At 31.9% G+C, this 83,981-nt stretch carries 68 protein-coding genes and 1 pseudogene (1 of these 69 only partly in view); 38 read left to right on the top strand and 31 right to left on the bottom strand.

Features of this window, described 5'->3' with window-relative positions; translation table 11 throughout:
• Positions 1-673: 673 nt before the first annotated feature.
• The 7 genes from EM932_RS04555 to EM932_RS04525 form a co-directional block, all read right to left on the bottom strand.
• A complete protein-coding gene (locus EM932_RS04555; protein ID WP_135875951.1) occupies positions 674-1,783 on the bottom strand; it encodes a DNA alkylation repair protein in 1,110 nt (369 codons plus the stop codon).
• Positions 1,784-1,826: 43 nt separating this feature from the next.
• Positions 1,827-2,042, bottom strand: a complete 216-nt coding sequence (locus EM932_RS04550; RefSeq protein WP_135875949.1) for a hypothetical protein — start codon at positions 2,040-2,042, stop codon at positions 1,827-1,829.
• A gap of 195 nt (positions 2,043-2,237) precedes the next feature.
• Positions 2,238-2,888: a hypothetical protein gene (locus tag EM932_RS04545; protein ID WP_135875947.1), complete on the bottom strand. Its 651-nt coding sequence runs from the start codon at positions 2,886-2,888 to the stop codon at positions 2,238-2,240.
• A 110-nt stretch (positions 2,889-2,998) separates the two neighbouring features.
• Positions 2,999-3,376: a nuclear transport factor 2 family protein gene (locus EM932_RS04540; protein ID WP_135875945.1), complete on the bottom strand. Its 378-nt coding sequence runs from the start codon at positions 3,374-3,376 to the stop codon at positions 2,999-3,001.
• 67 nt (positions 3,377-3,443) lie between these two features.
• Positions 3,444-4,133, bottom strand: coding sequence for a helix-turn-helix transcriptional regulator (locus EM932_RS04535; RefSeq protein WP_135875943.1), 690 nt, complete (start codon positions 4,131-4,133; stop codon positions 3,444-3,446).
• A 109-nt stretch (positions 4,134-4,242) separates the two neighbouring features.
• Positions 4,243-5,463: a tRNA modification GTPase gene (locus tag EM932_RS04530; protein WP_135875942.1), complete on the bottom strand. Its 1,221-nt coding sequence runs from the start codon at positions 5,461-5,463 to the stop codon at positions 4,243-4,245.
• Positions 5,464-5,604: 141 nt separating this feature from the next.
• A complete protein-coding gene (locus EM932_RS04525; protein WP_135875940.1) occupies positions 5,605-6,453 on the bottom strand; it encodes a UDP-2,3-diacylglucosamine diphosphatase in 849 nt (282 codons plus the stop codon).
• 388 nt (positions 6,454-6,841) lie between these two features.
• On the opposite strand from EM932_RS04525, the gene aroC reads away from it, so the two are divergent.
• Positions 6,842-7,903, top strand: a complete 1,062-nt coding sequence (gene aroC, locus EM932_RS04520) for a chorismate synthase (RefSeq protein ID WP_135875938.1) — start codon at positions 6,842-6,844, stop codon at positions 7,901-7,903.
• A 56-nt stretch (positions 7,904-7,959) separates the two neighbouring features.
• On the opposite strand, the gene EM932_RS20825 is transcribed toward aroC, so the two are convergent.
• Together EM932_RS20825 and EM932_RS04510 are read right to left on the bottom strand one after the other, a co-directional pair.
• Positions 7,960-8,238: a hypothetical protein gene (locus EM932_RS20825; RefSeq protein WP_135875936.1), complete on the bottom strand. Its 279-nt coding sequence runs from the start codon at positions 8,236-8,238 to the stop codon at positions 7,960-7,962.
• A 5-nt stretch (positions 8,239-8,243) separates the two neighbouring features.
• Entirely contained in the window at positions 8,244-9,164 is a 921-nt protein-coding gene (locus EM932_RS04510; RefSeq protein WP_135875934.1) for a hypothetical protein, read from the bottom strand.
• An 850-nt stretch (positions 9,165-10,014) separates the two neighbouring features.
• Here EM932_RS04510 and EM932_RS04505 point away from each other — a divergent pair.
• The 7 genes from EM932_RS04505 (at position 10,015) to EM932_RS04475 (ending at position 17,597) form a co-directional block, all read left to right on the top strand.
• The gene (locus EM932_RS04505) at positions 10,015-11,337 is read left to right on the top strand and encodes a dicarboxylate/amino acid:cation symporter (protein WP_135875932.1); all 1,323 of its coding nucleotides are present in this window, start codon (positions 10,015-10,017) and stop codon (positions 11,335-11,337) included.
• Between the two features lie 32 nt (positions 11,338-11,369).
• A complete protein-coding gene (gene gshB / locus EM932_RS04500) occupies positions 11,370-12,410 on the top strand; it encodes a glutathione synthase (RefSeq protein WP_135875930.1) in 1,041 nt (346 codons plus the stop codon).
• A gap of 170 nt (positions 12,411-12,580) precedes the next feature.
• Positions 12,581-13,402 (top strand): sulfurtransferase, encoded by an 822-nt coding sequence (locus EM932_RS04495; protein WP_135875928.1) that lies wholly within the window; start codon positions 12,581-12,583, stop codon positions 13,400-13,402.
• Positions 13,403-13,405: 3 nt separating this feature from the next.
• On the top strand, positions 13,406-14,236 hold the full coding sequence (locus EM932_RS04490) for an N-formylglutamate amidohydrolase (RefSeq protein ID WP_135875926.1): 831 nt from the start codon (positions 13,406-13,408) through the stop codon (positions 14,234-14,236).
• A 5-nt stretch (positions 14,237-14,241) separates the two neighbouring features.
• Positions 14,242-15,402, top strand: a complete 1,161-nt coding sequence (locus EM932_RS04485) for a flavohemoglobin expression-modulating QEGLA motif protein (protein ID WP_170179722.1) — start codon at positions 14,242-14,244, stop codon at positions 15,400-15,402.
• Between the two features lie 289 nt (positions 15,403-15,691).
• A complete protein-coding gene (locus EM932_RS04480; RefSeq protein ID WP_135875923.1) occupies positions 15,692-17,200 on the top strand; it encodes a MauE/DoxX family redox-associated membrane protein in 1,509 nt (502 codons plus the stop codon).
• A 94-nt stretch (positions 17,201-17,294) separates the two neighbouring features.
• On the top strand, positions 17,295-17,597 hold the full coding sequence (locus tag EM932_RS04475) for a DUF6520 family protein (RefSeq protein WP_135875921.1): 303 nt from the start codon (positions 17,295-17,297) through the stop codon (positions 17,595-17,597).
• A gap of 288 nt (positions 17,598-17,885) precedes the next feature.
• On the opposite strand, the gene EM932_RS04470 is transcribed toward EM932_RS04475, so the two are convergent.
• Entirely contained in the window at positions 17,886-18,302 is a 417-nt protein-coding gene (locus EM932_RS04470) for a thiol-disulfide oxidoreductase DCC family protein (protein ID WP_135875919.1), read from the bottom strand.
• Between the two features lie 87 nt (positions 18,303-18,389).
• A complete protein-coding gene (locus EM932_RS04465; RefSeq protein WP_135875917.1) occupies positions 18,390-20,558 on the bottom strand; it encodes an endonuclease MutS2 in 2,169 nt (722 codons plus the stop codon).
• Between the two features lie 199 nt (positions 20,559-20,757).
• Here EM932_RS04465 and EM932_RS04460 point away from each other — a divergent pair, with 199 nt between their 5' ends.
• Entirely contained in the window at positions 20,758-21,846 is a 1,089-nt protein-coding gene (locus EM932_RS04460) for a DUF2911 domain-containing protein (RefSeq protein ID WP_135875915.1), read from the top strand.
• A 63-nt stretch (positions 21,847-21,909) separates the two neighbouring features.
• On the opposite strand, the gene miaE is transcribed toward EM932_RS04460, so the two are convergent.
• The 4 genes from miaE to EM932_RS04440 form a co-directional block, all read right to left on the bottom strand.
• Positions 21,910-22,491 carry a tRNA-(ms[2]io[6]A)-hydroxylase gene (gene miaE, locus EM932_RS04455; RefSeq protein WP_135875913.1) on the bottom strand — a complete coding sequence of 194 codons (582 nt, stop codon included), beginning with the start codon at positions 22,489-22,491 and terminating at the stop codon, positions 21,910-21,912.
• Between the two features lie 64 nt (positions 22,492-22,555).
• Entirely contained in the window at positions 22,556-22,780 is a 225-nt protein-coding gene (locus tag EM932_RS04450; RefSeq protein WP_170179720.1) for a T9SS type A sorting domain-containing protein, read from the bottom strand.
• Between the two features lie 133 nt (positions 22,781-22,913).
• A complete protein-coding gene (gene recG, locus EM932_RS04445) occupies positions 22,914-25,073 on the bottom strand; it encodes an ATP-dependent DNA helicase RecG (RefSeq protein WP_135875909.1) in 2,160 nt (719 codons plus the stop codon).
• 68 nt (positions 25,074-25,141) lie between these two features.
• Positions 25,142-27,493, bottom strand: a complete 2,352-nt coding sequence (locus EM932_RS04440; RefSeq protein WP_135875907.1) for a T9SS type B sorting domain-containing protein — start codon at positions 27,491-27,493, stop codon at positions 25,142-25,144.
• A gap of 151 nt (positions 27,494-27,644) precedes the next feature.
• Here EM932_RS04440 and EM932_RS04435 point away from each other — a divergent pair, with 151 nt between their 5' ends.
• The 5 genes from EM932_RS04435 (at position 27,645) to EM932_RS04415 (ending at position 35,892) form a co-directional block, all read left to right on the top strand.
• Positions 27,645-29,636: a M1 family metallopeptidase gene (locus tag EM932_RS04435; RefSeq protein WP_135875905.1), complete on the top strand. Its 1,992-nt coding sequence runs from the start codon at positions 27,645-27,647 to the stop codon at positions 29,634-29,636.
• Positions 29,637-29,758: 122 nt separating this feature from the next.
• Positions 29,759-30,259, top strand: a complete 501-nt coding sequence (locus tag EM932_RS04430; RefSeq protein ID WP_246040889.1) for a MarR family winged helix-turn-helix transcriptional regulator — start codon at positions 29,759-29,761, stop codon at positions 30,257-30,259.
• Positions 30,260-30,265: 6 nt separating this feature from the next.
• Positions 30,266-31,381: an efflux RND transporter periplasmic adaptor subunit gene (locus EM932_RS04425; protein WP_135875903.1), complete on the top strand. Its 1,116-nt coding sequence runs from the start codon at positions 30,266-30,268 to the stop codon at positions 31,379-31,381.
• A gap of 4 nt (positions 31,382-31,385) precedes the next feature.
• Positions 31,386-34,583 (top strand): efflux RND transporter permease subunit, encoded by a 3,198-nt coding sequence (locus tag EM932_RS04420; protein ID WP_135875901.1) that lies wholly within the window; start codon positions 31,386-31,388, stop codon positions 34,581-34,583.
• On the top strand, positions 34,573-35,892 hold the full coding sequence (locus EM932_RS04415) for a TolC family protein (protein ID WP_135875899.1): 1,320 nt from the start codon (positions 34,573-34,575) through the stop codon (positions 35,890-35,892). Before EM932_RS04420 ends, EM932_RS04415 begins: the two co-directional genes overlap by 11 nt.
• Before the next feature lie 238 nt (positions 35,893-36,130).
• On the opposite strand, the gene EM932_RS04410 is transcribed toward EM932_RS04415, so the two are convergent.
• On the bottom strand, positions 36,131-37,126 hold the full coding sequence (locus EM932_RS04410; RefSeq protein WP_135875897.1) for a PorP/SprF family type IX secretion system membrane protein: 996 nt from the start codon (positions 37,124-37,126) through the stop codon (positions 36,131-36,133).
• 18 nt (positions 37,127-37,144) lie between these two features.
• A complete protein-coding gene (locus tag EM932_RS04405) occupies positions 37,145-43,228 on the bottom strand; it encodes a PKD domain-containing protein (protein WP_135875895.1) in 6,084 nt (2,027 codons plus the stop codon).
• A 279-nt stretch (positions 43,229-43,507) separates the two neighbouring features.
• On the opposite strand from EM932_RS04405, the gene EM932_RS04400 reads away from it, so the two are divergent.
• A complete protein-coding gene (locus EM932_RS04400) occupies positions 43,508-44,437 on the top strand; it encodes a patatin-like phospholipase family protein (protein ID WP_135875893.1) in 930 nt (309 codons plus the stop codon).
• Here EM932_RS04400 and EM932_RS04395 read toward each other — a convergent pair.
• From EM932_RS04395 to EM932_RS04385, 3 genes are all read right to left on the bottom strand, one after another.
• On the bottom strand, positions 44,423-44,944 hold the full coding sequence (locus EM932_RS04395) for a DUF7935 family protein (protein WP_135875891.1): 522 nt from the start codon (positions 44,942-44,944) through the stop codon (positions 44,423-44,425). The two genes, EM932_RS04400 and EM932_RS04395, sit on opposite strands and share 15 nt — an antisense overlap.
• Before the next feature lie 178 nt (positions 44,945-45,122).
• On the bottom strand, positions 45,123-46,688 hold the full coding sequence (locus EM932_RS04390) for an FMN-binding glutamate synthase family protein (RefSeq protein WP_135875889.1): 1,566 nt from the start codon (positions 46,686-46,688) through the stop codon (positions 45,123-45,125).
• A 1-nt stretch (position 46,689) separates the two neighbouring features.
• Positions 46,690-47,961 (bottom strand): amidohydrolase, encoded by a 1,272-nt coding sequence (locus tag EM932_RS04385; protein WP_135875887.1) that lies wholly within the window; start codon positions 47,959-47,961, stop codon positions 46,690-46,692.
• 134 nt (positions 47,962-48,095) lie between these two features.
• Here EM932_RS04385 and EM932_RS04380 point away from each other — a divergent pair, with 134 nt between their 5' ends.
• Positions 48,096-50,432, top strand: a complete 2,337-nt coding sequence (locus EM932_RS04380) for an ATP-dependent helicase (protein WP_135875884.1) — start codon at positions 48,096-48,098, stop codon at positions 50,430-50,432.
• 795 nt (positions 50,433-51,227) lie between these two features.
• On the opposite strand, the gene EM932_RS04375 is transcribed toward EM932_RS04380, so the two are convergent.
• On the bottom strand, positions 51,228-52,091 hold the full coding sequence (locus EM932_RS04375; protein WP_135875882.1) for an alpha/beta hydrolase: 864 nt from the start codon (positions 52,089-52,091) through the stop codon (positions 51,228-51,230).
• A gap of 48 nt (positions 52,092-52,139) precedes the next feature.
• On the opposite strand from EM932_RS04375, the gene EM932_RS04370 reads away from it, so the two are divergent.
• Positions 52,140-52,760, top strand: coding sequence for an L-threonylcarbamoyladenylate synthase (locus EM932_RS04370; RefSeq protein ID WP_135875880.1), 621 nt, complete (start codon positions 52,140-52,142; stop codon positions 52,758-52,760).
• Between the two features lie 7 nt (positions 52,761-52,767).
• Here the strand turns inward: EM932_RS04370 and EM932_RS04365 are convergent, their stop codons facing one another.
• From EM932_RS04365 to EM932_RS04350, 4 genes are all read right to left on the bottom strand, one after another.
• A complete protein-coding gene (locus EM932_RS04365) occupies positions 52,768-54,318 on the bottom strand; it encodes a phospholipase D family protein (protein ID WP_135875878.1) in 1,551 nt (516 codons plus the stop codon).
• Positions 54,319-54,497: 179 nt separating this feature from the next.
• Positions 54,498-55,337 (bottom strand): OmpA/MotB family protein, encoded by an 840-nt coding sequence (locus EM932_RS04360; RefSeq protein ID WP_135875876.1) that lies wholly within the window; start codon positions 55,335-55,337, stop codon positions 54,498-54,500.
• A 98-nt stretch (positions 55,338-55,435) separates the two neighbouring features.
• On the bottom strand, positions 55,436-56,425 hold the full coding sequence (locus EM932_RS04355) for a glycosyltransferase family 2 protein (protein ID WP_135875874.1): 990 nt from the start codon (positions 56,423-56,425) through the stop codon (positions 55,436-55,438).
• A gap of 237 nt (positions 56,426-56,662) precedes the next feature.
• Positions 56,663-57,118, bottom strand: coding sequence for a type I restriction enzyme HsdR N-terminal domain-containing protein (locus EM932_RS04350; RefSeq protein ID WP_135875872.1), 456 nt, complete (start codon positions 57,116-57,118; stop codon positions 56,663-56,665).
• A 127-nt stretch (positions 57,119-57,245) separates the two neighbouring features.
• On the opposite strand from EM932_RS04350, the gene holA reads away from it, so the two are divergent.
• Together holA and EM932_RS04340 are read left to right on the top strand one after the other, a co-directional pair.
• Entirely contained in the window at positions 57,246-58,253 is a 1,008-nt protein-coding gene (holA, locus tag EM932_RS04345) for a DNA polymerase III subunit delta (RefSeq protein ID WP_135875870.1), read from the top strand.
• Between the two features lies 1 nt (position 58,254).
• On the top strand, positions 58,255-58,920 hold the full coding sequence (locus tag EM932_RS04340; RefSeq protein ID WP_135875868.1) for a uracil-DNA glycosylase: 666 nt from the start codon (positions 58,255-58,257) through the stop codon (positions 58,918-58,920).
• Between the two features lie 297 nt (positions 58,921-59,217).
• Here the strand turns inward: EM932_RS04340 and EM932_RS04335 are convergent, their stop codons facing one another.
• The gene (locus tag EM932_RS04335; RefSeq protein WP_135875866.1) at positions 59,218-60,330 is read right to left on the bottom strand and encodes a C1 family peptidase; all 1,113 of its coding nucleotides are present in this window, start codon (positions 60,328-60,330) and stop codon (positions 59,218-59,220) included.
• Between the two features lie 54 nt (positions 60,331-60,384).
• On the opposite strand from EM932_RS04335, the gene EM932_RS04330 reads away from it, so the two are divergent.
• The 8 genes from EM932_RS04330 (at position 60,385) to EM932_RS04295 (ending at position 69,468) form a co-directional block, all read left to right on the top strand.
• Positions 60,385-61,224 carry a 1,4-dihydroxy-2-naphthoyl-CoA synthase gene (locus EM932_RS04330; RefSeq protein ID WP_135875864.1) on the top strand — a complete coding sequence of 280 codons (840 nt, stop codon included), beginning with the start codon at positions 60,385-60,387 and terminating at the stop codon, positions 61,222-61,224.
• Positions 61,212-62,126: a 1,4-dihydroxy-2-naphthoate octaprenyltransferase gene (gene menA / locus EM932_RS04325; protein WP_135875862.1), complete on the top strand. Its 915-nt coding sequence runs from the start codon at positions 61,212-61,214 to the stop codon at positions 62,124-62,126. Before EM932_RS04330 ends, menA begins: the two co-directional genes overlap by 13 nt.
• Before the next feature lie 43 nt (positions 62,127-62,169).
• Complete coding sequence (locus EM932_RS04320) at positions 62,170-62,847, top strand: metal-dependent hydrolase (RefSeq protein WP_135875860.1); 678 nt, start codon at positions 62,170-62,172, stop codon at positions 62,845-62,847.
• Positions 62,848-63,885: an o-succinylbenzoate synthase gene (locus EM932_RS04315; protein ID WP_135875859.1), complete on the top strand. Its 1,038-nt coding sequence runs from the start codon at positions 62,848-62,850 to the stop codon at positions 63,883-63,885. It begins immediately after the preceding gene.
• Between the two features lie 3 nt (positions 63,886-63,888).
• On the top strand, positions 63,889-64,863 hold the full coding sequence (locus EM932_RS04310) for a CPBP family intramembrane glutamic endopeptidase (protein WP_135875856.1): 975 nt from the start codon (positions 63,889-63,891) through the stop codon (positions 64,861-64,863).
• Entirely contained in the window at positions 64,853-65,950 is a 1,098-nt protein-coding gene (locus EM932_RS04305) for an AMP-binding protein (RefSeq protein WP_135875855.1), read from the top strand. The genes EM932_RS04310 and EM932_RS04305 overlap by 11 nt, the downstream gene beginning before the upstream one ends.
• Positions 65,951-65,996: 46 nt before the next feature.
• Positions 65,997-67,760 (top strand): signal peptide peptidase SppA, encoded by a 1,764-nt coding sequence (gene sppA, locus EM932_RS04300; protein ID WP_135875853.1) that lies wholly within the window; start codon positions 65,997-65,999, stop codon positions 67,758-67,760.
• Between the two features lie 256 nt (positions 67,761-68,016).
• Positions 68,017-69,468, top strand: coding sequence for a vWA domain-containing protein (locus EM932_RS04295; RefSeq protein WP_135875851.1), 1,452 nt, complete (start codon positions 68,017-68,019; stop codon positions 69,466-69,468).
• Between the two features lie 141 nt (positions 69,469-69,609).
• Here EM932_RS04295 and EM932_RS04290 read toward each other — a convergent pair whose 3' ends face one another.
• The 3 genes from EM932_RS04290 to EM932_RS04280 form a co-directional block, all read right to left on the bottom strand.
• Positions 69,610-70,032, bottom strand: coding sequence for a DoxX family protein (locus EM932_RS04290; protein WP_135875850.1), 423 nt, complete (start codon positions 70,030-70,032; stop codon positions 69,610-69,612).
• Positions 70,033-70,179: 147 nt separating this feature from the next.
• Complete coding sequence (locus tag EM932_RS04285) at positions 70,180-72,174, bottom strand: DUF3352 domain-containing protein (protein ID WP_135875848.1); 1,995 nt, start codon at positions 72,172-72,174, stop codon at positions 70,180-70,182.
• A gap of 33 nt (positions 72,175-72,207) precedes the next feature.
• The gene (locus EM932_RS04280) at positions 72,208-73,836 is read right to left on the bottom strand and encodes an acyl-CoA carboxylase subunit beta (protein WP_135875847.1); all 1,629 of its coding nucleotides are present in this window, start codon (positions 73,834-73,836) and stop codon (positions 72,208-72,210) included.
• 182 nt (positions 73,837-74,018) lie between these two features.
• On the opposite strand from EM932_RS04280, the gene EM932_RS04275 reads away from it, so the two are divergent.
• The 4 genes from EM932_RS04275 (at position 74,019) to EM932_RS04260 (ending at position 77,043) form a co-directional block, all read left to right on the top strand.
• Complete coding sequence (locus EM932_RS04275) at positions 74,019-74,549, top strand: NADPH-dependent FMN reductase (RefSeq protein WP_135875846.1); 531 nt, start codon at positions 74,019-74,021, stop codon at positions 74,547-74,549.
• Between the two features lie 78 nt (positions 74,550-74,627).
• A complete protein-coding gene (locus tag EM932_RS04270) occupies positions 74,628-75,065 on the top strand; it encodes a MarR family winged helix-turn-helix transcriptional regulator (protein WP_135875844.1) in 438 nt (145 codons plus the stop codon).
• 196 nt (positions 75,066-75,261) lie between these two features.
• Positions 75,262-76,134, top strand: a complete 873-nt coding sequence (locus tag EM932_RS04265; protein ID WP_170179719.1) for a pirin family protein — start codon at positions 75,262-75,264, stop codon at positions 76,132-76,134.
• Between the two features lie 192 nt (positions 76,135-76,326).
• Positions 76,327-77,043, top strand: a complete 717-nt coding sequence (locus EM932_RS04260) for a pirin family protein (RefSeq protein WP_135875840.1) — start codon at positions 76,327-76,329, stop codon at positions 77,041-77,043.
• 106 nt (positions 77,044-77,149) lie between these two features.
• Here the strand turns inward: EM932_RS04260 and tnpA are convergent.
• Positions 77,150-77,388: pseudogene (gene tnpA, locus EM932_RS04255) on the bottom strand (IS200/IS605 family transposase); the annotation flags it as partial.
• A gap of 525 nt (positions 77,389-77,913) precedes the next feature.
• Here tnpA and EM932_RS04250 point away from each other — a divergent pair.
• The 3 genes from EM932_RS04250 (at position 77,914) to EM932_RS04240 (ending at position 79,114) form a co-directional block, all read left to right on the top strand.
• Positions 77,914-78,477: a DinB family protein gene (locus EM932_RS04250; RefSeq protein WP_135875838.1), complete on the top strand. Its 564-nt coding sequence runs from the start codon at positions 77,914-77,916 to the stop codon at positions 78,475-78,477.
• 102 nt (positions 78,478-78,579) lie between these two features.
• Complete coding sequence (locus EM932_RS04245) at positions 78,580-78,837, top strand: type II toxin-antitoxin system ParD family antitoxin (RefSeq protein ID WP_135875836.1); 258 nt, start codon at positions 78,580-78,582, stop codon at positions 78,835-78,837.
• Complete coding sequence (locus tag EM932_RS04240; RefSeq protein WP_135875834.1) at positions 78,824-79,114, top strand: type II toxin-antitoxin system RelE/ParE family toxin; 291 nt, start codon at positions 78,824-78,826, stop codon at positions 79,112-79,114. Before EM932_RS04245 ends, EM932_RS04240 begins: the two co-directional genes overlap by 14 nt.
• A 389-nt stretch (positions 79,115-79,503) precedes the next feature.
• Here EM932_RS04240 and EM932_RS04235 read toward each other — a convergent pair whose 3' ends face one another.
• Positions 79,504-80,241 (bottom strand): helix-turn-helix domain-containing protein, encoded by a 738-nt coding sequence (locus EM932_RS04235; RefSeq protein WP_170179718.1) that lies wholly within the window; start codon positions 80,239-80,241, stop codon positions 79,504-79,506.
• 475 nt (positions 80,242-80,716) lie between these two features.
• On the opposite strand from EM932_RS04235, the gene EM932_RS04230 reads away from it, so the two are divergent.
• The 4 genes from EM932_RS04230 to EM932_RS04215 form a co-directional block, all read left to right on the top strand.
• The gene (locus tag EM932_RS04230) at positions 80,717-82,417 is read left to right on the top strand and encodes a DUF4403 family protein (protein WP_135875830.1); all 1,701 of its coding nucleotides are present in this window, start codon (positions 80,717-80,719) and stop codon (positions 82,415-82,417) included.
• Between the two features lie 408 nt (positions 82,418-82,825).
• Positions 82,826-83,449 carry a YqaA family protein gene (locus EM932_RS04225; protein WP_135875828.1) on the top strand — a complete coding sequence of 208 codons (624 nt, stop codon included), beginning with the start codon at positions 82,826-82,828 and terminating at the stop codon, positions 83,447-83,449.
• Positions 83,450-83,511: 62 nt separating this feature from the next.
• The gene (locus tag EM932_RS04220) at positions 83,512-83,802 is read left to right on the top strand and encodes a DUF3817 domain-containing protein (protein WP_135875826.1); all 291 of its coding nucleotides are present in this window, start codon (positions 83,512-83,514) and stop codon (positions 83,800-83,802) included.
• Positions 83,802-83,981 carry the 5' end (the start) of a mechanosensitive ion channel family protein gene (locus tag EM932_RS04215; protein WP_135875824.1) on the top strand. It continues 1,104 nt past the right edge of the window, so 180 of the gene's 1,284 nt are visible here — the first part of the coding sequence; its start codon is at positions 83,802-83,804; its stop codon lies beyond the right edge, outside the window. Before EM932_RS04220 ends, EM932_RS04215 begins: the two co-directional genes overlap by 1 nt.

Below are 83,981 nucleotides of genomic sequence, written 5' to 3'. Positions count from 1 at the left end.
TTACAGGGCTATTTAGATGAAATCGCTTTCAAGTTCAACAATAAGGGAAAGGATTTGTTCAACCTGCTTATCTGTAAAATAATTCAAGGAAGAAATGAAATTGCCACTTTATAGGAAATCGCCCCTCAAGGGGACAATTTTACCGAGTGAGATTCCTCCCTTGAGGGAGGATTAAGGAGGGTGTTTTTAAATACAAAATATTTTATAAACCTAACAATCAGAACTTTACAATGAAGTTAAATAATTTAAGTTAAATCGAAACTCACGTTAAATAGATGATTATAAAATTAAAAAGAGGTTTAAGGTACTCGTTAAGGAATGGTCATTAGGCAAGCCCCGACCCTTCGTAAGAATAAAGTACAAAAGCTTCGAAGCCCAGGAGCATAGCATTGGATGGCGCATTGGCGCGACGTCGAAGTTTTGTGCTTGGTTCTTATCGAGCGTAGAGAGAGAAGGAATTCCTATCGGGGCGTCTTTTCTTTTGTTACTTTTCTTTGGACGCGCAAAGAAAAGTAAATAATAATAAATCTTTTTTAAAAGATGTGGGTATACCGTAGTTCAGTAAGGCAGGAATGACAATAAGACTTAGACATTACTAATATGATAATAAAGCTTATTAAATAGAACTGATTAAAAATAAAAGTTTTTAAACTGAACAGGCATTAGTTTTAAATCATTGAATAAGCTCAAAATCCAGCGGATCAATAATTTCTTTTCCGTTTACAATTATAGAAACCTGATGTTTCCCAACATGGAATTTACGTGTTGTGATAAGCTTAAATGATTGTTTTCTGTGAATGCTTGTAGTTGAGTTTTCTGAATACGTCTTCTCACTTATTTTAAAAACCTTTCTAGATAGCGTACCGTTTGCTTTTTGATAGTAAAGCCCATATTCTAATCGAATTTTAGAGGCATTATTATTTGTGTTTACAAGTTTAAAAGCAAATTCTACAGAATCTCCAATTTTAACTTTTGGTGTAAGGATTTTAAAATCAGTTACCTTTATTTTATCAATAGCTCCAAAACCAAATAATATCATCACTTCTGCATTTCCTTGTTTTAAAAGTGTTCTACTGGCATGTTTAATTAACCAATCAGTTTCTTTGGTTTTTCCTTGCCATTTTTTAACAAGACATATAACTATTTCTGGGTTGTCTTTTGAAATATCGTTTAAATTATTAGCAACACTTCTTCTCACATATTCCGATGGATCGTTTTTTAATCTTTTAAGAATAGGAATAATAGGAGCAGGATTATTTTTTAGAGATGGAATTGCCATAGCCCATGGGAGCCTTGGTCTACAGCCTTCTGTAGCTAGTCGTCTCACTGAGCTATGTTTGTGATTAGACCAGAGTACCATCTGTTGTATCATTTGGTCTTGGTATTTTATTATAAAAGGCCTGACGGCAAATTCGCAACTCACAAATTGAGTAATCTCTTCAAAAGCATTTATAGAGGCTTCGTAATGCTCTAAACCATAAATTTCTATAAAGTCCGGGAAAAAGATGAACTCTAAATTATCTGGTTTAAAACCATTTTTTTCAAATACAGGAATTAGTTTTAATATAATCTCGACATTCTTATCAAAATCATCTGATAAATGATCTTTAAACGCAAGAGTTATATGTCGCATGCGCTGTTTCAGTTCTCTTTTTTCCCATTCGGTATCGTATATTGCGTTTAAGAAAGAAGCTTTGTTAAACGCTGGTACAACTTCTCGAACTGAAGCTATAAAGCGATCGAAGAATTTAGTATTATATATATTTTTAAATAATTCTGCCATTTTATTTTTTACTTAGAAATTTTAATAAATCTTTTCAGAGATACTAAGCTAAATCTTGACAATAGACATCAATCTTATTTAGCAAATCTATAATATTTGATTCTAATATATCTCCGGAAGTTTCTACTCTTAAAACATTATCAATATCTTCCATATCAACAGACCAATGATTTATTTCGGGAATTTGAGCAAAAAAATTGTTTATTGATGCTAGTTTATGAGTATTATCTATGTCTGTTTTAAATACTAGTATATTCATTTTTTTGGATTTAGCATTAGATAAATTCAATAGTTATTTATTTAATTATTATTAGTTGTTTCTAGGAGGTTATTTAAAAATAGTTATAGTTTATTTTGTTAAATTGAGCTTGCTAAAACCTATTATTTACTTATTAGTAAATTTTAAACAAGCTCAACCTAACATGTAACTTAAAACTTAGACGTTTACATAGTATTACCTTTCTGTATCTATAACTACATTAAAATGATTAAATTCCATAGTAGTATTATCTATCATTTCAAAGTATTTTTGAGCTAATTTATTATCTAAAATGTGTTTTGATGCTTTTTCTGCATTTTCTAAATTAGTCCAGTAAATTACATCCATCCATTGACCATCCTCAGTTATAGAGAGCTTTCTTGAAATATATCCTTCGTATTTTTCTAATACAGGATTTATATTTTTAGCAGCATTAACCACCTCTTCTTTAGTAAATCCAGTCTTCGTTTTGAAAAGAACTAATTCAATACCTTTTACTTTTCCTTGTTTTGGAGTTGTTATAATTAAAGGAGATGTAATTAACATTTTACTCGTTTCCGGATTTGGGATCATTGTATTAAAAAACCTTAAACAAGTTTCACTCTTCATTTCAATTTCTGAAGCATCCTCAAAAGCTTTAACATTGGTGTAATAAACAAGATCCATCAAGAGGTCTGGTTGATTATTAGAAAAGGCCATTTTACGTCCCAAATAACCATTAAACGTATCTACCATAGGGTCTATGGCTTCAGAAAGTTTTATAACCTCTTTTTGAGAATATTCTGGTTTGGTTTTTTCCATGACAAGAACAATGGTTCCTATTTTTTCTTTTATTTTTTCTGTCATTTTACTTTTTTTTTTGAGCGTCACTGCCAAATAAGATTAAGAAGGCTGCTAAGATTGATAACTCTCTCATTTTTTATTTTTTTGTTATAAAATCATTGTGATATATAATGCTACAAAATACTTTGCCATAGAATTTTGTCAATTAACCAGGAATTCTCTTTTATAAGAAAGAGGTAGTCGCATCCTTTTTTATTTGGAGCCCAATCCATTTCAAGTTTTACAATGGCAATTTTTTCTTGTAAATCGAGAATGTCAACTTTGATTTCTGAATCTGGCATAACATCATTTTTATTATAATCCACCACCCAGTTTTTGAGATCAGATACCCCAACAGTATTTATGTCTCCCCATTTGCTGAGTTCATAATCATACATAAATCCAGTTTTTGTTGCATTTTTAGTAAAAAACTGATCAACTAAACTAGAATTCATGCTCTTAAAAGCCAGAGGATATTTTTTTGAAATTTGAATGACTTCATTTTGTTCCATCTATAATTATTTATTTTATAAGTTGATTAATAAAACAAAAATAAAATGGAGGGGTGACAGCTGTATGTCAACTAGATTCTGTAAATCTGCTAAAATATTTTAAAAGGCTGAAATCTTGTTGGTAATCAAAGATTTGAAGTGTCGAATTTATTTTTAAAATTCTATCTAATCTAAATTCTCGGGTTTCATTTCTTAATTTACAGTGAGCGATCATTATCCAAGCTTTATCTGTATAATAAACGCCTAAAGGCTCAACTTCTCTTAATGTTAGTTCATCTTTATAAATCGAGTGGTAAACTATTTCCAGTACTATAGTATTAGTAATTGATTTTTGAATTAATGAAAGCCAATTACTTTCAAATGTATCCTTCTTGTAAGAAGGAGTTATTCTACTTTCTAATTTGGCAACATTTTCTTTTTCATGGCTTCTTAAAACAGATTTAATTTTTATAAGTACCGAATTGAAATCTTTTGTAAGCGACTTGTCTCCCTGATTAGAAATAAGCTTTTCAGAAACGATTAATGCGTTAGCCTCTTCTTCTGTAATCATTATAGGAGGTAGTGAGTACCCATCAACAATAAAATAACCGATTCCATTTTCTGAACCAATGGGGACACCTGCTTCTTGAAGCGTTTTAATATCTCGATAAACAGTTCGTAAACTAATTTCAAATCTATCAGCAATCTCTTTAGCAGTTACTACCTTTTTAGATTGTAATTGGATAAGAATTGAGGTTATTCTGGTGAGTCTGTTCATTAGTTTATTACATTGTCTAATTTTGATGCTTTTGATACTTCATTCCATTAGAAGCTACAGGCCAATCTTCTATATCGTGCAATAAAAAGAATTTGAAATTACACTTGATTTAGAATAGTGAGTATCCAAATATTAAGGATAGTGTACTATATTTAGAATTCCAAGGTCTATACTTATTTAAAACATTTCTATTTGTGTGATATCTTAATTCTAAGCTGTATTTGTCATGGTGTTTATAACCAAAGCCAAAAGCCATATTAGGTCTAGCTTGAATTTCTAACTTTTCCGCAGTTGCAGCACCATTTAAATCAAAAACAATACTAGAATCACTACTAAGATCAAAGATTGCCGAACCATTTATAAATAGTTTAGAGTTGTTATTCAAAAACAAATAATGTCTAATACCAATCGGAATTCCAATTGACTTATAGTCAACAGTTATTTTAGTAACACTTCGATCTGAGTATTCTTTTTCAGATTTATAATATTGATAGGTCGGCTCTATAATTAATGACCACTTGTTTCTATTATAAGGCATAATAAGTTCAACTTCTAAGCCTAACCTAAAGCCTAATTCATTATCAAAATCAGTATCTCTTAAACTTAGGCCTCTAAAATTGCTGTTTTCTATTTTTAATGAAGAATTTTTAAAGCCGGGTCTCAAAGTCAAATTAACGATATCCTTTTTTTGTTTTTTCTCAAAGGTTATGTTTTCCGAATTATTACAATTATTGTATTTCTTAAAAAAAGAGATTAGTCTATTTTTTTCATACTCTAAATTTTTAATTTGATTCATTGTAATATTCCCACATTTCAAATCGTTTAGCAATTGTTGTTTGTACCTTTCATTTTTATAAATAACATTATTAACAGGCATGTAATTTTTAAAAACTAACTGACTGATTTTTGAATTTTCATTTTTATAAAAAAACTTTAATAAGTTCGGTTCTTCGTAGGAATATAAGCTAGCTTTTCCTTCTATTAAAACTTTTAAAAAAAGGGTTTCTTTTTGAAATTCAGGATTTTTGGTATTGCTCATTCTGCTCATGATCATGCTCGATTTGTCTATTTTGCCTTCAAACCGAATATATTTTACTATATTATAAATACCTAATTCCTTAACATCATTTATAGTTAATACTTTTTCTTCCCTTTCCTCTGATAACCTATAATCGAATGTTGTTGGATTGTTTCTTGAGTCTTTGTTTTTAATTAAACATTCTATTTTTTGATTGGAATTGTTAATATAATATCCTTTTTCGAAAGTAATTTGAGAATGAATATTTATACTTAAAACAGAAATAAAGAGGAGTAATAGTTGTTTTTTCATTATAATTATTTGTGTAGAAATTGGTTTGGCGAATATTTCGTAAAAACGAGATATAATTGTACATCAAATATATACAAATGCTTACAACGCCAAAAGGTTTTACTTAAAAAACAGAAAAAAATAAAAGAACTTGACAATGAGTCACTTACACTTCTTTTCACGCTGCTCAACTATAGTAATAGCAGCAATTAAATCTTTAACTTCCATGTTCACTATGTCTTCATCAACATAAAAAGGAGCAAACTTGTCTTTATTGTAATTGTATATTTTCCAGCGATTAAATTGATATTCAAGAGCTGTGAAGTTTTCAACCCAATCGCCAGAATTTAAATACATGGTCTTACCATGTTTATTTTCTTTGTATTCCATTTTAGGTTGATGAATATGTCCACAAACCACATAATCATAACCATTTTCAATGGCTAAATCAGAAATAACTTCTTCGTAATCATTTATATACTTTATAGCACTTTTAACACCATTCTTTATCTTTTTAGATAAGGAGTAACGCTCTTTTCCGCGTTTTTCCAAGTACCAGTTAACTATACGGTTAAGAAGGGTTAGTAAATCGTAACCATAACCACCTAATTTAGCAAGCCATTTTGCATTTTGTATAGAAACATCAAATACATCGCCATGAAAAAACCACGCTTTTTTACCATTTAGTTCTAAAACAAACTTATCAACAATAGAAATATTACCAATAGTAGTATTGCTAAATTTTCGTAACATTTCGTCATGGTTTCCAGTAATGTAAATAACATCAACACCTTCGGAAGCCATATCCATAATCTTCTTAATAACTTTTAAGTGAGATTTCGGGAAGTAGCGTTTACTAAATTGCCAGATATCAATAATATCACCATTTAAAACCAATTTTTTTGGTTCAATACTATTTAAATAGGTTAGAAGATGCTTAGCATGGCAACCATAAGTACCTAAATGAACATCTGAGATTACTGCGATTTCTATTTTGCGTTTTATTTTCAATAATTGTGTTTTATTTTCTTTACAAATTACCAGTTTTTATATTATATAAATATTACCTTATAATTATTTAATTATGAGTTATGTTAAACAAATGTTAGTTTATTACAACAAATTATGGTCTTTATGCTATTTCACTTTCGTATCTCTAAGAATAGATTTATTTAAAAAACAGTCCAAGGTTTAGCTGTGGAGTACTCAATTGGAATTGTTATTTCCGTGCCTGTGATTAACTTGCTTGTGCCAAACTTGTTTCAGTATTTTAGTAAAAATGGGAATCTAAAATAAAGGGGTTCGTTCTATAAATTTATGTACATAAAAAATACCATTATGACTTGATATTAGGGCACGTGATTTCTAAAAAAGCTTTATTTTAGCAAAAAAAATACTTATGTCAGGCAATTCCTTTGGAAAACTATTTAATTTAACAACTTATGGAGAATCTCACGGACCAGCTTTAGGTGGTGTTATTGATGGTTGCCCTCCAGGAATCGAGTTGGATATAGAAGCCATTCAAAATGAACTAAATAGAAGGAAACCTGGTCAGTCGGCTATCGTTACACAACGTAAAGAACCAGACACCGTTAAATTTCATTCAGGGATTTTTGAAGGAAAAACAACAGGAACTTCCATTGGTTTTGTTATAGAAAACACCAATCAGAAATCCCATGATTACACACATATAAAAGATAGTTATAGACCAAGTCATGCTGATTATGTATATGATAAAAAATATGGTTTTAGAGACTATCGCGGTGGCGGACGAAGTTCTGCAAGAGAAACGGCTTGTCGTGTAGTTGCAGGAGCCATTGCAAAGCAAATGTTAAAAGGTATTGAAATTACGGCTTATGTTTCTGGAGTAGGCACCATGAAATTAAATAAACCTTATACCGAATTAGACTTAACAAAAACAGAATCAAATATTGTAAGATGTCCGGATCAGGCTATGGCAGCAAATATGGAAGCTTACATAAAAGAAGTGCGAAGTAAAGGAGATACCGTTGGAGGCATTGTTAGTTGTGTGATTAAAAATGTACCAGTTGGTTTAGGTGAACCGGTATTTGATAAATTACATGCAGAGCTTGGTAAAGCCATGCTTTCTATTAACGCTGTAAAAGGATTTGAATACGGTAGTGGTTTTGAAGGTAGTACGATGTACGGTAGCGATCATAATGATGCGTTTAATAGTGATGGTACAACTAAAACTAATTTTTCGGGAGGTATTCAAGGAGGTATCAGTAATGGTATGGATATCTATTTTAATGTAGCATTTAAACCTGTAGCGACACTTATCCAGAAATACGAAACTATAGATAAAGTGGGAAATCCTGTAGAAATGCAAGGAAAAGGGCGTCATGACCCATGTGTAGTTCCTAGAGCTGTACCCATTGTAGAAGCGATGGCAGCCTTGGTTTTAGCCGATTTTCATTTGATTAATAAAATGTATAGCTAGTATTGTTTTTTACGAGAAGTTTATACGGAGTTTTAAGAGCGTATTGTTGAGGAAAATTAATTCTTTAGTTCTGTTAGGATGCCTTCATTTACGGCAAACATGAAGGTGGTCGATGCATTTTTGAAGTGAATTTTACTGTTGAAATTTATTTTAGATAATTTCTTATATAAACATCCAAAAATAAGCCTTGCAGACTTTGTTGATATTACGACTCCTAAAGCATTAATATTTACAGGACCCTCGCTATTGAGAGAGCTTTCAATGTCCCTTAAAATTGAATTACTAGTATCATCTGTCGAGATGATTTTTCCATATTTTGATAAATTAATTTCCATAGATATTAAAGATTAAATAGACCTAATATGTTGTCTTTGTTAAATTTAGAAAAAAAATCGTCAATATTCGTGTTTTTTAATACATTTAATTTTAAGTAGAATATGGATCCTTTCCAATACGGCGATTTAGTTACAAAAACCTTACCATCTTTACAAACATAAGACATATCTTCTGAGTATACTTTAAAAGTACCTTTAAGTTGATGTGCAATGTTTTCGATATACCACAAGCCAGTTCCACAATGAAAATCATTTTTTTTAGAGGATACCCCTCTTTTAAAGGCGCTAGACATAACTTCTGCATGGTTTTTGTTATCAGGATCAAGGTTTGAAATAATTCCTTTAGAATTATCAACACATACAATTTCTATCTTATTTTTATTGCCTTGAGCCATCAAAATGGAATGTTTATCTTCTAAAGCATGATGCAAAAAATTAGAAGCTATTTCGCAAATACAGGTTTTAAAATATTGTATTAATTCTGGGCAGATATTTTGATAATAATCAGCAATAAATTGAGTGTATTTATTTTCTAAATCCTTCTTGTTTTTAAAACTATCTCTATTTATTGGATGTGGAGCTATAAAAAAATCTGCAGTTTTTGAAGGTTTTAAATTTCTATACAGATCATCTAATTCTTCTTGATTAATTAATTGTTTCATCGATTTTTCAATACCATAAATAGAAAATAATTTTATAATATTATCTAGATTAACTTTTGGCTCCTTAAGACATGACTTTTTAGCTATAAAATCAAATGCTTTAAAAATAACTAATGCAGACATGGCATCTAATTTTGAAGAAGTGATTTTGAACTCGTAGCCAGAGACATTCATCCCTTCATATTTAAAAATAAAGGACAATTTTTGTATTAATGCAGATATATTATCGATTCCTACATCATTATCATTAATATTTATAATCAACTTCTATATAATTTTTTAAATTCTTTGAGTAAATTTTCTTCTCTCTGTAGGTCTTTCAAACCATTTGATACATCTTCAATAATATAGTTAGCAAACTGGCTTCCAACTTTGCTAAGATCTTCTCTTAAAAAAAGGTCATTATCAATAATGTGTCTCCGTATTTTTTCATAAGTAGTTATACAGTTTGTTTCAGAAAAGTCGTCCGATAAACAAAAGTTTGAAAAAATTAAGTATAACTCATTTTCTTTTTCTAATGTTTTTATATCAATGTTTTCGGCTTTAAATTTTAAGTCGTCTATTTTTTTGCACTTTTAGTCTTAACCCATTCGTTAAACCCAAAACCTAATGCTGATAATATCAAGGTCACTCCCGCATTATTGTTCAAAATGTCCAGGACTTCTTTGATCCAATCCATACTAATTTAATTTAGGGCATTACTCTACTTAAAAATATGTATTTAATTACAGATATGAAATATTATAGTTTTTTTAATTCAAAAAAATAGAAAAAAAGCTACATAAAAGTAATTTGTCGAATAATTAAAGCATGATAGAAAGCGTTCATGTAAAATGTATAGAGCCAAACTATTTATCTTGCGCTCTGTTTGTGTTATATTATAATTGGTGCCCTCATGTTATCTAAGAAACTTATTTTGTCTCAAAATATAAGGATTCAAGTAATCTCAATTTGATAATTGTTTATTTTAGTTGGAAAAATTTTAGCGGCACTGTAAAACCAAATCAGCATTAAAATCAGAAAAAAATACAAATAGCTAGTATCCTTCAGGTCATACTACTCTTAGCACATTAAAAATAGTTATATTAGACACTCTAAAAAGATCAATTAGTACATGAAAAAACTAGCATTACATTGGAAGATTATTATAGGAATGATTCTTGGAATCATTTTTGGTTTTATTATGAATTCCGTTGGAGGGAAAGGCTTTGTAAGTGATTGGATTTCACCTTTTGGAACCATTTTTATAAACTTGCTTAAACTTATTGCAGTACCATTAATCTTAGCGTCTTTAATAAAAGGAATATCAGATTTAAAAGATATTTCTAAAATTAAAACCATGGGGTTACGTACCATAGGTATTTACGTAACAACAACATTAGTAGCTATAATTATAGGTTTAAGTATAGTTAACACAATAAAACCAGGGGATGGTATGTCGCAAAATACTATTGAAAAGATCAAGTCTAAATATGCAAATGATGCAGGTGTGGCCGATAAGCTTACAAAAGCAAACGCACAAAAAGATGCAGGTCCTCTGCGGGCATTAGTCGATATTTTTCCAAGCAACATATTTAAAGCATTAGGAAACGCAAAAATGCTTCAAGTTATTTTCTTTGCCTTATTTGTTGGTATTTGCTTATTATTAATTCCAGAAGAAAAAGCAAAACCTTTAGTGAATTTTTTCGATTCGTTAAATGAAGTCGTCATGAAAATGGTCGATTTAATTATGCTCTTTGCTCCTTATGCCGTATTTGCTTTAATGGCAAATGTTATTATTGCCTTTGATGATACAGAAATACTTCTTAAATTATTAAATTATGCTTTATGTGTCGTTGGAGGTTTAATTTTAATGATTGGTTTTTACCTTATTCTAGTAAGTTTTTATACTAAGAAATCACCGTTGTGGTTTTTAAAAGAAATAAGCCCTGCTCAATTGTTAGCCTTTTCTACAAGTAGTAGCGCTGCTACCTTACCGGTGACCATGGAGCGTGTAGAAGAACATCTTGGAGTTGATAAAGAAGTATCAGGGTTTGTTTTACCAGTTGGTGCTACGGTTAATATGGATGGAACAAGTTTGTATCAAGGTATAGCAGCCGTATTTATTATGCAGGTAATCTGGCCAGAAGGTTTAACGTTTACAAATCAATTAGTTATAATTGCTACGGCATTATTAGCTTCTATAGGTAGTGCTGCAGTACCAAGTGCAGGTATGGTTATGTTGGTTATTGTTTTGGAATCTATTGGTTTTCCAGCAGAATTATTACCCATAGGATTAGCGCTTATTTTTGCGGTAGACAGGCCTTTAGATATGTGTAGAACTGTTGTAAATGTAACAGGTGATGCTACCGTATCTATGATGGTTGCTAAATCTTTAGGAAAATTACACAAACCTCAACCTAAAGAATGGGATGATAATTATGAAAAAGTAAAATAATATATTTAAATAACTACTAAAAAGAAGTAACTATGAATGTGTGTTTTATAATGTACCCATGGGAAGAAATAAAGCCAGAGACCGATACGTCACTTACTTTGATTAAAGAATGTGTGAAAAGGGGACATGGTGTGGCTATATGTTCACCTGCAAATCTTACCATTAGGAATAGTGTAACAAGTGCTTCTTGTATGGTGATAGGTAGGATGGAAAAAACACCTAGTTCCTTAAAATCATTTTATAATAAAGCAGAACTGCGAGAAGAAATGCTTCCGTTGGCAGGTTTTGATGTGATATTTTTTAGAGCAAACCCTCCTCTGGATCCAATTATGCTTAATTTTTTAGATTCTGTTAAAGATGATGTCTTTATTATGAATTCTTTGGAAGGTATGCGAGAAGCTAATAATAAATTGTATACCGCTGCTTTTGGTGATGCGCATAGTAACATTATTCCAGCCACACACGTATCAAAAAGTAAAAAGTACTTAATACGTCAGATTAAAGAATCTACGGCAGATAGAATGATTTTAAAACCTCTAAACGGTTTTGGCGGATCTGGTGTTATTTTAATTGAAAAATCGGCGATGAGTAATATTAATTCATTATTAGATTTTTATATTAATAATAGTAGTAATGGTACATCTAATTATGTGATTCTTCAGGATTATATAGAAGGAGCGGATGAAGGTGATGTACGTATTTTAATCTTAAATGGAGAGCCTGTAGGAGCTATGAAGCGTGTTCCGGGAACGGACGATCACCGGTCTAATGTTTCAGCAGGAGGTAGTGTGCAAAAGCATAGTTTGACTAAAGCAGAAAAGGCATTATGTAAGCAGATAGGTCCTAAACTGGTAAATGACGGATTGTATTTTGTAGGGATTGATGTTATTGGAGGTAAGTTAGTAGAAGTCAACGTTATGTCTCCAGGAGGTATTACATATATTAATAAAGTGTACAAGCTAAAAACCAAGATTGAAGAAAAAGTCATTGACTTTTTAGAAATGAAAGTTATAGATAAACTTCAAGCTTTTGATAGACGTACCAGACTTCGTAAAACAGTACAGGATGCATAAATAGTAGATTGTATTCAGTGTTCGGTCACAGTTTGCAGTTAATAGTGTTTGATTGGCAGCAAGTAAGTTTTTGTCGAAATGAGTTAAGATTGAGACATCTCATAATATTTGATTTAAATAGTATAAATAATTATTCAATATAAAAACTAAGTAACCTTTGCAAGAAAATAATGTATTCCAATATTTCAATGTCATCACCATTAGTATCCGTAGAATGGCTTCATAAAAACATAGAAGCTAATAATCTTATTGTTCTGGACGGTACTATAAATAAAGTATTTGATGCAACACAAATTCAAATACCAAATTCACGATTTTTTGATATTAAAAAGAAATTTAGTGATATTAATGGATCGTTTCCTAGTACATTTCCAACAGAGAAACATTTTCAAAAAGAAGCAAGAAATCTAGGTATAAATAAAGATAGTGCCATTGTAGTCTATGATGACAAAGGTATTTACTCAAGCGCTCGTGTTTGGTGGTTGTTTAAGGCTTTTAGTTATGATAACATTGCTGTTTTGAACGGTGGGCTTCCTGCTTGGAAAAAAGCGAATTATGATACCGAAGTTATGAAAAAATATGATGGCGAATTAGGTGATTTTATAGCTAATTACAAACCAGAAAACATGACATTTTTTAATGCCATGAAAGAGGCTTCAAAAAATAAAACACATTGTATTATAGATGCACGTTCCGAAAGGAGGTTTAAAGGTTTAGAGCCAGAACCAAGAGAAGGTTTGCGAATGGGAACTATTCCTAATTCAGTGAATTTACCTTATACTGATTTATTAGATGCTGGTGAATTAAAATCTAGAGAAGCTATTGAAGCAGCTTTGAATAAAAGAGCCAATAAAGAAGATTCTATTATTTTTTCTTGTGGCTCGGGAATTACAGCATGTGTACTAGCTTTAGGAGCCAATATTTCTGGCTATAAAAATATATCAGTTTATGATGGTTCTTGGACCGAGTGGGGTAGTTTAGTTAATGAATAAACCATGGAAAAGCTTTCGCTTAAAGATATTATAAGCAAAATTTGCAAAGAAGAAACTTTTGAGGCGGTCTCTTCAGACTATTCATTTACAATAAAGATAGATTCTTATGTGCCCTATGCTTGCGCAGCTATACACGACGGACATCAATTTAGAAAAGAACTTTGGGAAAACTGCATACATACCGAATATGAGCGTTGGTATGAAGAAGATCCAGAAACTAAGAACATGATTAAATCGCATCCCATTGTTATTGCGGGGTGTGATTCCAGATTTGAATACGATTTAAATAGAATGCCTGAAGAAGCCGTTTTTGAAACTGCCTGGGGAAAACAATTATGGCATGAACCACTTTCGCAAGAAATGAAAGATAAAAGCCTAACAAAACATATGAATTTTTACAAAGTTGTACATATACTTATCCAAAAATTAGAAAGAAAGTATGGCTTTTGCACCGTTTACGACATGCATAGCTACAACTGGAAACGTTGGGATAGGGAGGTGACTATCTGGAATTTAGGAACTAGTAATGTTGATAATGATCGTTTTGGAGATGTTATTGAAAATTGGAGAAAAAGCCTGTCTGAAATGGCATTTCCAAATGATATAAAATCGACTTCAAAAATTAATGATACGTTTCAAGGTAATGGTTATTTTTTGAAATATATTACCAAGAACTTTAAAAATACCTTAGTTTTGGCAACTGAAATTGCTAAAATATATGGTGATGAATATGAGCAAATTATATATCCCGAAGTTGTAAGTGCTATAGAAAAGGAATTGATAAAAAGAATTCCTGAGCATGCTTTAAGTGTATATGAAGCTTTTAAAAGTTAGGTTTTATGAAGATTGAGACAAATGAAGTAACCAAAGTACTATTAGAAATCGATAAAAATATCGATAGTTTAGTAAAACAAATAGAGCTTTTAAGTTATGTAAACCCACTAAATATAGAGGAAGAAAAAAAACGTTTTTTTTCTTCAAAATACTTAACAGATCCTGTTTTTACGTACCCAGCAATAAATTTTGATAAGTTTAAACAGCACAGAAAATTATTTACGCAGTCTTTAGAGCATATTGAAGATGTAGAGATAAAAAACTTATACGAAGATATTATTTATGCTTACTCTGGTTTAATTCAGTGTGTAGAAACAATAGGGAGTGGTAAAAAGTTCTATTATAATTGTTTACGTTGTTTTGGTACGCCAACCGAAAAAGATGTGGAAAATGCTAAGTTTATTTTGCATTTTGATGATGAAAAGAAAGATGATGTTATTTTTCAACCTAAATATAGCGCTGCGGAATCTGAAGTATTTTTTAAAACATTTTCAGAAAAATATGATTTCAATTATAGCATAACACATTCCGATAAAATTTCGGCCATAGCCATGGTTTTAAATAATATTAAATCCTTGGTTTTAAATACGAATCATATCTATTCCGAAAATGAAATTGCTGTACTTACCAATCACGAAATTGGAGTGCATATGGTAACGACCATGAACGGACTGTTACATCCTTTAAAAATATTTTCTCATGGATTTCCAAACAATGAAGAAACTCAGGAAGGTTTAGCTGTTTTTTCGGAATACATGAGCGATAATTTAACAGTTAAGCGCCTAAAAGAGCTAGCATATCGCGTTATTGCAGTAGATAGTTTAGCCAAAGGCTATTCGTTTTCTAGAACGTTTAGAATGTTACATAATAATTACGATTTAGATAGAAACATTGCTTTTTATATTACCTTAAGAGTGCATCGTGGTGGTGGTTTTACTAAAGATTATTTGTATTTAACAGGGCTTAAAAAGATTTATGATTATTATCATGAAGGCAAAGATTTAAATTTATTGCTAACTGGTAAAGTAACCCTTGAGTATGTTAATGAAATAGAATCACTTATAGAAAAAGGCTTAGCTGTTCCTGCTAAACATGTTACAGACTCTTATGCTGAAAATAAAAACACGAATAAAAAGGTCGATTTTATTTTAAGAAGTTTGAAATAAAGCCTCAAATTTTTTGATATATGATCTATTATTTTTTGAGGCTTTTAAATGTTCTCAGGTTACTCGTTCACAATAAAAACAGACTTTTGTTTACCATATGTCTGTGTAGCGAAATATGATTGGTATCAATCTAGAATTCCACTAATAAATCCCTCTAAGATAATTATTTATCCTTTTAAACTAAATTTTATCTCATACTTTTAAGTTTTTATTTATACTAAATAAGTATTTATGAGAACTTATAGTAAATATAATAACATCTTATTAGAGTTTATTTGTTTCCTAATATATTCTTCTATTTGTATATGCAGCATTGAGTAAATTGCTGGTATTTGATGAGTTTAAAATCCAAATAGGTCAATCCGATATGCTAACGCCTTTTGCTGGCATAATAGCTTGGGTGATACCGTACCTTGAGTTCCTGATCGCTTTGTTTTTACTTATTCCTCGATTCAGACTATTGGGAATGTATGCAGCCTTTAATCTGATGGTTATGTTTACGGCCTATATCTTTATCATCTTAAATTTTAGTAATGATATTCCTTGTTCTTGTGGTGGTGTTATCGAAAAATTGGGCTGGACCGAGCATTTGATTCTTAATATTGCTTTTGTTATTTTGGCCTTTATAGGAATCCGTATTATTAACAGGCAAAAAAATGATATAACTCGAAAATTTGTATCCTCTCATAATACAAAAAAACTCTATAAATCTCTTTTTTTATATACTATTGGTAGTATCGGGTTTATAGTTATTTTATTTGCCTTTACAAAAAAAGGGACACAGCGAGACACTAGTTTTAAACGTGCATTTCTTTATAATCCCCCAAAGAAGATCCATGATTTGGATCTTGAATATAATGGGTACCATATTGCTGGAGTTGATGAGAAACAAATCTATTTGAGTAACCCAAGGTCTCCTTTATATGTCACGGTAGTGGATACAGCCCTACAAAACAAACAGAACATCCATTTAACTATGGATCTGGATAGTTTGCCTTTTCGTTCTTCACAACTACATGTGATACCTCCTTATTTCTTTTTAACAGATGGCACTATACCATTCATTCTTAGAGGAAACATTAAAGATTGGAAGGCCTATTCAATGTTAGAGGAACCGCTTTATTTTATCAATGCGCAAGCCATGGACTCTGTTACTCTAGCGGTACGGACGATGAGTAATAAGACCAATGAGTTTGCATTAGGCACCATACGCCTTACGGATTCAGCAAAAATGACACTTTCTCATAAACTTTTGCAAAAACAAGTGGATGGGGTCTTTGATGTAGATGGTATTCTTCAATATAATCAAGAACGAGAATTACTAATATATACTTACCGCTATCGCAATCAGTTTGTTGTTGCCGATGATAGTCTACAATTACAATTACGAGGTAATACCATAGACACCATCAGTCAAGCTCAAATACAAGTAGGTACCATTGCTTCTAAGAATCAACAAAAAATGGCAGCACCTGCTCTAACAGTAAACCAAAATAGTGCAACTGATGGGAACTACCTGTTTGTGAATTCCAAACTGCTAGGGAAGGCAGAACCTATAGAAATATGGGAAAGTTCATCTGTTATTGATGTGTATAATCTGGAGAATAATTACTATGAATTCAGCTTTTATGTGGAGGATATTGGAAAAAATAAACTAAAGGCATTTCATGTGCTTCACGATAAATTTATAGGGCTTATTGGGAATCATATGGTAACCTATCAACTAGCGAATCATTTTAAGAAGTTACAACCTGCTGCCATAACGGCTCAAAATAAAAAAATTATAGACTCTAGGTAAAAAACACAGGAATAACTATTAAACACACTATAGTCAGGGTTAAGACCGAAAACCTGTAAAAAAGAGTAGGTCATTAATTTTTAAAACCTATATTATGAGAACAATTTTTTTTAGGACTGTTTTACCTGCGTTTGCTCTAATGATAGCAATCACGGCTTCACTTGCTTTTGCGTCTGATCAAAATGATATGGCGGATGAAGATGCTACAGTTAATACAGCTTACGATAGAGACCCTATTGAGCTATATTGTATCATACCTTATCCTGTTAATTGTAGTAACGTTAAAGAAACTCCATCTGCTCCTTTATGTACTATTAACAATGGAACTACTCAAGTATATCAAAGAACTCATACAGTATTTGAGTGTACTGTTGTCTTATGGGAAAAGCAACCATAAATTTAAAGTTTAATTAGGAAGAGGCTGTCTGAAAAGTGGTTAATCTTGTCATTCAGAGCAACGCGAAGAATCTTATTTCACTCATAATCAGAGTCATATATTTTAAAGAGATTCTTCATTCCATTCAGAATAACACTTTTTAGACAGCCTCTTTTATGGGTTGTGAACTCCTCGAATTATTGAAATGAATTTGGTGCAAGTAAATTTACGAGGAATAGTTTTATTTGTATTAAAATGAATCAATTTGATATGGTATTTTGCCAGTACCTCACTTTGATATGATCAAAATTACTCCAAAAACTTACTCTTCAGCTCGGGTGTAGGAATCATACAAGCGTCCTTTTTGCCATACCACTTATAACGGTTTTTAGCAATGTAATCGTAAACCCAATTTCGAATAAATGGCGGAATAATAAAAAATACACGCATCAAATTTTGTGGAAAGCCTAAATGCATAGCAATTTTTAAAGCAGCAGTAGATTTTGATACTAAGCTACTTTTAGGAATATATAACAATATAGAATCCGTTTTTTTAGTATCTATATTAAAGCGCTCAATTATACGCTTACCAATATCGCTTTGTAAAGGCGCAAACATGAATATATTCTTTTTATCATGTTTTATAACATACTGCACACTGGTGTTGCAAAGGTTACAAACACCGTCAAATAAGATAAGTTTTTTATGTTTAGGTAAATCAATCATAAATTTGTATTGGAGAACCAACCCTAATTGTAAAATTCAATTATTAATTTTATTACTGAACACTGAACACTGAACACTGAACACTAATTACTTCTTCACTGCTTCCACAAGTTCTAATTGTTCTATACTTACATTAGTCGTAAAAATACCATAATTTACAACAGCCTTGTTTTTTTCAATTTTATCTATGCTACCAATAGCACGTCCATCTTCCATGCGTACACGGTCTCCAATTTTTAAAACAGGTTTTGGTTTAGGCGTTTCAATAGCTTTTTTCTTAGCCTCTTTTTTCTTTTTGCGTATAACAGTGACTACTTTTTCAGCTTCCTTTTTTATCTGTTCTTCTTTAGCTTTTATGGCTTTTTTCTGTTTGGCTGTTACTTTTTTGCGCTTAGAGTTTTCAATTTGCACGACTTTAAAAAGCTCTGCCATCAGCTCCCGTTTTTGTTTGTTGGCAAAGTATTTTTCAGCAATATCGTTTACTTTCTGGCCTAAATAAATAAGGCGCTGGTTACTATCGTATAGTTCCTGATAGCTTTCTAGTTTCTTTTGAATTTTAGTATTAATTTCCTCTAACTTATCAGCTTCCTCTATTTTTTTCTTTTCGTTTAGTTTTAACGATTGTCCAGTTTTTTCTAATCGGGAACGTTCCTTTTGAAGCTTAGCAATTGTTGCATCAAAGCGTACTTTGCTACGTTCAATTTTCTTTTTGGCACGGTTTATCAAGCTATAAGGAATCCCGTTTTTTTGAGCAACCTCAAAAGTAAATGAACTTCCAGCTTGTCCAATAACTAATTTAAAAAGCGGTAGAAGCGTGCGTTCATCAAAAAGCATATTCGCATTGAGCATATGTGGTAACTCGTTTGCTAAAATTTTTAAATTAGAATAATGCGTAGTTATAATACCAAAGGCTTCTCTGTGATAAAACTCTTCTAAAAAAGTTTCGGCTAAAGCGCCACCTAACTCAGGGTCACTACCAGTACCAAATTCATCAATTAAAAAGAGTGTGTTTTTATTACACTTTTTTAAAAAATAATTCATCTGTTTTAAACGGTAGCTGTAGGTACTTAGATGATTTTCAATAGATTGATTGTCTCCAATATCACTCAGAATTCTATCGAATAAGCAAACTTTACTGCGTTCATGTACTGGAATCAATAAACCGCTTTGTAGCATGACTTGTAATAAACCAACAGTTTTTAAAGTAATACTTTTTCCACCAGCATTAGGTCCTGAAATGACTATAATTCTACTATCTTGTTTTAATTCTATAGTCTGAGGAAAAGTAGTTTCTTTCTTTTCTAAATTGTTTAAATATAATAAAGGATGGTAGGCATCTCGTAAAAACATGCTTTTCCCTTCGGAAATCTCAGGAAGGATAGCATTCATAGATCGTGCATACTTCGCTTTCGCTGAAATAACATCAATATTTATTAAAAAAGCCTGATAGTTTTCTAATAATGGTAAAAACGGACGAATATAATTAGTAAGGTCTTTTAAAATACGAATAACCTCTTCTTGTTCTTCATATTCTAAATTATTAAGTTCTCGGGAATACTGTAAAGTAGTTTCAGGCTCTATGTAGACAATACTGCCTGTTTTACTACCGCCCATAATAGCGCCCTTAACTTTACGGCGATACATGGCTTTAACAGCGAGTACGCGTTTGTTCTCTACTACAGATTCACGAATATCATCTAAATATTCAAGATTATGATAAGTGGTTAGAGCAGAGGAGAAACTAGCATTTATTTTACCCTTTATAGAATTAATAGATTGACGTAACTCAAAAAGCAGGCTAGAGGCATTGTCTTTTATATCTCCAAATCGGTCTACAATAGCATCTACTTTTTCAATAATTACTTTAGTGATTTCTATATGTGACGCATATGCATTAAGTCCCGGATAATATTCCTCAAACTTTTTAAGATACTTAACGATCTCATTTACAGTTAATGAAATTGAAACTATTTTTTTTAATGCATGTACTTCTAAATAAGTGTTTTCAATTCGTAACAACTTGATTTCCTTTGAAATAGAGTCAAATCCATGGTTTGGAATACGGTTATCATTATAAAAAGAGGATAAGTATTCGTTCGTTAATTGCAAAGCACCTAGTAATTCTTCCTTTGTTTTGTAAGGGGCAGTTAATAGCGCTTTTTCATTTCCTAGTGCGGTTACGCAGTGTTCGCTTACTTGTTGTAGGACAGTTGAAAACTCTAAGTCTTTTAATGTTTTGTCATGAATGTTTATCATTCGTTTTCTCATCTGGGTATAAGAGAACAAAGTTAAAAATTCTATTCAATTTAGACGTGGTTTTATAAGAAGTAAATATAAGGTCTTAAATTCTTAAAAAATGTTAATTAACAGTGGGTTATAATTCTTTAACAAAACGCTAACACCTGTGGGTCAGATTTGTACATACCTTGAAAGCATAACTCAAGATATAACTAAAATGAAAACTAACAACCTTACCACATTATTTATGTGTTTATTACTTATTTTAAGTTTTAGCACATTAGCTCAGGTAAACATACCTAGAGGAAGTCAACAAGCTACAATGTCCCAACGTATAGGTATTTCAGATGTTTCAATAACATACTCCAGACCCAGTGTAAAAGATCGAGAAATATGGGGGAAATTGGTTCCTTATGGAATGAATAACTTGGGGTTTGGAACTTCAACTGCAGCACCTTGGAGAGCTGGGGCAAACGAAAATACAACCATAACTTTTACACACAATGCTAAACTAGAAGGAAAGGCTGTAAAAGCTGGAACATATGGGTTACACGTAGAATTAATAGATGCAGATAATGCCACCATAATTTTGTCTCATGATGCTAATGCCTGGGGAAGTTATTTCTATGATGCGTCTAAAGATGCATTACGAGCTGAAGTTAAAACTAAAACAATATCACATAAAGAACTATTGACTTATGAAGTGAATGACATACAACCAACATTCGCTATAGTGTCTCTTGTATGGGAGAAAAAAGAAATTCCTTTCAAAGTAGAATTCGATGTTACTAATATTGTTTTAAATGAATTTAGAGATAAATCTATTGGTAATTTAGGTTTTAATAGACAGAATTGGGAAAATATGGCTCGTTTTTCATTAAATAATGGCGGTGATTTAAATGAAGCATTAAGCTGGATTAATGGCGCTATTGCTGGTAATTTTTATAGCCAAAAAACATTTAACAATTTGGCTATTAAAGGGCAAATATTAAATAAATTAGGTAAAACTCAAGAATATGCTGCTTTAATGGATGAGGCCTCAACTATGGCAAATAAAAACCAGTTGAATGCTATAGGTTATCAAATGATAGCATCAAAAGACTATAATCGAGCACTTAAATATTTTAAGTTAAATGTGAAAAATCACCCTAAAGATGCTAATTCTTATGACAGTTTAGGCGAATGCTATAAAACTATGGGAGATAAAAAGAATGCTATAAAGTATTTAAAAAAGGCATTGTCATTAAACCCTCCAGCTAATGTAAAGGCAAATTCAGAAAAACTTTTAAAAGAGTTGGAAGCTTAATAAAAAATCATCAATCAAACTACAAACATTGTGATTAGCTCAACCGTTTTGGTTGGGCTTTTTTCATCCATGAATGGTTTCGGCTTTACCGTAATTTTTTATGACGATGCTTTCAAAATCAACGAGTTCTTGCCAGCGTTTGTCAACATCAATATCCTTTCCATATTTGCGAGCAAAACCTATAAACGTTGTGTAATGACCTGCTTCACTGATCATTAAATCATGATAGAATTTAGAAAGTTCAGGGTCTTTTATTTCTTTAGATAATAATTTAAAGCGTTCACAACTTCTGGCTTCAATCATAGCAGAAAACAGGAGTCTGTCTACCATACATTGCAGTCTATTACCACCTTTATTCATGAATTTATAAAGCTCGTTAACATAACTGTCTTTGCGCTCTCTACCTAGTTTGTAACCACGTTTTTTTATAATATCATGAACCATTTGGAAATGTTCCAACTCTTCTTGAGCTAATACTAATAAATCAGTGACCAGATCGGTATACTCTGAGTTTAAAGTAATGATGGTTATAGCGTTAGAAGCAGCCTTTTGTTCGCACCATGCATGATCGGTTAAAATCTCTTCAATATTAGATTCTACAATATTTACCCAACGTGGGTCTGTTTCTAGTTTTAAACCAAGCATATTATTTTATTTTTTATGAAGGTAATTTTAAAGCATTGGTAAAGCAATTAAAAATTCAAAAAACTTAGATTTTCATCAATCTTTTAGAGGTCATGCCTGTTTTTGTTTTTATATTTAAAAAATATAAACCAGATTTTAAGGATGATACGTTAATTGAATTGCTTATAATTAAATTTGCTTCAGTTGGGTTGGTATTGGTAGTTCTAAATCCAGTTCTTGTAGAATTTGCTGCTCCAGAACTAATAAATTGATAACTAGTTTGTCCGAATATGGTAAAAGTAAAAGCCAATAAAAAATTTATAAAAGCAAATAGTATTGTTTTTTTAGGGATTTACTTAATAATTGTAAATCAGATAAGTATAATTTATTCATGATTTGAATGTTTGAACCAAAAATAGCTAATATTTCCTTTTGATTTTTTTCTAACTTATATAATTCCAGATATTTTTGTACTTACCTAATGACTTATAAGTATCTAAAATTACTTTATTATCTGGAGAAGCCAGTATAGAATCGTTTTTAAGCACAGTTTTAGCATGATGTCTTGCTAATTGAAGAATATCGTTATCTTTTATAATATCTGCAATTTTAAGGTTTAAAACACCGCTTTGTTGTGTTCCCATAATATCCCCAGGACCACGCAAGCGTAAATCGACTTCTGCTATTTCAAAACCATCACTAGTTCTAACCATAGTTTCTAAGCGTGTCTTACTATCATTACTAAGCTTATGGCTCGTCATTAAAATACAATAGCTCTGTTCTGCACCACGCCCCACACGACCACGAAGCTGATGCAATTGTGATAAGCCAAAACGTTCTGCGCTTTCAATAATCATTACTGAAGCATTAGGTACATTCACACCAACCTCAATAACAGTTGTGGCTACCATGATTTGAGTTTCACCCTTTATAAAACGTTGCATTTCGTAATCTTTATCAGCAGGCTTCATTTTTCCATGAACGATGGATATTTGATAGTCAGGTAAAGGAAAATCTCTGGAAATACTTTCGTAGCCATCCATTAAATCTTTATAATCCATTTTCTCATTTTCCTGAATTAATGGATATACAATATAAATTTGTCTGCCTTTTGTTATTTCATCCTTAATGAATTTAAAAACATTCAGTCTATTTTTATCATAACGATGTACTGTTTTTATAGACTGCCTACCTGGTGGCAATTCATCAATAATAGAGATGTCCAGATCGCCATAAACAGACATCGCCAACGTTCTGGGAATTGGAGTTGCAGTCATCACCAAAATGTGTGGAGGTGTAGAAGTCCCATTATTTTGCTGAACGGATTTTGCGTCTTCCTTTTGGGAGGATTGAGGAGGGCCTTTCTTCCATAATTTGCTTCGTTGTGCCACTCCAAAACGATGTTGTTCATCTATAATAGCAAGCCCTAAATTTTTAAATTTTACCTTATCTTCAAGTAAAGCATGAGTGCCAATTAGTATTTGTAAATCGCCATTTTCTAGATTCTCATGAATTATTTTTCTTTCTGAAGTTTTAGTTGAACCTGTTAATAGTCCTATTCTGATATTCAATTTGTTACAGTATTCAAGTAGTCCGTTATAGTGTTGAACTGACAAAATTTCAGTCGGAGCCATTAAGCACGCTTGAAAACCATTGTCAAGTGCTATTAACATTGACATAAGGGCTACTATGGTCTTACCAGAACCAACATCTCCTTGTAATAGCCTGTTCATTTGCGCATTGCTACCCAAATCCGCACGAATTTCTTTTAAAACGCGTTTCTGTGCACCTGTTAATTCAAAGGGTAAATGTTCTTTAAAAAAGGTGTTGAAATGAATGCCTACTTTTTCAAAAGGAAAGCCTTTAATTTTTGTTTTGTGCACTAAATTTTTGATGATAAGTTGTAACTGAATATAAAATAATTCTTCAAATTTTAATCGAAATTGAGCTTTTGAAAGTAACTCTTGACTTTTCGGAAAATGCACATTAAAAAGTGCTTCGCTTTTAGAAATTAATTTGAGTTCGGTAAGTAAATTTTTAGAGAGTGTTTCGGTAAACCTTCCTCCAGTTTCTATAAATAGCTGTTGCATAATTTTACCAATCACTCGGTTTGTTATGCCTCTATTTGATAATTTCTCTGTAGAAGGATATACTGGTTGCATGGCAGAACGCAAATTTTGTTTATGAGCTTCCAATTCTTCTATATCTGGATGAGGCATATTAAACTTACCATTAAACCAATTGGTCTTTCCGAATATTATATAAGGCTTATTAAGTTTTAGGTTATCACGAATCCATTTTTGTCCTCGAAACCAAACTAACTCCATCGTACCAGTATCGTCTTGAAAAGTTCCTACTAAGCGCTTACCCCGTTTTTGAGCCACTTCTTTAAAGGCGATAATTTTGCCAACCACCTGTACATCTGCATTGTTGCGTTGTAGTTGGTTAATTTTATAATATCGTGTTCGGTCTATGTACCTGTTTGGAAATAAATTAATTAAATCCTGATAGGTGTGTATGCCTAGTTCCTTTCGCAATAAATCGGCACGGTTTGGACCAACGCCTTTTAAATAATCTATTGGTGTTTGAAGTTTTACAGACATAAAAGCGAATTTAAGTTATTTTTTAGAAGCAAAAAAACACTTTTAGTACGCCACTTGAGGACATAAGCTTAACGTTTGAGAGCGAAGTGTCCCGTATGTATTTCTCCATTATTTTCGAATCGGAACCAATAATCGGAATTTGGCAGAAGTTTTCCGTTAAAACGACCATCCCATCCTACGTTGTTAGGGAATAGTTGCTTTAGTAATTTTCCGTATCTATCGTAAATAAAAACTTTAGAGCCAGGGTATTTCTGGACTTCGTAAATATGCCAATTTTCATTTATGCCATCTCCATTAGGAGTAAAAAAGGGTTTATAGCCGAAAGCCGTAATGGCTTTAGTTATAGTTTTACAAGCAGATGTATCTCTTATGTATATGGTATGATCTCCAACGCCTACTTCGAATATATTACTTGATTGATACACCTCACCATCCAACGAGTATTCAAAGTCTTGATTAGATAATGTGTTTATAGTGAGTGTGATAAGAGATGAGAATGAGGACATCTCAATGTCAAAATTATCTATAATGTCAAATGGGAATACCTCAAAATTGGTAATGTTTTCGCAAATAGTATTATTATCGAAAGTATCAAAGATTGATAAGGTATAGGTATCTGGTTGGGTAATAGTTATTGAACTATTTGTTCCTATGATATCTCCATTACTATTCTGCCAGGATAAACCCTCAAAATCTCCGGCATTAATTGTAATACTCGGATTATTAGGACATAAAAAGTACATGTCTTCTACATTAGGTGCCTGTAATAACCTGGAATATAAAGTAAAACTGGTAATATCGTAACAATCTAAATTATTGATATTGGAAATTTTTGCATAAATAATTTCTTCATCACTAAATTCGGTATATTTAACAGGTAGTTCAATAGCATTTATTGCATTTAAACTGCTCGAATGGTAACTTATTTGGTAATCACTTTCGAATTGTATACCTAATATGTCATTGTTCTTAGTTGATAAATCGAATTCCTTGTTGTTTTCTGTATAACAAAAACTGGAGTCAGAAATAGTATTTGCAATAGGTGTTTCGTAAATAGTGATCTCTTTAGTTAGTGTCTTTCTGTTTGAGATTGCATTAATATTTGAAGTGGCTGTTACCTTTACAGTATAGTTTCCAGGACGATCATAAGTATGTAATGGGGCTATGTCTGTAGATGTGTGTCCATCACCAAAATCCCAAAATACCTTTGAATTATTACCATTTATATTTACTGAGAATTTTGTAGAATATCCCAGACAGAAATTTTTAGCTAAAATTTCATTAATAAAATAGGATTGGATAAAAGGGGGAAGGCCAAAAGCTGCTTTTCCTAAGCCTAAATTAATGGCATTAAATCGAAAATTAGAAAGGCTGCCTAATGCATTGGGATTATCAATAACAGCTAAATAGTTTGTTTCATTTTGTGCGACGTATATTTTATTATCTATAGCTATTTGTAAAGCATATAACCCTATGTTTTTACTCTCAGCAATTATTCTTGCTGAATCTAAAATGTTGTTTTTGTTATAATTACTAACATCAAATTGATATATATAATATGTTAATCCATCAGTGTCCAGAGCTTTGGTACTTATGTAAAGCTTACTACTATCTGAAGAGAATTCCAAACCATATGGTCCTTTGGGAGTACGTATAGTTGAATGAATTAAGGAAGAGCCAATATTGATGGGTGCACTAATTTTCCCCTTGGTATTGTCAAAGCGAAATAATTCTACTTTTGCATTGTTATTATTATAATAAGCTGTGTTTGTTATAGCTAGTAGTTTCCCATTAGGTGAAGTTTTCATGTAGCCTTGAATGCCGCTAATGGATCCTACAGCAGAAATGACAGGTATAGTGTTTAAGCCTGCTTCACCTAACAAATAAGTTATAAATTCATTACTATTGCGTTTGTGGGCTATAATCCAGACATCGTTCCCGTTTGCATGCAATACAGCTGTTAATTTTTCATAAACTTCGTTTTCCAGAGGATTATTTTTACTGAAAATATCTCCCATGCCTCCGTCTAATGACATATCCAAAATATTATATTGTAATCCGTTAGAAACTCCGTCATTTGTAAAGATGTAATAAATATCTGAGGTTTGTGGAAGTGGGATTATAATACTGGATTGTGTGCTGGAATTGTGTCCTTTTAAACCAGAGCCATTAGGCATCACATCATGATTTCTGTTCCAAACTGTAATGCCATCAGTATAAAATAATAAATTACCATCTTTGTCAGATATAGTGGCAGATCCTTCTAAAGATGTGAGTTCACCATCACTTAAAGCAACTGGAACTCCACTATTAAAGTCCAAACCTGCATTTTCTCCAAAGTACCAGATGGCCGTTTCTTTTTGTGCATTTAAAAAAGTAACAGCGAAAAGCAAACTATATATGATACTTTTTCTAAACAATAAAGTAAATTTATTTTAAAGATCTATTTAATTCTTTAAAAGAGTTTAATTATTAGTTATTTAACGAACGTTACACGAATTTAATTATTTCTCATACTTAAAGTTCGTATTTAAAGGTTATTTTAGTGTAATTTTTGTTCAGAACATGTTTATGAAATATCTGTTTTTTATTTTATTGTTGTTTATTGGTTTTTTTTCTGAAAGTCAACAAGTTGGGTATGTCGATTTTAAAATGGCAAAAGTTGATGTTATTTTTGGAGATTTATTAAAACGAGAGATTTCGGGAGCTATTTTATATGAGTTTAAAGTTTTAAAAGATATCGATTCTATTTATATTGATGCTAGGTCTTTTGAGGAAATAGAATATATACTAGATGGAAAGTTTGAAGGAAATTTATATAATGGAAAACAACTTATTATAAAACATCCTTTTAAGGCTAATAGCAATCATAAAGTGAATATTACATGGAAAACGAACCCCAAAAAAGCTATGTATTTCATTGATTGGAATCATGATGAAAGTATCACTTCAAGAGATTCATTACAAGTAAATTGTATAAATAAGCAAATTTGGACACAAGGACAAGGTAAATACACAAGTAATTGGTTGCCGAGTTTTGATGATATGAATGAAAAGGTGGAGTTTGATTTGTCTGTTTCTGTTAATGAGGGGTATGATGTTATTGCTAATGGAAAGCTAATAGAGAAAACGGTTAACGGAGATTACACGAAATGGCAGTACAATATGGAGCAACCCATGTCCAGCTATTTAGTAGCTTTAGCTATTGGCAAATACGATAAAAAAGTAGCATACTCAAAAAGTGGCATTCTGTTAGAGATGTATTATTATCCTGAAGATTCTTTAAAGTTTGAACCAACCTATCGTTACACCAAACAAATGTTCGATTTTCTGGAAGAAGAAATTGGTGTTCCATATCCTTGGCAAAATTATAAGCAAGTGCCAGTAAAAGATTTTCTGTATGCCGGTATGGAAAATACTGGAACCACTATTTTTTCTGATGCTTTTGTGGTTGATTCCATTGCTTTTGTTGATAAAAATTATGTAAATGTTAATGCACATGAATTAGCGCATCAATGGTTTGGGAATTTGGTTACAGAAACTTCAGGAACGCACCATTGGTTGCAAGAAGGCTTTGCAACGTATTATGCTTTACTGGCAGAACGTAATATTTTTGGTGATAATTATTACTATTGGAGGCTTTACGAATATGCTCAGGAGTTATTGGAACAGCATAATACCAGGCGAAGTACATCGCTTTTAGATCCTAAATCGAGTAGTATAACTTTTTATAAAAAAGGAGCTTGGGTGTTACATTTATTACGTGAAAAAGTGGGGGATAGGGCTTTTAAAAAAGCGGTAAGAAATTATTTGAAAAAACATCAATTTAAAAATGTAGAAACAGATGATTTTATCAATGAAGTAGAGAAGGCAAGTGGTAAGGACTTAAAAGCATTTGTTGAAGCTTGGCTGGAGACTAAAAAGTTTAATTATGATGAAGCTTTGAAGAGCCTTGAAAAATCAGTATTTATGCAAGAATATCTAATGGTTGATTGTACGGCCTACACATCCAAATGTTCGGGTTATTTGTTATCTGGGATTTCGGATGAAGCTAAAATAAAAGTCATTTTTCAAATGCCAAATCGATTAAAAAAAGAGGATTTTAAGAATTCTCTAAAGGTGAGACAGGCCATTGCTAAAAGTATATCTAAAGTACCAGAAGAGTTTAAAAAAGAATACGAAACATTTCTTGACGATAAATCATATGTAACTATAGAAGCTGCTTTATTTGGTCTATGGAATAGTTTTCCTAAAGAACAAAGTAAATATTTAGAAAAAACTAAAGGTATTGAAGGATTTAACGACAAGAATATAAGAACGCTTTGGTTAACACTTGCTTTAGTTACTGATGATTTTGAACCCGAAAACAAAGAATTATTTTTTAATGAGCTTCTTGACTATACAAACGCAAAATACGGTTTTGAGATACGCATGAATGCATTTAATTATTTAATGTGGATAAGTTCTTGTGGAGAGAAATGTCGAGAAAATTTGAAACAAGCTACAAAGCATCACAATTGGCAGTTTTCAAAGTTTGCAAAAAAGATGCTTAAAGTTAAGTAAATACCAATCTTCAGAATATAAAATGCGTTAATCACCTCTATGACTTACCTCAGGACTGCCTGTCGATATGATGGATAGTTGTTTTAAGTATTTTTTATTAATAAAAATTTAACTAGTTGCATATGCAACTAATTGGAGTTTTAGTTTATGTTTGCACTATGGAAAACGATGACATTCATATAGATTTTGAAAACTCTATCGGTCCTTGGCTAGGGAAAACCGTTAAAATTATTGATTATGCTTTTCAAGAATTTTTGAAGTATAAGGGGCTAGACTTAACAAAAGAGCAAATGATTGTTTTAAAGAAGCTTCATGACAAAAATGGATTGAATCAAAATGAGCTTGCTTTTTTAACATTAAGAAACAAATCTTCTTTAACAAGATTACTTTCTAAAATGGAACGCAAAAATTACATTTTAAGAAAACAAAGCACAAAGGATAAACGCGTAAATAATGTTTATCTAACCCAATTAGGAAAAGAGATTTTTTTTAAAACTAAACCTATTATAGAAGAAATGATAACAGATATAGAGTCAAATATTTCAGAGAAAGAGAAAGAACAAATAATAAATATATTAAAGAAAATACAATCAAATTTTAATTCTAAAATTGAATCATTATAAAATCTTATGAGAAATATAATTTTGGGTATTCTAGGAGTTTTAGCTATTGTAGTCGCTATCTTTTTAGGGAAACATTTAATTGATAAAAACCAAAAGCCCAAACCAAAATTTAAAAAAACAATTAAAACTGTTTTTGTGGAAAATGTAGAAAACAAAGATATTCCTATTGTTTTATCTGCTAGTGGAAATTTAACAGCAAAGAATAAAATAGAAATTTTTTCTGAAGTTCAGGGTGTTTTAAAACCATCTAAAAAATTATTTAAAGCTGGAACAAATTACTATAAAGGAGAAAGGTTGTTAACTATTAATAGTGATGAGTTTTACGCAAGTTTGCAATCTCAAAAAAGTAATTTAAACAATTTAATTACAGCAATTATGCCCGATTTGCGTTTAGATTATCCTGTCGAATTTAAAAAATGGGAAAACTATTTAAAAGGTTTTGATATGAATAAACCGGTCCCTAAACTGCCTAAATTTTCATCAGAGAAAGAACAGTATTTTGTTAGTGGTAGAGGTATTTTAAGTGCTTATTACAATGTTGAAAATTTAGAAGTGCGTTATGCAAAACATCAAATTAGAGCCCCTTTTTCTGGAATTTTAACAGAAGCTTTAGTAAGTCCAGGTACATTAGTAAGAGTTGGACAGAAATTAGGAGAGTTTATAGATCCAAGTGTTTATGAAATGGAAGTTTCTATTAATTCAGAATTTATAGATTTATTAAAAGTTGGTAATTCTGTAGCGCTTTCTAATTTAGAAAAAACGAAAAATTACACAGGAAAAGTTGTTCGTGTAAATGGAAAAGTAGATCAAGTTTCACAAACGATAAAAGTGTATGTGGATGTGACTCACAAAGACTTAAAAGAGGGTATGTTTTTAGAGGCTAATTTGGTAGCAAAATCAGAAAGTCAAGCTATTGAAATTAATAGAAAGTTATTAGTAAATAATAAGGCGGTATATACTGTAAGAAATGATAGTATTTTGAGTCTTACAAATGTAAAACCTGTTTATTTTGGCGCTGAAACTGTAGTGATAAAAGGTTTAGAGAATAACGATAAAATCTTAACACAAGTGCTATCAGGAGCTTTTGATGGAATGATTGTAAAAATCAATAAAAAGAAGTAATTATATGAAGAAGATAATTACATATTTTATAAAATACCCTGTAGCAGTAAATGTGATGATTATTGCATTTGTAATATTTGGATTGGTGGGTGCTTTAAGTATAAAATCATCATTTTTCCCACTGGTAGATTCACAATTAATTAGGATTAATTTAACATACCCTGGAGCTTCACCGGCAGAAATGGAAGAGGGTGTCGTACTAAAAATTGAAGATAATTTAAAAGGAATTGTTGGTGTAGAAAGAGTAACTTCTGTTTCCAGAGAAAATTCTGCAAGTGTAAATATAGAAGTCGAAAAAGGGGAGAATATAGACGTTGTTTTATCGAATGTAAAAAATGCAGTAGATAGAGTGCCATCTTTTCCTTCAGGGATGGAACCTGCCGTAATTGCAAAAGTAGAAAATATTAGACCAACTATTAGTTTTACCATAAGTGGAGAAAATATTTCATTAAAATCGTTAAAACAATATGCAAGAAATATAGAAAATGATATTCGAGGAATTGAAGGAATATCTCAAGTTGTTATTTCTGGTTTTCCCGATGAAGAAATAGAAATAGCGGTTCGTGAAAACGATTTACGTGCTTACAATATGTCTTTTACCGAAGTGGCAAATGCGGTAAGGAATGCGAATATTTTAATTACGGGAGGAAACATAAAGACTGCTGAAGAAGACTTTCTAATTAGAGCAAGTAATCGTTCGTATTATGGTATAGAATTACAAAATTTGATTGTAAGAACAGAAATAAATGGAACTATTATTCGCTTAAAAGATATTGCAGAAATAAAAGATATTTGGTCTGAAGACCCTGATAAATTGTACTACAATAACAATTTAGCAATTAATATTACTGTGAGTAATACTAATAATGAAGATTTAGTTTCTTCCGCAGAAAAAATTAAGGACTATATATATGAATACAACCAAAAACAACAAAATATTCAATTAAATATTTCTAGCGATTCTTCTATTACTTTAAATGGAAGGACAAAATTATTGATAGAAAATGGTATTGCTGGTATTTTATTGGTTTTATTTTTTTTAGCACTGTTCCTAAATTTACGTTTAGCAATATGGGTCGCATTTGGTTTGCCCGTTGCCTTTTTTGGAATGTTTATTTTTGCCGCGCAATTTGATGTAACTATCAATGTTTTATCACTCTTTGGAATGATTATCGTAATTGGTATTTTGGTTGATGATGGCATTGTAATAGGAGAAAATATTTATCATCATTATTATGATTTAGGAAAATCTAAAATAAAAGCAGCAATAGATGGAACCCTAGAGGTTATTCCTCCAATTATTTCAGCCATTTTAACTACTATTATTGCTTTTTCTACCTTCTTTTTTGTAGATGGTAGATTAGGAAGTTTTTTTGGAGAAGTTTCTACAATCGTATTGTTAACATTAACCGTTTCTTTAATTGAAGCCTTAATTATTTTACCGGCGCACATTGCCCATTCTAAAGCTTTAGATAGAAAAAGGCTTGAAAAAGGAGAAGCACAAAAAACAAATTCAGTAGACGCTTTTTTCAATAAAATAAATACTATAGCAGATAAAGGTTTGTCTAAAATTAGAGATTATTATTATGTGCCTTTTTTAAGGTTTTCTTTAAAAAATAAATTTTTCTCTTTTTGTATTCCAATAGCTATTTTAATCTTCAGTTTCATGGCCATTAAAGGAAGTGTTGTTAAAACATCATTTTTCCCAAACATTGCCAGTGACAGAATTCAGATTAGCTTAACCATGCCGCAAGGTACAAATGAACAAATTACGGATTCTATTATTTCATCTATAGAAGAAAAAGTTTGGTTGATCAATAAAGACTACACGGCAAAACAAACAGACCATTTTCAAGTTGTAGAAAATGTCATTAAAAGGGTGGGGCCAGGAAGCGCAAATGCCACTTTAACAGTTAATTTATTGCCAGGTGAAGCAAGAGATTTTTCATCTCCAGAAATCACTAATTCTATTAGAGATAAAGTGGGTAGAATTTATGGTGTAGAAAGTTTAATTTTTGGTTCTGGAGGGAATTTTGGAGGGAGTCCAGTAGCCGTTTCTTTATTAGGTAATAATATTGGAGAACTTAAAACGGCCAAACAAGAATTAAAACAAGAATTAGAAAGTAATCCTTTATTAAAAGATGTAACGGATAATGATCCCGCAGGAATTAAAGAGATTAGAATTACCTTAAAGGAAAGTGCGTATCTATTAGGTCTGAATTTGCAATCTGTTATGAATCAAGTACGTTATGGATTCTTTGGTTTTCAAGCGCAACGTTTTCAACGTGGACAAGATGAAATAAAAGTTTGGGTGCGTTATGATAAAAAAAACAGATCCTCTATTAAAGATTTAGACGACATGCGTATTGTTGCTCCAAACGGAGCAAGAATTCCTTTTTCTGAAATTGGCAATTACATTATAGAAAGAGGAGATATTACAATTAACCATTTAGAAGGAAAAAGAGAAATTCAGATTAGTGCAGACCTAAAAGGACCTGAAGCTAATGCTACAGAAATTTTAGAAGATATAAAAGTACGATTGATGCCTGAAATCCTTTCTAAGTACCCAACAGTTTCACCTTTATATGAAGGGCAAAATAGAGAAGCTAAAAAAACGATAGATTCCGTAAAAACTGTTGGTCCAATTATTTTGCTCTTAATTTATATGGTAATTGCTTTTACGTTTCGTTCCTATAGTCAGCCCGTTTTATTAATTGTTATGATTCCTTTTAGCATGATTGGAGTGGTTTGGGGGCATTACATTCATGGTTTTTCTATCGGTATTTTATCGTGGTTAGGGATTATTGCTTTAGTAGGGATTATGGTAAATGACGGTTTGGTTTTAATAGGAAAATTTAATAGTTACCTCAAAGAAGGACTAAAATTTGACATGGCCTTAATTAAAGCTGGTCAATCTCGTTTTAGAGCCATTTTTTTAACATCTTTAACTACAATTGCAGGTTTAGCACCGTTGATGTTGGAAAAAAGTAGACAAGCTCAATTTTTAATTCCTATGGCAATTTCTATTGCTTACGGTATTGCTATTGCCACTATTTTAACATTGGTCATGTTGCCACTTTTATTGTCTGTTTCAAATTCTGTTAAAGTTGGCGTTAAGTGGTTAAAAACAGATAGAAAAATAAGTAAAGAAGAAGTAGAAAGAGCCATTATTGAATCTAAATTTGATGAAGATGAAATTTAATAAAAATAGTATTTTAATCCTTGTTTTTTTATCGGTATTACAGGGCATATCACAAGAAATTTTAACAAAAAAAGAAGCCTTAAAAATCACTTTAGAAAATAACTTCGGAATTAAAGTTGCCAACAATAATTTAGAAGTTGCAAAAAATAATAAAAGTATTTATAACAGAGGTCTTTTACCAACATTTTCAGCTGCTTCTGGGGCAAATTATAGAAACGATAATCAAACAATTACACGTCAGGACGGAACATCTACAAGTATTAATGGGGCTGAAACAAAAACATATAACGCATCTGTGAATTTAAATTATACCATTTTTGACGGTTTAGGAAGAAAGTATAATTATCAACAATTAAAAGAGAGTTATAATTTAACAGAATTACAAGTAAAAGAAACTATAGAAAATGCTTGTTTACAATTGTTTACAGTATATTTTCAGATTGCTCGTGTAACGGAAAATACAAATAACCTTAATGAGGCTTTATCTATTTCTAAAAGACGATTAGAACGTGTAAAATATCAATATGAATATGGGCAATCTACTAAATTAGAATTGTTAAATGCAGAAGTAGATGTCAATAATGATAGTATTGCATTAATAAATGCTAAACAGCAATTAACAAACGAAAAACGTAGGTTAAATGTTGTTTTAGGGATAGAAAAAGAAGTGAATTATGATGTTGAAACTGAAGTTGATTTTAATAAAATGATGAATTTTGAAGAATTAGAACAAAAAACAATTGCAAATAATACGACGTTAAAACAAAGCGAAAAAAATATTGCTATTAGTAGGTTCAATATTAAAATAAACAAGGCAAGTAACTTACCATCTTTAGGACTAACCACGTCTTATGGATGGAATAAAAGTGAAAACCCAACGACATCTTTTTTAGCTAGTTCTGCGGCTAATGGGCTTAATGCTGGTTTAAATTTATCTTGGAATTTATTTGATGGAGGAAGTAGAAAAACCAGAGTTGCCAATGCAAAAATTGCTTTAGAAAATCAGCAAATTTTATTGGAAGAACAAAAAGTAACCATAGATAATAATTTAAAAAATAATTGGGGGAATTATCAAAACCAATTATTCATTTTAAAAGCGCAAGAAAAAAACATTTTAACAACCCAAAATAATTTTGATAGAAGTACGGAACGTTATAAATTAGGACAAATTACATCAATAGAATTTAGACAAGCACAGATTAATTTAATCAATTCTAAAACAGCATTTAACAATGCAAAATTTGATGCAAAACTTATTGAACTACAGTTATTGCAATTGAGTGGAGAGCTTTTAAATGTAAATTTTTAAAAACGAATTTCTCTATCATATCTTTATAAAACAAGTACCTTTTTAATATGTGAATTTATCATAATAGCTTTAAGGTAACCGTTTTATATTAGTTGGAAAAATCAAAAAAACATTATACGAATCAAGTATTTATTTAGATCTGTCAGGTTTTAAAACCTGACAGATCTATACTTTAAAAGTAGTGAGCATAGTTTCGTCTGTCTAAACCTACAGGAAAAATCAAGATGAGTTCTAAGTACTATTTTCTTCGTTCCAAATTTGCTGGGTTTTTGCAAATTAGACAGCCTGCTAAATAGGTTATAGAAAGTTCGTAAACGCCATCTGTTCTACCAATTTTGGTGGTGTTTAAATCATAAGAGAAACCAAAACGTAGCTGTTCGAATTCTAATCCTATAAATGCATTGATTGAAGTTAATAAATGACTATTTAAGCTGTTTTTGGCAGGATTGGTAACTGCCATAGCACCTAACATAAGTTTTTCGAGCTTTACAGTGGTTCCTATATCTAATCTGTTATACTGTCCTTGTTGCATGTAATTAACAGAAATAAGCATGTCATTATAATCAAAATAAGGAAACTTATAATTGGCATGAATGGAATAAAAAATATCTAATGGCACATTGCCATTTTCTACAAATGAAATATTGGGTCTGTTCAGGTGTTTTATAGAAGCTCCTAACCACAAGTCCGTATCGTTTCGTGTATTTTTTTTATCAAAAACAAAACCAGCATTAAAATCAAAGAAAGAAACATTTCTGTTCGCATTCATTGCAAATATGTCTGATGAAATAGGATTTATAGTTTCTGAATTAATATTGATTTGATCGGCTAATACCAGATTACTGAAATTAAAGGACTTTGTACCAAAACCAAATTCTATAGCAGGTCTAAAGAACCAGTCGTTTGCCAATTTTACATGATATGAGTAGTTGATATTTCCTTGCAAATGATTGTAGCTGGTATTGTTTTCATGCTGATTTAAGATGCTAACACCTACACCACCAATGTTTTCAAGCCAAGTATTAAAAAAGGCGTATTCGGTATCTATTCTTAGGTCTAAGCTAGGCCATTGTGTTCTGTGGATCAACCCTAAATATGTCGCATCTTCAAAACCAGAAAATCCAGGATTCATGGTCTCTGGAACTAAAAAATATTGAGAGAAAACTGGGTCTTGGGCTTTCGCTTCTAAACAGTAGTAACTTATAATAATTAGGACTAATACTTTAACTTTCATTCGCTTGTTTTGATACATCTACTTAATTAATACAACGGGCCCTTCTTTTGTAATGGTTTCTCCATAAAAAGTCTTAGCGGAAAATTTAAAGTAATAATTACCGTTTTCTGCATTAGCATCATTTATTTTACCGTTCCAGCCATCAATATCGTCTCCTTTTTCAGAATAAATTAAACTTCCCCAGGTGTCATAAATGTCTAAAACCATATTATTTAATCCAACAAACGAAGGATTGAAAAAATCATTTATATTATCGTTATTAGGAGTGAAAGCATTAGGCATTATAAGTCTATATCCCTTTTCAATTGATAGTGTGATGATTTTTTCATAAACACAGCCAAAAGGATAGGTTACAGTTTGTGTAATGATATAATCTCCCTCGGTAGTATAAGTATGTAGAGGGTTTTCTTCACTAGAAAAATTACCATCTCCAAAATCCCAAAGAACAGAAATATAATCGCCTATAGCGGTATTCGTAAATTGAATAGGATCTTTCTTTGAATATATCCCGAAAGAGGTATAGCCAATGGAATTTAGTTCAAAACCTGCATCACCAAGAACTGGAATATCTACATTATGTGAAAAGTTTGTTGAGCATCCAAAACTGTCAATAACACTAACAATTGCTAAACCGTCCTGATCGGTATTCATGATTTCATTATTAGCACCACTAACGGTTCCGCTAGACCAACTTATTTGATAGGGGGGAATGCCTCCTGTAACCCTGGCGATAAAAGTTTGCTCTACATTTCGAGTGATACAATCAAAATCAGTAATAGTATCAACTTCAATGGTAAGCGGATCAAACCTATTAACTGTCCAGTTATCCGATATTTCACATCCATTGACATCAGTAATCGTAACTGAATAAGTGCCAGGAGGAATAGTGTCTAAATCCTCGGTGATTTCACCGTTAGACCACGAATAGCTTAGCGGAAGTGTACCTCCTATTACTGTTAAACTAATAGCTCCGCTATTAGCATTATCACAATCTAAAGCATCTGTTGTAACAGCAAATAACTCTAATGGATCTGGCTCTGAAATAATAAAGGTTTCCGTTATAATACAAGGGGTGGCATCTGTAATGGTTACAGAATAAGTTCCTGGGCTTAAATTGTTTCGTTCTACACCAGCAGAAGCATCATCATTCCAGGCAAGTGTTAGTGGAGTCATTCCACCAACTAGGTTCAAGGCTATACTGGCGTCATTCTCTCCGTAACAAGATACATTTGCTACTGTTGGGTTGATTGAAAACTCTGGAGCTTCATCAATAACTACAGTAGCTTGTTTTTCACAATTTGTACTATCTGTAATTGTAATAATGTAAGTGCCAGCAGATAAATTGTTTTGAACAGGTCCGGAACCAAGAGTACTCCACTCTGTAGTATACGGAGGGTTGCCACCAGAAATATTATCAATAGTTATAGAAGCATTGTTATCACCATAGCATTCAATTTCGGTCGTAGAATAATCTATAATAATTTCATCAGATTGATCTAAAATGACCTGTAATGTATCTGAACAACCAGATTTATCGGTTACAGTTAAATTGTATGTTCCAGCAAATAACCCTGACAGATTTTGAAGGTTGCTTGTGTACCCACTTGGTCCTGTCCATGAATAAGAATAATCGAAAACTCCAGGAGATATCTCAATTTGTCTTCCTCCTATAGTGTTAATATTAATAGCACCCGTAGCATCACCAAAACAAATAATATCAACTTGATTTACTAGGCTTACATCCAATGCAGGAGGCTCAATAATCTGAAAATTTCGAACTATAGGTGTGCAATTGTTTGTATCAGTAACAGTAATTTGATAGTCTCCAGGACCTAGGTTTGATAAATCTTCTATATTAGAAAAAGAACTTCCGTTTCGTGTCCAGTTATATGTATAAGGTGTAGTTCCTCCATAAATATCAATATTTATAGAGCCATCATCAGCACCGAAACAGGAAATAGTCTCTGGATCAAAACTAATAGAGCTGAAAATAAGTTCTTCAGGTTCCAGAATGGTAAATGTATCTGTAAATGGACAGCCGCCTTCATCATTTATAGTTATAGTATAATTACCAGGTTCTAAATTAGAAATATCTTCATTGGAATTGGTATATCCATTAGGACCTGTCCACGATATTTGATACGGGGGTCCTGTTGTAAAAGGAATACCTCCACTAATAGTTATTTCAATGGTTCCCGTATTAGAAAGATAACACCTGCTATTAGTTAGGTTTCTGGTAATGCTGATTGAAGGGTTAACCGTAACGGTAATAGTAAAATCTGTTCCAGCACAATTACCAGATATAGGAGTTACTGTATAAGTTACTGTAGCTGGATTAGCTGTATTATTTATTGGTGTCTGGCTAATATTGTTTTGTGGAGTGATTTGATTAGAGGTTCCGGTTATGGAACCTGCTGGATTTATTACAGGAGTTGTCCAGGTATATTGAGTTCCGACAGGGACCGTATCTCCACCATTGGAATCGGGAATGATATTAAAGTTAATACCGCTACAGATGGTTAATGATGTATCTGAAATATTCGGAGTTTGATTGACTGTGAGTTCTGCTGTTTGCGATGTAATTTGAGTACACCCGCCAGAAGAAAATGTGATGATTGCATAATAAAAGACTGTACCAATAGACCCTGAGGGCGGGCTATAGGTAGAAGCAATCTCTCCGCTTAAAATACTTCCTGTTGTGTTATTGTCTACCGTGTTTGAATACCATTGATAAGTGGGTGTACCAACACCATTAGAATAAGTGACTGATAGCATATTGAAAGTCTCACCGGAGCAAATAGTTTCGGACAAGGGATGCGATGAAAATGAAGGTGCTTGATTAACAGTAACTGTTGAAGTATTGCTAACAACACTACAGCCTGGATCTGGTTGTGTAATGATACTATAATAATATAATGTACCTACCGTGTTTGTTGGTGGAGTAAAGATATTATTAGTGGCTCCGGCGATCAAAGTACCTCCAGAGGTACTGTTAGTAGTATTGCTATACCATTGATAATTATATGTGGTTCCAGACCCTCCATTAACATCTACTTGTAAGTTTTGAGGAACGGTACTTTCGCATAAAGTTTGAGATGTTATGGGTTGGGTTGTAATAATAGGGTCGTCTACTACAATAACTTCAGAGGTATTACTAGTTATAGGGCTACAACCACTTCCATTTGGGGTTATAATTACATAATAATAGTAATTTCCTGAGACATTAAAGGTAGGTGGAGTGTAACTGGAATTAGTCGCTCCTGCAACAATAGTACCACCCATAGTGGAATTGATAGCATTAGAATACCATTGGTATGTAATAACTCCGGTACCACCGGAATGACCAACAGATAATACAGTATTTATATCACCACCAATACAAATGTTTTGACTAACTATAGGATTTGTATCAATTTGAATACCATTTACAATTTCAACACGAGCTGTATCGGAGGTTATTTCATTACACCCAGAACCAGATGTAAAGGATACAACGCAGTAATAAAAGGTTACTCCAACTGGATTATTCGCAGGTGTGTACGTTGCTGACATTTCGCCCGTTATAATGGTTCCTGTTGTGTTATTGTCAACAGTATTGCTATACCATTGATATGTTGGTGATCCAGGACCATTTACAGCAACAGAGAGCTGATTTATGGGGCCATTTAAGCAAATAGTTTCTGATTGTGGTTGGCTGGTGAAAGAGGGGGCAGGATCAACTGTTATAACAAGGTTTACAGAATTTCCAGAGCAACCACCAACAGAAGGTGTTATGGTATAAGTAACATCTTCTGATGTACTATTAGAATTAAAAATAGTCTGAACAGGAATTGTATTTGTATTGCCAGATGCTATAAATCCTGTTACGCCAGCTGGAGCAGAAGCTGTCCAATTGTATGTTGTACCAGATATATCTGATGTTAAAATAACTTCATTCGTATTAGTTCCAGAGCAGATGGTTTGAGCTAGGTTGGTATTTGTTATTGTTGGGATGGGGTTAATAACAAAATTTTCTGTGTCTGTTGTAGTACCACAACGACTAGTGATACTAAATGTAACTTGATAGTTACCTGGGTTAGGGTAGTTTATAGTACCAGGGTTTAAGGTACTTGAACTGGCAGGCGAGCCGTTGGGGAAACTCCAGCTATAAGTTAAAGTTTCAGATGCAGGTGCACAACTTACTACGTTGGCTACTGGGTTGATGCTTCCAGAGCCACAAAAATTCGAAATAGCATTAATTGTAGCAGTAGGAGGTTGTTTTACTTCTATGGTTTCTGAAGTAACACTATTACCGCAGGCATTTGTAGTTGTAAGTGTTAATGTATAAGTTCCGGCAGTTACAAAATTTATTATTGGAGCTACTGAGTTTTCATCAGTTCCATTGGTGAAATTCCAGGTGGCAGGAGTGGTACCGCAAAAACCGGAAGTATAAGAAACTTCCCAAAGATACCTATCGCCACCGCAACTTGATGCCAGGTTTGTTGTATTTGTTGTTTGTATTCCAAGTGGAGCACAACCATTGTTAGTATTTAATGTGAAGGCAGCAGTTAACTGAGGTTCTATGCATATTGTTTCTGTAACGGTGTCTGTAATACCGCAGGAGTTTTCACCATATAAAGAAACTGTGTAAGTGCCAGGAATTGTATACACATGGCCAGGATCCCTTAATGTGGATGTTGTGCTATCTCCAAAATCCCAAAAGTAACCTTCGTTAGTACTACAATTGATACCGTATCCTCCTATTGATGTGTTATTAAATTGTACGGTGGTATTTATACAACTTATAGGTGGGGCTTCAAAATTGACTTCGGGTTTTCTTAAAATAACAATAGGACCAGCTGTTAAATTTGTTTGCCCGCATGACGTGGTAATATTCAAGAGAACTGTAAAACTACTAGGACAGCTGGACTCTGTATAAATATGAGGGATAGGAAAATCTTGAGAATTTGCAGGATCGGCAGCATTAAAATATACAGAGTTTTCCAATTGTGTTTGTGTGTAATTTTCAGTAACACCATCTCCGAAGTCAACTAGGTAATCTGTATCAGGAGGATTAGCTCCCCAAGAACCAATGGCAAAGTCAATAGGAGAGACAGGAATACATAAATTCACTGTGTTTCCAGGGTTAACAATGGCACCAGTTGGATTGCTTGAGTTTTTTATTAAATAAGTAACCGTGTTGTCGCAATTACTGCCTCTTCCGGTTATGTCCATGTTAAAAGAACCTAACTGTGTGTAAGTATGTGTAGCAGGAAATGTAACATTGGTTTCAACGGGACTTCCATCCCCCCAGTCTACATCATAGGAGTTAATACAAGAAGAAGAAACATTTGCTATTCCTACATTAATAGTATAAGATGGATCTGTAGTATTGTTTCCACAGTTATTAAACGGATCAAACCCGTTGTCTATATCCTCAAATTCTAATCTGGGTTTTTGCTGAATTGAAACAGCTTTGGTTATGGAATTGCTACAACCATTAGTATCTGTAACTATGAGTGTTACATTGGAATTTTGAAACCCACACCCCAAAGAAGTAAAAGTATGAGAAGGATTGGTGTTAGTACTTGTACTTCCATCTCCAAAACTCCAACTGTAGGTAAATGGACCATCTCCGGTGGCACTTGATGTAAAATTCACAGAAGCTCCTGAGCAGGCACCGTCATTGTTAAAAGTAAAATCTACTGTAGGTTCGCTAACAGTAACAGTTGCTGTGCCGTTTGCAGATGACGTATCGTTGGAACTATCCCGAACAGATACCAGTTGATAGGTAAAAGAACCAACGTTGGTAGTGTTTACATCCACTGTTGCCATATTTCCAGTGGATGTTACGATTAAATTAGAACCTCCAATATTATAGGTAAATGTGTATGGTGCGTTACCTCCAGACCCTGTAAAAGTTATTTGCGGTTGTGTATCGTTTCTACAAACCTGCGTTGTTCCGGAAATAGTAGCAGACGGCGGAAGTGAAGTTTTGACTTTTTTGTGCTCATTTAATGAGTATCTTTTGATTATGTTTTTTAAATCAGAATGGTTTAAGGCAAAGAATGAAAGACTGATTATAAAAAAAGAAATATTTGTAAGAAAATAACCCTTCCTCATGTAGAATAATTGTGTTAATAGCTGATACTAAAATAGATATTCTTTTTAATGAGGCACTATTTAATAATAACATATGTTAAATTATTCTACAAAATGCACAATTCAAGGCATGTAAAACATTTAGCAATAAAAATAAGAAGCTATAGTTTTGAAATTACTAGGAGACAATCCACAAAATGCATAAAATAGATATGTAAAACTTGGAATACTTAAAATAAAGAATTTTTAGTTTCAAAATTGATAGTCGTTCTTACTATATTTACAATTAGAATAATAAAAATGAAAGCACTAGTAATTTCTGGAGGAGGTAGTAAAGGAGCATATGCTGGAGGTGTCGCTCAGTATTTAATACAAGAAGAAGGTAGGGATTATGATATGTATTTGGGGACATCTACTGGAAGTTTGCTGGTACCACATTTAGCTGCTGGTGAAATTGATAAAATCAAAGAAGTCTTTACGAATGTTAACCAAAGTAATATTTTTAGTGTAAATCCTTTTGTACAACGAAAAAAGGGGAATCGAGAATTTGTTTCAATCGATTTTATAAACACACTTTGGCAATTCATAAAAATGAAACGGACTTTTGGTGAGAGTAAAGCCTTAAGACGTCACATAAAAAAGTATTTTACAGAAGCAGAATATAATGTAATTAGAGAAACTAAAGATGATGTTGTGGTTACGGTATCTAATTTATCTAAAAACAGAGTCGAATATAAATCTATAAAGGATTTTAGTTATGATGAGTTTTGTGATTGGATATGGATTTCCTGTAACTATATTCCATTCATGTCTTTAGTTAAAAGAAACGGTTTTGAGTATGCCGATGGCGGCTTAGGGTGCGTGATTCCTATTCGAGAAGCTATATTGCGAGGAGCAACCGAAGTTGATGCCGTTGTTTTAGAGTCTGAAAATATGGAGTACAATAAAGTGCTGGGTAAAAATCCATTTTCTTTAATGATTAATTTGTTTAGCCACCTGTTGGATCAAGTGGAACGCAGCGATATTACCATTGGAAAATTAGCAGCAAAAAATAAAGGTGTGAAGCTTAATTTTTATTATACACCTTCAAAGCTTATTGAAAACTCATTGATTTTTAATAAAAAGCTGATGACTTCGTGGTGGCAACAGGGGTATGACTATGCAAAAGAAAAATATCGTGAAGCCCGCTCAAACGAGTTGCGTATTGATGATGATTTACCACAAGTCTGATACTTCTTCTTTAATAAAAGAAAGCGCAGCATCACTAGGCGAATGACGTTCCATCATTTCGGTTAAAATAACTTCTCGTAGTTTATTCGCTGTATCCGTTTTCTCAAGCAAATTAGCTTTTCTTATAAGTTGAATCGTGGCATTTTTTGCTGTAGTGATAATGCTCCAGCACTTATCACTGATATATATTTGTTGTGATAAGTTATGTTCAAATTCTTGTTCAATAGTATGTATAAGTAAAGCTTCGTAATCTTCTTTATTTGAGGTTAATGGAGTTGTTCTAATTAACAGTTTAGAAGGTGTGATGCGCTCTAAAAACAAAGCCATTCTCTCATAGGCTTGTAAGCGCAAAGGCATCGCTGTTACTTGTAAATCTTTTTTTAATAAAAACCGTCTGCGACCATCTTCATTTTTGGTATGCTCTCTAAAAAAATAATACGCAATGACACCAGTTATTAATGATGGGATTGCGAATAAAAATAAATCTAAAATTCTTTGTGCATCCATAAAACGTTAATCGATTTGGGTTATAGAAGAGGTTTAGACTTTTTATAATTGGCTACAAAATGCCCTTTCATCACCATATTTTGTCTTTTTATTACTCCGTAGCGATGCTATGCAGCTCAAAAAAGCTTTAATTTGGGAATGAAATTGCTATTTTTCACTTCAATCAAAAAAGTTCAAATCACTTCTTGTTATAATTTGCTCCCAAATATAAACAATCTTTTAAATCCTGCATACTATTAAATGGCACAGGTGTTTTTTCATACATATAAGTTCTGTCTAATTCTTTTGAAAGGTTATGGTCATCTACATTAATTTCAATATCGTTCATTTTAAATTGGCAGGGATGCTCGTATCCAGCAGCATGCGTAATTTCTACTAATTCTTTTTTAAAGGTTTTAAAATACTGTGCTAATCGTTCCGATTTTAAAGTCGGATCGATACCGTTTTGCAACCATTTGCTTTGTGTGGCAATACCACTCGGGCATCTATTGGTGTGGCAAACCTGTGCCTGGATACAACCAATACTCATCATGGCTTCGCGTGCCACATTAATACAATCTACTCCCATGGCAAATGCCATAGCGGCTTTGGCAGGAAACCCTAATTTCCCACTACCAATAAATACAACACGTTCTGATAAGCCTTTGTGTTTAAAAAGTTTATACAGATTGCCAAATCCATAAACCCAGGGGAGTGATACATGGTCTGCAAAGCTAGGAGGTGCAGCTCCAGTACCACCTTCACCACCATCTACAGTAATAAAATCCGGACCTTTACCTGTTTTAAGCATGATATCGGCGAGCTCATTCCATTGTTCTAGTTTTCCTATAGCTGCTTTTATGCCAACAGGTAAACCCGTAGCTTCAGCGATATCTTCTATAAAATCTACCATTTCCGGAACGTTGGAAAATGCTTTGTGATTAGGAGGGGATAAAACGTCTTTTCCAACTTCAACACCTCGAATTGCAGCAATTTCTTTGGTTATTTTTGCTCCTGGTAATACACCACCTTTTCCTGGTTTTGCTCCCTGGGATAATTTTATTTCAATAGCTCTAATAAAAGGGTTGTCATTAACCAATTTCTTCATTTTCTCCATTGAAAATCCACCGTCTTCTGCACGTACACCAAAATATCCTGTGCCAAAATGGAATACGACATCTCCTCCGTTCCTATGATAAGGTGATAAACCGCCTTCACCTGTATTATGATAGGCTCCGGCTATTTTAACACCTTTGTTTAATGAATCTACGGCTTTGGCAGAAAGTGAACCAAAACTCATAGCAGACACATTAATGACAGATGCCGGACGGTATGGTTTTTTTCGTTTATTAAATTCACCTATAACTTTAGCACATGGCAAAAATGTTTTGTCAATACTGTTTGGATGGTCTTTATCAACTTTAAAAGGCATCATAGCATTATTAATAAACATGTGCTGATGCTCATAAATATCTCTATCGGTACCAAAACCTTCATAATTATTTTCTTTTTTTGCAGAAGCATAAATCCAACCACGTTCAATGCGATTAAAAGGTAGTTCTTCTCTATTATTTGCCACAAAATATTGGCGCATTTCTGGTCCAATACTTTCTAGCCAATACCTCAAATGACCTATAATTGGGAAATTATGGCTAATAGTATGGCTCTTTTGAAGAAAAATATCACGTATAGCAACCAGAGCTAATCCAATTAAAACCCAACCCCACCAGGAAATGTTTGATAAAAAATCTAATATAGTATTCATTTTAATTATTTAAAAAGTCAAAAGCTATTTGAGTTAATGTTTTTACACCTAAAAGCATACCGCTTTCATCAATCATAAAATCTGGTGTATGATGTGGGAATGCTTCTTTGTTACCTGGAGTCATTCCTCCTAAAAAGAAATAAAACCCTGGAACGACTTCTTGGAAATATGAAAAATCTTCTCCTCCAGTTGTTGCTTTTCTTAAGCGTACATTTTTAATACCAGCTACTTTTTGTAGAGTGGGTAGCATTTTGTCTACCAAATCCGAATCATTATAGGTAATAGCTGTATTATTCTGAAAACTAATAGTAGCTTCGCCTCCATATGCTTTAGCTAAAGTTGTTGCCATTTCGGTCATTCGTTTTTCAATATGAGCTTTCATTTTGGGATCTAAAGTTCTTACGGTACCTATAAGTTCCGCACTTTCTGGTATGATGTTAAAACGAGTACCAGCCGTAATTTTTCCAACTGTAATAACGGCTGCTTCATCTACAAGTTTTGATTCTCTACTTATTATAGTTTGTAAACCATCAATAATTTTAGCAGAAATTAAAATAGGATCTACACCTTGCCAAGGTCTACCACCATGTGTTTGTTTTCCTTTAACATTAATAACGAAGCGTTCCACCGAAGCCATAATGCCTCCTTTTTTATAATGGATCGTTCCAACGTCATAGTTAGAACGAATATGTAATCCGAAGATAGCATCTACTTTTGGATTTTCTAAAACACCTTCTTTGATCATCATTTTTGCCCCGCCTTCTTCTCCCGGAAGAGGACCTTCTTCAGCTGGTTGAAAAATAAATTTCACCGTACCTTTAATTTTATCTTTATTCTTTGTTAGGATTTCTGCTACTCCCATTAAGATAGCAGTATGTGTATCATGTCCGCAAGCATGCATCACACCAGTTTCTGTATTCAGAAAGGTTGTTTTTACTTCAGATTTAAAAGGGAGATCATTTCTCTCAGTTACAGGGAGTCCATCAATATCTGCTCTTAAAGCGACAACTTTTCCAGGAAAGTCTCCTTTTAAAATGGCAACTACGCCTGTATGAGCGACTCCAGTTTGCACTTCTAAACCTAATGATTTTAAATGTTTAGCAATAGTTTCAGCCGTTTTAAATTCTCTGTTTGAAAGTTCAGGGTTTTGATGAAAATGGCGACGCCATTCAATGACTTTTGACTCTATATCTGTAAATTGTTGTTCTAAATTATTCTGTCCGTAGGAGCTAGATATTCCTAAGAAAGCGACTGCTAAAAAAAAGAATCTCATATAGTTTATTTCGATTTTGAAGCTTAAAGATATTCAAAAAGAATAAGCAAGTGTTAATTGTTTATAATTATTAATAAATCCCTTTAATTAAAAGCATAACAATGGTTATTTTCACATCGTAAAATTTATATAGTTTGGAAAAATATTTAAGCCAGTTAAATGAAGCGCAATTAGAGCCTACAATTCAAATTGACGGGCCTATGATTGTTATTGCGGGTGCTGGTTCTGGAAAAACACGAGTACTTACGTATCGCATTGCTTATATGATGAGCAAAGGCATTGACGCTTTTAATATCTTGTCCTTAACCTTTACCAACAAAGCGGCTCGGGAAATGAAAGAGCGTATTGCTACTATTGTTGGAGCCAGTGAAGCCAAGAATTTATGGATGGGTACGTTTCACTCGGTATTTGCCAAAATTTTAAGAATAGAAGCAGATAGGCTAGGATACCCTAGCAATTTTACGATTTATGATACTCAAGATTCAGATAGATTGATTGCGTCTATTATTAAAGAAATGAATCTCGATAAAGATATTTATAAGTATAAACAAGTACGTTCTAGAATTTCATCGTATAAAAACAGTTTAATTACGGTGCGTGCTTATTTTCAAAACCCAGAGTTAAAAGAAGCTGATGCGATGGCTAGGCGTCCTAGAATGGGAGATATTTATAAAGAATATGTAGATCGTTGTTTCAAGGCTGGCGCTATGGATTTTGATGATTTACTACTTAAAACAAATGAACTATTAACCCGATTCCCAGAGGTTTTAGCAAAATACCAAAACCGTTTTAAATATATTTTAGTTGATGAGTATCAGGATACTAACCATTCACAATATTTAATTGTAAGAGCGTTATCTGATAAATTTCAAAATATTTGTGTAGTGGGTGATGATGCCCAGAGCATTTATGCCTTCCGTGGTGCTAACATTAATAATATTTTGAATTTTCAGAAGGATTATGACGATGTGAAGGTATTTAGACTTGAGCAAAATTATCGTTCTACAAAAAACATTGTGAATGCAGCAAATTCAATCATTGATAAAAATCAAACAAAACTAGATAAAGTTGTTTGGACTGCGAATGATGAAGGCGGTAAAATAAAAGTAAATCGATCATTAACAGATAGTGATGAAGGGCGTTATGTGGCGAGCACTATTTTTGAAAGCAAAATGCAAGATCAGTTAAAAAACAGTGATTTTGCTATTTTATACAGAACCAATGCACAATCGCGTTCTATTGAAGATGCATTGCGTAAGCGTGATATTCCTTATAGAATTTATGGAGGGTTATCGTTTTATCAACGTAAAGAGATAAAAGATGTTTTGTCTTATTTAAGGTTGATTATTAACCCTGCCGACGAAGAAGCGTTAAAGCGTGTTATAAACTTTCCGCCTCGAGGTATTGGCCAAACGACAGTTGATAAATTAATTGTTTCAGCCAATGGTTATAATCGTACCATGTTTGAGGTGATGAAAAACATTGATAAAACAGATGTTAAAATTAACTCAGGTACTAAGATTAAGCTTCAGAATTTTGTAACCCTAATAGAAAGTTTTCAAGTACTGAATCAAACTGCTGATGTATTTGAACTAGCTGAACATGTTACCAGAACTAGTGGTCTCATAAAAGAATTCAATAAAGATGGCACGCCAGAAGGTGTTACCCGAATGGAAAATATTGAAGAGCTCGTAAATGGTATGAAAGATTTTGTTGAAGGGCAAAAAGAGATAGCTGATACTACAGGGTCTTTGGCCGAGTTTTTGGAAGATGTGGCTTTAGCTACCGATTTAGATGCAGATAAAGGAGATGTTGATCATGTGGCCCTTATGACCATACATTTGGCTAAAGGATTGGAGTTTCCGTATGTGTATATTGTTGGTCTGGAAGAAGATCTGTTTCCTAGTGCCATGAGTATGAACACACGTAGTGAACTAGAGGAGGAGAGGCGATTATTTTATGTGGCGCTAACCCGTGCTGAAAAGCAAGCTTATTTAACCTATGCACTGTCAAGATATCGTTGGGGAAAATTAGTTGATTCTGAACCAAGTCGTTTTATTGAAGAAATTGATGAGCAATACTTAGAGATCCTAACACCTATTGAAGAACGTCGTTTTAATCCTATGTTGGATGCCGATATTTTCGGAGATGTAGAACCTAATAAGATTAGATATAAGCCAGCAAAACAAGCTGTACTAAAGAAAGGAAGTGCAAAGAAAGCACCTGAAAAGTTTCAAGTTACAACACCTAAAAATTTAAAACCAGTTTCAAAAACAGATACTAACGCGAAAACTAACCTATTTGATAGTAAGCTAGTCGTAGGTAATATTGTTAAGCATATTCGTTTTGGAACGGGAGAAGTTTTAAAAATTGAAGGTACAGGAGCAGATACTAAAGCCGAAATTAATTTTCAGCACGGAGGAGTTAAAAAATTACTGCTGCGTTTTGCTAAGTTGGAGATTGTAGGGTGATGTTTTTTAGTGAAAATTAAGTTTTTACCAAATTTTTACAAGATTAGCATGAATCATAATAAATTTCAAGATAAAAGGGAACCTTAAGTCCCCTTTATAAAGAAAACTGAGAGCTTTCCCGGGCTAGAGTAGAGTGTGGTTTAATTAAATTGTGAAGTATATTTCTAAGTTGACTATGCTTAGAGTTTAACCATCTTTTTTGTAATATTTTATTAAACAAACAATCTTAAATAAGATTTAATTTTTTAAAAATACAATAGACTTATGATAATCATGACAACAAATCTCCCAAAATGGAAGACGAATCGTTCTTAATGCTTAAAATTTTAATTACACCTGAAATTTTTTCAGATAATGAGTTCAAAAATTACTTTTGAGTTTTTCTAAAATGCTATTTTTTGAGGTAAGTCACTGAAAATAATTATCAGTTGTTGGGTTTTTGAAGAATCGCTTACAAATTTAAAATAACCATCATTTATTATTTCATTTTTACTTATAGTAACAGAGATATCATCATATTGTGGAGGGAAGTCTTTTATCTTGAAGTATATAACAGAAGCGAAGATTAAAACAAAAACAACCTAATGACAATAAAAACTTTTTTCGTCATACATTATTTCGCCATGCGAACTGAATTTACAGGTCCGTTTCCACCATAATTCTTTAACACTATTATTATAGGGGCTACAATAAATTTGTAGTGATGTTTCCCTCCAGATAAAGTTATTACATATTTCCATCCATAATCCATTTTCCGCATTGATTAAGATAAGTATGAATTGTTACACTATTAAGTCATAAATAATTATTTATGAAAACTCTAAGTTTTGTCCAAGTGTCTAGTAACTCTATACCATCCCAACCGTGACCTGCATCAGGATATAATGTAAACTCATTTACGACACCTAGATTTTCAAGTTTATCTCGTAAATCGGTTCCTTGTGTTGTAGGAACTAAAGGGTCTTTACCGCCATAAAATAAAATAGTAGGAGGAGATGAAGTTGTAGTGCGATGTAGCGGACTAGCTTCTTCTAAAAAGGATGTTGCCAGATCTAAACCAAATAAATCTAATAATTCTTGTAGCTCCGTATTTGTATTATCTAAATAAGCAGGATCTGTAAAGTTTGTAGGACCAACTATACTACAAACCATTTTTGTATTATTATCATTGTCAAAAGCATAGCTCCATAAGAGTGATAAATGTCCACCGGCACTGGTTCCGATAAAACCAATATTTTCAGAAATTGTATATTTTATTTTATTGCTTTTTAAATGATCAATAATAGCAGTTATATCTTCAATTTGCATCGGGTAGGGCTTATTATCTGCATCTGCCAATCTATAATTAATGTTTACAATAGCTAGGTTTGGAAAATCTAGTCGCAATAAATCCTTAATTGGGTTCATATCTTTCTTATCACCCGAGGTCCATCCGCCTCCATGAACTAAAATCATTGTTTTAGTATTAGAATTGCGATTTTCAGGTAGATACAAATCAAATTTTTGATCGCTATCATTTCCATATGAAATGTTTAGTTCTTCATAATAGCTTTTTGGTTCTAAGCTACCAGTGACTTCATCTTCAGCTGTTTCATTTGAACAATTAAGACATGTAATTATAAAGATTAAGCTTAAGAAATGATATTTTAGACTTTTCATAAAGAAAATAGTATTTACTTTGTAAAACGATAATGCAAGATAATTATTATGGCTGATTTTTTTAGAATATACGAAGAAAATCCTAATCCTAAGGAGGTTGAAAGGGTAGTGGCTATTCTAAAACGTGGCGGAATTATTATTTATCCAACAGATACTGTTTATGGTTTAGGGTGTGATATCACCAATATTAGAGCTTTAGAACGTATTGCGAGAATTAAAGGAGTAAAGTTAGAAAAGTCTAATTTCTCATTTGTATGTCATGACTTAAGTAATTTAAGCGATTACGTAAAGCAAATAGATACTTCGGTTTTTAAGATTTTAAAAAGAGCGCTTCCCGGACCTTATACATTCATTCTTCCGGGATCGAAATCATTGCCTAATCCTTTTAAAAAAAGAAAGACAGTGGGTATTCGTGTACCGGATAATAATATTGCTTTGGAAATTGTAAAACAATTAGGAAACCCTATTATATCTACTTCTATACGTGATGAGGACGAAGTTATTGAATACACTACAGATCCTGAGCTTATTTTAGAAAAATGGGATAATTTGGTTGATTTGGTGATTGATGGTGGCTATGGAGATAATGAGGCGTCTACGGTTATAGATCTATCTGAAAGCGAACCTGTTGTTATTAGAGAAGGTAAGGGGAGTTTGGAGATTTTTTGATGATCTATTACAAAATTTCTTTAGGTATTATTTTTCGCGTCCAAGTTTTTATACGTTTATATTTACTAACCTCTGAATCTGGATTAAAATCTAGTGTTGTTTCCCATGAATTTTCGGGTTTAAATTCTTCTTCCATACCTTTTAGAACACTAGAAGAAATTTTATCAGAGTGAACAATAACAATACACTCCGTATTTAAATTAGCACTTCTGGGATCAAGATTAAAGGTGCCTATCACAGTTGTTTTATTATCTACAACCATGGTTTTTGCATGCAGTCCAAAAATTGGTATATGATCTAAAGTTTCTTGGAGTTCACCAGTTATTATTTTCATGCGTTCTGCTGCATCTGGTCGGAATTCATATATTTTAATACCGGTCTTTAACAGTTTTTCCCTATCTGTTTGATAGCTACTAAAAGCTTCTACATTATCTGTTGATGACAGGCTATTAGTTAGTATTCTAATTTTTACGCCTCGTTGAACAGCTTCTTTAAATAGGTTTTGACTTAATTCGGAAGTAATTAGATAAGGCGTCTGGATTTCAATAGAAGACTTAGCATTTTTAACTAAATTAATTAAAGCACTAGTTGAAATACCACCACCTCCTAAACCATTTTTACCATCATTTTTACCAGGAACATCAGAAATGAATTCGACATCATCCAACCAAACTAATTCTCCGGAATTTTTAATAGCTTTAAATGTAGCTGGTAAATTCTCTATTCTTTTTCTTACTTGTGGCCAGAAGTTTTCAGGGTTACATGCATACTCGTGAAGATTATTAAACCTGTTTTCGGGATACGTGGTTTTAGAGCCTTCTTTAATGATGGTAGTAACATCTTTACTCAGTGAGCTATCCCAAAACTCATCAAAAGATTTGTTTACTTGTTCTGATTCTTTACCTAATAATAGAATGTCTCTATCTCTAAAATTATACTCATGGTCATAGTCAAAATATTCATCAGCAATATTTCGACCCCCAGTAATAACCACTTTGCCATCTACTATAAACGCCTTGTTATGCATTCGCTGATTGGCAGTTCTGAAATCTGTTGCAAATTTTGCAATTTTCTTGAAAAGGTTCTTTCCTAAGTTTACACCTGGGTTATAAATTTTTATTGTAATATTTTCATGAGAACTAAATGTTAGTAAATCTTCTATGTCTGCATCAACCATAATATCATCAACAATGATTCTAACTTTAACGCCACGATCTGCAGCTCTTATCAAATAGTCACAGGCTATGAGTCCAACGTTATCTGTTGAAAATATAAAGTATTGAATATCTATAGTTTTTTCTGCATATTCGCTTAACCATGCTCTGGCAACCATGGAACCACTACCATCCTCTAGAACATATACGCCTGTTTTGGTTTTCATTAATTCGGACACATCTTCGAGTTCATTTGAAAGTGTTACATCGTTATTTCTATGAATTTGTGAACAAAAATCTGTTTTTTGTACTGTGTCTTTCTTTTTAGCGCATGCAGAGAATATAATTAAAACAGCAAGACAATACTTTTTGAATTTTAGTGTAGGTATTATTTTTATTGTCATGTATTATTATGTGTTGCTTGAGGACTAAGATAGAAAATAAACCGAGATTCTTTATTTCTCACATGTGGTTTTCGTAATAAATTACACATTGCTGGTAAACTAACTCCAGGTGTTGCATAACACCATAAAAAAAGCCCAACTTAAAAAGTTGAGCTTTGATTTATGTTTTTTAAAACTGACTAGTTTCCTCCAGCTTCAAGATTTTTCATTTCTTTTTCAATCATGTCATAAAACTGATCGATTTTTGGAAGTACAACAATACGTGTACGTCTGTTTTTTGATCTGTTTTCTGCAGTATCATTATCTACTAATGGAACATAAGAACTACGACCAGCAGCAATTAATCTACCAGGATTTACATTTAAAGTCTCAAGTACTCTAATAATAGATGTAGAACGTTTAACACTTAAATCCCAGTTATCTAATAAAGGCTCTTTTTTATAAGGAACACTATCTGTATGTCCTTCTACCATGCACTCAAAATCAGGTTTGCTATTTACAACTTTAGCTACTTTTGCAAGAACATCTTTAGCTTTAGATGTTACATTATAGCTACCACTTTTAAATAACAATTTATCAGCAATAGAAATAAACACGACACCTTTTTCTACATTTACTTCGATATCTGGATCGTTAATACCTACTTCACGCTTAAAGCTTGTTACTAATGCTAAAGTTACACTATCCTTTTTAGTAATAGCATCTTGTAAACGTGTAATTTTTAAATCTTTTTCTTTAATGCTTTCTAATGTTTTCTCGATGTTACTAGCTCCTTTTGCAGATAAAACCTGTAGATTATCATTATTTTTACGTAAATCTGCTATTTGTTCTTCTAAGGCTGTAGCTCTTGCTGTTGCAGTTGCTTTGTCTGTTATACAAGCATTTAATTTTACCGTTGCGGAGTTAAGTAAGTCTTGAGTTTCTTTTTGTTTTGCTTCTAAATCTGTAAATTGCTTTTTAGAAACACATGAGCTTAAAAGAAGTGTTGTAGATAAGCTAATTAATAAAAGTCTTTTCATAATGTGTTGTGTGGATTTATTTTCCTTAAAATTTATTTAACAAAAATATATAAAAAACGCTAAATTTTAACAATGTTAACAAAACTTTTGCTAACTATTTATAAACTTTTGTAATTGGTCTTCTTATTTACGAAATAATCAACTACAATGGATGTTCTTTGGTAATATTTTATTTTATTTTTTATAGATTTTCGTTGTTTTAATAACCTGCTTAAGTTATTATAGAATCCGAAGTGCGCTTTTATTATTGCTACAGTATGCTTCGGTTTTAGTTCAAGTAAAAACTTTATTCCAGCTATGCCGTCTAAAATTAATCTAACAAGTATTAATGGAAATAATAATCCTTTGGCATTTTTAGTTAATGTAAACAAACTGTTTCTAAAGTTTAGACAAGTTTTTTTAGGGTTGGTAGCATCAAGCGTAGCACCACCAACATGGTAAATTTCAGATTGCCCGATATATTTTATGTTGTATCCTAAATTCTTAGCCCGCCAGCATAAGTCTATTTCTTCCATATGTGCGAAAAAGTGTTTGTCTAACCCATTTAATTCTTGAAATACGGTTCTTCTTATAAAGAAACAAGCGCCAGATGCCCAAAATATTTCAGAACTATCATCAAACTGTCCAGAGTCCTTTTCAATAGTATTAAAAATGCGACCTCTACAATAAGGATAACCGTACTTATCAATAAATCCACCAGCAGCCCCAGCATATTCAAAATAGTCTTTATTTTTATAATCGAGTAGTTTAGGTTGAATGATGGCTGTATTAGCTTCCTTTTTTAAAGTTTCAATGATAGGTAACAACCAGTTTTTAGTAACTTCTACATCGCTATTTAGTAAACAAAAAACATCAGCGTTTAAATCTTTCAGAGCTTCATTATACCCCTTAGCATAACCACCATTTTCTTTGTTTTCAATTATTTTAATTGATGGGTAAGTACCTTTTAAAAAAGAAATCGAATCATCTGTCGAAGCATTATCTGCAACGTATATATCTGCTTCTTTTGAGTGTTCAATTACAGATGGTAAAAACTGTTCTAAAAGCTTTCTACCATTCCAATTCAATATGACGATTGCTAGTTTCAAGTTTAAAGATTATAGTTTAAAGTTTATTGGTCACAAAAGTAGTTAAAACTAGATGCTTTAGTGCATTTTGTTTTCAGGGTCTAAAAATTTTTGACACGAATTCACACTAATTCAGTTTTACGAACCACATCATTTTATATTCCAGTATTTCACGAAATGGACTTGCTCTCCATGGTTTATTTCAACGTTTGTTTTCTATTTACTACAGATCTGCTGAATACTGAATACTGTGACTGTTCACTGCGACTGTCTACTAAAACCCGGGATGTCCTTTAAAAAATTATAACGTTCATTTTTAAAATCCATTTGGCAATAATAATGATTTAATCCGTTTGTAACCATTAAATATGTTGCATTTAACTTTAAATTATAACGAGCTATTTGATCGAATGTATCTTGGTTTATAACAATTTTTGGAGCCTTGCATTCTACTATTAAATGAATACTTCCATTAGAATTATACACTACAATATCGTAACGTTTTTTTAAAGAGTTAATAATCAATTCTTTTTCAACATTAATTAAAGATTTAGGATACCCTTTGTTATTTATTAAATATTGAACACAGTGTTGACGTACCCATTCTTCGGGTTGTAAAATCACAAATTTTTTGCGAATACTATCGAAAATAGAAACTTTATTTTCATTATTTTTGAATCGAAACGAAAACTTCGGAAAATTAAGTGCTTGCATTAATGCATCCTGATTTTTTTCAAAGTTAAGTTACAAAACCAGAAATCACAATATTCAAGTACTAAATCCTTAATAATTATAATTATTAATTTGGTTTTAGTGTTTGTAATTCGAAAAATAAAATAGTTTGGACGAAGTCAAACAATTAGTCACTGATATAAAGAATAAAAACCTAAAACCGATCTATTTTTTAATGGGAGAGGAGCCTTATTATATAGATAAGATCTCTGATTTTATTGAAAACACTGTTTTAGCTGAAGAAGAACGTGGTTTTAATCAAATGGTTTTGTATGGTCGAGATGTAACGGTTGAAGATATTGTAAGTAACGCTAAGCGTTATCCTATGATGGCAGAATATCAGGTGGTTATTGTTAAAGAAGCTCAAGATTTATCACGGACTATTGAAAAGTTAGCACCTTATACTGAAAACCCTCAACCAACAACTGTTTTGGTTGTTAACTACAAGTATAAAAAGATTGATAAGCGTAAGGCGTTGTATAAAACGCTTAAAAAAACGGGCGTAATTTATGAAAGCAAAAAACTTTATGAAAATCAGGTAGCTGATTGGATTCGTCGTGTGTTATCTCCTAAAAACTATTCTATTTCACCTAAAGCTGCGCAAATGCTTGTTGAGTTTTTGGGAACAGATTTAAGTAAAATAAATAATGAGTTAGAAAAACTTCAAATTATTTTACCAAAGGGAACTCAAATTTCGCCTGAGCATATTGAAGAAAATATAGGCATAAGTAAGGACTATAATAATTTTGAATTACGTAAAGCTATTGGGGAAAGAAATACCATTAAAGCGTATCAAATTATTAATTATTTTGCTGAAAACCCAAAGGACAATCCAATGGTTGTAACAGTGTCTTTGCTTTTTAATTTCTTTTCACAGTTACTTCATTTTCATGGTTTGAGTGATAAATCACCTAGAAATGTTGCATCAGCTTTAAAAATAAATCCCTATTTTGTGAATGAATATATAGCAGCAGCAAGGCATTACCCAATGCGTAAAGTAAGTATGGTCGTTTCTACATTGAGAGATTTTGACGTGAAAAGTAAAGGTGTAGGGGCTAATGCTGTTTCACAAGGGGATTTATTAAAAGAATTATTAGTAAGAATATTATCTAATTGATATGCATGTAGATATTCATGAAAGCTGGAAGCCTTATTTAAAAGAAGAGTTTGATAAACCTTATTTTAAAGAATTAGTAAGTTTTGTAAAAACAGAATATAAATCTCAAACTTGTTTTCCACCAGGAAAACAAATTTTTAATGCTTTTAATCATTGTCATTTTAACGATGTAAAAGTTGTAATTATTGGTCAAGATCCATACCATGGGTATGGACAAGCGAATGGACTGTGTTTTTCTGTAAACGATGGTATTCCTCACCCTCCATCATTGATCAATATTTTTAAAGAGATAGAAACAGATTTAGGAATTTCATACCCAAAAAGTGGCAACCTTATGCGATGGGCAGACCAAGGTGTGTTATTACTGAATGCAACGCTAACGGTTAGAGCACATCAAGCAGGGAGCCATCAAAAAAGAGGATGGGAAATCTTTACTGATGCCGTTATAAAGACTATAAGTGAAAAGAAAAAGGATATTGTATTTTTACTTTGGGGCGGTTATGCAAAGCAAAAGGTTAAACTAATAAACACTCACAATCACAAAATATTAACTTCGGGGCATCCTTCACCCTTAAGTGCCAATAGAGGCTATTGGTTCGGTAATAAGCATTTTAGTAAAACTAACTTCCTGTTGGAGCAAGTCTCTCAGATTCCTGTTCAATGGTAATTTGAGGTGTAAGTACTACAGGTTTTTTGTTTGTTTTAGCAGTTCTATCAATTTTATTTGAGCTAAATTTTAGCAATAATAAATTAATAATCACCAACACTGCGAGGGAAATAGTAATTGAAAGTAACATAGTTTTGGGTATTAAGTCGACAAAATACAAAATATTATCGTTAAAAAACGAATTTATCCGACAAAAATTAATTCTATACAAAATTAATAAAAAAAGAACTACACTTATATACGTATATGTACGTATATTTATATTTTTATCACTCTGCTAAAATTTGCTATGCATATTTAAGCTTTTCTCAAGATTTTAAGAACTTTTTTAGGGAGTGCATTTTTGTGTAGTGTTATAGAGATTGTTTTTAATTTAAAGTATGCTTCACTCATATAAATATATCCTCCATGATTAACTCTTTTGGGATTTTTACCCCATGAATTTTTAACTTTATAATAGATTGTTCCATTCTGATCTTTTACTAACCCAGTAATATGCATTAAATGATCATCAGTAGTATTATAGTTCTCAAATTCTTGTTGTCTGAACTCTTGTGTTATTTTCTTTTCTTCTGATACATTTATTAAAGCATCTGCTATATTTATACCATCTATGGGAATAACTGCTAATCCATGTTTAGATGAAAAAGTTTTTTCACTAACATCACAGTCTAATTCAATAGTAAACCCTTTTTTTAACGCATTATTTACAGTATTTGCAAGTTCATCTAGAGACACATTGAAAAACTCACCATTAGAAAAATTATCAGGAATGTTAAGTATAAAATTTGTGTGATAGGGCTTATGGGAAAATGATGTAAGTGTTACATAATTTTTTGGATCTATTTTAACCTGTTTCATAAAAGATAAAGGCGAATACTTCTTTCCGTTATAGTCAAAACTTTCAATATTTTCACCAAGAAAGGTATCTAAAATGTCATTAGTCCTTTTTTTCCAATTAAACGTTTTTGAGTCTTTTATATAAAGGTCTAAAGTCTTTTTCAATGTATCTACCAACTTAGAATGATCGTGTTTGGCGTTTCCATTTTTTAAACCAGAATAGATCGTGTTTGGTACGAGTCCATGTTCCGAAATGCTATTCATAACATCATGTGCTAATCCACCTTCACTAAATTGCGTTTTACCCTGTCTCATAACGTAGTTCCATGATTTGTTGAGATATGTATGACGAACATTATACATTTCAGATAAATCTATTTTTTTTCCAGTAATACGAATTATTTCACTTTCAAGAAATGACGACGTAGAAAAGCTCCAGCACGTTCCTGTATTACCTTGACTAATAACATCTGTAGCTTCAAGATCTATAATGGTCTTAAAATCATAAGGTTGAGAATAAGATAAAAGCGTGAAGAAAACTAAAATGAAGGCTAAAAAGTTATTTTTCATAGCGAAGTAAGTGATTTAATAAAATAAAATTTATTTTTGACTAAAATAATAAAAATGAACCAAGAGAATTGGGTAACTGCTAAAGAATATCAAGACATTACTTATAAAAAGTGTAATGGTGTTGCACGCATAGCTTTTAATAGACCAGACGTCCGAAATGCTTTCAGACCAAAAACAACTAACGAATTATATGATGCTTTTTATGATGCCAATGAAGATGTAAATATAGGAGTCGTACTATTATCGGCAGAAGGACCATCGACTAAAGATGGAGTTTATTCCTTTTGTAGTGGAGGTGATCAAAAAGCTAGAGGGCATCAAGGCTATGTTGGTGAAGATGGTTATCATCGTTTAAATATTTTAGAAGTGCAACGATTAATCAGGTTTATGCCAAAAGCAGTTATTGCTGTTGTGCCTGGTTGGGCTGTAGGTGGCGGGCATAGTTTGCACGTGGTTTGTGATTTAACCTTAGCAAGTAAAGAACATGCTATTTTTAAACAAACTGATGCCGATGTAACTAGTTTTGACGGAGGATATGGGTCTGCGTATTTAGCTAAAATGGTCGGACAGAAAAAAGCGCGAGAAATATTTTTCTTAGGAAGAAATTATTCAGCACAAGAAGCTTACGAAATGGGGATGGTAAATGCTGTAATACCACATGACGAGTTAGAAGCTACAGCCTATGAATGGGCTCAAGAAATATTAGCAAAATCACCAACCTCTATAAAGATGCTTAAATTTGCTATGAATTTAACAGATGATGGCATGGTTGGACAGCAAGTATTTGCTGGTGAAGCCACTCGTTTGGCTTATATGACAGATGAAGCAATTGAAGGTAGAAATGCTTTTTTAGAGAAGCGTAAGCCCAATTTTGCTAAAAAATGGATTCCATAATGAATAGAGCCTCTCTTTGGATTTCGACTATGCGTCTACGGACGTTACCGTTATCAATATCTGGGATTATTTTAGCATCATGTTTAGCTGAATATAATGGATACTTCAAATGGAGAATAGGTATCCTTGCTATTTTTACCACATTAAGCTTTCAAATACTGTCCAATTTAGCCAATGACTACGGTGATGGGGTTAAGGGTACCGATAATAATGATAGAATTGGTCCTGAACGTGCTATACAATCTGGAAAAATATCACCAGAAGACATGTTTAATGCCATTAAAATAAACGTTTTAATTTCTATTGGTTTAGCTTTTTTACTTATTTTTAGTGCATTTGGAGTCAAGCATTTTTTGCTCACATTTTTATTTTTTATGCTAGGTATCGCATCAGTTATTGGAGCCATAAAATATACCGTTGGAAATAACCCTTACGGTTACAGAGGTTTAGGAGATCTTTTTGTATTTGTTTTCTTTGGTTTAATAAGTGTTATTGGTTGCTATGTGTTATATGCCAAAACAATAGATCATGTTGTTTTTCTTCCAGCATGTACAATAGGTTTATTAAGTGTAGGTGTTCTTAATCTTAATAATATGCGAGATATTGTATCTGATGAAAAATCAAACAAGAGGACATTAGCGGTTAAAATGGGAGTTAAAAATGTCAAAATATATCATTATACGTTAATTGGGTTAGCAATTATATTGTCCGCTTTATTCGGTATATTATATTACACATCTCCTTATAATCTAATTTTTATTGTGACCTATATCCCTTTGTTGATACATATAAGAACGGTACGTAAAAATACAGTCCTCAAATTGTTAGATCCAGAACTAAAAAAGTTGGCATTAACAACCGTTTTATTAGCTATACTTATGGGAGTAGGGCATTTGTTATAGTTTTTTTGTATTTTACTTTTGCAAAATTTAATACCACAAAATAATGAAAATTACATTTTACGGTCACGCTAGTTTAGGTATACAAGTAAATGACGTTAATATTCTTGTAGATCCATTTATTTCTGGAAACCCCAAGGCTTCACATATTGATATAGATCAATTAAAAGCTGATTATATTTTAGTAACACATGCACATCAAGACCATACTCTAGATGTTGAAGCTATAGCTAAAAGAACAGGAGCTATAGTGGTTTCTAATTTTGAGATTGTTTCGTATTTCGAAAAATTAGGAATTGAAGGCCACCCTATGAATCATGGTGGAACCTGGGACTTTGATTTTGGTATCGTAAAATATGTTAATGCCATTCATACATCATCATTTCCAGATGGAAGCTATGGAGGTCAGCCCGGAGGTTTTGTGATTGAAGGTGAACATAAAAATATTTATATCGCAGGGGATACTGCTTTGACTTACGATATGAAACTTATTCCATTACAAACAAAGTTGGATTTAGCGATTTTGCCTATTGGTGATAATTTTACGATGGGTATTGATGACGCTATTTTGGCGAGTGATTTTGTTGCATGTGATAAAGTTTTAGGCTATCATTTTGATACATTTGGTTATATTGAAATTGATCATAAAGTAGCCAAACATAAGTTTTTCGAAAAAGAAAAAGACTTGATGCTTCTTGAAATTGGTGGTTTTATCGAATTGTAAATGATAGTTGCATCGTATAAAAAATACATTTTAAACTTTAAGCATGCTAGTGGTACTTCACGAGGGATTTTAAAAACCAAGGAAACATGGTTTCTTATTTTAAAATTCGAAGACAAGCAAGGTATAGGAGAATGTGGATTGTTTAGAGGCCTTTCAGCCGATGATAGGTCAGATTACGAAGAGACATTACAATGGCTTTGTGAAAATATCAATAATGATTTAGATGATTTATTATCCGAATTGATTGAATTTCCTAGTATTCAATTCGGATTAGAAACCGCTTTCAAATCTTTAGAAAGCCAAAACAAATTTGAATTATTTCCATCAAAATTCATTCAAAGTAATGATTTTATTCCAATAAATGGTTTAATCTGGATGGGAACAGAAGCATTTATGAAACAGCAAATTAAAGAAAAATTAGATGCCGGCTTCTCATGTATTAAAATGAAAATTGGAGCCATTGATTTTCAAACCGAAATAAATCTTATAAAATCCATTAGAAAAGAATTTACTTCTAAGGATATTGAATTACGAGTAGATGCCAATGGCGCATTTTTACCTTCTGAAGCTTTAGAAAAATTAAAAATATTATCAGACTTCGATTTACATTCTATTGAACAGCCCATAAAACAAGGGCAAATAGAAGTCATGACGCAATTGTGTATAGATACCCCATTACCAATAGCTTTAGATGAAGAATTAATAGGCATATTTTCAGTAACAAATAAGCAGAAATTGCTACAAACCATAAATCCACAATATATCATTTTAAAACCCAGTTTGGTGGGCGGTTTTAAAGGAAGTAATGAATGGATTGATATTGCAGAACAACAACAAACTGGATGGTGGATTACCAGTGCTTTAGAAAGCAATATTGGGCTTAATGCCATTGCTCAATATACGTATAGTAAGCAAAGTAAAATGCCTCAAGGGCTTGGAACAGGTGGATTATTTACTAATAATTTCGAGTCTCCATTACAAGTTAAAAATGGTACATTGCAATACAATAATAGTATTAAATGGAATATAAATTTATAATATATGTATATAAGTCAAGCTTTTAAAGGATTACATGAATGGTGGCGATATATAATTGGGTCAATAATTATTGTTATAGCTGTGGTTATGGGGCAGATACCTTTTACGATAGCTGTTTTATATAAAGCCTTTAAGGATGGTGGAGATTTAACAAATTTAGGTCAAACGGACATGATGGGGCTTTTAGAGCCTAACCTAAATCTCTTTTTAATGTTAATCTCTTTTGCAATAGGATTAGTAGGTTTGTTATTGGTTACAAAATATTTGCATAAGCTATCATTTAATCATTTAACAACTACTAGAAAAAAGATAGATTGGAAACGATTTTGGTTTATTTTCTTTTTTTGGGGGATTGTTTCAAGTAGTTTTGTTTTGATAGATTACTACTTAACCCCAGAAGATTATGTATTTAATTTCAAGTTAGTACCGTTTTTAATACTTAGTGTTATTGCTATAGTATTAGTTCCTTTACAGACAAGTTTTGAAGAATATTTATTCAGAGGCTATTTAATGCAGGGGATTGGTGTTATTGTAAAAAATAAATGGGTACCATTATTTACCACATCTATAGTTTTTGGTTTACTCCACATAGCTAACCCAGAAGTTGAAAAACTTGGGTATGTTATTATGATATATTACATAGGCACAGGGCTTGTGCTAGGAATTATGACACTTATGGATGAAGGTATGGAATTGGCATTAGGATTTCATGCAGCCAATAACTTATTTACTGCACTTCTTGTAACTGCAGATTGGACTGCTTTTCAAACACATTCCATTTTTAAAGACATGTCAGACCCAGAGACCATGGGATTAATGGAGATATTTGTTCCTGTATTTGTCGTATTTCCTATCTTGCTTTTCATCCTTTCTAAAAAGTATAACTGGACGAATTGGAAAGAAAAGCTTTTTGGAAAAGTTATAGTACCACCAAAAGAAGATTATAAAATTTTAGAAGATGTTATAAGTGACTCCTAATTATAATAAAGTACATAATAGGTTTAAATTAAATGGTGTTCATTATACATATGAAGACCTTATGGAAGTGGCATACAGTTTTGTGAAAGAAGGTGTGCCATATGAGGTATCCATTGGTGAATTTTTACTTGATTGGCTAGATATTAATGATTCTATAATTGTAAATACATCAGGGTCTACAGGGGAACCAAAACCAATTTCAATTAGTAAGCAAGCTATGGTGAATTCTGCTATAGCAACAGGTGATTTTTTCAATTTAGAACCAGGAGATAGGGCATTACATTGTTTACCTTCAAATTTTATAGCAGGTAAAATGATGCTTGTTAGGGCTATGATCCTTGGATTAGAATTAGATTTGATTGAACCAAACTCTCAGCCAAATTTTAATACAAAAACCTCATATAATTTTTGTGCTATGATTCCATTGCAGCTTCAAAATTCATTAAATAGCTGTGATCGTATTAAGACGGTTATTGTAGGTGGCGCTTCGGTTTCAAATTCATTGAAGGATAAGATTCAAAATCTCAGTTCAAGTATTTATGAAACGTATGGTATGACTGAGACGGTAACTCATATTGCGGTTAAAAAAATAAATAATTTTAATAAAGAAAAAGGGTGTCATGTCGAGCTTGCCGAAGCATCTTGCTTCCAAACACTACCAAACATATCTATTTCGCAGGATGAAAGGGATTGTCTGATAATTGATGCTCCAAAGCTTTCAAAAGATAAAATTATAACAAACGATATTGTTAAATGCCTTTCTGAAAATGAGTTTGAATGGTTAGGGCGTTACGATAATGTTATAAATTCTGGAGGACTTAAATTATTCCCTGAAAAAATAGAAGCAAAACTTCAAGATAAAATAAAAGAGCGTTTTTATATAGCCTCAAGTGCTCACGAATCCTTAGGAGAACAGCCTATTTTAGTTTTGGAAAGTGATTCTACGAAGCTAGATGAAGCTGTCTTTTCTGATTTAGATAAATTTGAAAAACCGAAAGAAATTTATGCCATTGAACGCTTTATAGAAGCATCTTCAGGTAAAATTCAGCGCAAAAAAACATTGGAGTTATTAAATTTATTGGCTTAAGTTGTAACTTTGTCTCCTTTTTCAATACAAATAGAAAATAAAAATTATGGATTTTATTAAACGTGTTTTATCAACGGTAACGGGAATTATTGTTTTTCTTATTATCTGTTTTTTAGGGTTGTTTTTAATTGGTCTCTTATTTGGGGCATCGTCAGATGAAGTCATTCAGGTAAAATCTAATTCTGTTTTAGAATTAAAACTAAACTTTCCTATAAAAGATTATGCTGATAAAACTGAGTTTGCAGAGTATCCATTTTTAAATGAAGACGATAAAAACGGGTTATTCAATATTATTGATGCTATAAACTATGCAGCTACAGATAATAAAATTAAAGGAATTTCAATAGCCAATAATTTTATTAATGCAGGCATCTCACAAACAAAAGCTTTGAGAAATGCGTTGTTAAAATTTAAAGAATCGGGGAAATTTGTTGTTGCTTATAGTGACATTTATACACAGAAAGATTATTATTTAAGTTCAGTTGCCGATACTATTTATATGAATCCGGTTGGTATGATGGAGTTTAAAGGACTCTATTCAGAGCGTTTATATTTTAAAGATTTTCAAGAAAAAACAGGTTTTAAAATGGAAGTGGTACGGTTTGGAAAATATAAAAGTGCTGTAGAACCATTTTTAACTAATGAAATGAGTGATGAAAACAGAGAGCAGATTTCTGTTTATCTCAATGGGCTTTGGAATGAAATCAAGCAAGATGTCTCAAAAAGTAGAAATATAGCTTCAGAAAAACTAAATACCATCGCAGATAGTTTGTTAGGTAGAACTGCTGATTTAGCTAAAAGGTCTCAGCTGATCGATAGAATAGCATATCACGATGAATATATTAATGATATTAAGAATGTTGTTGGAGTGAAACCTAACGATGATTTAGAGTCTATTACTATTTCAGATTATTCAATTTATGTAGCTAATAAATTAAAATCCAATAAGAGTAAAAACAAAATAGCAGTTATCTATGCTGAAGGCGATATTATTTATGGAGAAGGTGACGAGGAGACTGTTGGGCAAGGTGTTATGAATGCTTCTTTAAAAGAAGCCAGGGAAGATGATAAAGTCAAAGCCATTGTATTACGTATAAATTCTCCAGGTGGAAGTGCTCTGGCAAGTGAATTGATTTGGAGAGAAATTGAGTTAACCAAAAAAGTAAAACCCGTTATTGTCTCGATGGGAGACGTAGCAGCATCAGGAGGTTATTATATTGCATGTAATGCTGATAAGATTATTGCAGAGCCAACAACAATCACAGGAAGTATTGGCGTATTTGGAGTGCTGCCAAATGGTAAGCAATTAGCAGATAATATGGGTATTAACGCAGAACAAGTTATCACTAATAAAAATGCAGTTTCATATAGCTTTTTTGAACCTTTAAATGATGAACAACGTGCTTTTATTAAAGAAAGTATTGTAGATATTTATGAACTCTTTACAAATAGAGTAGCCGTAGGACGTAATATGAGTCAAGATGATGTAAAAGCTATTGCTCAAGGACGTGTTTGGACTGGAGTAGATGCCTTAAATAATGGTTTGGTAGATGAGCTAGGCGGATTAGACTTAGCATTGCAAAGAGCCATTGAAGCAGCAGACATTGAAGACTATAAAATAGAAGAATTCCCTGTTTATGAAAAAGATCTAGATCAAATGTTAAGTGATTTAGGTTTGGTAAAAGCTAAAGAAACCATTTTAAAAGAAGAATTAGGGGAAGAAAATTACAGAATTTTAAAAGAAATCAAATCAATGTCCAAGAAAAAAGGGATTCAATTGTTATTCCCTTATAGTTTGGAGATTAAATAGATTAAAAACATAATGTTTTTAAAAAAGGCTGTCTAAAAAGTGATATATTTTGTCATTCAGAGCACAGCGAAGAATCTTATTGGTTTATAAATCAAAATATTAAAACCTTTATATATTCTTCATTTCATTCTGAATGGCACTTTTTAGACAGCCTCTTTTTTATGCCTTACTCATTCAAAAGGTCACTTCACTCATTGTTGGTTTTATAAGAAAGCGTTTGAGATTAGTTTTATACTAAACTTTAAAATCAGCTATTATGAAAGTATTATTAAAAATCATCATTGTATTGGTAATTTCCATACAAATACAAGCTCAAGAACAATTAATATCAGGGGAAGTAACATCTGCAAGCGATAATTTACCGCTAGCTGGAGTTAATGTTATTGTTAAAGGAACAAGTAGAGGAGTCACTACAGATTTTGAGGGACTATATAAAATCAAAGCAAAACCAACAGATATTCTTGTCTTTAGTTACCTTGGTTTTGTAACGCAAGAAAAGAAAGTTGGAACTCTTAATACAATTTCTGTAGTACTAGAGGAAGATATTTCAAGCTTAGAAGAAGTTGTGATAATGGGGTATGGTACAACAAAAAAGAAGGAAATAACAGGTTCTATTACTTCTGTTAAGCCCGAATCGGTTTCTTCAAAACTATCTGGAGAAGTTCGTGGAGTAAAAATCAATAACCAAGAGCCCCAATCTGGTTTATTAACAGCTGGAGAAATTAACGATTTAGAGAAATGGGGCGAATGGAAAGAAAATTTAAAGAAAGAAGCATATAAAAAAATACAACAAAACTGGAATTTTTATCTGGAAAATAGAATACAAGTTGCCATAAGTGATAATAAAGGATTACCTCTAAATAATATAAAAGTGTTTTTGTTTAATGAATCAAATCAATTAATAATGGCAGCAAGAACAGATTTTACAGGAGAAGTCACATTATTTAAAGATTTGAATCAAAAATGTGAAGGAGAATATTATACCCTCCAAATTCAACAAAACAAAAGAATTTTTGGAAAAAAAATCACAAACACATACGAGCGAATTGAGTTTACATTAGATGAACAATCACAATCCAACGATATTGATATTATGTTTACTATTGATGCTACGGGGTCGATGGGAGACGAAATAGATTATTTAAAATCTGAGCTAAAAAATATTATTACGAGATTAGATAAAAGTATAGATGACAAGCGAGTAGCCTTAACATTTTATAGAGATCATGGAGACGCATATATAGTAAGAGATTTTGATTTTAATTCAGATATCAATGCTGTTAAAGACATTTTATCTCATCAAGGAGCAGGAGGGGGTGGGGATTATGAAGAAGCTGTAGAACAAGCATTGAAAGTATCTATGAGCAAAAAATGGAATGCTAATGCAAAAGCAAAATTGTTATTTTTACTGCTAGATGCCCCACCTCATTTTACTAAAGAAAATGTAGCTATTATTAAAGAGCAAATAAAACTGGCACAAAAAAAAGGAATAAAAATAATCCCGATTGTAGCTAGTGGAGCTGATAAAAATGTTGAGTTTTTAATGCGTTTCTTTAGCGTTTCAACAAATGGTACTTATGTTTTTATTACGGATGATAGTGGGATTGGTAATCCACATTTAAAACCAAGTACCGATAGTTTCGAAGTTGAAAAACTAAACGATTTAATTGTAAGATTAATAGAGAAGTATTCTGGAGTAATAAGTTAAGTTGGCTGCCTAAAAAGATAAATAAAAATTAAATGTCCGTTCGAGCGCAATCGAGAACTAAAACATTTCATTAAAAAGATGAAGGTTTCGACTGCGTTCGAACGGACAAAAATTAGACTTAAAAAGCGCTCTCTTTTTATTTTATTTCTGCATTTTAAAATAATAGTCCAAAGAATTTTTCCCAGAACCATATATTAAGAAAAAGAGACATACGAATAGGGTTATAACGGCTAAAAACAAATTGTTAGAAATCATTTCTCCAACAAAATTTATGACAATAGCCCCAATTAAAATAGGGAGCTGAGCAATAATGGCCCATCTGGTAAGCAAACCAAAAGCAATTAAAATGCCACCAATAAAATGAGCAGGAGCTACATAATGAATAACTACCATACCTCCAGCTAAATTTTGTATGGGTTTAAATAATTCCATTAGCATGGCGCTGTCTGACATAAAACCAATGCCCTTTATAAATAAAAAGACACCAAGAGCGATACGTAATAAATCAAGCGGTAAATACGTATGCGCATTAGCCCATTTATTAAGCGTTTTTATTGTTCCCATGATTGAAAAATATTGATTATCAACCTATAAGATACAGAAATTTCATGAGAAAATAAAAAATATTAAGATCAACTATCAGAGCATCAGTGTCCTAAATGATTAATTTTTAATAATAGCTAATAAAAACAAAGTTTGTAATTTATAACATTAAAAGCGTTTTTTAAATACAACATCCTCCTCAAAATTATAAACACGCCAGACGCCATTTTGCTCGTCTTTAGAATATTTACCAGAGATTTTTAGTTTACCATTTCTATAATATTCTTTATAGTCTCCATGTTTTAATCCATCCTTTAGTTCCACAGAGAATTTAACTTTTCCATTGCTGTGTTTTTTTATAAATTCTTTAGCAGTTAAATCTGAAGGGAAAATTTCAGGAATATTGAAAATAGTTTCTTTATTTAAATTGTCTTCAGTAATCTCTACTAATTTAGGAGGATTGTATGTTTTTGAATGGGAGTTTGTATCTGCAAATGTGTATTTAGTTTTTACAATATCTGAATCTTCATAATCAATGACTAGTTTACTTTCAAAAAAACCTTTTTCTGGTGTTAGCTGAATACCAATTTGTGGAAAACAAATAAAATAATCTTTATTCTCTTTTAATTGTTTTTTTGCATTTGTATCAACAAAATCATACACACTATTATATAAATTAGGAGCGTTTATATAAGCAAAAACACTACATCTACTATCAAACGCATCGTTAAAGTCTTTATAAGCTTCAAAATTGTCCAGTGTTTCTTTATTTGTATAACTATTGATGATACTTTTTAAAGTATTAGGGTGATTACTAAATACGACGTAGTCTTCTATTATAGTATAGTAGGGTTTGTCTATTCCTTTAAATAGTTTCCCTATTAGTAGCTTAAAAAAACCTTTAATAGACATAAAGTTGATTGGATAGCCTTTATAATTTATTTCTTTAAATTTTACAGGGCTACGTTTCCGTATTTGTTCTAAGATAAAATCTAAGTTTTGTTTTGCTTTTTCACTATTATTAGTTTTTAACACTATTGCAACATCTTTTTTAGATTGAGATACTGTAGAGTGTAGTTGTAGTAATGCGGCTTCATCATCTATCCAACTAATAAAATGCTCTTTTAAGTCAATCTTTAAAAAGTTTTCTACTTTTTCTATGCCTTCAATATAGCTTTTAAATTGCTCTGGATTTTCTTTCTGGATGGATTCAAAATTAGTATTAAACTCATTAAAACTATTAAACGAGAAACTTAAATAAAGTGCTGTTTGTTTTGGTGCAATTTTGCTAATGCTACGTGTGCCAGTTCCAGATTTCTCTAGAGCTTTTAAATAGGCATTAGCTTTATCATTAAAATTTGTTATTCCGTTTGCTACAATAGTATTATCATCTAAATCAAAACTAAAGCCACTAAATTCTAAACTGCTGCTTAGGGTTTTTCCAAGATCACCTGAGTCATTCGAAAATATTTTAATAAAATCATCTAAATATTTATATTGAAAATATAAACGAAACATATCGTTATAGCCCACATATTTATTTACTTCTATAAAGTCGAGATCCCTGCCAATTTCTGGTTCTAAATATTGATCTATGGAAGCTTCAATCAATGTGTGCATATAGGACACAATCATTTGGTTTTTTATAAAACTAATGTATAGCGTTTCATGACTTTCTATATCATAAATCTCTGTTATTTGGTGTTCATGATATTTACGCTTACTTACTTTATAATTAGCTGTAGTAATGGTATTTAAATGATTTTTTAATATATCAAGTTTTGCTATTTTCTGCAAATCAATAACATATAGAAAATCATACTTCCCAGGCGTATAAATATGTGAAGATATGAGTATTTCTCTATCTCCAAATCTTTTAAAAGTACTTTCATCTTGTTTAAAGATGGTATCCAGCTTATTAAGACTTTCGGAAAGGCTATTAAAATAGGCATTGGTATTTAAATGTTTCCAAATATCACTTTTACTTATGGTATTCCAATTATCAATGGGCTTTTGACTTTCAATAATATAAACAGCATCTTTCGGAACTAAATAGATGGATTTTATATTGTCATTAGTGTCAATATAGAATGTATAAATTAAATACAGCGCATAACTAGTAAAAAGTAGACCTAGTAGGGGGAGAATCTTCCTTTTTTTCATATTATAAATAGATTTGGAGGTGAAAATATGTCTTTATACTTGTAATACTCCTAAATTAAATTGCTTTTCAATAGGAGCGTGGTTAGCAGCTTCAATCCCCATACTAATCCAATGTCTAGTATCTAGGGGATCAATAATCGCATCTGTCCAAATATGCGCAGCAGCATAATATGGAGACACTTGATTGTCGTATCGGTCTTTTATTTTATTAAAAAGTTCCGCTTCCTTTTCGGGTGTAATCTTTTCACCTTGTTTTTCTAACGACGCTTTTTCAATTTGCAATAATACTTTGGCAGCCGAATTCCCACTCATAACCGCCAGTTCAGCACTTGGCCATGCAACAATTAATCTAGGATCATAAGCCTTTCCACACATAGCATAATTACCAGCTCCATAACTATTTCCGATGATAATAGTAAACTTTGGAACCACAGAATTACTAACCGCATTTACCATTTTAGCACCATCTTTAATAATACCACCATGTTCACTTTTACTACCAACCATAAAGCCAGTAACATCCTGTAAAAATACTAAAGGAATTTTTTTCTGATTACAATTCGCAATAAAACGCGTCGCCTTATCCGCACTATCATTATAGATAACGCCTCCAAATTGCATTTCACCCTTTTTTGTTTTTACAAGTTTACGTTGGTTAGCAACAATACCTACTGCCCAACCATCAATTCTCGCATAACAAGTAATAATGGTTTGTCCGTAGCCCGCTTTATATTCATCAAATTCAGAATTATCAACCAATCGCTTTATTATTTCATACATATCGTATTGATCGGCTCTGGATTTTGGTAAAATACCGTAGATATCTTCAGTATTTTCTTTTGGTGTTTTTGAATCGCTTCTATTAAAACCTGCTTTATCATAATCGCCAATCTTATCTATAATGTTTTTGATGGTATCTAAAGCATCTTTATCATCCTTAGCTTTATAATCGGTCACTCCAGAAATCTCACAATGCGTTGTTGCACCTCCTAAAGTTTCATTATCTATACTCTCTCCAATCGCAGCCTTTACGAGGTAACTACCAGCAAGAAAGATACTTCCTGTTTTATCAACAATTAAAGCCTCATCACTCATAATAGGCAAATAAGCGCCTCCAGCAACACAGCTTCCCATAACAGCAGCAATTTGGGTAATTCCCATGCTACTCATAATAGCATTGTTTCTAAAAATACGTCCAAAATGTTCTTTATCTGGGAATATTTCGTCCTGAAGCGGTAAATATACTCCGGCAGAATCCACTAAATAAATAATAGGAAGTTTGTTTTCGATAGCAATTTCCTGAGCGCGTAAATTCTTTTTTCCAGTTATAGGAAACCAGGCTCCCGCTTTTACCGTAGCATCATTAGCTACGACAATACACTGTTTCCCTTTAATATAACCAATCTTTATAACAACACCACCCGATGGACAACCACCATGTTCAATATACATATCTTCTCCAGCAAAAGCACCAATTTCAATAGACTTAGACTTGGCATCTAAAAGATAATTAATACGCTCTCTTGCTGTCATTTTTCCTTTAGCATGTAGTTTTTCAATACGAGTTTTACCACCACCTAGGCTTACTTTAGCTAAGCGTCTATTTAATTCTGAGAGTAAAAGTTTATTGTGGTCTTCATTTTTATTGAAGTTAATATCCATGTATAATTTAGTTTGTTGCTAATGTACAAAAGTTGATATTCCTATGAAAACAGGTCCTTTATAAATTGTTTAAGTATTTTGATTTTTGTTAATGCAATCATAAAATATATTACATGGAATTATTTTCCTTGGAAAATAAATATTTTTACTTTATATTTGTACTATAAAAATAATTAATATTTATGAAAAACATCATAGCATTTGCAGGAAGTAATAGTAAAAACTCAATAAATCATCAATTGGTAAGATATGCTTCAAGTTTGGTTGAAAATGTAAAAGTTAACATTTTAGATCTTAACGATTTTGAATTACCTCTGTATGGTATTGATTATGAAGTTGATCATGGTATTCCAGATAATGCACATAAATTTTTAGATGCCATTAAAGCATCAGATGGTATTGTTTTATCATTAGCAGAGCATAATGGAGCATATTCAACGGTATTTAAAAACCTGTTTGATTGGATGTCTAGAATTGATGGTAAATTATGGAGTGAGAAGCCTATGCTATTAATGGCAACCTCTCCAGGAGGTAGAGGAGGAGCAACTGTTCTTGATATAGCGAAAGGTCGTTTTGCTTTTATGGGAGGAAATATTATTGAAGACTTTTCTTTTCCATCATTCAATGATAACTTTTCAGAAGGAAAGATTACCAATGAAGCACTGAATTCTGATTTGAAGCACAAAGTAGCATCCTTTCAAAATAAATTATAACTGCCTACTGAATACTGCTTACTGAATACTGTTACTGAATACTGCTTACTGAATACTGCTTACTGAGTACTAAAAGACATGGGAGATTTCTCTAAAGATATCAATTCAAAATTTCCAAATAACAGGGTGAAGGCTTTACTGAATATTATATATACAGCAAGTTGGATAACGAGTTGTCAGAATGATTTCTTTAAACCATTTGGGATATCTCCCCAGCAGTACAATATTTTAAGAATATTAAATGGTGCGAAAGAACCTTTAAAGGTACAGGTTATTAAGGACAGGATGTTAGAGCGTTCACCCAATGCGACCAGATTAATGGATAAATTATGTGCAAAGGGTTACATTAAGCGCATACCTTCAGAACATGACAGACGTGTTGTTAAAATTGTTATTACAAATGAAGGGAAAAAGCTTATAGCATCTATTCCATATAATATTAATAAAGATTTATTAAAAAATTTAAACGAAGATGAAGCAGAACAATTGAGTAATCTGCTGGATAAAATGCGATAAATAGTGCATTTTTTTAAATAAATAGTTTCCATGGAAACTAAAAAGATTTCCTTCTTTACTGAAATAAGTTCAGCACAAGCAAGGAAATGAAAAAAATAATTTATTATGAAACATCTATAACTAAAAGTTCGATATCCAAGGATAACGATTATATAGATGTTACATGTAACAAATAAAAAACAATAGATTTAAACTCATGAAATCAAATACAATAAAAACAATAGGGCGCAGTGATTTTGTTAATATGGGGCCTATACAATTAAGACAACCATTACCAAGTCGAAACATAGATATGGTAGATCCGTTTATATTATTACACCATTATGGTCCTTATGACATTTCAGAAGATAATAACCCTTTTGACTTAGGTCCACATCCACACCGTGGATTCGAACCCATTACATTTTTAATTCAAGGCGAACAATTGCATAGAGACTCTTTAGGGAATGAGAGTATTGTTAAAGCGGGCGATGTGCAATGGACAACAGCAGGCCGTGGCATTATCCATGCCGAAGCACCAACTAAAACGTTTGTAAAAAAAGGAGGAACTCTTGAAGGCATTCAATTGTGGTTGAATTTACCCGCAGAAAAGAAAATGATTCCAGCTAATTATCAGCATGCAAAAAACGAGGATTTTAATATCGTTAATTCTGAAGATGGCAAAGTGAGAATTCAAATAATTGCTGGTGAATTAGAAAGTAATTATGGAAAAATAGGCACACAAACAGCTGTCAATGCTTATATGATAGACATTGGAGAAGGAGGGGAATATTTTGTAGAGGTTTCTAAAGCACATCAGTCGATGTTGTATTTATTACATGGTGATGTAACTGTTAACGATTCAGAAAGTTTGAAACTAAATGAAAATCAGTTGATTCAGTTTAATCAAGATGGGAGCGGTTTTTCGATAAAAGGACATAATACAAGTAAACTATTATTCCTTTCAGGTGAACCCTTTAATGAAAAGGTAACAACTTATGGACCCTATGTCATGAATACACAAACAGAAATTATGGAAGCCATGCGAGACTATCAAATGGGTAAAATGGGATTTCTTCCAGCAAATTAAAATGTGAGTGTCTAAAATCTCAAAGTTGTCATTTTGAGCGCAGTCGAAAAATCTCAAAAGATCGATAAGTAAATGTTTAATTTTAAAGAGATTCTTCATTTCATTCAGAATGACATTTTATTAGACACTCACGTAAAACCAAATAAAATAATAAGATTTCCTTCTTCAAGGAAATGAAAAAAGAATATTTTTATGAAAACAGTAATTCACAAAGCAGACACCAGAGGATATGCCAATCACGGTTGGTTAAAATCACATCATACATTTAGTTTTGCAAGTTATCAAGATGCAGAACGCATGAATTTCGGCGCACTTCGTGTGCTTAATGATGACGTAGTACAACCAAAAATGGGCTTTGGTACACATCCACATCAAAATATGGAAATTATTTCTGTACCATTAAAGGGCGCATTGTCACACAAAGATAGTATGGGAAATAAACGTGCTATTGAAGTAGGAGAGGTACAAGTAATGAGTGCAGGTACAGGTTTAACACATTCAGAATTTAACGATAGTAAAACAGACGACGTTAATTTTTTACAGCTTTGGATTATTCCAGAAGAAATGGAGGTTACTCCAAATTATGAGCAAAGAAGATTTGATGCTTTAGCCCAGAAAAACACATTACAAATTGTTGTTGCACCGAAAGATAAATTAGAAGGAGATGCATTGCCTATTAGCCAACAAGCTTATATATACCGCTCAGATTTAGATTCGGGGTATGAAATAACACTGAGTCCAAAAAGTGGAAATAATGGTTTTTATATCTTTTTAATTGAAGGGGAGATAGAAGTTGATGATCAAACCCTTGAAAATAGAGACGCTATTGGTGTTTATGAAACAGATACGGTTTTGGTAAAATCTAAGGCAAACTCTAAAATATTAATTATTGAAGTACCAATGAATTAATCGAAAGATTCATAAAATCATTACTATAAAAATATTAGATAATGAATAAACTACTATGGATTTTCAATCCATAGTTTTAAGTAAAGAATGAAATTCTTATCACACATTATTCTAATATCCAGTTACCTTTCTCTGAATTTGGTTTATCCTTATGATGCTCCAAATACTCTTGAACCACCTCATCTGTTATTTTTCCAGTACTCCAAACTCCATACCCCCACTGCCCAAAAGTGGCGCCCCCAATACTTTTTACTTAATGCGGGAAACTCTTGTTGTAAAAGTCGGGATGAACGTCCTTTTAATTTCTTTACCAAATACACTTATACTCAAAGACGGAGGATATTTACATAATGGCTAATTATAGCTACAAATGCATAAACGTGAAGTTCCTTTTCCTTCCCAAAAGTTTCTTTAAAAAAGTAATGAATACGCTTTGCCCGAAGCGACGATAGGAGCGAAGTGGGAATGTGTATGGAATGGGATTATTCTTTTTAATTTCAAATTGATTACAGAAAAAGGTAAAATCTTACGTGTTAAAAATTTCATATTTTGAATCTCCCTTGTAATAAATTATACAAACCTTTATTTCTTTTAGTGAACAACTATTGTTAATAGACTATGGATTTTAATGAGTATCAACATAAGGCATAGCTAATATTGCAGAAATATAATGCAGATAAAACCGTCAGTATTGAATCCATATAAAATATTCAATATATTGATCTATTACGATGTTAAAATTCTGTCAATAAACCTTATAATTGTCGATATTCTTATTTAATCAATTACCTTCTGCAAAATAATGAATAACCAGAAATAGTAACTTTTGAATATCTTTCCATATCAATATATTAATTTGAACACGATACTATGAAATCCTTAAAAACAAAAACCAGCCTTTTACTACTTTTATTACCGATGATACTGTTGAACGCACAAGGGGAGCTGAAATCAGTTGAGGGCTATTCGCCAAAGATTGGCATAATGGTTTACATGTTAGAAGACTTAAAAGATAGAATTACCCAACAAGTTAAGGACTTAGACCAATCACAAGTTGATTTCTTATATGATGCTGATGCCAATAGCATAGGATCATTGATTATGCATTTGGTGTCTACGGAATCGTATTATCAGACCGCGACATTGAAGGGGCGAGAATGGACAGAAGATGAGCTAACGAGATTTGGTGTTGCAGGCGAACTTAACGAAGAAGTAAAAAGCATACTTAAGGGTGAACCGATTAGGTATTATTTGGATTTATGGGATGAAGTCCGTGAAAAAACCTTAAATGGACTCAAAACCAAAAATGATGCTTGGTTCTCATCGAATATAGAAGAGGGATTAAACTACCACTATATCTGGTACCACGTGATGGAACATTCGGCTAACCATATGGGGCAAATAGCAACCATAAAGAACCGCTTGCCCAAATAAAACAATAATTATCGAATACATAAATTCGCACTCTCCATTTTTGTAATATTCAATTAAATACATTAAATTGCATCAATAGTATGATTATTAAAGCATGTATTTATGTCAACAATTAGAAAAACAATAACATTTACTGAAAAACAGGATAAGTGGATAAAGTCAAGAATTACAATAGGAGAATTTACTAATGATAGTGAATACCTTCGTGATTTAGTAAGACGAGATCAAGCAAAAAACGCAAAATTTTCAGCACTCAAAGCAGCTATAACTGAAGGCATGGAAAGTGGTGTTAGTGATAAATCCGTTCCAAATATCATGAAGGAAGTTGAAGACCGTATGCGGGCTGATGGGCGTTTATAAAGTATCAAGAAGAGCCGAAATTGATCTTGCCAAAATGTATGAGTACGGCATTGAAACATTTGGATTAAATCAAGCTCAAACATATTTATCAGGAATGCATACACTATTTCAAATTTTAACTGATAATACTACTTTAGGACGTGATGCATCAGAATTTGTTCTGTCATTAAAAAGATTTTCTTATAAATCACACACCATTTTTTATTTATCTACAGATATTGATATTTTAATTGTTCGTGTATTAAATCAAAGTATGGATTATGAAAATAATCTATAAATTATAACTTTCCTTAAGCCTTTTACAATAAAATTCATAAAACTAAAGTTTACAAAGCAATTTTATATAATGCCTGATATAATATTGAAAATGAATTATAATGTTCTGCGTTATGTAACTTTGCTTGGGTAAAAGCGAAGTTATTACCTCAAATATTTTTGATTTTTTTATTCTCATATGTTTCTTTAAAAATGTAATGGAATACGCTTTTTGCAGAAAGGGTAGAGGAGTGGAGGCAAAATGTGTATGGAATGGTTTTATTTCACGATTTTTTCTGCTTTTATCAATATGGCAAATAAAAAATCAAATATTTTTTACTTCTTTTGTAAGTGCGCCGATTGATACGTTGAATATTTCAGAAATTGACTTAATAAATTGGTCTAGCACCTTTAATTATAAAGTCTATTTTTAGGATCATTAGATTTTTCTCTCTTGTGAAATAGAGCGAAGTGAAAAAAGTCCTTGTTTGTTTTGATGGATAGTTTTGACTTCATATTTTTTCTATGAGTTTTTACCGTTTCGGCACTTATAAACAAACAATCACCGATTTCTTGATTGGTCAATCCTTCTCCAACTAATAGAGCTATTTCTTTCTCACGTGTTGATAACGTTTCAAATTTTGATAGCTTAAAAAAATCAACCTTTTCTCTATTAATTGAATAATCGCTTTCTGATTTCAGCACATCTATTTCATCTTTCTGTTTGTTGGTGAATTTTATAAAGTATAAGGCAATAAAATAAATCCCCAAGTTATAAGCGACAATATGAATGGCATCATAGATACACTCATAAATAAAGGAATCGTTAAAAAATGGCGATAAAAAGTGATGAGACAGAAATAATTCTAATACAGTAAAATATAACAAATATAGTATAATTATGTATCCATTACTGGGTGTAAATGCTATAACAAAAAGAATCGCAAGAGAATATAGATTTATAAAAGAAGGGTAAATTTTGGTAATAGACAAGCTTATAATAAAAAAACCTGTAGTCATAGATAGAGAAAAAAAATGGTAAGCTGTCTCATATTTTCTATAAGAATGTATGACCAATGCAATAAAGGATAAAACCAATACATTTAAGGTAAATAAATATGTGTTACCCAACGGAGTAATAGTTTCCATAAATAAAGTTAATAAACATGCAACCAAAGATAACCTTAGAATATTTCTAAAAAGTGTCTCTTTGTTTAGTTCTCTCTCGAAGCTAAAAATTTGAAATAATGTTCTGTAACCTTTAGTATATGTCATGTTGTTCCTTTGTTAGCACAATATATAAATATAGTTTGTTACCTTACTGTAAAACGACAACTAAAATCGAAGTGTAGCCTTTACTAATGTCGTAAAAATATTGCTGGATTAGTCTGCGAAATGACATATTTGAACTTATTTTCAATAATTAAACATACATACTTAATTTCCTTTTATAGATATTTACTTAATTACTAATAATTAAGTGATCAACTCCTCTTTTATAAAAAATAATAACCCAATTTTTATTAATTACCCACAAGTGGGTATTTCTTAACTTTTTCATAAGTCATAGTTTTGTCTTGCTTATAACCAAACCGTAGATAATACTAACTTAATAAATTTAAATATGAAAAATTTCTATTCCAAATTCTTAATTGTGACATTTTTGCTATCAGTTTTAGGGTGTGAAAATATTGGAGAATTAAATAAAAAACCTATTAGAGAAGGACAAGTATTTGATTATGAAGCTCCAGAAAGCACTATTGGAGCAAGTTTTAATATAAGTTTGGATGAAGTAGAAAAAGTAGTTAATGAGTATTTTTCTGATCCAATTTCAGAAGATATTAGTGGGGAGTTTAGCGAAACTTATACACTTAAAACAGGAGATCCTTTATATCAACCAAACAAATGGAGTAAAACAAAGGATCCAAGGTATACCCCAAATAAATGGATTGAAAAATGTGTTAAAATTTTTGGAAAAAAGCACTGTGTTAAAACTAAAAACCCGCTTTATCATCCAAATAAATGGATAAAAACTAAAAACCCTTCATATCATCCAAATCAATGGATCTATACAAGCACCAAAATTGATATTGGATATAATGGAAAGTATAATATTGTTTTAAGTGACCAAATAACATTTGAAAACATAGGAGATAGAAAATTAAAAATAGAAGTTCCTTTATCAATTGATGGGAGCTTAGGATTTAAAGGTGAATTAGCTAAAATTGGCTTACTTGATAAGAAAAATTTTGATGCAGATGTAACGTTTTCTTTTATAATTGATGTCTCATTTAATAGTAATTGGTGTCCTAATCTTAACGTAAAGTCAGATATAATTTGGCTAAAAGGTCCTCGAATAGAAATAATTGGTGATACTTGGATGGACTTTAATTTGGTTGCCAAAATTGCTAGTATAGGAATAGAACCCGAGGTTGAAAGAGCTCTTAATAATGTCATTCATTGTGAGGCAATCAAAAGTCAAATTTCAAAAATTATGATACCTTCCTCAATTCCGATAACAGAAGAACATGGTGGATTTTCTTTAAACATAAAACCTATCCAAATTTACGAGCCAATTATAAGTTATCAAAGTCGCAATATGAATTTAATGGTTGGCTCTAAATTAGCTTTCGAGATAGGGGAAAGTGCTTCTGAACAAGAAAATTGGCCTCTTCCTGAATTAACTAAATCACCAAAAATAGAAAATATTATTGATGTCAACCTCCCAGTATTTGTTGAATATGAAGAACTTGAAAAAGTAATTAACTTAAAGCGCAAAGAATTAGAATCTGAATTGAATATAGAATTATCAAATGCTGGTTCTGATGTTGTTAAGAAAATTGAATTAAACAATTTTGAAATTTACCCAAGTAAAGACCGAGTTGTAATAGGAGTTGATTTTGAAATAGACACTAATTTTTTCACTGGCCCTAAAGGACAATTATACCTTACGTCAAAACCTGTTGTTTCTGAAAAACATGTGCTTTCTTTAACTGATGTTACGTTAAATGCATCATTAGAAAATTCTTCTTATACTATTATGCTCGGAATTATGAAAGATTTTTTTGAATCAAAGATTGAAAAATTAGCAGTTGTTAATCTTTCTACAAAAATTGAAAGTACTACAAATGAAACTATGTCCAAAATTCAAAAGCAACTTAACGAAATAAATGAACTTGAAATTGTCATTATAGAACCAAATTTGGATTTGAGTGATGATATAACGAATCATGAGAAATACCTTATCAAGAATGTGAAAATAAAAAGCGGTTTTGAAGCTAAAGTTAATTTAATAAATATTGGTCAAGATTTATTAACTGAATAAAACTATTATATATCATTATGGAAGAATTTCTAATGAACGAAAGATTAGATTTCTATTTGACCTTGAACAAACTAATTGATATATAAAATATATTTTGTGCTATAATTGTTCCGTGTTGAGATATACAATACAATTATGAACACAGTTTTATCAAATGTTAAAATTGTGAATAATTTTACATTATATCAATACTAAGTTAAAGTTGTTAATCGTTTCCAAAGACATTTGACATAATGTCTTATTATAATTTATTTTGAATTATAATTAATATTATGTAAAATAGAATTTTTAATAACTCATACTTCGATTACTCAGTTTATGTTAAATTTCCACTAAACTTATAAGTTCTTCTTTTATTATACGACTGATACTATTATATTTGTTTTGCCTTTAATTTACATGAGAATAATGAAGCCTAAAACGAAGTCTAAATCTAAGACTGATAAAAAACGCATACACTTACTACATCAGTATTATAGTTATACTGGGTTTTATAGTTTTGTTTGGGAAGCTGTCAAAAAAGCTTTGCCTGTAATTTTTATACTCGTCACAGGAATTTATGTATTAAATCACTTTTTTAATATCAATGATGCTTTGGTGCGTATTACAGAAACGCTTCCAGCATATGGTGTACTCACATTTTTCTTTGTATCAGAAACGCTTTTAGGTGTTATACCTCCAGAGGTTTTTATTGCCTGGTCTGGAAAAATGCCAAACCCTTGGATATATCTTGGCTTTTTGGCTTTTTTATCTTATTGTGGAGGTCTAATATCTTACTGGTTGGGTGTTTTTATTACCGAAATCCCTAGTGTTCATAACTATTTAGAGGTTAAAATGGCAAAACATCTTAAGAACTCTAAAAAATGGGGAGGTTTCCTTATCATTGTTGGAGCTCTATTGCCACTACCCTTTTCCATGTCTTGTATGGCTGCCGGGGTTATTCACTTTCCATTTAAAAGCGTAGTCCTTTATGGTTCTTTGCGTTTATTGCGGTTTGCCATTTATGGACTTATTATTTTTAATGTCCTATAAAAAGGGCTAAAATCTAGGCTCTTAAGCTTCCACATTGTATTTTTGTATTTTAAAAAATATCTATGTTATCATTTATCAATATATTTAGATTGGTCGCTTTTTTAGAAGGCATCTCCTATATTTTACTATTATTTATAGCTACACCAATTAAATACCTTTTGGATGATCCTCAATATGTGAAACTATTAGGAATGCCTCATGGCTTATTATTTGTCGCTTATATAGCTTTTGCTTTTATGCTAAAAAAAGATTTTAATTGGGATACAAAACAGTTTACTACGGTTCTTATAGCATCCATTATACCTTTTGGAACTTTTTATATCGATAGAAAATATTTAAAACGTCTTAACTAATGCAAGAAATAATCCAAAATGAGGTCGTTGATAAGGCTTTACCTGGAGATAGTTATCGTCATTTAATCTATGAGTATCTAACCAAATTAGGCGTTTCTGAAAACACAGCAGAATACCTAAATATGTTAGGGCTCCTCCTCATATTAATCATCGTTGTATTTATTATTGATTTTGTGATT

The sequence above is a fragment of the Flavivirga rizhaonensis genome, from assembly GCF_004791695.1.
In the GTDB taxonomy this organism is placed as follows: domain Bacteria; phylum Bacteroidota; class Bacteroidia; order Flavobacteriales; family Flavobacteriaceae; genus Flavivirga; species Flavivirga rizhaonensis.
Note: the sequence above shows the minus strand (reverse complement) of the source record. Positions and strands in the feature narration are given on the sequence as shown.

Coding starts and splice junctions, on each gene's coding strand:
- EM932_RS04555 (WP_135875951.1), bottom strand. CDS start 1,783: ATGGCAGAATTATTTAAAAATATATATAATACTAAATTCTTCGATCGC.
- EM932_RS04550 (WP_135875949.1), bottom strand. CDS start 2,042: ATGAATATACTAGTATTTAAAACAGACATAGATAATACTCATAAACTA.
- EM932_RS04545 (WP_135875947.1), bottom strand. CDS start 2,888: ATGACAGAAAAAATAAAAGAAAAAATAGGAACCATTGTTCTTGTCATG.
- EM932_RS04540 (WP_135875945.1), bottom strand. CDS start 3,376: ATGGAACAAAATGAAGTCATTCAAATTTCAAAAAAATATCCTCTGGCT.
- EM932_RS04535 (WP_135875943.1), bottom strand. CDS start 4,133: ATGAACAGACTCACCAGAATAACCTCAATTCTTATCCAATTACAATCT.
- EM932_RS04530 (WP_135875942.1), bottom strand. CDS start 5,463: ATGAAAAAACAACTATTACTCCTCTTTATTTCTGTTTTAAGTATAAAT.
- aroC (WP_135875938.1), top strand. CDS start 6,842: ATGTCAGGCAATTCCTTTGGAAAACTATTTAATTTAACAACTTATGGA.
- EM932_RS20825 (WP_135875936.1), bottom strand. CDS start 8,238: ATGGAAATTAATTTATCAAAATATGGAAAAATCATCTCGACAGATGAT.
- EM932_RS04505 (WP_135875932.1), top strand. CDS start 10,015: ATGAAAAAACTAGCATTACATTGGAAGATTATTATAGGAATGATTCTT.
- gshB (WP_135875930.1), top strand. CDS start 11,370: ATGAATGTGTGTTTTATAATGTACCCATGGGAAGAAATAAAGCCAGAG.
- EM932_RS04495 (WP_135875928.1), top strand. CDS start 12,581: ATGTATTCCAATATTTCAATGTCATCACCATTAGTATCCGTAGAATGG.
- EM932_RS04490 (WP_135875926.1), top strand. CDS start 13,406: ATGGAAAAGCTTTCGCTTAAAGATATTATAAGCAAAATTTGCAAAGAA.
- EM932_RS04485 (WP_170179722.1), top strand. CDS start 14,242: ATGAAGATTGAGACAAATGAAGTAACCAAAGTACTATTAGAAATCGAT.
- EM932_RS04475 (WP_135875921.1), top strand. CDS start 17,295: ATGAGAACAATTTTTTTTAGGACTGTTTTACCTGCGTTTGCTCTAATG.
- EM932_RS04470 (WP_135875919.1), bottom strand. CDS start 18,302: ATGATTGATTTACCTAAACATAAAAAACTTATCTTATTTGACGGTGTT.
- EM932_RS04465 (WP_135875917.1), bottom strand. CDS start 20,558: ATGATAAACATTCATGACAAAACATTAAAAGACTTAGAGTTTTCAACT.
- EM932_RS04460 (WP_135875915.1), top strand. CDS start 20,758: ATGAAAACTAACAACCTTACCACATTATTTATGTGTTTATTACTTATT.
- miaE (WP_135875913.1), bottom strand. CDS start 22,491: ATGCTTGGTTTAAAACTAGAAACAGACCCACGTTGGGTAAATATTGTA.
- recG (WP_135875909.1), bottom strand. CDS start 25,073: ATGTCTGTAAAACTTCAAACACCAATAGATTATTTAAAAGGCGTTGGT.
- EM932_RS04435 (WP_135875905.1), top strand. CDS start 27,645: ATGAAATATCTGTTTTTTATTTTATTGTTGTTTATTGGTTTTTTTTCT.
- EM932_RS04430 (WP_246040889.1), top strand. CDS start 29,759: ATGCAACTAATTGGAGTTTTAGTTTATGTTTGCACTATGGAAAACGAT.
- EM932_RS04425 (WP_135875903.1), top strand. CDS start 30,266: ATGAGAAATATAATTTTGGGTATTCTAGGAGTTTTAGCTATTGTAGTC.
- EM932_RS04420 (WP_135875901.1), top strand. CDS start 31,386: ATGAAGAAGATAATTACATATTTTATAAAATACCCTGTAGCAGTAAAT.
- EM932_RS04415 (WP_135875899.1), top strand. CDS start 34,573: ATGAAATTTAATAAAAATAGTATTTTAATCCTTGTTTTTTTATCGGTA.
- EM932_RS04410 (WP_135875897.1), bottom strand. CDS start 37,126: ATGAAAGTTAAAGTATTAGTCCTAATTATTATAAGTTACTACTGTTTA.
- EM932_RS04405 (WP_135875895.1), bottom strand. CDS start 43,228: ATGAGGAAGGGTTATTTTCTTACAAATATTTCTTTTTTTATAATCAGT.
- EM932_RS04400 (WP_135875893.1), top strand. CDS start 43,508: ATGAAAGCACTAGTAATTTCTGGAGGAGGTAGTAAAGGAGCATATGCT.
- EM932_RS04395 (WP_135875891.1), bottom strand. CDS start 44,944: ATGGATGCACAAAGAATTTTAGATTTATTTTTATTCGCAATCCCATCA.
- EM932_RS04390 (WP_135875889.1), bottom strand. CDS start 46,688: ATGAATACTATATTAGATTTTTTATCAAACATTTCCTGGTGGGGTTGG.
- EM932_RS04385 (WP_135875887.1), bottom strand. CDS start 47,961: ATGAGATTCTTTTTTTTAGCAGTCGCTTTCTTAGGAATATCTAGCTCC.
- EM932_RS04375 (WP_135875882.1), bottom strand. CDS start 52,091: ATGAAAAGTCTAAAATATCATTTCTTAAGCTTAATCTTTATAATTACA.
- EM932_RS04370 (WP_135875880.1), top strand. CDS start 52,140: ATGGCTGATTTTTTTAGAATATACGAAGAAAATCCTAATCCTAAGGAG.
- EM932_RS04365 (WP_135875878.1), bottom strand. CDS start 54,318: ATGACAATAAAAATAATACCTACACTAAAATTCAAAAAGTATTGTCTT.
- EM932_RS04360 (WP_135875876.1), bottom strand. CDS start 55,337: ATGAAAAGACTTTTATTAATTAGCTTATCTACAACACTTCTTTTAAGC.
- EM932_RS04350 (WP_135875872.1), bottom strand. CDS start 57,118: ATGCAAGCACTTAATTTTCCGAAGTTTTCGTTTCGATTCAAAAATAAT.
- EM932_RS04340 (WP_135875868.1), top strand. CDS start 58,255: ATGCATGTAGATATTCATGAAAGCTGGAAGCCTTATTTAAAAGAAGAG.
- EM932_RS04335 (WP_135875866.1), bottom strand. CDS start 60,330: ATGAAAAATAACTTTTTAGCCTTCATTTTAGTTTTCTTCACGCTTTTA.
- EM932_RS04330 (WP_135875864.1), top strand. CDS start 60,385: ATGAACCAAGAGAATTGGGTAACTGCTAAAGAATATCAAGACATTACT.
- menA (WP_135875862.1), top strand. CDS start 61,212: ATGGATTCCATAATGAATAGAGCCTCTCTTTGGATTTCGACTATGCGT.
- EM932_RS04320 (WP_135875860.1), top strand. CDS start 62,170: ATGAAAATTACATTTTACGGTCACGCTAGTTTAGGTATACAAGTAAAT.
- EM932_RS04315 (WP_135875859.1), top strand. CDS start 62,848: ATGATAGTTGCATCGTATAAAAAATACATTTTAAACTTTAAGCATGCT.
- EM932_RS04310 (WP_135875856.1), top strand. CDS start 63,889: ATGTATATAAGTCAAGCTTTTAAAGGATTACATGAATGGTGGCGATAT.
- sppA (WP_135875853.1), top strand. CDS start 65,997: ATGGATTTTATTAAACGTGTTTTATCAACGGTAACGGGAATTATTGTT.
- EM932_RS04295 (WP_135875851.1), top strand. CDS start 68,017: ATGAAAGTATTATTAAAAATCATCATTGTATTGGTAATTTCCATACAA.
- EM932_RS04290 (WP_135875850.1), bottom strand. CDS start 70,032: ATGGGAACAATAAAAACGCTTAATAAATGGGCTAATGCGCATACGTAT.
- EM932_RS04285 (WP_135875848.1), bottom strand. CDS start 72,174: ATGAAAAAAAGGAAGATTCTCCCCCTACTAGGTCTACTTTTTACTAGT.
- EM932_RS04280 (WP_135875847.1), bottom strand. CDS start 73,836: ATGGATATTAACTTCAATAAAAATGAAGACCACAATAAACTTTTACTC.
- EM932_RS04275 (WP_135875846.1), top strand. CDS start 74,019: ATGAAAAACATCATAGCATTTGCAGGAAGTAATAGTAAAAACTCAATA.
- EM932_RS04270 (WP_135875844.1), top strand. CDS start 74,628: ATGGGAGATTTCTCTAAAGATATCAATTCAAAATTTCCAAATAACAGG.
- EM932_RS04265 (WP_170179719.1), top strand. CDS start 75,262: ATGAAATCAAATACAATAAAAACAATAGGGCGCAGTGATTTTGTTAAT.
- EM932_RS04260 (WP_135875840.1), top strand. CDS start 76,327: ATGAAAACAGTAATTCACAAAGCAGACACCAGAGGATATGCCAATCAC.
- EM932_RS04250 (WP_135875838.1), top strand. CDS start 77,914: ATGAAATCCTTAAAAACAAAAACCAGCCTTTTACTACTTTTATTACCG.
- EM932_RS04245 (WP_135875836.1), top strand. CDS start 78,580: ATGTCAACAATTAGAAAAACAATAACATTTACTGAAAAACAGGATAAG.
- EM932_RS04240 (WP_135875834.1), top strand. CDS start 78,824: ATGGGCGTTTATAAAGTATCAAGAAGAGCCGAAATTGATCTTGCCAAA.
- EM932_RS04235 (WP_170179718.1), bottom strand. CDS start 80,241: ATGGAAACTATTACTCCGTTGGGTAACACATATTTATTTACCTTAAAT.
- EM932_RS04230 (WP_135875830.1), top strand. CDS start 80,717: ATGAAAAATTTCTATTCCAAATTCTTAATTGTGACATTTTTGCTATCA.
- EM932_RS04225 (WP_135875828.1), top strand. CDS start 82,826: ATGAAGCCTAAAACGAAGTCTAAATCTAAGACTGATAAAAAACGCATA.
- EM932_RS04220 (WP_135875826.1), top strand. CDS start 83,512: ATGTTATCATTTATCAATATATTTAGATTGGTCGCTTTTTTAGAAGGC.